At 59.8% G+C, this 114,708-nt stretch carries 102 protein-coding genes (2 of these 102 running past the window's edge); 57 read left to right on the top strand and 45 right to left on the bottom strand.

Annotation, left to right across the window (positions count from 1 at the left end; all coding sequences use genetic code 11):
- Positions 1-102: the end of an NADPH:quinone reductase gene (locus ACWIKB_RS03360; protein WP_475265303.1), read on the top strand. Its footprint begins 876 nt before the window's first position; 102 of the gene's 978 nt are visible here — the last part of the coding sequence; its start codon lies off the left edge, out of view; it ends in the stop codon at positions 100-102.
- A 75-nt stretch (positions 103-177) separates the two neighbouring features.
- Here ACWIKB_RS03360 and tsaC read toward each other — a convergent pair whose 3' ends face one another.
- The 3 genes from tsaC to ACWIKB_RS03345 all read right to left on the bottom strand — a co-directional run bounded on the left by tsaC (position 178) and on the right by ACWIKB_RS03345 (position 2,995).
- Complete coding sequence (gene tsaC, locus ACWIKB_RS03355; protein WP_475265302.1) at positions 178-735, bottom strand: L-threonylcarbamoyladenylate synthase type 1 TsaC; 558 nt, start codon at positions 733-735, stop codon at positions 178-180.
- 54 nt (positions 736-789) lie between these two features.
- Positions 790-1,890 (bottom strand): DNA-processing protein DprA, encoded by a 1,101-nt coding sequence (dprA, locus tag ACWIKB_RS03350; protein ID WP_475265301.1) that lies wholly within the window; start codon positions 1,888-1,890, stop codon positions 790-792.
- A gap of 79 nt (positions 1,891-1,969) precedes the next feature.
- Positions 1,970-2,995 (bottom strand): LysM peptidoglycan-binding domain-containing protein, encoded by a 1,026-nt coding sequence (locus ACWIKB_RS03345; protein ID WP_475265300.1) that lies wholly within the window; start codon positions 2,993-2,995, stop codon positions 1,970-1,972.
- A gap of 167 nt (positions 2,996-3,162) precedes the next feature.
- Between ACWIKB_RS03345 and def the strand changes: the two genes are divergently transcribed.
- The 5 genes from def to ACWIKB_RS03320 all read left to right on the top strand — a co-directional run bounded on the left by def (position 3,163) and on the right by ACWIKB_RS03320 (position 7,895).
- Positions 3,163-3,669: a peptide deformylase gene (gene def, locus ACWIKB_RS03340; protein ID WP_046056612.1), complete on the top strand. Its 507-nt coding sequence runs from the start codon at positions 3,163-3,165 to the stop codon at positions 3,667-3,669.
- Positions 3,670-3,739: 70 nt separating this feature from the next.
- Entirely contained in the window at positions 3,740-4,699 is a 960-nt protein-coding gene (gene fmt, locus ACWIKB_RS03335; RefSeq protein ID WP_475265299.1) for a methionyl-tRNA formyltransferase, read from the top strand.
- Entirely contained in the window at positions 4,696-6,006 is a 1,311-nt protein-coding gene (gene rsmB, locus ACWIKB_RS03330) for a 16S rRNA (cytosine(967)-C(5))-methyltransferase RsmB (protein WP_475265298.1), read from the top strand. Before fmt ends, rsmB begins: the two co-directional genes overlap by 4 nt.
- A 23-nt stretch (positions 6,007-6,029) precedes the next feature.
- A complete protein-coding gene (trkA, locus tag ACWIKB_RS03325; protein WP_475265297.1) occupies positions 6,030-7,403 on the top strand; it encodes a Trk system potassium transporter TrkA in 1,374 nt (457 codons plus the stop codon).
- A gap of 174 nt (positions 7,404-7,577) precedes the next feature.
- Entirely contained in the window at positions 7,578-7,895 is a 318-nt protein-coding gene (locus ACWIKB_RS03320; protein ID WP_475265396.1) for a tetratricopeptide repeat protein, read from the top strand.
- On the opposite strand, the gene ACWIKB_RS03315 is transcribed toward ACWIKB_RS03320, so the two are convergent.
- From ACWIKB_RS03315 to tag, 3 genes are all read right to left on the bottom strand, one after another.
- Entirely contained in the window at positions 7,896-8,138 is a 243-nt protein-coding gene (locus ACWIKB_RS03315; RefSeq protein ID WP_475265296.1) for a PilZ domain-containing protein, read from the bottom strand. It lies immediately after the preceding gene.
- Positions 8,139-8,304: 166 nt separating this feature from the next.
- Positions 8,305-9,192 carry a lysophospholipid acyltransferase gene (locus ACWIKB_RS03310; protein WP_475265295.1) on the bottom strand — a complete coding sequence of 296 codons (888 nt, stop codon included), beginning with the start codon at positions 9,190-9,192 and terminating at the stop codon, positions 8,305-8,307.
- A gap of 40 nt (positions 9,193-9,232) precedes the next feature.
- The gene (gene tag / locus ACWIKB_RS03305; RefSeq protein ID WP_475265294.1) at positions 9,233-9,790 is read right to left on the bottom strand and encodes a DNA-3-methyladenine glycosylase I; all 558 of its coding nucleotides are present in this window, start codon (positions 9,788-9,790) and stop codon (positions 9,233-9,235) included.
- Positions 9,791-9,871: 81 nt separating this feature from the next.
- Here tag and glyQ point away from each other — a divergent pair, with 81 nt between their 5' ends.
- The 4 genes from glyQ to ACWIKB_RS03285 all read left to right on the top strand — a co-directional run bounded on the left by glyQ (position 9,872) and on the right by ACWIKB_RS03285 (position 14,277).
- Positions 9,872-10,825 (top strand): glycine--tRNA ligase subunit alpha, encoded by a 954-nt coding sequence (gene glyQ / locus ACWIKB_RS03300; protein WP_008155694.1) that lies wholly within the window; start codon positions 9,872-9,874, stop codon positions 10,823-10,825.
- Entirely contained in the window at positions 10,822-12,876 is a 2,055-nt protein-coding gene (gene glyS / locus ACWIKB_RS03295; RefSeq protein ID WP_475265293.1) for a glycine--tRNA ligase subunit beta, read from the top strand. Before glyQ ends, glyS begins: the two co-directional genes overlap by 4 nt.
- Positions 12,877-12,882: 6 nt before the next feature.
- Positions 12,883-13,416, top strand: coding sequence for a D-glycero-beta-D-manno-heptose 1,7-bisphosphate 7-phosphatase (gene gmhB / locus ACWIKB_RS03290; protein WP_475265292.1), 534 nt, complete (start codon positions 12,883-12,885; stop codon positions 13,414-13,416).
- 81 nt (positions 13,417-13,497) lie between these two features.
- Complete coding sequence (locus tag ACWIKB_RS03285) at positions 13,498-14,277, top strand: lysophospholipid acyltransferase family protein (RefSeq protein ID WP_475265291.1); 780 nt, start codon at positions 13,498-13,500, stop codon at positions 14,275-14,277.
- A gap of 171 nt (positions 14,278-14,448) precedes the next feature.
- Here ACWIKB_RS03285 and ACWIKB_RS03280 read toward each other — a convergent pair whose 3' ends face one another.
- Entirely contained in the window at positions 14,449-15,978 is a 1,530-nt protein-coding gene (locus ACWIKB_RS03280; protein ID WP_475265290.1) for a sensor histidine kinase, read from the bottom strand.
- Positions 15,979-16,154: 176 nt separating this feature from the next.
- Between ACWIKB_RS03280 and ACWIKB_RS03275 the strand changes: the two genes are divergently transcribed.
- Complete coding sequence (locus ACWIKB_RS03275) at positions 16,155-16,874, top strand: response regulator transcription factor (RefSeq protein ID WP_475265289.1); 720 nt, start codon at positions 16,155-16,157, stop codon at positions 16,872-16,874.
- A 143-nt stretch (positions 16,875-17,017) separates the two neighbouring features.
- On the opposite strand, the gene gyrB is transcribed toward ACWIKB_RS03275, so the two are convergent.
- The 4 genes from gyrB to dnaA are packed head-to-tail and all read right to left on the bottom strand — an operon-like array spanning position 17,018 to position 23,234.
- Positions 17,018-19,441 (bottom strand): DNA topoisomerase (ATP-hydrolyzing) subunit B, encoded by a 2,424-nt coding sequence (gyrB, locus tag ACWIKB_RS03270; RefSeq protein ID WP_213937699.1) that lies wholly within the window; start codon positions 19,439-19,441, stop codon positions 17,018-17,020.
- Between the two features lie 5 nt (positions 19,442-19,446).
- Positions 19,447-20,550, bottom strand: coding sequence for a DNA replication/repair protein RecF (gene recF, locus ACWIKB_RS03265; RefSeq protein WP_123515478.1), 1,104 nt, complete (start codon positions 20,548-20,550; stop codon positions 19,447-19,449).
- Between the two features lie 20 nt (positions 20,551-20,570).
- The gene (gene dnaN / locus ACWIKB_RS03260) at positions 20,571-21,674 is read right to left on the bottom strand and encodes a DNA polymerase III subunit beta (RefSeq protein ID WP_149418954.1); all 1,104 of its coding nucleotides are present in this window, start codon (positions 21,672-21,674) and stop codon (positions 20,571-20,573) included.
- A gap of 39 nt (positions 21,675-21,713) precedes the next feature.
- A complete protein-coding gene (gene dnaA / locus ACWIKB_RS03255) occupies positions 21,714-23,234 on the bottom strand; it encodes a chromosomal replication initiator protein DnaA (protein ID WP_475265288.1) in 1,521 nt (506 codons plus the stop codon).
- A 567-nt stretch (positions 23,235-23,801) separates the two neighbouring features.
- Between dnaA and rpmH the strand changes: the two genes are divergently transcribed.
- The 21 genes from rpmH (at position 23,802) to glmS (ending at position 44,087) form a co-directional block, all read left to right on the top strand.
- Complete coding sequence (gene rpmH / locus ACWIKB_RS03250; RefSeq protein ID WP_003213577.1) at positions 23,802-23,936, top strand: 50S ribosomal protein L34; 135 nt, start codon at positions 23,802-23,804, stop codon at positions 23,934-23,936.
- 16 nt (positions 23,937-23,952) lie between these two features.
- Entirely contained in the window at positions 23,953-24,354 is a 402-nt protein-coding gene (rnpA, locus tag ACWIKB_RS03245) for a ribonuclease P protein component (RefSeq protein ID WP_054048735.1), read from the top strand.
- The gene (gene yidD / locus ACWIKB_RS03240; protein ID WP_080761984.1) at positions 24,347-24,592 is read left to right on the top strand and encodes a membrane protein insertion efficiency factor YidD; all 246 of its coding nucleotides are present in this window, start codon (positions 24,347-24,349) and stop codon (positions 24,590-24,592) included. Before rnpA ends, yidD begins: the two co-directional genes overlap by 8 nt.
- A 2-nt stretch (positions 24,593-24,594) precedes the next feature.
- Positions 24,595-26,283 carry a membrane protein insertase YidC gene (yidC, locus tag ACWIKB_RS03235; RefSeq protein ID WP_475265287.1) on the top strand — a complete coding sequence of 563 codons (1,689 nt, stop codon included), beginning with the start codon at positions 24,595-24,597 and terminating at the stop codon, positions 26,281-26,283.
- 79 nt (positions 26,284-26,362) lie between these two features.
- On the top strand, positions 26,363-27,733 hold the full coding sequence (gene mnmE / locus ACWIKB_RS03230) for a tRNA uridine-5-carboxymethylaminomethyl(34) synthesis GTPase MnmE (RefSeq protein ID WP_475265286.1): 1,371 nt from the start codon (positions 26,363-26,365) through the stop codon (positions 27,731-27,733).
- Positions 27,734-28,283: 550 nt separating this feature from the next.
- On the top strand, positions 28,284-30,182 hold the full coding sequence (mnmG, locus tag ACWIKB_RS03225) for a tRNA uridine-5-carboxymethylaminomethyl(34) synthesis enzyme MnmG (protein ID WP_475265285.1): 1,899 nt from the start codon (positions 28,284-28,286) through the stop codon (positions 30,180-30,182).
- Positions 30,179-30,823, top strand: coding sequence for a 16S rRNA (guanine(527)-N(7))-methyltransferase RsmG (gene rsmG / locus ACWIKB_RS03220; protein WP_475265284.1), 645 nt, complete (start codon positions 30,179-30,181; stop codon positions 30,821-30,823). Before mnmG ends, rsmG begins: the two co-directional genes overlap by 4 nt.
- An 18-nt stretch (positions 30,824-30,841) precedes the next feature.
- A complete protein-coding gene (locus ACWIKB_RS03215; RefSeq protein WP_133835237.1) occupies positions 30,842-31,639 on the top strand; it encodes a ParA family protein in 798 nt (265 codons plus the stop codon).
- 9 nt (positions 31,640-31,648) lie between these two features.
- Positions 31,649-32,521 (top strand): ParB/RepB/Spo0J family partition protein, encoded by an 873-nt coding sequence (locus tag ACWIKB_RS03210; RefSeq protein ID WP_054048153.1) that lies wholly within the window; start codon positions 31,649-31,651, stop codon positions 32,519-32,521.
- Positions 32,522-32,669: 148 nt separating this feature from the next.
- A complete protein-coding gene (locus ACWIKB_RS03205) occupies positions 32,670-33,077 on the top strand; it encodes a F0F1 ATP synthase subunit I (RefSeq protein WP_475265283.1) in 408 nt (135 codons plus the stop codon).
- A gap of 16 nt (positions 33,078-33,093) precedes the next feature.
- The gene (gene atpB, locus ACWIKB_RS03200; protein WP_054048157.1) at positions 33,094-33,963 is read left to right on the top strand and encodes a F0F1 ATP synthase subunit A; all 870 of its coding nucleotides are present in this window, start codon (positions 33,094-33,096) and stop codon (positions 33,961-33,963) included.
- 134 nt (positions 33,964-34,097) lie between these two features.
- Positions 34,098-34,355, top strand: a complete 258-nt coding sequence (atpE, locus tag ACWIKB_RS03195) for a F0F1 ATP synthase subunit C (protein WP_002555987.1) — start codon at positions 34,098-34,100, stop codon at positions 34,353-34,355.
- Between the two features lie 56 nt (positions 34,356-34,411).
- Positions 34,412-34,882 carry a F0F1 ATP synthase subunit B gene (locus ACWIKB_RS03190; RefSeq protein ID WP_007948090.1) on the top strand — a complete coding sequence of 157 codons (471 nt, stop codon included), beginning with the start codon at positions 34,412-34,414 and terminating at the stop codon, positions 34,880-34,882.
- Positions 34,883-34,894: 12 nt separating this feature from the next.
- Complete coding sequence (locus ACWIKB_RS03185) at positions 34,895-35,431, top strand: F0F1 ATP synthase subunit delta (protein WP_475265282.1); 537 nt, start codon at positions 34,895-34,897, stop codon at positions 35,429-35,431.
- A 21-nt stretch (positions 35,432-35,452) separates the two neighbouring features.
- Positions 35,453-36,997, top strand: a complete 1,545-nt coding sequence (gene atpA, locus ACWIKB_RS03180) for a F0F1 ATP synthase subunit alpha (protein WP_054048162.1) — start codon at positions 35,453-35,455, stop codon at positions 36,995-36,997.
- Positions 36,998-37,047: 50 nt separating this feature from the next.
- A complete protein-coding gene (gene atpG / locus ACWIKB_RS03175) occupies positions 37,048-37,908 on the top strand; it encodes a F0F1 ATP synthase subunit gamma (RefSeq protein ID WP_149659343.1) in 861 nt (286 codons plus the stop codon).
- A 27-nt stretch (positions 37,909-37,935) separates the two neighbouring features.
- Entirely contained in the window at positions 37,936-39,315 is a 1,380-nt protein-coding gene (gene atpD / locus ACWIKB_RS03170) for a F0F1 ATP synthase subunit beta (protein WP_008155715.1), read from the top strand.
- 45 nt (positions 39,316-39,360) lie between these two features.
- Positions 39,361-39,786, top strand: coding sequence for a F0F1 ATP synthase subunit epsilon (locus ACWIKB_RS03165; protein WP_201115593.1), 426 nt, complete (start codon positions 39,361-39,363; stop codon positions 39,784-39,786).
- Between the two features lie 117 nt (positions 39,787-39,903).
- Positions 39,904-41,271 carry a bifunctional UDP-N-acetylglucosamine diphosphorylase/glucosamine-1-phosphate N-acetyltransferase GlmU gene (glmU, locus tag ACWIKB_RS03160; RefSeq protein ID WP_475265281.1) on the top strand — a complete coding sequence of 456 codons (1,368 nt, stop codon included), beginning with the start codon at positions 39,904-39,906 and terminating at the stop codon, positions 41,269-41,271.
- 202 nt (positions 41,272-41,473) lie between these two features.
- On the top strand, positions 41,474-42,250 hold the full coding sequence (locus ACWIKB_RS03155) for a DeoR/GlpR family DNA-binding transcription regulator (RefSeq protein ID WP_475265280.1): 777 nt from the start codon (positions 41,474-41,476) through the stop codon (positions 42,248-42,250).
- Between the two features lies 1 nt (position 42,251).
- Positions 42,252-44,087, top strand: a complete 1,836-nt coding sequence (gene glmS, locus ACWIKB_RS03150; RefSeq protein WP_475265279.1) for a glutamine--fructose-6-phosphate transaminase (isomerizing) — start codon at positions 42,252-42,254, stop codon at positions 44,085-44,087.
- A gap of 71 nt (positions 44,088-44,158) precedes the next feature.
- Here the strand turns inward: glmS and pbpC are convergent, their stop codons facing one another.
- From pbpC to ACWIKB_RS03110, 8 genes are all read right to left on the bottom strand, one after another.
- On the bottom strand, positions 44,159-46,465 hold the full coding sequence (pbpC, locus tag ACWIKB_RS03145) for a penicillin-binding protein 1C (RefSeq protein WP_475265278.1): 2,307 nt from the start codon (positions 46,463-46,465) through the stop codon (positions 44,159-44,161).
- 8 nt (positions 46,466-46,473) lie between these two features.
- On the bottom strand, positions 46,474-52,299 hold the full coding sequence (locus ACWIKB_RS03140) for an alpha-2-macroglobulin family protein (protein WP_475265277.1): 5,826 nt from the start codon (positions 52,297-52,299) through the stop codon (positions 46,474-46,476).
- 78 nt (positions 52,300-52,377) lie between these two features.
- Complete coding sequence (locus ACWIKB_RS03135) at positions 52,378-53,310, bottom strand: phosphatidate cytidylyltransferase (RefSeq protein WP_054048174.1); 933 nt, start codon at positions 53,308-53,310, stop codon at positions 52,378-52,380.
- Position 53,311: 1 nt separating this feature from the next.
- Entirely contained in the window at positions 53,312-53,932 is a 621-nt protein-coding gene (locus ACWIKB_RS03130) for a lysophospholipid acyltransferase family protein (protein ID WP_475265276.1), read from the bottom strand.
- An 11-nt stretch (positions 53,933-53,943) separates the two neighbouring features.
- Positions 53,944-54,399, bottom strand: coding sequence for a hypothetical protein (locus ACWIKB_RS03125; protein WP_475265275.1), 456 nt, complete (start codon positions 54,397-54,399; stop codon positions 53,944-53,946).
- On the bottom strand, positions 54,389-55,699 hold the full coding sequence (locus ACWIKB_RS03120) for a phosphatase PAP2/dual specificity phosphatase family protein (protein WP_475265274.1): 1,311 nt from the start codon (positions 55,697-55,699) through the stop codon (positions 54,389-54,391). Before ACWIKB_RS03120 ends, ACWIKB_RS03125 begins: the two co-directional genes overlap by 11 nt.
- Positions 55,696-57,453, bottom strand: a complete 1,758-nt coding sequence (locus tag ACWIKB_RS03115; protein ID WP_475265273.1) for a bifunctional alpha/beta hydrolase/class I SAM-dependent methyltransferase — start codon at positions 57,451-57,453, stop codon at positions 55,696-55,698. Before ACWIKB_RS03115 ends, ACWIKB_RS03120 begins: the two co-directional genes overlap by 4 nt.
- Before the next feature lie 40 nt (positions 57,454-57,493).
- Complete coding sequence (locus ACWIKB_RS03110; RefSeq protein ID WP_475265272.1) at positions 57,494-58,117, bottom strand: CDP-alcohol phosphatidyltransferase family protein; 624 nt, start codon at positions 58,115-58,117, stop codon at positions 57,494-57,496.
- Between the two features lie 147 nt (positions 58,118-58,264).
- Between ACWIKB_RS03110 and ACWIKB_RS03105 the strand changes: the two genes are divergently transcribed.
- From ACWIKB_RS03105 to ACWIKB_RS03090, 4 genes are all read left to right on the top strand, one after another.
- Complete coding sequence (locus tag ACWIKB_RS03105) at positions 58,265-59,164, top strand: LysR family transcriptional regulator (RefSeq protein ID WP_475265271.1); 900 nt, start codon at positions 58,265-58,267, stop codon at positions 59,162-59,164.
- Between the two features lie 255 nt (positions 59,165-59,419).
- Positions 59,420-60,046: a glutathione S-transferase family protein gene (locus tag ACWIKB_RS03100; protein WP_475265270.1), complete on the top strand. Its 627-nt coding sequence runs from the start codon at positions 59,420-59,422 to the stop codon at positions 60,044-60,046.
- A 140-nt stretch (positions 60,047-60,186) separates the two neighbouring features.
- On the top strand, positions 60,187-62,217 hold the full coding sequence (locus ACWIKB_RS03095) for a pyridoxamine 5'-phosphate oxidase family protein (RefSeq protein ID WP_475265269.1): 2,031 nt from the start codon (positions 60,187-60,189) through the stop codon (positions 62,215-62,217).
- Positions 62,218-62,597: 380 nt separating this feature from the next.
- Complete coding sequence (locus ACWIKB_RS03090; RefSeq protein ID WP_475265268.1) at positions 62,598-62,963, top strand: DUF6124 family protein; 366 nt, start codon at positions 62,598-62,600, stop codon at positions 62,961-62,963.
- Between the two features lie 104 nt (positions 62,964-63,067).
- Here the strand turns inward: ACWIKB_RS03090 and ACWIKB_RS03085 are convergent, their stop codons facing one another.
- Genes ACWIKB_RS03085 through ACWIKB_RS03050 form a run of 8 tightly spaced genes read right to left on the bottom strand, consistent with a single transcriptional unit; the run spans position 63,068 to position 72,056 of the window.
- Positions 63,068-64,198: a glycosyltransferase family 4 protein gene (locus ACWIKB_RS03085; RefSeq protein WP_475265267.1), complete on the bottom strand. Its 1,131-nt coding sequence runs from the start codon at positions 64,196-64,198 to the stop codon at positions 63,068-63,070.
- On the bottom strand, positions 64,199-65,329 hold the full coding sequence (locus ACWIKB_RS03080; protein ID WP_475265266.1) for a glycosyltransferase family 4 protein: 1,131 nt from the start codon (positions 65,327-65,329) through the stop codon (positions 64,199-64,201).
- Entirely contained in the window at positions 65,313-66,680 is a 1,368-nt protein-coding gene (locus ACWIKB_RS03075; protein WP_475265265.1) for a glycosyltransferase family 4 protein, read from the bottom strand. Before ACWIKB_RS03075 ends, ACWIKB_RS03080 begins: the two co-directional genes overlap by 17 nt.
- Entirely contained in the window at positions 66,677-67,930 is a 1,254-nt protein-coding gene (locus tag ACWIKB_RS03070) for an ABC transporter ATP-binding protein (RefSeq protein ID WP_475265264.1), read from the bottom strand. The genes ACWIKB_RS03075 and ACWIKB_RS03070 overlap by 4 nt, the downstream gene beginning before the upstream one ends.
- On the bottom strand, positions 67,930-68,727 hold the full coding sequence (locus ACWIKB_RS03065) for an ABC transporter permease (protein WP_475265263.1): 798 nt from the start codon (positions 68,725-68,727) through the stop codon (positions 67,930-67,932). Before ACWIKB_RS03065 ends, ACWIKB_RS03070 begins: the two co-directional genes overlap by 1 nt.
- The gene (locus tag ACWIKB_RS03060) at positions 68,728-70,170 is read right to left on the bottom strand and encodes a mannose-1-phosphate guanylyltransferase/mannose-6-phosphate isomerase (RefSeq protein ID WP_475265262.1); all 1,443 of its coding nucleotides are present in this window, start codon (positions 70,168-70,170) and stop codon (positions 68,728-68,730) included.
- Positions 70,171-70,173: 3 nt separating this feature from the next.
- Positions 70,174-71,145, bottom strand: a complete 972-nt coding sequence (gene gmd, locus ACWIKB_RS03055) for a GDP-mannose 4,6-dehydratase (protein ID WP_475265261.1) — start codon at positions 71,143-71,145, stop codon at positions 70,174-70,176.
- Complete coding sequence (locus ACWIKB_RS03050; RefSeq protein ID WP_475265260.1) at positions 71,142-72,056, bottom strand: GDP-mannose 4,6-dehydratase; 915 nt, start codon at positions 72,054-72,056, stop codon at positions 71,142-71,144. The genes gmd and ACWIKB_RS03050 overlap by 4 nt, the downstream gene beginning before the upstream one ends.
- Before the next feature lie 439 nt (positions 72,057-72,495).
- Here ACWIKB_RS03050 and ACWIKB_RS03045 point away from each other — a divergent pair, with 439 nt between their 5' ends.
- From ACWIKB_RS03045 to ACWIKB_RS03015, 7 genes are all read left to right on the top strand, one after another.
- On the top strand, positions 72,496-74,061 hold the full coding sequence (locus tag ACWIKB_RS03045; RefSeq protein WP_475265259.1) for a glycosyltransferase: 1,566 nt from the start codon (positions 72,496-72,498) through the stop codon (positions 74,059-74,061).
- On the top strand, positions 74,055-75,359 hold the full coding sequence (locus ACWIKB_RS03040; RefSeq protein ID WP_475265258.1) for a glycosyltransferase: 1,305 nt from the start codon (positions 74,055-74,057) through the stop codon (positions 75,357-75,359). Before ACWIKB_RS03045 ends, ACWIKB_RS03040 begins: the two co-directional genes overlap by 7 nt.
- On the top strand, positions 75,356-76,252 hold the full coding sequence (locus tag ACWIKB_RS03035) for a class I SAM-dependent methyltransferase (RefSeq protein WP_475265257.1): 897 nt from the start codon (positions 75,356-75,358) through the stop codon (positions 76,250-76,252). Before ACWIKB_RS03040 ends, ACWIKB_RS03035 begins: the two co-directional genes overlap by 4 nt.
- Positions 76,249-77,403 (top strand): acyltransferase family protein, encoded by a 1,155-nt coding sequence (locus ACWIKB_RS03030; RefSeq protein WP_475265256.1) that lies wholly within the window; start codon positions 76,249-76,251, stop codon positions 77,401-77,403. Before ACWIKB_RS03035 ends, ACWIKB_RS03030 begins: the two co-directional genes overlap by 4 nt.
- Positions 77,397-78,209 (top strand): class I SAM-dependent methyltransferase, encoded by an 813-nt coding sequence (locus ACWIKB_RS03025; protein WP_475265255.1) that lies wholly within the window; start codon positions 77,397-77,399, stop codon positions 78,207-78,209. Before ACWIKB_RS03030 ends, ACWIKB_RS03025 begins: the two co-directional genes overlap by 7 nt.
- Positions 78,210-78,435: 226 nt before the next feature.
- On the top strand, positions 78,436-79,632 hold the full coding sequence (locus tag ACWIKB_RS03020; RefSeq protein ID WP_475265254.1) for a DUF3142 domain-containing protein: 1,197 nt from the start codon (positions 78,436-78,438) through the stop codon (positions 79,630-79,632).
- A complete protein-coding gene (locus tag ACWIKB_RS03015; protein ID WP_475265253.1) occupies positions 79,619-81,760 on the top strand; it encodes a hypothetical protein in 2,142 nt (713 codons plus the stop codon). The genes ACWIKB_RS03020 and ACWIKB_RS03015 overlap by 14 nt, the downstream gene beginning before the upstream one ends.
- Before the next feature lie 3 nt (positions 81,761-81,763).
- Here the strand turns inward: ACWIKB_RS03015 and ACWIKB_RS03010 are convergent, their stop codons facing one another.
- Positions 81,764-82,393, bottom strand: coding sequence for a LysE family translocator (locus ACWIKB_RS03010; RefSeq protein ID WP_475265252.1), 630 nt, complete (start codon positions 82,391-82,393; stop codon positions 81,764-81,766).
- Between the two features lie 144 nt (positions 82,394-82,537).
- Here ACWIKB_RS03010 and ACWIKB_RS03005 point away from each other — a divergent pair, with 144 nt between their 5' ends.
- Positions 82,538-83,011 (top strand): Lrp/AsnC family transcriptional regulator, encoded by a 474-nt coding sequence (locus ACWIKB_RS03005; protein ID WP_038980472.1) that lies wholly within the window; start codon positions 82,538-82,540, stop codon positions 83,009-83,011.
- Between the two features lie 109 nt (positions 83,012-83,120).
- Here the strand turns inward: ACWIKB_RS03005 and lpdA are convergent, their stop codons facing one another.
- Positions 83,121-84,521 (bottom strand): dihydrolipoyl dehydrogenase, encoded by a 1,401-nt coding sequence (gene lpdA, locus ACWIKB_RS03000; protein WP_475265251.1) that lies wholly within the window; start codon positions 84,519-84,521, stop codon positions 83,121-83,123.
- A 225-nt stretch (positions 84,522-84,746) separates the two neighbouring features.
- Here lpdA and hflK (ACWIKB_RS02995) point away from each other — a divergent pair, with 225 nt between their 5' ends.
- The 5 genes from hflK (ACWIKB_RS02995) (at position 84,747) to cfaB (ending at position 92,110) form a co-directional block, all read left to right on the top strand.
- Positions 84,747-86,711, top strand: coding sequence for a protease modulator HflK (gene hflK, locus ACWIKB_RS02995; RefSeq protein ID WP_475265395.1), 1,965 nt, complete (start codon positions 84,747-84,749; stop codon positions 86,709-86,711).
- A complete protein-coding gene (gene hflC / locus ACWIKB_RS02990) occupies positions 86,708-87,748 on the top strand; it encodes a protease modulator HflC (RefSeq protein WP_475265250.1) in 1,041 nt (346 codons plus the stop codon). Before hflK (ACWIKB_RS02995) ends, hflC begins: the two co-directional genes overlap by 4 nt.
- On the top strand, positions 87,745-88,803 hold the full coding sequence (hflK, locus tag ACWIKB_RS02985) for a protease modulator HflK (RefSeq protein ID WP_475265249.1): 1,059 nt from the start codon (positions 87,745-87,747) through the stop codon (positions 88,801-88,803). The genes hflC and hflK (ACWIKB_RS02985) overlap by 4 nt, the downstream gene beginning before the upstream one ends.
- Positions 88,800-90,710: a heavy metal translocating P-type ATPase gene (locus ACWIKB_RS02980; RefSeq protein WP_475265248.1), complete on the top strand. Its 1,911-nt coding sequence runs from the start codon at positions 88,800-88,802 to the stop codon at positions 90,708-90,710. Before hflK (ACWIKB_RS02985) ends, ACWIKB_RS02980 begins: the two co-directional genes overlap by 4 nt.
- Positions 90,711-90,925: 215 nt before the next feature.
- Entirely contained in the window at positions 90,926-92,110 is a 1,185-nt protein-coding gene (cfaB, locus tag ACWIKB_RS02975; protein WP_475265247.1) for a C17 cyclopropane fatty acid synthase CfaB, read from the top strand.
- Here cfaB and cls read toward each other — a convergent pair.
- Positions 92,107-93,546, bottom strand: coding sequence for a cardiolipin synthase (cls, locus tag ACWIKB_RS02970; protein ID WP_475265246.1), 1,440 nt, complete (start codon positions 93,544-93,546; stop codon positions 92,107-92,109). The two genes, cfaB and cls, sit on opposite strands and share 4 nt — an antisense overlap.
- Before the next feature lie 131 nt (positions 93,547-93,677).
- Between cls and ACWIKB_RS02965 the strand changes: the two genes are divergently transcribed.
- Positions 93,678-94,199, top strand: coding sequence for a DUF3617 domain-containing protein (locus ACWIKB_RS02965; RefSeq protein WP_403025488.1), 522 nt, complete (start codon positions 93,678-93,680; stop codon positions 94,197-94,199).
- 88 nt (positions 94,200-94,287) lie between these two features.
- Here ACWIKB_RS02965 and ACWIKB_RS02960 read toward each other — a convergent pair whose 3' ends face one another.
- The 7 genes from ACWIKB_RS02960 to folE2 are packed head-to-tail and all read right to left on the bottom strand — an operon-like array spanning position 94,288 to position 100,419.
- A complete protein-coding gene (locus ACWIKB_RS02960; protein ID WP_475265245.1) occupies positions 94,288-95,181 on the bottom strand; it encodes a His/Gly/Thr/Pro-type tRNA ligase C-terminal domain-containing protein in 894 nt (297 codons plus the stop codon).
- Between the two features lie 26 nt (positions 95,182-95,207).
- A complete protein-coding gene (locus ACWIKB_RS02955; protein WP_475265244.1) occupies positions 95,208-96,545 on the bottom strand; it encodes a dihydroorotase in 1,338 nt (445 codons plus the stop codon).
- A gap of 2 nt (positions 96,546-96,547) precedes the next feature.
- Complete coding sequence (locus ACWIKB_RS02950) at positions 96,548-97,108, bottom strand: gamma carbonic anhydrase family protein (RefSeq protein WP_475265243.1); 561 nt, start codon at positions 97,106-97,108, stop codon at positions 96,548-96,550.
- Positions 97,105-97,980: a metal ABC transporter substrate-binding protein gene (locus ACWIKB_RS02945; RefSeq protein WP_475265242.1), complete on the bottom strand. Its 876-nt coding sequence runs from the start codon at positions 97,978-97,980 to the stop codon at positions 97,105-97,107. Before ACWIKB_RS02945 ends, ACWIKB_RS02950 begins: the two co-directional genes overlap by 4 nt.
- 11 nt (positions 97,981-97,991) lie before the next feature.
- The gene (locus ACWIKB_RS02940; RefSeq protein ID WP_265041973.1) at positions 97,992-98,858 is read right to left on the bottom strand and encodes a metal ABC transporter permease; all 867 of its coding nucleotides are present in this window, start codon (positions 98,856-98,858) and stop codon (positions 97,992-97,994) included.
- Positions 98,858-99,526 (bottom strand): metal ABC transporter ATP-binding protein, encoded by a 669-nt coding sequence (locus ACWIKB_RS02935; protein ID WP_475265241.1) that lies wholly within the window; start codon positions 99,524-99,526, stop codon positions 98,858-98,860. The genes ACWIKB_RS02940 and ACWIKB_RS02935 overlap by 1 nt, the downstream gene beginning before the upstream one ends.
- Positions 99,523-100,419, bottom strand: coding sequence for a GTP cyclohydrolase FolE2 (folE2, locus tag ACWIKB_RS02930; RefSeq protein WP_475265240.1), 897 nt, complete (start codon positions 100,417-100,419; stop codon positions 99,523-99,525). Before folE2 ends, ACWIKB_RS02935 begins: the two co-directional genes overlap by 4 nt.
- Before the next feature lie 86 nt (positions 100,420-100,505).
- Here folE2 and ACWIKB_RS02925 point away from each other — a divergent pair, with 86 nt between their 5' ends.
- Entirely contained in the window at positions 100,506-101,708 is a 1,203-nt protein-coding gene (locus tag ACWIKB_RS02925) for an N-acetylmuramoyl-L-alanine amidase (RefSeq protein ID WP_475265239.1), read from the top strand.
- Here the strand turns inward: ACWIKB_RS02925 and ACWIKB_RS02920 are convergent.
- Positions 101,705-102,082, bottom strand: a complete 378-nt coding sequence (locus ACWIKB_RS02920) for a glutamine synthetase (RefSeq protein ID WP_475265238.1) — start codon at positions 102,080-102,082, stop codon at positions 101,705-101,707. The two genes, ACWIKB_RS02925 and ACWIKB_RS02920, sit on opposite strands and share 4 nt — an antisense overlap.
- 191 nt (positions 102,083-102,273) lie before the next feature.
- Between ACWIKB_RS02920 and zigA the strand changes: the two genes are divergently transcribed.
- Positions 102,274-103,479 carry a zinc metallochaperone GTPase ZigA gene (gene zigA / locus ACWIKB_RS02915; RefSeq protein ID WP_475265237.1) on the top strand — a complete coding sequence of 402 codons (1,206 nt, stop codon included), beginning with the start codon at positions 102,274-102,276 and terminating at the stop codon, positions 103,477-103,479.
- Complete coding sequence (locus tag ACWIKB_RS02910) at positions 103,479-104,147, top strand: DUF1826 domain-containing protein (RefSeq protein ID WP_475265394.1); 669 nt, start codon at positions 103,479-103,481, stop codon at positions 104,145-104,147. The genes zigA and ACWIKB_RS02910 overlap by 1 nt, the downstream gene beginning before the upstream one ends.
- A 4-nt stretch (positions 104,148-104,151) precedes the next feature.
- On the opposite strand, the gene ACWIKB_RS02905 is transcribed toward ACWIKB_RS02910, so the two are convergent.
- Entirely contained in the window at positions 104,152-104,508 is a 357-nt protein-coding gene (locus tag ACWIKB_RS02905; RefSeq protein ID WP_475265236.1) for an NADH:ubiquinone oxidoreductase, read from the bottom strand.
- Between the two features lie 27 nt (positions 104,509-104,535).
- Between ACWIKB_RS02905 and ACWIKB_RS02900 the strand changes: the two genes are divergently transcribed.
- Positions 104,536-105,501, top strand: coding sequence for a CobW family GTP-binding protein (locus tag ACWIKB_RS02900; RefSeq protein WP_475265235.1), 966 nt, complete (start codon positions 104,536-104,538; stop codon positions 105,499-105,501).
- A gap of 90 nt (positions 105,502-105,591) precedes the next feature.
- Here ACWIKB_RS02900 and ACWIKB_RS02895 read toward each other — a convergent pair whose 3' ends face one another.
- Positions 105,592-106,005 carry a DUF3301 domain-containing protein gene (locus ACWIKB_RS02895; RefSeq protein ID WP_054048264.1) on the bottom strand — a complete coding sequence of 138 codons (414 nt, stop codon included), beginning with the start codon at positions 106,003-106,005 and terminating at the stop codon, positions 105,592-105,594.
- A 120-nt stretch (positions 106,006-106,125) separates the two neighbouring features.
- Between ACWIKB_RS02895 and pdxY the strand changes: the two genes are divergently transcribed.
- The gene (gene pdxY, locus ACWIKB_RS02890) at positions 106,126-106,998 is read left to right on the top strand and encodes a pyridoxal kinase PdxY (RefSeq protein WP_054617088.1); all 873 of its coding nucleotides are present in this window, start codon (positions 106,126-106,128) and stop codon (positions 106,996-106,998) included.
- Positions 106,999-107,115: 117 nt separating this feature from the next.
- Here pdxY and ACWIKB_RS02885 read toward each other — a convergent pair whose 3' ends face one another.
- Positions 107,116-107,598, bottom strand: a complete 483-nt coding sequence (locus ACWIKB_RS02885) for an acyl-CoA thioesterase (RefSeq protein WP_034149366.1) — start codon at positions 107,596-107,598, stop codon at positions 107,116-107,118.
- Positions 107,599-107,799: 201 nt separating this feature from the next.
- On the opposite strand from ACWIKB_RS02885, the gene ACWIKB_RS02880 reads away from it, so the two are divergent.
- Positions 107,800-109,563 carry a cation:proton antiporter gene (locus tag ACWIKB_RS02880; protein ID WP_475265234.1) on the top strand — a complete coding sequence of 588 codons (1,764 nt, stop codon included), beginning with the start codon at positions 107,800-107,802 and terminating at the stop codon, positions 109,561-109,563.
- Positions 109,564-109,584: 21 nt separating this feature from the next.
- On the opposite strand, the gene ACWIKB_RS02875 is transcribed toward ACWIKB_RS02880, so the two are convergent.
- From ACWIKB_RS02875 to uvrD, 4 genes are all read right to left on the bottom strand, one after another.
- The gene (locus ACWIKB_RS02875) at positions 109,585-109,992 is read right to left on the bottom strand and encodes an SMI1/KNR4 family protein (RefSeq protein ID WP_007943369.1); all 408 of its coding nucleotides are present in this window, start codon (positions 109,990-109,992) and stop codon (positions 109,585-109,587) included.
- Between the two features lie 135 nt (positions 109,993-110,127).
- Positions 110,128-110,994: a Tim44 domain-containing protein gene (locus ACWIKB_RS02870; RefSeq protein WP_475265233.1), complete on the bottom strand. Its 867-nt coding sequence runs from the start codon at positions 110,992-110,994 to the stop codon at positions 110,128-110,130.
- 179 nt (positions 110,995-111,173) lie between these two features.
- On the bottom strand, positions 111,174-111,614 hold the full coding sequence (locus ACWIKB_RS02865; RefSeq protein ID WP_475265393.1) for an EamA family transporter: 441 nt from the start codon (positions 111,612-111,614) through the stop codon (positions 111,174-111,176).
- A 159-nt stretch (positions 111,615-111,773) separates the two neighbouring features.
- Positions 111,774-113,957 carry a DNA helicase II gene (gene uvrD / locus ACWIKB_RS02860; protein WP_475265232.1) on the bottom strand — a complete coding sequence of 728 codons (2,184 nt, stop codon included), beginning with the start codon at positions 113,955-113,957 and terminating at the stop codon, positions 111,774-111,776.
- Between the two features lie 258 nt (positions 113,958-114,215).
- Between uvrD and ACWIKB_RS02855 the strand changes: the two genes are divergently transcribed.
- On the top strand, positions 114,216-114,708 hold the beginning of the coding sequence (locus ACWIKB_RS02855) for an EAL domain-containing protein (protein ID WP_475265231.1). 2,381 nt of this gene lie beyond the right edge of the window; 493 of the gene's 2,874 nt are visible here — the first part of the coding sequence; its start codon is at positions 114,216-114,218; the stop codon falls past the right edge of the window.

Here is a 114,708-nt window from a genome sequence, read left to right as displayed (position 1 = left end):
ACGGTGGATATCAGCCACACGTATCCGTTGGCTGAGGCGGCCAAGGCGCAGACCGAGTTGTCGGCGCGGCGTACGACGGGTTCGACTGTTTTGTTGCCTTGACGGACCCTTCGCGAGCAGGCTCGCTCCTACAACCTGTAGGAGCGAGGCTTGCCCGCGAACAACGATGACGCTGTATCAGCCTTGGCGCACCACATGCCCGGTCGCCAGATCCCGAATCACGCTCGGGTTCTTGCGCCCGCCCAGATTGCCGCCCAGCACCAGATCAAGCTGCCCGCGGAAATACTGCTCGATGCGAATCCGTGTGCGCGCCGCCGGCCGGCCCTGTGGGTTGGCGGAGGTGGACACCAACGGCCCGACCAATGCACACAAATCCCGCACCAGCGGGTGATCGCTGACCCGCAGCGCCACGGTTTCATGCACGCCGGTAATCCATTGCGGCAACTGGTTCTGGTGTGGCACCAACCACGTATTCGGCCCTGGCCAGGTGCTGGCCATACGGTCCATCCACAGTTCCGGGAAATCCTCGAAGAGGAAGTCGAACTGGCGAATGTTGTCGGCCACCAGAATCAGTCCCTTATCCACTGACCGGCCCTTGAGCATCAGCAGACGATCCACTGCCTCTTCGTCCCACGGGTCGCAACCCAGGCCCCAGACGGCTTCGGTTGGGTAGGCAATCACCGCTCCTGCGCGAATTGCTTGTGCGGCTTGTTGCACCCGCCAGCTGTTGACCATGAAAAACTCTCCGGAATAAGGCTCTGCGCAGTTTACCGATCTTCCTTATAAAACCTAGCTCACCCGCGCAAACCAGCGTCCGCTTTCGCACACCGCCCGGCCGTCCATTTCCAGTTCCGTCAACGCCGCCAGCACTTTGGGCAAGGCCCAGCCGCTGCTGTGTGCCAATGCTTCGCTGGTGTGGGGCGCCGCGTGCAGCAACATCAGCAACGGATGGGTCGCCTGCGGTGCGGCTATTGATAACGGCAACTGCTGCCAGCCGCGCAAGGCTTCGAGGATGTGCTCGATGGTTTCCACCAGCATCGCGCCGTCGCGGATCAGTTGATGACAGCCCTTGGCGCCGGGATGATGAATCGATCCGGGAATCGCATAAACCTCGCGACCTTGCTCCGCCGCGAGCCTGGCGGTAATCAGCGAGCCGCTGGCAACACTGGCCTCGACCACCAATACGCCGAGGGACAGACCGCTGATGATCCGGTTGCGCCGGGGGAAGTTGCTTGCGGTCGGGCCGGCGTCCAGCGGGAACTCCGAAAGCACTGCGCTGCCCGAGTCAATCATGGCGTCCGCCAGCCGTCGGTTGCGCTGTGGATAAAACTTTTCAAGTCCCGTGCCAAGTACCCCGACCGTTTGGCCGCCCACGTCTAAAGCCGCCTGATGCGCGGCGGCATCGATGCCCAGGGCCAGACCGCTGGTAATGACGAATCCGGCACCGGCCAGGCTGCGGGAAAACGCAGCGGCGGTGTCCATGCCCGGCCTCGAAGCACGGCGACTGCCGACCATCGCCAGTTGCGGTTTTTCCAGGATGCCCGGATCCCCTGCGACAAATAACAGCGGCGGAGCATCGCTGATTTCCGCCAGCAATGCCGGGTACTCAGGCTGGTCCCACATCAGCAAATGCTGGCCCGGACGCTCTAGCCAGGCCAGTGCGTGGCTCGCGCCGTCGCGGATTTCACTGGAGCGTCGAGCCTCGGCACTGGCTGCCGGCAAACCCAACGAACGCCAGGCACTGGCGGGCGCGCTGATGGCTTTTGACGCTGAGCCAAAGGCTTCAAGCAGTTTTTTAAATCGCGCAGGTCCAAGTTCGGGCAAGCGATGCAGACGTAAACGAGCCTCCAGTTCCGCGGGGGAAACCGGCGTATTAGCAGCGAGCGACATGGATCATCCTTGATCGTTATGAGCCCCGTTCAAACGGGAATAAGCTGTGGATAACTCTGTTGGTAACTTGTGGAGCAGGCTAAGGATTTCGCACCTTATCCAGTACCGCCAAGGAGCGCGATGCGTTGAGGACTAACCCGTAACTAAGTTTGTCGTAGGTGCGGAAAACCATCAGCAAACCGGCGCGCTCATCGGGGATTTTCAACGGTTGGCCGGTGACTCGGTCGCGCACGGTTTCGCCGGTTTTCATCACCACCAGCACGTTGCCTTCGGCCAAACCGTCCCGTTGTCCCTTGTTCAGCGTGACCACGTCCATCGCGCCAATCTGCGTGACCCCGCGCGGCACATCGATGATCAAGCCGTTGATCTCGGTTTTTGGCGCGCTAGGCATGAACGTCGAGTTGATTGCCCGCTCTTCGCCGCTGAACAAGCGGTCGCCGAGGCGCACTTCCTGGGTGGTGCGCTGCAGCGCCAGGGTCGCGACATCGCCTTCGGTCGCGATAATTTCGCCGCCACCAATGTCGTCGGCGTTGATCCCCAGAAACTCCTTGCTCTGCGGATCGGTGTAAACCTTGCCTTGGCGGAAGATGCCGTAAACCGGCTGGTTCGGGTCGAAATGCCCACGGGCGAAGATGCGGTCACCGGTGCCACTGAGCACTCGTTCGGCATCGCCGGCGACGATGTAGGGCGCTTTGTCGAAGTCCTCGACCTTGTCGACGATGCGGTTGCTCAGCAGAAAACTGTTGATCGATTGCAGCGGAATGCTCGGGATCGCATCGGCCACCGGGCTGCTGCGGATTCGTGGCGAAAGCTTGATGGTGCCGCGTGATTCGCCGCGATTGAGGGTCAGGCGCGGCTGGCCGTTGACGTAACTCAGGGTCAGCAAATCACCCGGATAGATGAGATTGGGGTTATGGATCTGCGGGTTGACCTGCCACAGCTCGGGCCATTTCCACGGTTCACGCAGGAATTTGCCGGAGATGTCCCAAAGTGTGTCCCCCCTTACCACCGTGTATTGCTGCGGAAAACCTTCCTTGAGTTGCACTTGCCCGTGCGCCAAACCGGCCGAGGCCAGAAGGAGCAAGGCGAGTAGTGATTTCCTCATGCGGTGAATCCCTTTATTATGTGCGTTCGCGTAAAACGCCAGAGCCCCCGTGGCTCGCTCCTCGCTCTTCTCGAAGAAAGGAGCTACGTTTTACAACGGTAGCCTGCATCTTCGGACCCGCCAGGCCATCGACCCGACTTTACCTCACATGTGCAGCAATTAAGCTTATGGCCATTTTAGACATCCTCGAATTCCCCGACTCGCGCCTGCGCACTATCGCCAAACCTGTGGCCGTAGTGGACGACGAAGTGCGTCAGTTGGTCGATGATATGTTTGAAACAATGTATGAAGCGCCAGGCATCGGCCTCGCCGCGACCCAGGTCAACGTGCACAAACGTATCGTCGTGATGGACCTCTCCGAAGACCGCAGCGAACCGCGGGTGTTCATCAACCCCGAGTTCGAAACCCTGACTGACGAGATGGAGCAGTATCAGGAAGGCTGCCTCTCGGTGCCGGGCTTCTACGAAAACGTCGACCGCCCGCAGAAGGTCAAGATCAAGGCCCTGGACCGCGACGGCCAACCTTACGAACTGATCGCCGAAGGCCTGCTCGCCGTGTGCATCCAGCACGAATGCGACCACCTCAACGGCAAGTTGTTCGTCGATTACCTGTCCAATCTCAAACGTGACCGAATCAAGAAGAAACTGGAAAAGCTCCATCGCCAGAACGCTTGATGCCCTCCTTTCAAAGGCTTGCCGCGGCAAGCCTTTTTCTTTTCAGACTGCTTTGTAATTGAGAGCTTCCATGACTGAGCCACTGCGCATCGTCTTTGCCGGCACCCCGGAATTCGCCGCCGAACACCTCAAGGCCCTGCTCGACAGCCCTTACGAGATCGTCGCGGTCTACACCCAGCCGGACCGTCCGGCGGGTCGCGGGCAAAAACTGATGCCGAGCCCGGTCAAGCAGTTGGCTCTGGAAAACGACATCCCGGTACTGCAACCGCCGACCCTGCGCAACGAAGATGCCCAGGCTGAACTGGCCGCACTGAAGCCAGATTTGCTGGTGGTGGTCGCCTACGGCCTGATCCTGCCGCAAGTGGTGCTGGACATTCCGCGCCTGGGTTGCATTAACAGCCACGCCTCGTTGCTGCCACGTTGGCGCGGAGCGGCACCGATCCAGCGCGCCGTCGAAGCGGGCGACAGCGAAAGCGGCGTGACCGTGATGCGCATGGAACTGGGCCTCGACACCGGGCCGATGCTGTTGAAAGTCATCACGCCGATCACCGGCGATGACACTGGCGGCAGCCTCCACGACCGTCTGGCGGAAATGGGCCCGCCGGCCGTGATTCAAGCGATTGCCGGCCTCGCCGCAGGCACGCTGGAAGGCGAAGTGCAGGACGACAGCCTCGCCACTTACGCGCACAAATTGAACAAAGACGAAGCACGCATCGACTGGAGCCGTCCGGCGGTTGAGCTGGAACGCCTGGTCCGGGCCTTCAACCCATGGCCAATCACCCACAGCACCTTGAGCGGCGAAGCGCTGAAGGTATTGGCCGCAAGCCTCGCCGAAGGGCAGGGTGCACCGGGGGAAATCCTCAGCGCCAGCAAAGACGGCTTGATCGTCGCTTGCGGTGAGCAAGCACTGTGCCTGACCCGTCTGCAATTGCCCGGCGGCAAGGCGCTGAACTTCAGTGACCTGTTCAACAGCCGTCGTGAGAAATTCGCCGTCGGCACTGTGCTCGGTCAAGTGGCGGACGCTCAATGAACCCGCGTCTGGCCGCCGCCAAGGCACTTGCCGCAGTCCTGAACGGAAAAGCCTCGCTCAATAGTTCATTGCCGACACAAATGGACAAGGTTGAAGACCGTGATCGCGGCTTCACCCAAGACCTGGCGTTCGGCACCGCGCGTTGGCAGCCGCGTTTGTCGGCACTGGCAGCGAAGTTGTTGCAGAAGCCGTTCAAAGCCGCTGATGCCGATGTCGAGGCGTTGTTGCTGGTCGGTCTCTATCAACTGCTCTACACCCGCGTCCCGGCCCACGCCGCCATCGGCGAAACCGTCGGTTGCGCCGACAAGCTGAAAAAGCCCTGGGCCAAAGCCTTGCTCAACGCCGTGCTGCGCCGCGCCCAACGGGAAAGCGAAGCGCTGCTGGCGGAGCTGGAGCACGACCCGGTGGTGCGCACTGCCCACCCGCGCTGGCTGCAAAAATCCCTGAAGGCGTTCTGGCCTGAGCAGTGGGAAGCCATTTGCGCGGCGAACAACGCGCATCCGCCGATGATTCTGCGGGTCAACCGTCGCCATCAAACCCGCGACGCGTATCTCGGCTTGCTGAGCGACGCGGGCATCGCCGCCAACCCATGCGTTTACAGCCGCGACGGCATCATCCTCGACGCTGCCGCCGACGTACGCAGCCTGCCGGGTTTTGCCGAAGGCTGGATCAGCGTGCAGGACGAAGCTGCGCAACTGGCCGCCGACTTGCTGGACCTGGCGCCGGGCCAACGCGTGCTGGACGCCTGCTGTGCACCGGGCGGCAAGACCTGCCACATCCTTGAAGCCGAGCCTGGGTTGGCCGGTGTGGTGGCGGTGGACCTGGAAGCCAAGCGTCTGGTGCGGGTGCGGGAAAACCTCGCGCGCCTGGGCCTGAGCGCTGAACTGATCGCCGCCGACGGCCGCGACACCGCGACCTGGTGGGACGGCAAACCGTTCCAGCGCATCCTGCTGGACGCGCCATGCTCGGCCACCGGCGTGATCCGTCGTCACCCGGACATCAAGTTGACGCGCCAACCGGACGACATCGCCGCGCTCGCAGTACTGCAAGGCGAACTGCTCGACGCCATGTGGATAACTCTGGAGGTCGGCGGGATTCTGCTTTACGCCACCTGCTCGACATTGCCGACCGAGAACACCGAAGTCATCGAAGCCTTCCTCGCCCGCACGCCGGGCGCCCGTGAGCTGGACCTCGCCACCACGGCCGGGATCAAGCAGCCCCATGGTCGCCAATTGCTGGCCCAGCAAGGCGGTCATGACGGGTTCTACTACGCCAAGCTGATAAAGATCGCCGCTGCGCGCGGTTAAACGGATTTCAAGGGAGTGACTGGATGAAAATCATCATCCTCGGCGCAGGGCAGGTCGGCGGTTCGCTGGCGGAACACTTGGCCAGTGAAGCCAACGACATCACCGTGGTCGACACCGATGGCGAACGCCTGCGCGACCTCGGTGATCGGCTGGATATCCGCACTGTGCAGGGCCGCGCGTCGTTCCCGACCGTGCTGCGCCAGGCCGGCGCCGACGATGCCGATATGCTGGTCGCCGTGACCAACAGCGACGAAACCAACATGGTCGCCTGCCAGGTCGCCCACACCCTGTTCCACACCCCGACCAAGATCGCTCGGGTTCGCGAAGCCGCGTACCTGACGCGCGGCGGGCTGTTCAACAATGACGCGATCCCGGTGGACGTGCTGATCAGCCCGGAACAAGTGGTCACCAACTACATCAAGCGCCTGATCGAACACCCCGGCGCCTTGCAGGTGATCGATTTCGCCGAAGGCAAAGCCCAACTGGTGGCGGTGAAGGCTTATTACGGCGGGCCGCTGGTGGGTCAGCAACTGCGGCAGTTGCGCGAACACATGCCGAATGTCGAAACCCGCGTAGCGGCGATTTTTCGCCGTGACCGACCGATCCTGCCCCAGGGCGATACGGTTATCGAGGCCGACGACGAGGTGTTTTTCATCGCCGCCAAAGCGAATATTCGCGCGGTGATGAGCGAAATGCGCCGTCTCGATGAAACCTACAAACGCATCGTCATTGCCGGCGGCGGGCAGATCGGTGAACGTCTGGCCGAGGCCATCGAAAGCCGTTACCAAGTGAAGATCATCGAGATGAACCCGGCGCGCTGCCGCTACCTCTCGGACACCCTCGACAGCACCGTGGTGTTGCAGGGCAGCGCGTCGGACCGCGATTTGCTGCTGGAAGAGAACATTGCCGACGCGGATATCTTCCTGGCCCTGACCAACGATGACGAAGCGAACATCATGTCGTCGTTGCTGGCCAAGCGCCTGGGCGCGAAGAAGGTGATGACGATCATCAACAACCCGGCTTACGTGGACCTGATCCAGGGCGGCGACATCGACATCGCCATCAGCCCGCAACTGGCGACCATCGGCACACTGCTGGCCCACGTGCGTCGCGGCGATATCGTCAGCGTGCACTCACTGCGCCGGGGCGCGGCGGAAGCCATCGAGGCGATTGCCCATGGCGATGCGAAGTCGAGCAAGGTGATTGGCAAGGCGATCGAGAACATCGGTTTGCCGCCGGGCACCACGATTGGCGCGATCATTCGTGATGAAGAAGTGATCATCGCCCACGACGATACGGTGATCGCGGCGGGGGATCATGTGATTCTGTTCCTTGTGGATAAAAAGCATATTCGGGATGTGGAGAAGTTGTTTCATGTCGGGTTGAGCTTCTTTTGATCCAGCATTTGCGTTGACTGGACTGACCTCTTCGCGAGCAAGCCCGCTCCCACAGGGGATCTCGGTCGTACACAAAACTGTGGCCACTGAATATCCACTGTGGGAGCGGGCTTGCTCGCGAAAGCAATCTCACAGAATCAGATGAACCCCTGACACACCTCAACAAGGAATCCACTGATGATCGAATCCCTGGAAAAAATGCTCGCCAAGGGTGTGGATAACTCATTGCTGCGCTTCGGCTTGGGCAAGGGTTATCTGGATCTTGGGGAAAACGCCAAGGCCGCCGAGCATTTCCAGCGCTGCGTCGAATTCGATCCGAAGTATTCGGCGGCCTGGAAACTGCTGGGCAAGGCGCATCTGGCGCTGGCGGATTTTGCCGCCGCGCGGCAGGCCTGGGAGCGAGGTCTGGAAGCCGCCCGCGCCCATGGCGACAAGCAGGCGGAGAAGGAAATGACGGTGTTTCTGAAGAAGCTTGAACGTCAGGCTCATTGATTAGAGATAACGCAGGCCAATCCCTTCGGCATCCACCAGCACCACTTCCATGCGCACTCGCGGCGCGCCGCCTGTGGGTAAGTCTTGCACCTGACCGTAGACCACCGCGCCCTTGGGCAAAGCCGACAGGCTCGGGTGTTTCACGTAGACGCCCGTCGTCGACAGGTTACGGGTTTGCCCCAGACACTCACCGAAGCTTTCGTGGCTGATCTTGATGCGAAATGATTTGCGGTGTTCGGACATCTTCTGCGCCCTTGCTGAACGTGTTGTGGATAACCTGAACCTGTAGGAGCGAGGCTTGCCCGCGAAGGCGATATTACATCCGGCATCAATGTTGAATGTAATGGCCTCTTCGCGGGCAAGCCTCGCACCTACAAGGGCAGGTTATCCACAGATCGTGCCATTTATGTCAGTACCAGCGTTCTTCACCCGGTGGACGCTTCTTGAAGCGCTTCATGCTCCACATGTACTGGCTCGGATACGCGCCGACGTAGCGTTCCACAACTTTGCTCATCGCCGCGCAAGACGTCTCGGTATCCGTGCTGTACATGGCTTCCGGCGCGGCTTCGAGGATGACTTTGTACCCTGAACCATCCGGCAACCGCAGGGCATGCAGGAACACACCGACTGCTTTGCCGCCCGCCAACATGTTCGGCACGAATTTGCTGGTCAGCGCCTGAGTGGCAAAAAACGGCACGAAGATCCCGGCGGATTCGGCCGGTTCCGGGTCAGCGGGGATGCCCACCGCACCACCTTTGCGCACTTCCTTGATCACACTGAGGATGCCTTCCTTGGTTGAGGCCGCCACGCGGTTGCCCAATTGCACCCGTTGCTTGCGCAGCAAATCATCCACAGCCTTCAATTTCGGCGGACGATAGAAAATGATCGGTTTGCACTGGTTGCAATAGAAGTGGTTCAACACTTCCCAGTTGCCCAGGTGACTGGTGATGCCGACCACGCCTTTGCCGGACGCCAGCGCATCCTTCAACACGTCGAGGCCTTCGACTTCGCGCACCAGGTCGATGGAACGCTGGGCCGGCCAGATCCAGGCGCAGGCGCTTTCGGTCAGGGACTTGCCGATGTCTTTCAGGCTCTGGCCCACCAGACGCTCGCGTTCGGCGGCATCCATGTCCGGGAAACACTTGGCCAGGTTGATCCGCACCACGTCGCGGGAACGGTTGGGGGTTTTCCACATGACCCAGCCAATCGCCGAGCCCACCGCTTGCACTGCTCGCCACGGAAGCAAGGCAAACAGCCGCAGAGCGCCTACCAGCAAGGCGCCTTTAAACTTATCCACAGGTCACTCCTGATCTTGTGCTGTGTGCGAGGCGGCCATTCTAACCGCCGTTCGCCAGCGTCGCGTAGCGATCGCAATCCTGGGTGTGGTCCATGACCATGCCCGAGGCCTGCATCAGCGCATAACAGATGGTCGGGCCGACGAAGGTGAAACCGGCCTTCTTCAGGCCTTTGCTCATCTCTACGGCAACCGGCGTGACCGCCGGCACTTCGCTGCGATCCTTGAAATGATTGATCACCGGTTTGTCGCCGACGAAGGACCAGAGAAACTTCACCGGGTCCTCCAGCGCCAGCCAGGCCTGGGCATTGCGCCGGGCCGCGTTGAGTTTGAGGCGATTGCGGATGATCCCGGGGTCGAGCATCAATTCATCGATTTCGGCGTCGCTCATCTGCGCCACGCGCTGTACGTCGAAGCCGAACAACACCTCGCGATAACGCTCACGTTTACGCAGCACAGTGATCCATGAGAGGCCGGCCTGGAACCCTTCGAGCAAAAGCAACTCGAACAATCCCTGCGCATCGCGTAGCGGCGTGCCCCACTCCTGATCGTGATAAGCCATGTACAGCGGATCTTCGGAACACCAAAAGCAGCGTGGCATAAGGCTCCAGGGGGCGTGCGCAGCAACGAATCGGGTATACTCCCGCTCTTTAAATCGCAGCCCAAGAAACAGGTGAATTTCGTGAGCCAGCCTACGCCAGCCGTGCGTACCTTCCAAGACTTGATCCTCGCGCTCCAGCAATACTGGGCCGAGCAAGGTTGCGTGGTACTTCAGCCCTACGATATGGAAGTAGGCGCCGGCACTTTCCACACAGCCACGTTTCTGCGCGCCATCGGCCCGGAAACCTGGAACGCCGCTTATGTGCAGCCCAGTCGTCGCCCGACTGACGGCCGCTACGGCGAAAACCCGAACCGTCTGCAGCACTACTATCAGTTCCAGGTAGTCCTGAAGCCGAACCCGGACAACTTCCAGGAACTGTACCTGGGCTCTCTCAAGCACGTCGGCCTGGACCCATTGGTCCACGACATTCGCTTCGTCGAAGACAACTGGGAATCGCCGACACTGGGCGCCTGGGGTCTGGGCTGGGAAGTCTGGCTCAACGGCATGGAAGTGACGCAGTTCACTTACTTCCAGCAAGCGGGCGGCATCGAGTGCTACCCGGTGACCGGCGAGATCACTTACGGTCTGGAACGTCTGGCCATGTACTTGCAAGGCGTGGACTCGGTCTACGACCTGGTCTGGGCTGACGGTCCGATGGGCAAAGTGACTTACGGCGACGTGTTCCACCAGAACGAAGTCGAGCAATCGACCTACAACTTCGAACACGCCAACGTCGAGAAGCTGTTCGAGCTGTTCGATTTCTACGAAAGCGAAGCCAAGCGCCTGATCGAACTCGACCAGCCGCTGCCATTGCCAAGCTACGAAATGGTGTTGAAGGCCTCCCATACCTTCAACCTACTGGATGCGCGCCGGGCAATCTCCGTGACTGCGCGTCAGCAATACATTCTGCGTGTTCGCACCCTGGCGCGTTCCGTTGCGCAAGCCTACCTGCTGGCTCGCGCCAAGCTGGGCTTCCCGATGGCGACCCCGGACCTGCGTGATGAAGTGTTGGCTAAGCTGGAGGCTGCACAATGAGTGCTCTGGATTTCCTGGTTGAATTGGGCACCGAAGAACTGCCACCCAAAGCCCTGAACACCCTGGCCGACGCGTTCCTGGCCGGTATCGACAAGGGCCTGCAAGCTGCCGGCCTGAACTACGAAGCCAAAACCGTCTACGCCGCACCGCGTCGCCTGGCCGTGCTGATCACCGCGCTGGCCACCCAGCAACCGGATCGCAGCATCAACCTCGACGGCCCGCCACGTCAGGCCGCGTTCGATGCCGACGGCAACCCGACTCAAGCAGCCCTGGGCTTCGCCAAGAAGTGCGGCGTCGACCTGAGCGAAATCGATCAGAGCGGTCCGAAACTGCGTTACAGCCAGAGCATCGCCGGCAAGCCGACTGCGAGCCTGCTGCCGACCATCGTTGAAGATTCCTTGAACGACTTGCCGATCCCGAAGCGCATGCGCTGGGGTGCTCGCAAAGAAGAATTCGTTCGTCCGACCCAGTGGCTGGTCATGCTGCTCGGTGACCAGGTCATCGATTGCACGATCCTCGCCCAGAAGGCTGGCCGTGACTCCCGTGGTCACCGCTTCCATCACCCGGAAAGCGTACGCATCACCGCACCGGCCAACTACCTGGCCGACCTGCGTGGCGCTTACGTCCTGGCCGATGCCAACGAGCGTCGCGCGCTGATCAGCAAGCGCACCGAAGAGCTGGCGACGATGCAGGAAGGCACTGCCATCGTTCCTCCGGCCTTGCTCGACGAAGTGACCGCGCTGGTTGAATGGCCGGTGCCGCTGGTGTGCTCGTTCGAGGAACGTTTCCTCGATGTGCCGCAAGAAGCCCTGATCACCACCATGCAGGACAACCAGAAGTACTTCTGCCTGCTGGATGCCGACGGCAAGTTGCTGCCACGTTTCATTACCGTGGCCAACATCGAAAGCAAAGACCCGCAGCAGATCATCGCCGGTAACGAGAAAGTGGTTCGCCCACGCCTGACCGACGCCGAGTTCTTCTTCAAGCAAGACAAGAAGCAGAAACTCGAAGACTTCAACCTGCGCCTGCAAAACGTGGTGTTCCAGGAAAAACTCGGCAGCGTCTACGACAAGGCCGAACGCGTTTCCAAACTGGCCGCATACATCGCGCAACGCATTGGCGGCAACGCAGCCTGGGCCTCCCGTGCCGGCCTGCTGTCCAAGTGCGACCTGGCGACCGAGATGGTTGGTGAGTTCCCGGAGATGCAAGGTGTCGCCGGTTACTACTACGCCCTCAACGACGGCGAGCCGGAAGAAGTCGCCCTGGCGCTGAACGAGCAGTACATGCCGCGCGGTGCCGGTGCTGAACTGCCGACCACCCTGACCGGTGCGGCCGTGGCGATCGCTGACAAGCTCGACACTCTGGTCGGCATCTTCGGTATCGGCATGCTGCCAACCGGCAGCAAAGACCCGTACGCCCTGCGCCGTGCTGCACTCGGTGTGTTGCGCATCCTGATCGACAAGAAACTCGACCTTGACCTGAACGACGCCGTGGCCTTCGCCGTGAACGCGTTCGGCGCCAAGATCAAGGCTGCCGGCCTCAACGAGTCGGTGCTGGAATTCATCTTCGACCGTCTGCGTGCCCGTTACGAAGACGAAGGTGTAGACGTCGCGACTTACTTGTCGGTACGTGCCCTGAAGCCGGGATCGGCGCTGGACTTCGATCAGCGTGTTCAAGCCGTTCAAGCGTTCCGCAAGTTACCGGAAGCTGCCGCACTGGCCGCCGTGAACAAGCGCGTTTCGAACTTGCTGAGCAAGGCCGAAGGCTCGATCCCGTCGGTGGTGGAAGCCAAGTACTTCGACAACGCCAACGAGTTCTCCCTGTACTCGGCGATCCAGCAGGCTGACCAGGCTGTCCAGCCGATGGCCGCTGCCCGTCAGTACAGCGAATCCCTGGCGCGTCTGGCTGCCTTGCGCGAGCCCGTGGACGCATTCTTCGAAGCCGTGATGGTCAACGCGGATGACGCCAAAGTGCGCGCCAACCGTTATGCACTGCTGTCGCGTCTGCGTGGGCTGTTCCTCGGCGTCGCCGATATTTCGCTGCTGGGGTAAGACTGTTTGAAACTGCTGATTCTCGATCGGGACGGGGTGATCAACTATGACTCCGACGCTTACATCAAGTCGGTGGAGGAGTGGATTCCGCTCCCCGGTTCGATCGAAGCCATCGCGCAGTTGAGCAAGGCCGGCTGGACGGTGGCAGTCGCTACCAACCAGTCGGGCATCGCTCGCGGCTATTACGACATCGCCACCCTGGACGCCATGCACGAGCGCCTGCGCTCGCTGGTGGCGGAGCAGGGCGGTGAAGTCGGGCTGATCGTCTATTGCCCCCATGGGCCGGACGAAGGTTGCGATTGCCGCAAGCCAAAACCCGGGATGTTGGAAACCATCGCCGCGCATTACAACGTATCGCTGACTAATCTATGGTTTGTCGGCGACAGTCTCGGTGACCTGGAAGCCGCCAAAGCCGTCGATTCTCAGCCAGTTTTGGTAAAGACCGGGAAAGGCGAAAAGACTCTGGGTAAAACCCTACCGGTAGGCACCTTGATTTTTGACGATCTGGCGGCGATTGCCGCAGAACTTATCCACAATTAGAGCGTTTCGAGATTCCTGACCAAGGATTGATCGGGATTGCGCTTTATATAGACGGGCAGAGCCCGCACGGTAAACGTCACCATGTCGATACTGCAGGCCATCAGAACGTTCCTCTTCTATCTGTTGCTGGGCACCAGCTCTTTGCTTTGGTGCAGCCTGAGCTTTTTCATCGCGCCTTTTCTGCCATTCAAGGCCCGATATCGCTTCATTAATGTGTACTGGTGCCGCTGCGCCTTATGGCTGAGCAAAGTGTTTCTGGGCATCACTTACGAAATCAAAGGCGCCGAAAACGTGCCTGACCAGCCCTGCGTGATTCAATCGAACCACCAGAGCACCTGGGAGACATTCTTTCTCTCCGCTTACTTCGAACCGTTGAGCCAGGTCCTCAAGCGTTCATTGTTGTTCGTGCCGTTCTTCGGTTGGGCGATGGCCATGCTGCGACCAATCGCCATCGACCGCGACAACCCGAAAGCCGCGCTCAAGCATGTGGCGAAAAAGGGCGATGAGTTGCTGAAGGATGGCGTCTGGGTGCTGATCTTCCCGGAAGGCACTCGCGTTCCCTACGGCACCGTCGGCAAGTTCTCGCGCGGCGGAAGCGCTTTGGCGGTCAACGCCGAACTTCCGGTGCTGCCAATTGCACACAATGCGGGCAAGTTCTGGCCGAAAACCGGTTGGGCAAAGAAGCAGGGCGTGATCACTGTGATCATCGGTGAGCCGATGTACGCCGAGGGCAGTGGACCGCGAGCCGTTGCCGCATTGAACGATCGGGTTCAGGCCTGGAATGAGCAGATGCAACGGGATATGGGTTCGTTACCACCGGCGCCTCAAGCACCCGCCGAGACTGATCAGGTGGCTGTCTGAGATTCTGTGGATAACCTGTGTACCGTTTTGTTGAAAAGCGTCGAATTTAGTTTGTAAGCTTATGATTTATATACATATTTATTAAGCTCATAAAATTCCGAAAAAGGTGCATAAGTTTTTTTCGGACGTAAAAAAACCGGCTGATATAGCCGGTTTTTTTATGCCCGCGTTTTATTCATCCAGCAGAGGGAAATGAAGGCTGAAACAGGTGCCTTTACCGACCTCACTTTGACATTCGATCCGGCCGTCGTGGTGATCCACCACAGCCTTGACCATCGACAATCCCAGCCCAATACCATCGATGCCTTGAGCCGAAGTAAACCGGCGATATTGGCTAAACAGCTCAGGTAATTCGTCGGCAGCGATGCCTTTGCCCTGATCGGTCAACTCACACGTAAGCCAACCCTTGCTGCAACTGACTTGCAAGCTGATACGGGTACCGGAGTCGCTGTACTTGATGGCGTTCTCCAGCAGATTGAACAACGCGCGAGTCAGCAGTCCCTGATCCGCCATGATCAAGCTTTCCTGGGCATCGTCCTCCAGATGATGGACCAACTCGATCTGCTTCAACTGCGCAATGCTCAGGGCCTGGTCGAAGACATCCAGCACCAGCATCGCGAACAGGCTTGGCTGAAATTCATAGGCCTCAGACTCGGCCCTGGCCAACAGCACGAAGCCATCCGTTAGGTCCAAAGCCCTGCGCACCTGACGCTCAATCTGATCGAACAACTGCGTGTCGCCACCTACTTGGTGCCGATGCACGTCGAGCAACGCAAGGATCGCCGAATGCGGCGCCCGCAGGTCGTGGGACAAAAAGCGCAACAGCACGCCACGCTGTTCCTCGGCATCGCGTTCGACACTCAGGTCGGTGAGGCTCAGCAACCAGCCGATCGGCGTTTCTCCGTCCACCGGCAGCAATGCCGCACGTTCCAGACGCAGGCTGCGTCCCTTGATGTCTCTGAACTCCAGCAGCACCAAGGTTGATAACAGCGGGCGCGAGTTATTGAGCAGTTCCGGATAACCCAGTCGCGCCAGTTGCTCAAGAACGTCATCGCCCACAAGCTCAGCGCCGAACAAGTCCCGGGCGTTGCGGTTACCGAGCAAAATTTGGCCTTGGGGATCGCTGATCAACGTAGCGACGGGCAAATACTCCAGCCCATCGGCGATGAAGCGCCGGGTATCGCGGGTCCGGCTCATGGCTTGTTCAAGCGCCATGATTTGTCCCTGCAAATGATCGCCGGTGGGAAACTGCACACGGCGGCGTTCCGGAAATACTTTCGGTTCGTTATCCAGGCGCGCCAGCTCCCAGCCGAAATAGGCCAGTACGACACTCAGGCGCCGCCAGTTCCAGATCAGGTAACCGAACAACATACCCATCAGGCTCGCCGCCGGAGACCACCACCAACGCAGTTCTGCCAGACAGGCGCTGATCAACAGCGCGCAGCTCATGCCACCCAGCGTCAGCCACAACGCCAGACGCGGGCGCAGTAACAGCAAGCCAAGCACGCAGGCGACTAGACTGACTGACAACAACGCCCCCAGTGCTCCCGAACCATTGAGCTCACTGGACTGCGCACTGAACGAGAGCAGGGCCGTCAGAGGTAACAGGACCAGACTTATCCACACCCATTCCCTGACTAGTTGCCGAAACAAGCGCTGGACCTGAGTCGGCTCTCGGCTCTCACGGCGGCGATGGGTCATGGGGTCATCTGATAGAGGAGGGGATAGGGAATTCGGTTCATGAGTCACTGGTCTGATTGGAGTATTGAACGTGAAGAATCATAGCGGACGACGACCGACGGAGGTTTGCTTACTTTCACTCCGCCAGTCGAGCCGGTATCGTCTACCGCCCACCCGCCATCAAGGAATTGCCGCACATGCGTGTCGCGATACTGGACGATGAACCCGCCGAACTGCGCCGGGTCGAACAGACCCTGCACCAAATGGCCGAACCGGGCGAACAGCCCTGGTCATTGCACAGTTTCGAGCGCGCAGAAGACCTGTTGCGTCAGCTGCGCCGGGAAACCTTCGACCTGCTGATCCTCGACTGGCAACTGCCGGACCTCAGTGGTCTCTCACTGCTGCGCTGGACCCGCGAACACATGGACGCGCCACCCGCCGCCATTATGCTCACCAGCCGCGACGCCGAGAGCGACATCGTCCAAGCGCTGAATGCCGGGGCCGACGACTACGTCAGCAAACCGTTCCGTCCCAACGAATTGAAGGCCCGTGTCGCTGCTGTATTACGCAGGCATGGCCAGCAACGCGCGACGTCCGGCGAAGTATTGAATTTCAATGATCTGGTATTTGATGACGCCGAACTGACCGTCACCCGTGCCGGTATCCCCATCGGCATGACCGAGCGGGAGTACCGTCTGGCTCGCTGCTTGTTCACCAACTTGGGCCGGCCATTGTCCCGGGAATACCTTTATGGACGGTTCTGGAGTCATGAAGAAATGGTGTCCTCACGACCGCTGGACACTCACATTTATCGGCTGCGCAACAAGCTGGGACTGACGGCTGATCGGGGCTGGCAGTTGTTGACGATTTATGGGTATGGGTATCGGTTGGAGAGTGTGGGGTCGGTAAGCGAATAGAGATCAAACGATCGCAGCCTTCGGCAGCTCCTACTTTCGTTATACGTAGGAGTTGCCGAAGGCTGCGATCTTTTGATTTTCTGTAAACCAAAAAAAGGCCAACGCTAGTGCGTTGGCCTTTTCGTTGGCGCGCTACAACTGGATCAGAAGTCCAGGTTGGAAACCGCCAAGGCATTGCTTTCGATGAAGTCACGACGGGGTTCGACCGCATCACCCATCAGGGTGTTGAAGATCTGGTCCGCGCCAATGGCGTCTTCGATGGTCACTTTAAGCATCCGACGCTGTGCTGGGTCCATGGTGGTTTCCCACAGCTGATCCGGGTTCATCTCGCCCAGACCTTTGTATCGCTGGATGGTGTGACGCTTGGTGCTTTCAGCCATCAGCCATTCAAGGGCTTCCTTGAACTCGGTCACCGGCTTCTTGCGCTCGCCGCGCTGGATGTACGCGCCGTCGTCGAGCAAGGTGCTCAGTTGAGCGCCCAGGGAAACAACGGTTTTGTAATCATTGCTGCCGAAGAAGTCGCGGTTGAACGTGATGTAGTTCGACAGGCCGTGGGAGATCAGTTCGACCTCTGGCAGCCAGACGTTACGTTCACGGTCTTCACGCAGGCTGGCTTTGTAAACCAGGCCAGACTTCTCGACAGTACGCAGGCGAACTTCGAACTGAGCCATCCAATCCTGCATCGCTGCATGATCGGACAGTTGCTCCATGCTCACCGCTGGCAGGTAGATGAAGTGCTCGGTCAGTTCCTGTGGGTACAGGCGCGACAGACGCTTGAGGGTCTTCATTACCAGACGGAAGTCATTCACCAGGCGCTCAAGGGCAGGTCCGGAAATACCCGGAGCGTCCTCGTTCAGGTGCAGGCTCGCGTCTTCCAGAGCCGACTGCGTCATGTACTCTTCCATGGCGTCGTCGTCTTTGATGTATTGCTCTTGCTTGCCTTTCTTGACCTTGTACAGCGGCGGCTGAGCGATGTAGATGTAACCGCGCTCGATCAGCTCCGGCAACTGACGGAAGAAGAAGGTCAGCAGCAGGGTACGGATGTGAGAACCGTCGACGTCAGCATCGGTCATGATGATGATGTTGTGGTAACGCAGCTTGGCGATGTTGTACTCGTCACGGCCAATGCCGCAGCCCAGCGCGGTGATCAAGGTGCCCACTTCTTGCGAAGAGATCATCTTGTCGAAGCGCGCCTTCTCGACGTTCAGGATCTTGCCTTTCAGCGGCAGGATGGCCTGGGTGCGACGGTTGCGACCCTGCTTGGCGGAGCCGCCAGCAGAGTCACCTTCCACGAGGTACAGTTCGGAAAGGGCGGGGTCTTTTTCCTGGCAGTCAGCCAGTTTGCCCGGCAGGCCAGCGATATCCAGAGCGCCTTTACGGCGGGTCATCTCGCGGGCTTTACGCGCCGCTTCACGAGCGCGAGCCGCGTCGATCATCTTGCCGACGACCAGTTTGGCTTCGTTCGGGTTTTCCAGCAGGAAGTCCGAGAAGTACTTGCCCATTTCCTGTTCGACCGCGGTCTTCACTTCGGAAGAAACCAGCTTGTCTTTGGTCTGGGAGCTGAATTTCGGATCCGGTACTTTCACCGAAATAATCGCGGTCAAACCTTCACGGGCATCGTCACCGGTGGTGGCGACTTTGTGCTTCTTCGCCAGGCCTTCCGCTTCGATGTAGGTGTTCAGGTTACGCGTCAGTGCGGAACGGAAACCCACTAGGTGAGTACCGCCATCGCGCTGTGGAATGTTGTTGGTGAAGCACAACAGGTTCTCGTTGAAGCTGTCGTTCCACTGCAGGGCGATTTCCACGCCGATGCCGTCTTCACGCTGGATGTTGAAGTGGAACACCTGGTTGACCGGAGTCTTGTTGGTGTTCAGGTATTCAACGAATGCACGCAGTCCGCCTTCGTACTTGAACAGTTCTTCCTTGCCGCTGCGCTCATCCTTGAGGACGATGCCGACACCAGAGTTGAGGAAGGACAGTTCACGAATCCGCTTGGCCAGGATGTCCCAGCTGAAGTGGATGTTCTTGAAGGTCAGGTCGGACGGTTTGAAGTGAATCTGGGTACCGGTGGTTTCGCTTTCGCCAACGATTTTCATCGGCTCTTTCGGAACACCATGGATGTAAGTCTGTTCCCAGATCTTGCCGCTGCGGCGTACCGTGAGAACAAGCTCTTCGGACAGAGCGTTCACCACCGAGACACCTACACCGTGCAGGCCGCCGGATACTTTGTATGAGTTGTCGTCGAACTTACCGCCGGCGTGCAGCACGGTCATGATGACCTCGGCTGCCGAAACGCCTTCTTCTTTGTGCACATCTACCGGGATGCCACGACCGTTGTCACGCACGGTGATGGATTCGTCCGGGTGGATGATGATGCTGATGTCGTCGCAGTGGCCAGCGAGCGCTTCATCGATGGAGTTGTCGACTACCTCGAAGACCATGTGGTGCAGACCGCTGCCATCGTCTGTGTCACCAATGTACATACCGGGACGTTTACGGACGGCATCCAGGCCTTTCAGCACTTTAATGCTCGTTGAGTCGTAGGTATTCGTATTTTCTTCGCTCAATGCCTTCACTCCCGATGGTCGTGGGTCTGGGTGATACGGCCCTGTTCCACGTGGAACAGAGCGACTGGCGTTTCCGTCTGCCAGCCTTCCCTCAATAATTCGTGATCTACACAGGTGATAAACACCTGGCAGCGTAAGTCTTCCAGCAAACGGCAAAGCGCACGGCGGTGTTGCTCGTCCAGTTCGGACGGCAGGTCATCCACCAGATAAATACACTGGCCGCGTCGGGCCTGGCTAACCAAGTGCCCCTGGGCAATCCGCAATGCGCAGACCACCAACTTCTGCTGACCCCGGGACAGAATGTCCGCGGCGTTATGTGCGCCCAATCTAAGACGCAAGTCAGCGCGTTGTGGTCCGGCCTGGGTATGACCCATTTGCTGATCCCGCTGTAGGGACCCGGCGAGCACAGCACTCAACTCGCGGTCTTTGTCCCAACCTCGGTAATAGCTGAGCGTTAAGCCCTCAAGCTCAACCAGTTCGCTCAAGGTCTGTTCAAAGACTGGTTTCAAGGCTTTGATATAAGCGCGGCGGTATTCATCAATTTCTGCGCTGGCCTGGCACAGTTCCCTGTCCCAAACCGCTTGCGAAACGGCGTCAAGTGTACCATGCCGCAGCCAAGAGTTTCTCTGGCGCAGGGCCTTCTGCAAGCGCTGCCAAGTGGACATGAATCGCGGTTCCACGTGGAACACACCCCAGTCGAGAAACTGCCTCCGAATCTTCGGCGCACCCTCCAACAGCCGGAAGCTGTCCGGGTTGATCAACTGCAAAGGCAGGATTTCCGCCAGTTGCGCCGCGCTACGGGCGTTCTGTCCGTCGATGCGGATCTGGAACTCACCCTGGCGGTCCCGAGATATCCCCAAGGCACTATGCCCGCCCTCAGCCAATTCCACCTGACCAAATACCGTGCACGCCAATTGCTCGTACTGAATCACGGGTAAAAGCCGGCTGCTACGAAACGAACGGGCAAGCCCCAGCAGATGAATGGCTTCCAGAACACTGGTTTTGCCGCTGCCGTTGGCGCCGTAAAGAATGTTGATTCGGGGAGAGGGGGAGAAGGTCACCGGGTGCAGATTGCGCACCGCGGTGACCGAGACGCGACTTAAGGACATCTAGCTTCTGCTGAGCATGATTACAGACGCATCGGCATGACAACGTAGGCCGAGTCGTCGTTGTCGGACTCTTGCACCAGCGCACTGCTGTTGGAGTCAGACAGGATCAGGCGAACCTGCTCGGTAGTCATCACGCCCAGCACGTCGAGCAGGTAGCTCACGTTAAAGCCGATTTCCAGAGAGCCGCCGTTGTACTCAACGCCCACTTCTTCTTCCGCTTCTTCCTGCTCCGGGTTGTTAGCCTGGATCTTCAGCTGACCGTTGGCCAGTTGCAGACGAATGCCGCGGTACTTCTCGTTGGACAGAATCGCGGTACGGCTGAACGCTTCACGCAGGGCCTGGCGATCGCCAAGTACCAGCTTGTCGCCGCCCTTCGGCAGAACACGCTCGTAGTCCGGGAATTTACCGTCAACCAGTTTCGAGGTGAAGGTGAACTCGCCGGTGGTCGCACGGATGTGGTGCTGACCCAACACGATGCTGACAAGGCCGTCCGGCTCGGTCAGCAGGCGTGCCAGCTCAAGGATACCCTTGCGCGGCACGATCACCTGGTGACGATCCGGCTGACCGATATCGGCCTTCATCGAGCACATGGCCAGACGGTGACCGTCGGTAGCCACGGCGCGGATGATGCCTTCAGAAACTTCCAGCAGCATGCCGTTGAGGTAGTAACGCACGTCCTGCTGGGCCATGGCGAAGCTGGTGCGTTCGATCAAACGACGCAGTTTGCTTTGCTCAAGGCTGCAGGTCAGCGAACCCGGGCCTTCTTCGACCGTCGGAAAATCGTTGGCCGGCAAGGTCGACAGGGTGAAGCGGCTACGGCCAGCCTTCACCACGAGCTTCTGCTCATCGACCTTGATGTCGATCAGCGCGTCGTTTGGCAGGCTCTTGCAGATGTCCATCAGCTTGCGCGCAGGCACGGTGATGGAACCTGGATCAGCCGGCTCTTCGAGTTGCACACGACCGACCAGCTCGACTTCCAGGTCGGTACCGGTCAGCGACAGTTGCTGGCCTTCGACAACCAGCAGCACGTTGGAGAGCACCGGCAAGGTCTGTCGGCGCTCGACGACGCCTGCGACCAGTTGCAGGGGTTTCAACAGGGCTTCGCGTTGAATGGTGAAATGCATGGTCTAGTCCCTTGCCTTAATAAGCTGCGCTGGTGTTCATCAAGTGGTCAGTGTACGCAGCAGGTTCTTGTAGTCCTCGCGGATGTCCGCGTCGGATTCCTTAAGTTCGTTGATCTTGCGGCAGGCGTGCAAAACGGTCGTGTGGTCGCGGCCACCAAACACATCGCCGATTTCCGGCAGGCTGTGGTTAGTCAACTCTTTGGAGAGGGCCATTGCAACCTGACGCGGACGTGCGACCGAGCGCGAACGACGCTTGGACAGCAGGTCGGAGATCTTGATCTTGTAGTACTCGGCGACAGTGCGCTGAATGTTATCCACAGAGACCAGTTTGTCTTGCAGCGCCAGCAAGTCTTTCAGGGATTCGCGAATCAGCTCGATGGTGATGTCGCGGCCCATGAAGTGCGAGTGGGCGATCACGCGTTTAAGCGCGCCTTCCAGCTCACGGACGTTGGAGCGAATACGCTGGGCAATGAAGAACGCCGCATCGTGTGGCAGATCGACTTTGGCCTGGTCGGCCTTTTTCATCAGGATCGCGACGCGAGTTTCCAGCTCCGGCGGCTCGACGGCAACCGTCAGGCCCCAGCCGAAGCGGGACTTGAGGCGCTCTTCGAGGCCTTCGATTTCTTTCGGATAGCGGTCACTGGTGAGAATGACCTGCTGGCCACCTTCAAGCAGGGCGTTGAAGGTGTGGAAAAACTCTTCCTGGGAACGTTCCTTACGAGCGAAGAACTGAATGTCATCGATCAGCAACGCATCCACCGAACGGTAGAAGCGCTTGAATTCGTTGATCGCGTTCAGTTGCAGCGCCTTGACCATGTCGGCCACGAAACGCTCGGAATGCAGGTACACGACCTTGGCATTCGGGTTCTTCTTTAATAGGTGGTTACCCACAGCGTGCATCAAGTGGGTCTTACCCAAGCCAACGCCACCATAAAGGAAGAGCGGGTTGTAACCGTGCTTGGGATTGTCCGCCACTTGCCAGGCCGCAGCCCGGGCCAGCTGGTTGGACTTACCTTCGACGAAGTTCTCGAAGGTAAAGGTGCGGTTCAGGTAGCTGGTGTGCTTGAGCGCGCCTTCAACCTGCACGGTACGCTGTTCGGCGCGGACCGGGGCCTGTTGCGAACTGGCGCCGGCCATCGGATCGAAGCTGTCGCGGGACGGCTCTTCACTGACTTCGGCAACTTTTTGGGTTGCACGCTTGGTCTGTGTAGCGACCGGGGCCGGCGCAGGTGCGCTGGCCGGTGCTTGAGCGGCCTGAGCCTGGGAGGCAGCGGCGGCCAGCGGGGCATTGGGTGCCGCGCGCGGTGCCGAACTGCGTTTGCTGCCTATTAATAAGGAAAGCGCCGGCGCCATGCCGTTGCCGTGCTCATCCAGCAGTTCGAGGACGCGGCCCAGGTACTTTTCGTTGACCCAGTCGAGAACAAAACGATTCGGTGCGTAGACACGCAACTCGTCGCCTTCGGCTTCGACCTGTAGTGGACGGATCCAAGTGTTGAATTGTTGGGCAGGCAGCTCATCGCGCAAAAGCTCCACGCACTGCTGCCAAAGTTCCACTGACACGGATATCCCCTAAGTTGAAAGCCGGTGAGGCAAAAACAAGCGGCCATTGTAGCGGCCAGCCGCCCACTTATCCACATGCAGGTTGCGCACAGACCATGAATTATCAATGCGTTAACCACCAAAAAGGTGACCAGCGGTATGTGCATAAGCTCTGTGGATAACCGCCCATGAGGGCACTGGACAAGTGGGGGGCAAACTCGGTGGATAACTGGCCTGTGGATAACTGACCATTCCACACACAGCTTATCCGATAGCGCAGCACAGGCTGACCACTGTTTTCCCCTGTAGTTGTCATTCTCTGTACAGCACGGTGTAGAAGGGCTTAAGGCAGTTATCCACAGAGGATGGCGTCCCTAGCTTTTATAAGCTTTACAGAAAAGCTTTAAATAATTCCCTTCTTTATTTCTATATCTAGCGAAGGGCGGTCGAACGAGAAAACCTCTGGAGATCTATTTATAAGGAAACGCTGGTTGGAAATTGACCTAGAGGCTTGCTTTCTCTAGAATCCCCGGTCTCTTAAAACGGGGGCCATTCCGGCCCGTTGTGGACGAACCAGGTAACACGACAATGAAACGTACTTTCCAACCAAGCACTATCAAACGCGCTCGTACCCACGGTTTCCGTGCTCGCATGGCTACCAAAAACGGTCGTGCCGTCCTGTCGCGTCGTCGCGCCAAAGGTCGTGCGCGTCTGGCAGTTTGATAATCCGGCACTGGAGGTGAGTCAGGACTTCAGTCGGGACAAGCGTTTGCTTACGCCCCGGCATTTCAAAGCAGTCTTTGACTCCCCTACCGGCAAGGTTCCGGGGAAAAACCTCCTGCTCCTTGCGCGCAACAACGATCTTGATCACCCCCGTCTCGGGCTGGTTATCGGGAAAAAGAGCGTAAAGCTCTCCGTCGAGCGCAATCGCCTCAAACGTCTGATGCGCGAATCGTTTCGCCTGAACCAGGATTCACTGGTCGGATGGGACATTGTTATCGTCGCGCGCAAAGGTTTGGGGGACGTAGAAAACCCCGAATTGATTCAGCATTTCGGCAAACTCTGGAAGCGTCTGGCACGCAGCACGCCGGTACCAGCAGTCAAAACCGAAACTGTAGGGGTAGACAGTACCGATGCGTAAACTGGCACTCGTTCCGATCCAGTTTTATCGCTATGCCATTAGTCCCCTGATGGCCAGTCACTGTCGTTTCTACCCCAGTTGTTCCTGCTACGCGTATGAAGCCATAGAAAATCATGGCCTTCTGCGCGGTGGCTGGCTGGCCTTTCGTCGTTTAGGTCGCTGTCATCCGTGGAATCCCGGTGGTTATGACCCGGTTCCGCCTATCCCTACCTCCCGTTCTTCTTCGATGGCCGAGTAATCATGGATATCAAACGCACGATCCTGATCGTCGCCCTGGCAATCGTGTCCTACGTTATGGTTCTTAAATGGAACCAGGACTATGGTCAGGCTGCCCTGCCGACTCAGAATGTTGCTTCCAGTACTACCGCACCGGGCCTACCGGACACGGCGACTGGCAATAATGCTTCTGTCAGTGACGACATTCCACGCGCCGCAAGCGATACCAGTGCCACTGCACCTGCTGAAACACCAGTAGCTGTAAGCAAAGACCTCATCCAGATCAAAACGGATGTGCTCAATCTGGCTATCGATCCACAAGGTGGTGATGTTGCCCAACTGACGTTGCCGCTGTATCCACGTCGCCAGGACCATCCGGAAATTCCATTCCAGCTGTTTGATAACGGCAACGAGCGGACTTATCTGGCCCAGAGCGGTTTGATCGGCACCGACGGTCCGGACGCAAGTCCAGCCGGTCGTCCGGTTTACTCCTCGGAGAAGAAGATCTACCAACTGGCTGACGGTCAGGACCAACTGGTTGTAGACCTGAAGTTCAGCAAGGACGGCGTCAACTACATCAAGCGTTTCACTGTGAAACGCGGCCTGTATGACGTAACCGTTTCGTACTTGATCGACAACGAAAGCGCCAAGCCTTGGTCGGGTGCGATGTTCGCCCAACTCAAGCGTGACGCCAGCTCCGATCCTTCTTCCAGCACTGCCACCGGCACCGCGACTTACCTGGGCGCCGCCCTGTGGACAAGTAACGAGCCGTACAAGAAAGTGTCGATGAAGGACATGGACAAGGCTCAGCTGAAAGAAACCGTTAACGGTGGTTGGGTTGCCTGGTTGCAACACTACTTCGTGACCGCGTGGATTCCGGCGAAGGGCGAAAACAACGTCGTTCAGACCCGTAAAGACAGCAAAGGCAACTACATCATCGGTTACACCGCTCCGGCAGTGACCGTTGCACCTGGTGCAAAAGGTGAAGTCAGCGCCGTTCTGTACGCCGGGCCGAAAAGCCAGGCTGTGCTGAAAGAGTTGTCCCCAGGTCTGGAATTGACCGTCGACTACGGCATTCTGTGGTTCATTGCCCAGCCAATCTTCTGGCTGCTGCAACACATCCACGCGATTGTTGGTAACTGGGGCTGGTCGATCATCTTCCTGACCATGCTGATCAAAGGGCTTTTCTTCCCTCTGTCGGCTGCCAGCTACAAATCCATGGCGCGCATGCGTGCAGTGGCACCGAAACTGGCTGCGCTGAAAGAGCAACATGGCGACGACCGGCAGAAAATGTCGCAAGCCATGATGGAGCTGTACAAGAAAGAGAAGATCAATCCACTGGGCGGCTGCTTGCCAATCCTGGTGCAGATGCCGGTTTTCCTTTCGCTGTACTGGGTTCTGCTGGAAAGCGTGGAAATGCGCCAAGCGCCGTTCATGCTGTGGATTACTGACCTGTCGATCAAGGATCCGTTCTTCATTCTGCCGATCATCATGGGTGCAACCATGTTCATCCAGCAGCGGTTGAACCCAACACCTCCGGATCCGATGCAGGCCAAGGTGATGAAGCTGATGCCAATCATCTTCACCTTCTTCTTCCTGTGGTTCCCGGCGGGTCTGGTGCTGTACTGGGTGGTCAACAACTGCCTGTCCATCAGCCAACAGTGGTACATCACACGTAAGATCGAAGCTGCTACCAAAAAAGCCGCTGCGTAACTTACTCTGTGGATAACCACTCAAAACGCCCCCTAGTGGGGCGTTTTGCTATCTGTCACTTTTGTCTGGATACCGGTTTATGAGCGTTCCTCGTGAAACCATCGCTGCCGTCGCCACCGCTCAAGGTCGCGGCGGTGTGGGCATCGTCCGTATTTCCGGGCCGCTGGCGAGTGTGGCCGCCAAAGCCATCAGCGGTCGCGACCTGAAACCGCGGTATGCCCATTACGGCCCGTTCCTCAGTGAAAACGAAGAGGTGCTGGACGAAGGCATCGCCTTGTATTTCCCGGGACCGAACTCGTTCACCGGCGAAGATGTTCTGGAACTCCAGGGACACGGCGGCCCGATCGTGCTGGATATGTTGCTCAAGCGTTGCCTGGAACTGGGTTGCCGACTGGCGCGGCCGGGTGAATTCAGCGAACGCGCGTTTCTCAACGACAAACTCGACCTGGCCCAGGCCGAGGCCATTGCCGATTTGATCGAGGCGAGTTCTGCACAAGCTGCACGAAATGCCCTGCGTTCCTTGCAAGGTGCGTTTTCCCAGCGTGTGCATAACCTCACCGAACAATTGATCGGCCTGCGCATTTACGTTGAAGCCGCCATCGACTTCCCAGAAGAAGAAATCGACTTCCTCGCCGATGGCCACGTGCTGAGCATGCTCGACAAAGTACGCGATGAATTATCCACAGTCCTTCGCGAAGCCGGGCAGGGTGCCTTGCTGCGGGACGGGATGAATGTGGTGATTGCCGGACGCCCGAATGCCGGTAAATCCAGTTTGTTGAATGCCTTGGCCGGTCGTGAAGCGGCGATCGTTACCGAGATCGCCGGCACTACTCGGGACATTCTTCGCGAACATATCCACATCGACGGCATGCCGTTGCACGTAGTCGACACTGCAGGCCTGCGCGATACCGATGACCAGGTAGAAAAAATCGGCGTCGAGCGCGCGTTGAAAGCCATCGGCGAAGCGGATCGAGTGTTGTTGGTGGTGGATGCCACCGCCCCGGAAGCCCTTGATCCGTTTGCCTTGTGGCCAGAATTCCTGGAAACCCGCCCAGATCCTGCGAAAGTGACGCTGATCCGTAACAAGGCAGACCTGACGGGCGAAGCGATTGCCCTGGAAGTCAGCGAAGATGGCCATGTCACCATCAGCTTAAGTGCCAAGTCAGCGGGCGAGGGCCTGGAGTTGCTGCGCGAACACCTGAAGACCTGCATGGGCTACGAGCAGACCTCGGAGAGTAGCTTCAGCGCACGCCGGCGCCATCTGGAGGCTTTGCGACATGCCAGCGCATCCCTCGAGCACGGCCGTGCACAGCTGACGCTCGCAGGTGCCGGTGAGTTGTTGGCTGAAGATCTGCGCCAGGCACAGCAGTCTCTGGGTGAAATCACCGGTGCTTTCAGCTCCGATGACCTGCTGGGTCGAATCTTTTCCAGCTTCTGTATCGGTAAATAGTCCTTCCGTTGTTCACAGACAGGCCGTTCGTGCCTGTCTGTTCCCTCCTTTTCTAAAACTTTCCCCAAGTGCCGAGCAGATTCTTTCTGCTTGAGCGGTTTATCCGTGCCCGAAATTCGTTCATTCCAGGCTTTTCTGTGGATTAAGCCCTGTGAATAAGTGCCGCTAAGGGCAGTTGATAACAGGGCCTGAAAACTGAAGATAAACCCCTCTGTGGATAACCACCCCTTTCATCCACAGGCTTACACCGGTTATCCAAGGGCCTCCTTGGCACATGACCACAGGGTTTTGAATCTCTGTACATATTGAATATAAAGGCCTGTAGAGATCTATCCACAGAAATGGTGCTCAGTAGAAATAAACATAAAAACAAAGATTTAATAAATTTCTCTCTTTTTAATTTCTATAACCCCGACTTCTCCACAGCTGGTTAAATTTTGTGCAAAGGGTTCTTTAGGAAGGGCGAAGTCCCTATACTTGCCGACCAGGTCCAAAAACCTGAGATCAACCTATTCCGGATTACCTAACTGAAGCAGGCACGAGGTGCGTGGTGGATTTCCCTTCCCGTTTTGAAGTGATCGTCATCGGCGGCGGTCATGCCGGTACCGAGGCAGCACTGGCGTCAGCACGTATGGGGGCAAAAACCCTGTTGCTGACGCATAACGTGGAAACCCTCGGTGCCATGAGTTGCAACCCTGCCATTGGCGGGATCGGCAAAAGCCACTTGGTCAAGGAAATCGACGCCCTCGGCGGTGCGATGGCCATGGCTACCGACAAGGGTGGTATCCAGTTTCGCGTGCTGAACAGCCGCAAAGGCCCGGCCGTGCGAGCGACTCGTGCTCAAGCCGACCGGGTTCTGTACAAGGCCGCTGTCCGTGAAGCCCTGGAAAACCAGCCGAACCTGTGGATATTTCAACAAGCCGCTGATGACCTGATCGTCGAACAGGAAACAGTGCGTGGTGTTGTCACCCAAATGGGTCTGCGTTTCTTCGCCGATTCCGTGGTGTTGACCACTGGCACCTTCCTCGGTGGACTTATCCACATCGGAATGCAGAATTATTCCGGCGGTCGCGCCGGTGATCCGCCATCGATCGCCCTGGCTCACCGTTTGCGTGAATTGCCATTGCGCGTCGGTCGCCTGAAAACCGGTACACCACCGCGTATCGACGGTCGTTCTGTGGATTTCTCGGTGATGACCGAGCAAGCAGGCGATACGCCGATCCCGGTGATGTCGTTCATGGGCTCCAAAGAGCAGCACCCGAAACAGGTGAGTTGCTGGATTACCCACACCAACGCCCGCACCCACGAAATCATTGCCGCGAACCTCGACCGTTCGCCGATGTATTCCGATGCGGGGCTGATCGAAGGCATCGGTCCGCGTTATTGCCCGTCGATCGAAGACAAGATCCACCGCTTTGCCGACAAGGAAAGCCATCAGGTCTTCATCGAGCCGGAAGGTTTGACCACCCACGAGCTGTACCCGAATGGGATATCCACATCCCTGCCGTTCGACGTGCAATTGCAGATCGTCCAATCGATCCGCGGCATGGAAAACGCGCACATCGTTCGTCCGGGCTATGCCATCGAATACGATTACTTCGATCCGCGTGACCTGAAGTACAGCCTGGAAACCAAAGTCATTGCCGGTCTGTTCTTTGCCGGGCAAATCAACGGCACCACCGGTTACGAAGAAGCCGGTGCCCAGGGTTTGCTGGCCGGGGCCAACGCCGCACTGCGTGCACAGGGCAAAGACGCCTGGTGTCCGCGCCGCGATGAGGCGTACATCGGCGTGTTGGTCGACGACCTGATTACGTTGGGTACCCAGGAACCGTACCGGATGTTCACGTCCCGGGCCGAATACCGCCTGATCCTGCGCGAAGACAACGCTGACTTGCGTCTGACCGAAAAAGGTCGCGAACTCGGTTTGGTGGATGACGCCCGTTGGGTAGCGTTCTGCAAGAAACGCGAAAGCATCGATCTGGAAGAGCAGCGTCTGAAAAGTACCTGGGTCCGTCCGGGTACCGAGCAGGGCGATGCGATCTCCGAGAAGTTCGGCACGCCACTGACCCACGAATACAATTTGCTCAACCTCTTGAGCCGTCCGGAAATCGACTACGCTGGTCTGATCGCCGTGACTGGCGGTGGTGCAGAGGATCCACAGGTCGCCGAGCAGGTCGAAATCAAGACCAAATACGCCGGTTACATCGATCGGCAGCAGGATGAAATCGTTCGTCTGCGGGCCAGCGAAGATACAAAACTGCCTGTGGATATCGATTACACGAACATCTCCGGCCTTTCGAAAGAGATCCAGAGCAAGCTCGGTGCGACCCGTCCGGAAACCCTGGGCCAGGCGTCGCGCATCCCGGGCGTGACCCCGGCGGCGATTTCGCTGTTGATGATTCATTTGAAAAAACGCGGCGCGGGCCGTCAGTTGGAGCAAAGCGCTTGAGTTCGTTGGTCACCTCGCAACATGCCGAAGAGTTATCCACAGGTGCTCGCCAGCTCGGTATCACCCTGACAGAAGCCCAGCACGCGCTGCTGCTGGGTTATCTGGCCCTGTTGATCAAATGGAACAAGGCCTACAACCTGACCGCCGTGCGCGATCCGGACGAAATGGTGTCCCGCCACTTGCTCGACAGCTTGAGCGTGATGTCGTTTGTGGAAAACGGCCGCTGGCTGGACGTGGGCAGTGGCGGCGGCATGCCGGGTATTCCTCTGGCGATCCTGTTTCCGGACTCCCAAGTGACCTGCCTGGACAGCAACGGCAAGAAAACCCGCTTTCTGACCCAGGTCAAACTCGAACTCAAATTGGATAACCTCCAAGTTATCCACAGTCGCGTCGAAGCTTTCCAGCCAGAACTGCCGTTCAACGGGATCATCTCCCGGGCCTTCAGCAGCATGGAAAACTTCAGCAACTGGACTCGCCACCTAGGCGACCGCGATACACGTTGGCTGGCAATGAAGGGCGTTCATCCCGCCGATGAGCTGGTAGCATTGCCGGCAGACTTCCACCTCGATAGCGAACACGCCCTGGCCGTACCCGGTTGCCAAGGCCAACGCCATCTGCTGATACTGCGCCGCACGGCATGATTGGGAACACAAGCAAGAATGGCTAAGGTATTCGCGATAGCGAACCAAAAGGGTGGTGTGGGCAAGACCACCACCTGTATCAACCTCGCAGCTTCCCTGGTCGCTACCAAGCGTCGGGTGCTGTTGATCGATCTCGATCCACAGGGCAACGCCACCATGGGTAGCGGTGTGGATAAACACGGCCTGGAAAACTCGGTCTACGACCTGTTGATCGGCGAATGCGATCTGGCCCAGGCCATGCACTTCTCCGAGCACGGTGGTTACCAGTTGTTGCCGGCCAACCGCGATTTGACGGCGGCCGAAGTGGTTTTGCTGGAAATGCAGATGAAGGAAAGTCGTCTGCGCAGCGCGTTGGCGCCGATCCGCGAAAACTACGATTACATTTTGATCGACTGCCCGCCGTCATTGTCGATGTTGACCCTGAATGCGTTGGTGGCCGCCGATGGGGTAATTATCCCCATGCAGTGTGAGTACTTCGCACTGGAAGGTTTGAGCGACCTTGTGGATAACATCAAGCGCATCGCCGAACTGCTGAACCCGAACCTGAAAGTCGAAGGCCTGTTGCGGACCATGTATGACCCGCGCCTGAGCCTGATGAACGATGTCTCGGCCCAGCTCAAGGAACACTTTGGCGAGCAGCTCTACGACACCGTGATTCCGCGCAACATCCGCCTGGCCGAAGCGCCAAGCTATGGCATGCCGGCACTGGCGTATGACAAATCTTCGCGGGGCGCCATCGCCTACTTGGCATTGGCGGGCGAACTGGTTCGCCGTCAACGCAAAAACTCACGCACCGCCGCCGCTCAGGCAACTTAAGGAATCCCCATGGCCGTCAAGAAACGAGGTCTCGGACGTGGACTGGATGCACTGCTGAGTGGTCCGACTGTCAGCTCGCTCGAAGAGCAAGCGGTACAAGCCGATCAGCGTGAGTTGCAACACCTGCCCCTGGACCTGATCCAGCGCGGCAAGTATCAGCCGCGTCGGGACATGGACCCTCAGGCGCTCGAAGAACTGGCGATGTCGATCAAGGCCCAGGGCGTGATGCAGCCAATCGTGGTTCGCCCGATTGGCAGCGGTCGTTTCGAAATCATCGCTGGCGAACGCCGCTGGCGTGCCAGCCAGCAGGCCGGCCAGGAAACCATCCCGGCGATGGTTCGCGATGTGCCGGATGAAACTGCCATCGCCATGGCGCTGATCGAGAACATTCAGCGCGAAGACCTCAATCCGATCGAAGAAGCGGTAGCCCTGCAGCGTTTGCAGCAGGAATTCCAGCTGACCCAGCAACAAGTGGCCGAGGCTGTGGGCAAGTCCCGGGTAACCGTGGCTAACCTGCTACGCTTGATCGCGTTGCCGGAAGTTATCAAAACCATGCTGTCCCACGGTGACCTGGAAATGGGTCATGCGCGTGCTTTGCTCGGTTTACCGGAAAATCAACAGGTTGAAGGGGCGCGACATGTTGTCGCACGTGGGCTGACCGTGCGCCAGACTGAAGCACTGGTTCGCCAGTGGTTGAGTGGTAAACCGGAGCCTGTGGAACCTGCAAAACCGGACCCGGATATTGCCCGTCTCGAGCAGCGCCTGGCTGAGCGCCTAGGCTCTGCGGTGCAGATTCGCCACGGAAAGAAAGGCAAAGGGCAGTTAGTGATTGGCTACAACTCTCTCGACGAGCTTCAAGGCGTGCTTGCACATATCCGCTGAAACATTTCCTCATGTAGCGCGCAGTCGGAAATCACTACCTGACAGTTGAATAGGGGCTGAACCGCCCCTATACTCTGCGCGCATTTTGTCGGCACAAATTATGCCAAGTTATTGAATTCTGGCAGCCGACCATTGGGGAGTAAAAGTGATGGAAAGCCGCACGCCAAACCGCTTGCCGTTCCATCGCCTGGCAGTTTTTCCGGTGTTAATGGCTCAATTTATCGTTTTGCTCATTGCCGCTTTGGCGCTGTGGCAATGGTACGGAGTCGTTGCCGGGTACTCAGGACTCTGCGGAGGCCTGATAGCCTTGTTACCCAATGTTTATTTCGCTCACAGGGCATTTCGGTTTTCCGGCGCCCGAGCAGCTCAAGCCATCGTCCGGTCTTTTTATGCTGGCGAGGCGGGCAAATTAATTCTGACGGCAGTGCTCTTTGCATTGACGTTTGCAGGTGTGAAGCCATTGGCGCCGCTAGCTGTATTCGGCGTCTTCGTGTTGACCCAACTGGTCAGCTGGTTCGCGCCCCTGCTGATGAGAACAAGACTTTCGAGACCTTAGGGCGTTTGAGGCAACCATGGCAGAGACAACCGCTTCGGGCTATATCCAGCACCACTTGCAGAACCTGACTTTCGGTCAGCATCCTACCGGCGGCTGGGGCTTTGCCCACACCGCAGCAGAAGCCAAAGAAATGGGCTTCTGGGCTTTCCACGTCGATACCCTCGGCTGGTCGGTCGCATTGGGTCTGATCTTCGTTCTGATTTTCCGCATGGCGGCAAAGAAGGCGACTTCCGGTCAACCAGGTGCTTTGCAGAACTTCGTTGAAGTATTGGTCGAATTCGTCGATGGCAGCGTGAAAGACAGCTTCCATGGTCGTAGCCCGGTGATTGCGCCGTTGGCACTGACTATCTTCGTCTGGGTCTTCCTGATGAACGCCGTCGACCTGATCCCGGTCGACTGGATTCCTCACCTGGCCATCCTGATCACTGGCGATTCGCACATTCCGTTCCGTGCCGTATCGACCACTGACCCGAACGCTACCCTGGGCATGGCCCTGTCGGTGTTCGCGTTGATCATTTTCTACAGCATCAAGGTCAAGGGCATCGGCGGCTTCATCGGCGAACTGACCCTGCACCCGTTCGGCAGCAAGAATATCTTCGTTCAAGCCCTGCTGATCCCGGTGAACTTCCTGCTGGAGTTCGTGACACTGATCGCCAAGCCAATTTCCCTGGCACTGCGTCTGTTCGGCAACATGTACGCCGGCGAACTGGTCTTCATTCTGATTGCTGTGATGTTCGGCAGTGGTCTGCTCTGGCTTAGCGGCCTGGGCGTAGTTCTGCAGTGGGCGTGGGCTGTGTTCCACATCCTGATCATCACCCTGCAGGCGTTTATCTTCATGATGCTGACCATCGTTTACTTGTCGATGGCGCACGAAGAGAACCATTAAGACCAGTCTCGACTAGTCTGATGTCCCACTCGGTCAAACGGGTGGGTGCCCGAACAGGGCTTATGAAACGATTTGTTTTACCGCTTTAAAATCTAAAAAACCTAAACCATACGACGTAAAAGTCGGGAGGAAAGATGGAAACTGTAGTTGGTCTAACCGCTATCGCTGTTGCACTGTTGATCGGCCTGGGCGCACTGGGTACCGCAATTGGTTTCGGCCTGTTGGGCGGCAAGTTCCTGGAAGGCGCAGCGCGTCAACCAGAAATGGTTCCAATGCTGCAAGTCAAAATGTTCATCGTTGCCGGTCTGCTCGACGCCGTAACCATGATCGGTGTTGGTATCGCTCTGTTCTTCACCTTCGCGAACCCATTCGTTGGTCAACTCGCTGGCTAATTACTCGAACCTTCGAGTAATTGGTGTGATGTGCAACGAACGAGCGAGGTGTTGGCGTGAACATTAATGCAACCCTGATTGGCCAGTCCGTTGCGTTCTTCATTTTTGTACTGTTTTGCATGAAGTTCGTGTGGCCTCCGGTCATCGCGGCTTTGCACGAACGTCAGAAGAAGATCGCGGATGGACTGGACGCTGCCGCCCGAGCAGCTCGCGACCTGGAGCTGGCCCAAGATAAAGCGGGTCAGCAACTGCGCGAAGCTAAGGCTCAGGCAGCTGAAATCATTGAGCAAGCCAAGAAACGCGGTAACCAGATCGTTGAAGAGGCTGTTGAAAAAGCCCGTATCGACGCTGACCGTGTGAAGGTTCAGGCTCAGGCCGAGATCGAGCAGGAACTGAACAGTGTCAAAGACGCGCTGCGTGCCCAACTGGGTAGCCTGGCAGTCTCTGGCGCCGAGAAGATCCTGGGTTCCACAATCGATCAAAACGCGCACGCGGAGCTGGTAAACAAACTGGCTGCTGAAATTTAAGCGAGGGCGATCATGGCAGAATTGACCACGTTGGCCCGACCTTACGCTAAGGCAGCCTTCGGGCACGCCCAGGCCCACCAGCAACTGGCCTCTTGGTCAGCCATGCTCGGCCTGGCTGCAGCAGTGTCGCAAGACGACACTATGCAGCGCGTGCTCAAGGCCCCGCGACTGACGAGCGCAGACAAGGCCGCCACGTTTATTGACGTGTGCGGCGACAAGTTTGATGCCAAGGCACAGAACTTCATCAACGTCGTTTCCGAAAACGACCGTCTCCCGCTTTTGCCGGAGATATCCGCTCTGTTTGACCTGTACAAGGCCGAACAAGAGAAGTCGGTAGACGTTGAAGTGACCAGTGCTTTTGCATTGAACCAAGAACAGCAAGACAAACTCGCCAAGGTTCTCAGTGCACGACTCAACCGGGAAGTGCGCCTGCAAGTCGAGGAAGACAAATCCCTGATCGGGGGCATTGTCATCCGCGCCGGCGACCTGGTTATCGATGGCTCGGTTCGCGGCAAACTCGCGAGCCTTGCCGAAGCATTGAAATCTTGAGTTTGAAGGGGCAGCAGAGCAATGCAGCAACTCAATCCTTCCGAAATAAGTGAAATTATCAAGGGCCGCATCGACAAGCTCGATGTGACCTCCCAAGCCCGTAACGAAGGCACAGTCGTCAGCGTATCTGACGGTATCGTGCGGATTCACGGTCTGGCCGACGTAATGTACGGCGAGATGATCGAGTTTCCGGGCGGCGTCTTCGGTATGGCCCTCAACCTTGAGCAAGACTCTGTAGGCGCCGTTGTATTGGGCTCCTACCAGTCTCTGGCTGAAGGCATGAGCGCCAAGTGCACCGGCCGCATCCTCGAAGTTCCGGTTGGTAAGGAACTGCTGGGTCGCGTAGTCGACGCACTGGGTAACCCAGTTGACGGCAAAGGTCCGCTGAACAACACCGAGACCGATGCGGTCGAGAAAGTTGCTCCAGGCGTGATCTGGCGTAAGTCGGTAGACCAGCCTGTACAGACTGGCTACAAGGCTGTCGATGCCATGATTCCTGTCGGCCGTGGCCAGCGTGAGCTGATCATCGGTGACCGTCAGATCGGTAAAACCGCTCTGGCGATCGACGCGATCATCAACCAGAAAGACAGCGGCATTTTCTGCGTCTACGTAGCGATCGGTCAGAAACAATCGACCATCGCCAACGTTGTTCGCAAGCTGGAAGAAAACGGCGCACTGGCTAACACCATCGTCGTTGCAGCGAGCGCTTCGGAATCTGCAGCACTGCAATTCCTGGCACCGTACTCCGGTTGCACCATGGGTGAATTCTTCCGCGACCGCGGTGAAGACGCGCTGATCGTTTATGACGATCTGTCCAAGCAAGCAGTGGCTTACCGCCAGATTTCCCTGCTGCTGCGCCGTCCACCAGGCCGTGAAGCTTACCCAGGCGACGTGTTCTATCTCCACTCCCGTCTGCTGGAGCGCGCATCCCGCGTTTCGGAAGAATACGTAGAGAAGTTCACCAACGGCGCAGTGACCGGCAAAACCGGTTCCCTGACCGCACTGCCGATCATCGAAACCCAGGCTGGCGACGTTTCCGCGTTCGTTCCGACCAACGTGATTTCCATCACCGACGGTCAGATCTTCCTGGAATCGGCCATGTTCAACTCCGGGATCCGTCCTGCTGTGAACGCCGGTGTTTCGGTATCCCGTGTGGGTGGTGCCGCTCAGACCAAGATCATCAAGAAGCTCTCCGGTGGTATCCGTACCGCTCTGGCTCAGTACCGTGAACTGGCGGCATTCGCCCAGTTTGCTTCTGACCTGGACGAAGCGACCCGTAAGCAACTTGAGCATGGTCAGCGCGTTACCGAGCTGATGAAGCAGAAGCAATACGCACCAATGTCGATCGCTGACATGGCGCTGTCGCTGTATGCCGCTGAGCGTGGGTTCCTGACTGACATTGAAATCGCCAAGATCGGCAGCTTCGAACAAGCGCTGATTGCTTTCTTCAACCGCGATCACGCCGATTTGATGGCGAAGATCAACGTTAAGGGTGACTTCAATGACGAAATCGACGCTGGCATGAAAGCCGGTATCGAGAAGTTCAAGGCCACCCAAACCTGGTAAGCCGCAGCGGGAGCCGCAAGGCTCCCGCTTGCTAACCTGATAGGTGTTACATGGCAGGCGCAAAAGAGATTCGCAGTAAGATTGCGAGCATCAAAAGCACGCAAAAGATTACCAGCGCCATGGAAAAAGTGGCGGTCAGTAAAATGCGCAAGGCACAAATGCGCATGGCTGCTAGCCGTCCTTACGCGGAGCGCATCCGCCAGGTTATTGGTCATTTGGCCAACGCTAACCCGGAATATCGCCACCCATTCATGATCGACCGTGAAATCAAGCGTGTTGGTTATGTCGTGGTGAGCAGTGACCGTGGTCTGTGTGGTGGCTTGAACACCAACCTGTTCAAGGCCCTGGTCAAGGACATGGCGAAAAACCGTGAAAACGGCGTCGAGATCGATCTGTGTGTTGTTGGTAGCAAGGGTGCGGCTTTCTTCCGCAACTTCGGCGGTAACGTCGTAGCAGCTATCAGCCACCTGGGTGAAGAGCCATCGATCAATGATCTGATTGGCAGCGTCAAGGTGATGCTGGATGCCTACCTGGACGGCCGTATCGACCGTCTGAGCGTTGTGTCCAACAAGTTCATCAACACCATGACGCAACAGCCTACCGTGGAGCAGTTGATTCCATTGGTGGCAACCCCGGATCAAGGACTCAAGCACCACTGGGACTATCTCTATGAACCGGACGCCAAAGAGCTGCTTGACGGCTTGATGGTTCGCTACGTGGAGTCGCAGGTCTACCAGGCGGTGGTCGAGAACAACGCGGCTGAACAAGCTGCGCGGATGATCGCGATGAAGAACGCTACCGACAACGCCGGTGATTTGATCAGCGATTTGCAGCTGATCTACAACAAGGCGCGTCAGGCTGCGATCACCCAAGAGATCTCGGAAATCGTCGGCGGCGCTGCCGCGGTTTAACGGTTCAAATATTCAGAGGATCCAGCTATGAGTAGCGGACGTATCGTTCAAATCATCGGCGCCGTTATCGACGTGGAATTTCCACGCGACAGCGTACCGAGCATCTACAACGCGCTGAAAGTTGTAAGCGCGGCTGAAACCACGCTCGAAGTTCAGCAGCAGCTGGGCGACGGCGTGGTTCGTACCATTGCGATGGGTTCCACCGAGGGCTTGAAGCGCGGTCTGGAAGTCACTGACTCTGGCGCAGCCATCTCCGTACCGGTCGGTAAAGCGACCCTGGGCCGGATCATGGACGTCCTCGGTAACCCGATCGACGAAGCTGGCCCGATCGACACCGAAGAGCGCTGGGGCATTCACCGTCCTGCGCCAACCTTCGCTGAACAAGCGGGCGGCAACGACCTGCTGGAAACCGGCATCAAGGTTATCGACCTGGTTTGCCCGTTCGCCAAGGGTGGTAAAGTCGGTCTGTTCGGTGGTGCCGGTGTAGGCAAAACCGTAAACATGATGGAACTGATCCGTAACATCGCCATCGAGCACAGCGGTTATTCCGTGTTCGCCGGTGTGGGTGAGCGTACTCGTGAGGGTAACGACTTCTACCACGAGATGAAGGATTCCAACGTTCTGGACAAAGTGGCACTGGTTTACGGTCAGATGAACGAGCCGCCGGGTAACCGTCTGCGCGTAGCACTGACCGGCCTGACCATGGCCGAGAAGTTCCGTGACGAAGGTAACGACGTTCTGCTGTTCGTCGACAACATCTATCGTTACACCCTGGCCGGTACTGAAGTATCCGCACTGCTGGGCCGTATGCCTTCCGCAGTAGGTTACCAGCCGACCCTGGCCGAAGAGATGGGTACTCTGCAAGAGCGTATCACTTCGACCAAAAACGGTTCGATCACCTCGATCCAAGCGGTATACGTACCTGCGGATGACTTGACTGACCCATCGCCAGCGACCACTTTCGCCCACTTGGACGCCACCGTCGTTCTGTCCCGTGACATCGCCTCCCTGGGTATCTACCCAGCGGTCGATCCACTCGACTCGACTTCGCGCCAGCTGGACCCGAACGTGATCGGCCAGGACCACTACGACACCGCTCGCGGCGTTCAGTATGTTCTGCAGCGTTACAAAGAACTGAAGGACATCATTGCGATCCTGGGTATGGACGAGCTGTCGGAAGCCGACAAGCAGTTGGTAAACCGTGCTCGTAAGATCCAGCGCTTCTTGTCGCAACCGTTCTTCGTGGCTGAAGTCTTCACCGGTGCTTCGGGTAAATACGTTTCCCTGAAAGACACCATTGCTGGCTTCAAAGGCATCCTCAACGGTGACTACGACCACCTGCCAGAACAAGCGTTCTACATGGTCGGCGGCATCGAAGAAGCGATCGAGAAAGCCAAGAAACTGTAATCCCGGCGCCCGGCAACGGGCGCTAATTTAGGTTGAGGCAATCAGATGGCTATGACAGTCCATTGCGATATCGTCAGCGCGGAAGGGGAAATCTTTTCCGGCCTGGTCGAGATGGTGATTGCGCACGGTGCACTGGGTGATCTTGGTATCGCCCTGGGTCACGCGCCGCTGATCACTAATCTCAAGCCAGGTCCAATCCGCCTGATCAAGCAGGGCGGGGAAACCGAGGTGTTTTACATCTCCGGTGGTTTCCTCGAGGTTCAGCCGAACATGGTCAAGGTTCTTGCCGACACCGTGCAACGTGCTGCCGACCTGGATGAAGCCTCCGCTCAGGAAGCCGTTAAGGCTGCCGAGAAGGCCTTGCATGAACGTGGTGCAGAATTCGATTACGGTTCTGCTGCCGCACGTCTGGCCGAGGCGACAGCTCAGCTGCGCACCGTCCAGCAGATCCGCAAGAAGTTCGGCGGTTAATTCGCCATCGACTTGTTGTGCGATTGATTAAAAAGGGTAGCCTCGGCTACCCTTTTTTCTTTTCCGATTTTCATAACCTGGTCGCAGTTGCTGACCACCCAGGATTGGTAGCCAGTCATGTCTCTTGAAATCGTTATCCTCGCTGCCGGCCAAGGCACTCGCATGCGGTCGGCGCTGCCAAAGGTTCTGCACCCGATTGCCGGCAACTCGATGCTGGGCCATGTTATCCACAGCGCCCGGCAACTTGATCCACAGCGCATCCATGTGGTGATCGGCCACGGCGCCGATGCGGTGCGTGAACGTCTGGCGGCGGATGACCTGAATTTCGTGCTGCAGGACAAGCAACTGGGGACCGGTCATGCCGTGGCCCAGGCAGTACCTTTCATAAAGTCCGATACGGTGTTGATCCTTTACGGCGACGTGCCGCTGATTGAAGTCGACACCCTGCAACGCCTGCTCAAACAGGTTGCGCCGCAGCAACTGGGCCTGCTCACCGTCGAACTGGATGACCCGACCGGTTATGGCCGTATCGTGCGTGATGCCGATGGCAAGGTTACCGCCATCGTCGAGCAGAAAGACGCCAACGAAGCCCAGCGCGCGATCACTGAAGGCAACACCGGCATTCTGGCCGTACCGTTTGAGCGCCTGGGTGACTGGATGAGCCGGCTCTCCAACAACAATGCCCAGGGCGAGTACTACCTGACCGACGTGATTGCCATGGCGGTCAGTGATGGTCTGGTGGTGGCTACCGAACAACCCCACGATGCCATGGAAGTGCAGGGCGCCAACGACCGCAAGCAACTCGCGGAGCTTGAGCGTCACTATCAATTGCGCGCCGGTCGCCGTTTGATGGCCCAGGGTGTGACCCTGCGTGATCCGGCTCGCTTCGATGTGCGCGGTGAGGTGACAGTCGGCCGCGATGTGCTGATCGACATTAACGTGATCCTCGAAGGCAATGTGGTGATCGAAGACGACGTGGTCATCGGCCCAAACTGCGTGATCAAGGACAGCACCCTGCGCAAAGGCGTAGTGATCAAGGCCAACAGTCATATCGAGGGCGCGATTCTGGGCGAAGGCAGCGATGCTGGCCCGTTCGCTCGTTTGCGTCCAGGCACCGTGCTTGAGGCGCGCGCCCATGTGGGTAACTTTGTCGAACTGAAAAACGCGCACATGGGTGAGGGCGCCAAGGCGGGTCATCTGACTTACCTGGGCGATGCCGAAATCGGCGCGCGGACCAACATTGGTGCCGGCACCATCACCTGCAACTACGATGGCGCGAACAAGTGGAAAACCGTCTTGGGTGAAGATGTATTCATTGGCTCCAACAACTCGTTGGTGGCGCCTGTGGATATCTCGGCGGGTGCGACGACTGCGGCGGGTTCAACCATTACCCAGAATGTGGATAACGCGCAGTTGGCCGTAGGCCGGGCGCGGCAGAAGAACATCGACGGCTGGAAGCGGCCGGTGAAGATCAAGAAGAGCTGAGTTATCCACAGCCTATGAAATTGCCTTCGCGGGCAAGCCTCGCTCCTACCGGGTTCGTGTCGTTCGCCAACATGCGAACGCTATAAAACCTGTAGGAGCGAGGCTTGCCCGCGAAGCTTTTTTTATCCCCATACGCTTGACGAAGTTTCGCCAATAGGTTTTGATTGGTTTCGTTATCTTTCGAATCGAAACTTACCAGCCCATGTCGAAGCGCAATACACCACAACGCCGCCACAACATCCTCGCCTTGCTCAACGAGCAGGGCGAAGTCAGTGTGGACGAACTGGCCAAGCGCTTCGAAACCTCGGAAGTTACGATTCGCAAGGATCTGGCGGCACTTGAGAGCAATGGCCTGCTGCTGCGCCGTTACGGTGGTGCGATCACCATACCGCAGGAATTGGTGGCGGACCTTGGCCAACCGGTTTCCAAGTACAAGCAAGCCATCGCTCGCGCCGCGGTCCTGCGGATTCGCGAACATGCGCGGATCATCATCGACAGCGGCAGCACCACTGCTGCCATGATCCCCGAACTCGGGCAGCAGCCCGGTCTGGTGGTGATGACCAATTCCCTGAATGTGGCCAGTGCCCTGAGCGAACTGGAGCACGAACCGGTGCTGTTGATGACCGGCGGCACCTGGGATCCGCATTCCGAGTCCTTTCAGGGGCAGGTGGCCGAGCAGGTACTACGCTCTTACGACTTTGACCAGTTGTTCATCGGTGCCGATGGCATCGACCTGGTCCGTGGCACCACCACCTTCAATGAATTGCTGGGATTGAGCCGGGTGATGGCTGAAGTCGCCCGGGAAGTGGTCGTCATGGTCGAGGCCGACAAGATCGGCCGCAAGATTCCTAACCTGGAGCTGCCGTGGAGCAGCGTCCATACCCTTATTACCGATGATCGCCTGCCGCTGGAGGCACGGGATCAGATTCAGGCCCGCGGTATCAACGTGATCCTCGCGGCAGTCAGTCAGGAGAAATAGCATGTGTGGAATTGTCGGCGCAGTCGCAGAACGTAACATCACCGCCATCCTGCTCGAAGGTCTGAAACGCCTGGAATACCGAGGCTATGACAGCGCCGGTGTGGCGGTCTTCACCAACGACGGGATCCTTGATCGCGTCCGTCGTCCGGGCAAGGTCAGCGAGCTGGACCAAGCCCTGACCGAGGCACCGCTAGTTGGCCGTCTGGGCATCGCCCATACCCGCTGGGCGACCCATGGCGCGCCTTGCGAACGCAACGCCCACCCGCATTTCTCCGGGCAGAACCTGGCCGTTGTGCACAACGGCATCATCGAGAACCACGAAGCCCTGCGCGAACAGTTGAAGGCCCAGGGTTACGTGTTCACCTCGGACACCGACACCGAAGTCATCGCCCACCTGCTGGCGCATAAACTCAAGGATCTGCACGACCTGACCGTCGCCCTCAAGGCCACTGTCAAAGAGCTGCACGGTGCTTACGGTCTGGCGGTTATCAGCGCTGATCAACCGGATCGTCTGGTCGCCGCCCGCAGTGGCAGCCCGTTGGTGATCGGTCTGGGCCTGGGGGAAAACTTCCTCGCTTCCGATCAACTGGCCCTGCGTCAGGTCACAGACCGCTTTATGTACCTGGAAGAAGGCGACATCGCCGAGATTCGTCGCGACAGCGTGCAAATCTGGGACATTGACGGCAAAGCCGTTGAGCGCGAAGCCGTGCAGTACGGCGATAACGCGGAATCTGCAGAAAAGGGCGAATACCGCCACTTCATGCTCAAGGAAATCCATGAGCAGCCTTCGGTGGTGCAACGCACGCTGGAAGGCCGCCTGAGCCAGCAACAAGTCTTGGTGCAAGCCTTCGGTCCAGAGGCGCCCGAGCTGTTCGCCAAAGTTCGCAACGTGCAGATCGTCGCCTGCGGCACCAGCTACCACGCCGGTATGGTTGCCCGTTACTGGCTTGAAGAGCTGGCCGGTATCCCGTGCCAGGTCGAAGTCGCCAGCGAATTCCGCTACCGCAAAGTCGTGGTGCAGCCCGACACCCTGTTCGTGACCATCTCCCAGTCCGGCGAAACCGCCGATACCCTGGCTGCCCTGCGTAATGCCAAGGAACTGGGTTTCCTCGCCAGCCTGGCGATCTGCAACGTCGGCATCAGCTCCCTGGTGCGTGAATCCGACCTGACCCTGCTGACTCAGGCGGGTCGCGAAATCGGCGTGGCCTCGACCAAAGCCTTCACCACTCAGTTGGTGGGTTTGTTGCTGCTGACCCTGTCCCTCGGTCAGGTGCGCGGCACGTTGGCCAAAGGCGTCGAGGCCACTCTGGTGGAAGAGCTGCGTCGCTTGCCAACCCGTCTGGGCGAAGCGCTGGCGATGGACAGCACCGTGGAAAAAATCGCCGAGCTGTTCGCCGATAAGAACCACACCTTGTTCCTGGGCCGTGGTGCGCAATACCCGGTGGCGATGGAAGGGGCCTTGAAGCTTAAGGAAATCTCCTACATCCACGCCGAAGCCTACCCGGCCGGCGAGCTGAAACACGGCCCGTTGGCGCTTGTGGATAACGACATGCCGGTGGTCACCGTGGCGCCGAACAACGAGCTACTGGAGAAGTTGAAATCCAACCTCCAGGAAGTCCGCGCCCGTGGCGGCCAGTTGATCGTCTTCGCTGACGAAAAGGCCGGCATGGTCAATGGTGAAGGCACCTATGTTGTGCAGATGCCGCACATCCACGACATCCTGTCGCCGATCCTCTACACCATCCCGCTGCAGTTGTTGTCGTACTACGTGGCGGTGTTGAAAGGCACGGACGTCGACCAGCCGCGCAACCTGGCGAAGTCGGTGACGGTGGAATAAGTTATCCACAGGTGTTGTAACTTATAGAGGTCGCTGCGGAGTGCCTGATGACGGCTGTTAAACACAGCCGCTCAGGGCACAAACTCCACCCGCAGTCCTCTGCTCGCACTGCGACCCTGATCATCAGTGACGCGCAACTGATACACCCCGGACTTGCCCGGCCGCCAGTTCAACGCGGTCTGCGGCGAGCCTTGGCCGATCAATGTCTGGTCGGCAAACCAATAGAGGTTCAACGCATCACTGGCCGCATTGGCGCTCAGGGAGATGCTGTCCTGTGGCTGGGAAAGCCGCAGCTGATAGCTGACCTGGGTGAGTGGCGACCTGATTTGTGGCGCTTCGCTCTGATCGCTAGTGGGGTTGGGCTGGCAGTTTTTAACTACATTGGGCGGTGCGCGCCGGGGCAGGCCGGCGGCGCGGTACAGGCGTTGCACGTCGCTGGGCCAGAACTCGAAGACTTCTTCGCGGGTGTACTGCGGATCGAACGGTGCGCAGGCGGCTTTGCCGGTGCGGGTATCGATCAATACCGGGCGGTGCAGGTTGGACACGCGGATCGGAGAGACGCCGGGGATGTACCAGGTTTTGCGCGTCGACGGGCACCAGCGGTTCGGCAATTCACCGGACGCGGCGCAGATGTCGATTCGTGTCAGTCCGGCAGGCGGTTTGTCGACTCGATCCGCCACCGTCGGCAATGCCAAGGGCAGGGCGTCGGCGATGCGAAAGAACAGCGGTGCTGCGGTTTTTGCACCGATGAATTCCGGGTTGGGGCGGCCGTCGAAGTTACCGACCCATACCACCAACACGTACGGCCCGACGATGCCCGCACTCCAGGCATCGTGAAAGCCCCACGACGTGCCGGTTTTCCACGCGGTACGCCAGTGACGGCCTCGGCTGTCGGCGGGTAAGCCATCGGGGCGCGGGTTGCGCCTGAGCATGTCACGGACCATGAAGGCGGATTGTGGTGTCAGTAACGCATCGCCGCTGCTCTGCGGTTGTTCGCTCAGATAGCGCAGTGGTCGCAAATGGCCGTCGCCGGCCAGCATCAGGTACAGCCGCGCCAACTCCTCGGGCGTCATCTCGCCGCCACCCAAAGCCAACGCCAAACCGTAATGGCTCTCGCCGCGCAGACCCTTGATTCCGGCCTGCTGCAAAAAGCCGTACAACGATGGGGATTTGACCTGGCTGGCCAGCCACACCGCCGGAATATTGCGGCTGCGAATCAACGCATCGCGGGCAGTCAACGGACCGACATAACTGCCATCGAAATTTTCCGGCTGGAAATAACCGAAGCTACTCGGCATGTCCTTGAGAATGCTCATCGGGTGGATCAGCCCCTGGTCCAACGCCAGCCCATAGAGAAACGGCTTGAGGGTCGAGCCGGGGGAGCGCCGCGCCAGAATGCCGTTGACCTGCCCATGCAAGGCTGTGGATAAGTAGTCCGCCGAGCCGATAAGTGCCTTGACGCTCTGGTCGCGGCTGTCCACCAGAATCGCCGTCGCGTTTTCAATACCGGCACTTTTGCGCTCGGCAATAAAACCGCTGATCAGACGTTCCAGCAACTGCTGCAAGGGCAAGTTGAGCGTGCTATTGAGCTCATTGCCGGTTTGGGCGGCCAGCAATTGTTCGCTCAGATGCGGCGCCAGAAACGGAATTTGCTGCCGGTTGCGCGCTTCCAGCGGCAGCTCCAGCAAACTGCTGTTACGTGGATCGTCGGGATAGGTCTCACGCCATTGCGTCATCAAACGCAGTCGAGCGTTCTGTAAGGAGGGTCCGAAATTGGCGCGGCGCCCCGGTTGCTGCGGAATCACTGCCAGCGCCAAGGCTTCGGACAACGACAACTGCGCCGCCGATTTGCCGAAGTAAATCCGGCTGGCCGCTTCGGCGCCTTCGATGTTGCCGCCCATCGGCGCCAGATTGAGGTAGGCCTCAAGAATCTCGTGTTTGCTGTAACGCGCTTCCAGCCACAAGGCCAGGGCCATTTGTTGCAGCTTGCCAGGGATTTTCCGGGTGTTGAGGTCCCACAGACGTCGCGCCAGTTGCATGCTCAACGTTGAGCCGCCCTGACGCTGGCCACCGCTGTAAGTGGCGGTGGCCGCCCGCAGCAGCGCCGGAGGATTGATCCCCGGATGCCAAAAGAAATTGCGGTCTTCCTTAAGCAGCAGCGCTTCGACCAACGACGGCGAGATGCGCTCCAGTGGTAGCCATAAACGATACTGGCCGTCGGCGGCCAGGGTCATGCGCAGCAGCGATCCGTCGTCCGCCAGCACTTGGCGTGATGAAGACGTCGCTTCGGCCAGCGGTGCATGGGGCCACACTCTTAGCCCCAGCAAAACCGCCCCCACCGCTAATCCAATCGCCAGCAGGGGTTTGAATCGTCGCACCGGGTTTCTCAAGGTTTGACGATTTCAAGCTGACCGACTTTGCCACGGCCTTGCAGGGTGGTCTCGTACATACCTTCGGCGTAGGCCGGTGGCGTGTTGAAGGTCCCGGCATTGGTGGCGCGCACACGGTAAACGAAGGTGCCGACATCGCGCCGCGCCGTACCGTAGAACACTACGCGGTCATCGCGCACATCGATGTAGTTCGGTTGCCAGTCGCTCAACGCGCTTTCACCAACAGGAGGTTGCCAGGCTTCGGTTTCTTCGCTGTCTTCGGCGTATTGCGACTCCTCGTCTTCCTCGCTGGCGGCTTTCGGTTCCGGTGGCAGGCGATACACCGGCTCGACCCCGCCCGGCAGCAAATCGACGATCGCCACTTGCTGCACCTGATCACGATTGGTGGCGCGCAGTCGCAGGCGCACCAGGAATTCATCGCCGACACTCACTTTGCTGACTGCTTTGCCGTCCAGGTTGAGGTATTCGTGGATGATCTCCAGGCCATTGTTGATTGGCTTGAGGGTGCCGCGTTCAAACCCCGCCTCGCTGAGCATGTAGAACGCGGCCGGGCCGTCGGTTTTTTCCATGAGCAGTTTTTTCGTGCCGGTCGGTACGGCCGCGCGAGGCGGCTGGCCTGCCATCTCCAACAGTTGTTGCTGCTTCTCGCCCAACCAGGCCGAGGCCTTGAGGGTCATGTCGCTTTGCGCGCGCTGGCCGTAGTTGTCCAGGCCACGCAACAACAGCGCGGCAGACAGCGAATTGTAACGCTGCTCGTTGAGGCGCTTGCCGAGGTTATCCAGCAGGCTCACTGGCACATCGTCGAGCAACTCGGGGAAATGGCGGCTGAGCAAATGCAGGTGCTCGGCGTCGTGCACCAACGGGTCGTAATACAAACCGTCGCTTTCCCAGCCGTCGGCGATGGTGCGCCACGGGATCTTGCGAAACAGCGCATCGGCCTGACTGTCCTGCTTGAGCAATTTGTAACTGGCGGCGAGGTAAGCGGCGCCCAAATCATTTTTCCAGTTGTCTTTGAAGTAGGTTTCGTAACGCTCGCGGATATCGCTCAAGGCGCCACTGACCAGAATCCCCTGGCGGCTCAACAAGTAACTGGCGTAGGCGCGGTTGCGCAACTCCGGCCGGCCTTCGCTCGGGCCGTTGGCCAGGTCGGTGAGGTAAGCGTTGGCGCGCACCAGCAGGTCTTCCGGTACCGGCAAGCCGCGCTCCTTGGCTTCGATCAGGAAGTCGGTGGCATACAGGCTGGCGTAAGGTGCGACGTCCGGGCTGGCCGCCCACAGGCCAAAACCGCCGGCCTGATTCTGCCGCTGACGGAGCATCCGTACCGCGCCGGTGAAGGCTTGTTCCGCCTCGGGTGCTGTGCCGCCCCAGATCAACGCCGGCATCGCCTTGGAGACCAATTGTTCGGTGCAGGCGTAACCATAGTCATCCAGGTAATGCTTGAGACCATTGGCCCAGACCAGTGGCGAAGCGGCGACTCCCACTTGCACATTGCGCAGTTGCGGGTACAGGTCGCGGGTGAGTTTCAGCTCTTTGCTGGCGCTGTCGAAACGGCCGAGGCTGAGGGCCACCCGGTGCTCGCTCAACGGCCGGATCGAGGTAGTTTCCGCGACCTGGATGCGTTTGCCGTCCGGCAGCACCGCGACAAAGCGCAAGTCCGCCGAGCCGAGGTTTTCCAGGACCTTGATGCGGAACTCTGCCACGCCTTCCTTGCGCGGTTGCAGCTCCAGAGTGTTGTTCTGAGCGCCTTCGACTTTCAGCCCGCTGCTGGTTTGCAGCTCGAATTTCACCTTGGCGGCCGTGTCGAGGTTGCTGAACACGCCAGCGCTGACGCTGAACACGTCGCCCGGTGCGACAAACGCCGGCACGTTCGGCGTGATCACCAGTGGCCCGCGCACATCGGTAGTGGCTTCACTGACGCCGACGCTGTCGGCATCCACTGCAACGGTAAACAGATGCAGCTTGCCGTTGAAGCTGTCCGGAACCTGGTAATGCAGAACGGTTTCCCCGGCCGGCAAGTCGACCAGCCCCGACCACCAGGCCACGGGTGGCTGGTGTTTGCGTTTGAACGGGTTGAGGTGCGAAGCCAAAGCGTTTTCGGTATCGCCGCCCGGCGCTGCGCCACTGAGCAAGCGGCTGAATTCCGGCAGGATCAGGTCAAGAATCTGACTGGTGCCGACTTCCAGCGCGCGTTTCTGGAAGAAGTGACTCAGCGGGTCCGGCGCCTTATAGCGCGCGACTTGCAGGATGCCTTCGTCCACTGCGTAGACCACGGCACGGGAAGGTCGGTCAGCCGTGACCTTGATATCCAGCATTTGCCCCGGCTCGATTTTCGCCGGGCCTTCGACCTTCAGCGCCATGCGCCGTGCATCGAGGTTGATACTGAACGGCACCACGCCATAGGACAGTGGGCTCATATAAACCTCGGACGAACCGATGTCCCGCACGAACTGCACGTTGATGTAGGCGTTGCCTTCAATCCCGGCGGGCACACGAATGTGCTGCACGCTGTTGGTGCTGTCGGCCTTGAACCATTGCTGGGTGTAAACCTTGTCACGCTCGATGGTGATCAAACCGGCACCGGTATAAGGCGCACGAATGCTGATGGCGATCTCATCGCCAGTGGCGTAGCTGCGCTTGTCCAGACGCAGTTGCAGTTCGGCGTTGCGCTCCAGGGACCGTGAGGTGTTGGCGCGCCCGGCGACGCTGTAATTGATGGCGTTGAGCAGGTTGCCGCTGGCGTCCTTCAATTGCAGGGTGTAATCGCCAGGTGTGCTGGTGTTCAGCGTCTGTTTAGCGCCGGTCTTGCCCAACATGAGAGGCGTGGCCGGTTGGCTGATGTTCTTGACCCGCGACTCGTATTTGTAGGTGCCGTTGGCTTGCTTGATCAACACCGAAACGTAGCGATGCTCCACCAACTCGGTGCTCAGGCCATCCACCCCTCGCGGGCTGAGGTCCGGCGCGACGGCCAGCCATTGCACTTGGCGCAGGGTGTCCTTGGCCACATAACCAAGGGCATCCTGGCTGTTCACGCCCACCAGATACGGCGCCGAGGACACCAGCAGACTGCTTTGCGCCGCGACGTTGCGGCCACCTTCGGCCTCATAGACCTGGGTCATGACTTGCAGACGATAGGTGCTGTTGGCGAAGCGTTGCAGGTTGAGGTCGAGCACAGCCTGGCCGTTATCGTCGGCCTCGACTTCCGCCAGGTCCTCGGAGTTGGGTGCTTCCAGAGCGTCGTTAAGATGGAATCGATAATCGGGGTAGCGTTCAAACGCCGCGTCCGTCGGGCTCAGGGACATTTTGGCGGTCACTCGACGGCCGGCGGCCGGGGCGCCAAACAGGTGCAGGGCGGTAACCTTGGCCACCACTTGGTCTGGCGGAATCCAGCCGACCACCGGGGTGTCATGCAGGGTCAGGCTGACCTTCATGCGGTCCGGCTCAAAGTCGCGAACCTTGAAGCTGACGCTGCCCAGGTCGGTGCGGGTCTTTTTATCGCCCACCAGTTGCAGGGTCGCGGTGTAATCCCCCGCTGGCGCGACTTCGCTGCTGGCGAAATCAAAGCTCTCAAAGCCTGAAGCCGACAGTTTTAGCGGCTGGCGAATGACTTCCATGCCACGAGGGTCGAGGATTTTCAGTTCCACCGGCAGGCCTTGCAAACTCCCTTTCCAGTTACCGCTGCGCACGATCATGCCCAGGTGCGCCGTCTCGCCGGGGCGATAGAGGCCACGGTCGGTAAACAGGTAGGCGCTCAACCGCTCGGTGGCGCCGTCTTCTTGCAGGCCGCCGACGTCGAAGCGCGACAGGTCCAACTGCTGGGACTGGCGGGCAATCGGCAGGAAAGACTGGTCGTTGCCGCGGGTCACCACGTACATCAGTGGTGTTTTTTCACGGCGCAACTCATCGAGTTTGGCGAAGTGCACATGGCCGTCGGCGTCGGTTCTGCCGCTGCTCACCGGCAAGCCGTTACGGCCGATGATGTCGACCTGGGCCTCGGCCACGGGCGAGCCGTTGCCGATCGATTGCACGTAGACATCATGGCTGCCGTCGCTGGAGCGCTTGGCGATGATCCCCAGGTCGGTCACCACAATGAAACGCAGGTCGTCGGTGGTGTTGCGTGAATAGCGGTCGAAGGTTCGTTCGGACGGCTCGTCCTGCGAACTCAACTTGAGCACGAAAATACCCCGTCGTCCGCCATTGGCGTTGAGGTAACGGCTGAGGTCGACGTTGTCGTAAACGGTCTTCGACGGGTCTGCGGCGTTCAGCGGGATGTCCAGGGACATGCGCTCGACCATCCGGTCGAAATAGTCATTACTGAAATTGGGCCGGGCGAAGCTGCCGCTGCTCTGGTCCACCAGGTGTTGCAACTGGTTGGGCAGCAAACGGGCGATTTCCACATGGGCGCCGGGCACGCCGCGAGCCATGAAGCCCAGGCGCTTCTCGCCGTTGAGGCTCAGCAGTGCGCCGTCGGACATGAACTGCAACGTGCGCGGGTAGGCCGGCATGCTCACCAGGGACGCCGTCGGATTCTTCGCCAGATAACCGCCGATGGCTTCGAGGTTGGCCGGGACGCGCACGTACAATGCACGACCTGCCGGTGCCTTGAACTTGAAGGCGTGCTGGGTGTTGAGCGGTTCGATGCTCGGCACGTGGGTCAGCGTGACCTTGGTGCTGCGGGCCAGCAGCTTTTCGTCGATGTCTTTGGTGTACCAGGACGTATGATCGTCGGCGAGTTTCTCCGGCAGCAGCCAGGCTTGCACCTTGCCGGCCAGCATCTCGTCGGTCACGGCGCTGGAACTGCTGAACATGATCACGGGTTCAGGTTCGCCGCGCTCGTTGTCGACAAACTGAACCTCGGCGTTGCCGAAGGTCAGGCGATAGCGACCCGGCACGACGACTTCAGTGATTAGCGGTGCAGGGCTGACGTTGCCGCCGTCCCGAGCCTTGATGCCTTCATCGAGCTTGATCATCACCGCAACGCTTTCCAGCGGTGTCGCGAGGGCGGCGGAGCGCACGTAGGCATTGAGCTTGTGTTCGTCCAAGCTGATTTCAGGCTTGTTCGGCGCCTGGGCGTCGCGATAGGCCAAGCCTGTACCGAGGGTCACTGTCACCCGTTTACGCAAGCTTTCCTCGTCCACCGGGTGGGTGAAGCGAAAGGTCGCGACGTGCTGTTTCAGTGTCGGGTTGACCGGGTCTTGATACAGCTCGCTCTGGATCAGGCGGCCGCCAAAGGATGAGGTGGTCACCTTGCTACTGTATTGGTTCAACAGCACGCCATCGGCCAACAGGTTTTTCTTCGCGAGGTCGAGGCTGTACTCGGCGTTGATCGGCCAGTCCTGATCCGGTACGAACACCAGGTTGCGATCATCGGCCCAGCGCCAGTTACCTTTGACGGCGGGTTTGAGGGTGATGCCCTTGGTGACCGGTTTGCCGATGTCCTGCAACGGCGCCACGGATTCATTGAAGTGGATTTGCAGGTGATCGATGGTGGGCGGCGTTTCGGTGTAGACCGTCAGGTTCGGCGAGTGCACCGAGTAGGTCACGGTGTGCGGTTGCGGCAGGTTGGAATACCAATGCCAGCCATACAAACCGGCGGCCACCAGCAGCGCCAGGCCCAGCACTGCACCGGTAATCTGCTTTGGATAGGGCCGGGCCTTGTGCCCCAGCGCTATCAGGCGTTTGCCCAGGGCTGGCACCCAGGAGGGCGGCTGCCATTGGCCGAAAATCGATTTAAGCAGCCAGCCCAAGAGGCTGAAAAGCGCACCCATGACTGTTAAAAAAGCACCGAAAAAACGGCGGCTGGTTTTTTTGAACGAGTCGAACATGGTGCGCATCCTTGGCAAAGTGCGGCATATCCTACACGCGAACCTCCAAAGTGTTGCGGGGCTTTTAGCTCAAGGCTTTCAAGTCCACCAGTAGCGCACCAGATGAAAGAAAATCGGCGCCGCAAAACACACCGAATCCAGCCGATCCAGCATCCCGCCATGACCTTCGATCATGTGTCCCCAATCCTTCACGCCGCGATCACGCTTGATCGCCGACATCACGATGCCGCCGGCAAACCCCAGCAAGTTGATCAGCAGCGCAATCAAGAACGACTGCCACGGGTTGAAGGGCGTGGTCCACCACAACGCTGCGCCGATCAGCGACGACAGCAGCACGCCGCCGACAAAACCCTCGACTGTTTTCGAGGGCGACAGATTGGGCGCGATTTTGTGTTTGCCAAACAACTTGCCGCACACGTACTGCAGCACGTCCGATAGCTGGACCACGATCACCAGGTAAGCGATCAGCAGCAGGTTGCGACCTTCATAACCGACGATGTCCAGGGTCAGCAGGGCGGGGACGAACGACACGCAGAACACCGCGATCATCAAGCCCCATTGCACTTTCGACGCCCGTTCCAGGAAGTGCGTGCTGTCGCCACCCAGCGAGGCGAGGATCGGCAGCAGCAAGAACACGTACACCGGGATAAAGATCGAAAACAGGCCGTACCAATCGAAATAGATCAGCAGGTATTGCAGTGGTAACGCCAGGTAAAACGCCGCCACCAGCGCCGGATAGTCACTGCGTCGCGTGGGTGTGAGGGTGAGGAATTCGCGCAGGGCATAGAACGACACTGCGTAGAACAGCAGGATCACCGCGCCGGTCCCCAGCCAGAAGGCGATGCCAATCACCAGCACCATCACCCACCAGGCATTGATGCGGGCATTGAGGTTGTCGACCACCGCGTTGGGCGTGCCGCGTGTGCGCAGTTTGAGAATCAGGCCAATCAGCGAGGCCAGCACCAGGATCATGCCGATCCCGCCAAACAGCATCAGGGTTTGTCTATCCATGTCAGGAATGCTCCGGGGCGAGGGCCAGCAGCGCGTCGCGGCTGCGTGTCAGGAAGTGCTCTTTGCTCTCGTCTTCTTCCAATTGCAGCGGCGTTCCGAAACTGGTGGTACACAGCAGCGGCAATGGCAGCACCCGGCCTTTGGGCATGACCCGATTGAGGTTGGCGATCCATACCGGAATCACTTGGGCCTGTGGGTAACTTTTTGCCAAGTGATACAGGCCGCTTTTGAAGGGCAGCAGGCCGTCCTCCGGATTGCGCGTGCCTTCGGGAAAGAGGATCAGTGAATCGCCTTTCTCCAGCGCATCGAGCATCGGCTGCAACGGGTTATCCACAGGGTCCTTGCGCTCGCGGTCGATCAGCACGCCGTTGAACACCCGGCTGATGATGTAACGGCGCACTGCGCTTTTATTCCAGTAATCGCTGCCGGCCACCGGGCGCGTGAGTTTGCGCAGGGCGGGGGGCAGCGAAGCCCACAACAGCACGAAATCGCCGTGGCTGCTGTGGTTGGCGAAGTAAATCCGTTGCACCGGTTCCGGCGCGCAGCCCATCCACAGGCTGCGAGCACCGGTGACGGTGCGGGCCATGGAGGTGATGAGGGTGGCGACCACAGGTTCGAACATGAATGATTTCCTTATCCGGCGAAGGACAGCCAAGGGCTGGCCAGGATGACCGCCAATGCGGGCAGCACCTGCGCGAGCAGTAGGACCGCCTGGTTACGCAGCAGTTTCAAAGCGCCACGTTGACGTTCGGCCCAAGGCCGGCCGGCGCGGCTGGCCGGTTGCAGGCCGAGGCTTTGCAAGGCCTGGTCGAGGGCTTGAGTGCGGTCCGGCAGTGCGTCAGCGTCCCGGGCGACCAGGGCAAACAAGTCAGCGTCGAAGGCCACCCGAAACGCCCAGTATTTTTGCATCAGCCCCACGATGATCAGCCAGGCACTGAGAAGCAGGCCCAGCGCAACCGGAGTAATCAGCAGCAGTTGCAATAGGCCGAACAGCACACCGAGCAAAGTCAGCCCTGTGGATAACTGATCGAGTGTGCGGCCCCGACGCAACAGACTGGCGACCACCTGCAGTTCCATATCAACCGGCATAGGCATTCTCCAATGCTTGGCGATGGGCCGTGTGCAGCACTACGTGCGGGCGTGCGGCACGGATCATCGCCACAGCGGCATCGACGCTCGTCGCTCGACCGCTGTGCAACAACCACGCGGCGACCGCCGTGGCACTGCGCGAATAACCCAACGCGCAGCAAACCAGCAGCGGGCCCTGCTGGCGCAGTTGTTCAATGGCTTGGGCGGCGGCGAGGCATTGCTCGGCATTGGGCGCCGTCAGGTCGAGGACAGGAATGCTTTGATAGGCACGGCCTCGCGGATCAAGCGGCAGCTCAGCACAGAGATCGACCACGGCTTTGAACGGCGCCAATTGGTCAGCGTCGGGAAGCCTGCCGAGCCAAACGTTATCCACAACCTCATTGGGTTGTGGATGTTTGCGGGTCCACAGCCGTGAATTGAGCCACGCCGCCGCGACATAAGGCGCGAACAACCAGCGTGCAGCCGGGCTCAGTCGACCGTCAGCGCGTTTCTGAAACCCGGCGGCGTCCAGCAGCGCGTAGTTGAGCGCCACCAACAGCAGTGCCACGGCGGGCCAGATCAGCCACAGCCATCCGCCGCCCAGGCCAAAGGCTGGAGTGGCGAATATTGCGGCGCCCACGCCGTAGCACAAGGCCAGGCGCCAGCGTTTCGAATCCTTGGCCAGTCGCAGGCTGGTCAAGGGACTCGGCCGATCCAGTGGCCACAACCACACGCACAACCAACCGGCGAGGGCGCCTGTGGGTAAGTCGATAAAGTGATGTTGATAAGTGGTCAGCACCGAAATCCCGATCAGCGCAAACCAACCATGCACCAGCCAGCGCCACACACCTTGCGAGTGCCGTTGGTACATGACCCATAGAATCACCAACAGCGCGATGTGCAGCGATGGCGCCTGATTGAACGGCTTGTCGAACCCCGCCAGCACTGCAAACAGCCAGCCGAATATGCCGTCCAGTTCCGGTCGTTCGAAGGTGAAGCGCAGCGGCCACAAGAGGAAGCAACTGACCGAGATCACTTGCGCGCTCAGCAAGCGCAAGGCGTGGCGTTTGAGTTCATGGCGACTGTTGGGCAGCAGCAGTGAAAACCCGTACAGCAGATCAATCGTCCAGTAGGGCACGATGGTCCACGCCCAGAAAGGCATGGCCGTTTCCCAATCGAAAACGAAAGTGCCGACGTCGCTGCGCTGGTTCGTCACCCAGGTGGCAAAGCCGTAGCTGGCGAAAAACAGCGGCGCCAGCAACAGCAGCCAAAGCACGGCTGGTTTGAGCAAACCCGGTTCTCGGGGGGCCGCCACCATCATTGCACCCGTTGCGCGAGGGACACGGTGAAGATCCCCCATTCATCCACTCGCTGGGTGATTTTGCGGAAACCCGCTGCTTCCACCAGTTGATCCATTTCCGCCTGGCTGCGCCGACGCATCACCCAGGCCTGGCCTTGACGGTGACTGGTGAGGGCGCGGGCGATCAATTCCAGCTGCGGGTGCCACGGCTGACCGGTGTAAACCAGATAACCACCGGGCTCCACGGCTTCGGCCAAACCGGCCAGGGAGCCGCCGACCATCGTGTTGTCGGCAAACAGTTCATACAACCCCGAAACCACCGCCAGTGTTGGCTTGGGCTCAAGCGCCGCCAGATCGGCACGATCAAACGCATCGCCTTTGACGAATTGCGCGATGTCCCCCAGGCCTTTATCGCGGATCAGCGCGCCGCCGTCCCGCACGTTGATGTCGCTGTAATCGCGCAGCAGGATCGATTCCGGCAACGGACTGACACCCTGCAAGGCTTCAAGAATGTAGCGGCCATGGCCGGCGGCGATGTCGACGATGCGCACCGGGCGACCTTCGTCGCGCAGTTTGCCCATGGTCAGACGCAGCAATTCTTCGACGTTGAGCTTGCGCTGGCGAATGCCGCGCCAGCCGATGGAGTTCAGGTAGTTCTGGTCAATCATCCGCCCGAGCCCGCCCTTGCCGGTGGGCTGGTTGCGGTACACGTAATCGAGGGTGCTGCCGGAGTCGAAACCGGTGTCGAAGCCCAATTTGACGCCATCGGACAATTTGCTGCCCAGACGCATGCTGGCACGGGTCATGCGCCAGTACAGGTCACGCAACGAGTTGTGCGGCAGTGGGGCGGCAAGGGATTCGGATTCGGCGCAGGTCAGGCCGATTTTGTCGGCGTCGAGCAGCGAAGCGCGGTCCAGCGGGTAGTCGAAGTTTTGCAGGATAAAACGCTTGGCGCTGGCCACGGCCACGGCGCGATCACGCTCACCGAGGGTGTCGTGGAAGAAGCCTGGAAGGATGTGTTTTTCCTTTTTCAGGCTGCCCAGGCGTTCGAAAAATTGTTCCTGGGGTTTGCGGTGGACCACAAAATCCGAGCCGGAAATCAGCAGTTGGGTCGGCACCTGAATCGCCTGGGCGTCAGCTACCACGCGGTCGGCGGCTTCGTACAAGCCGAGCAACACATTCACCGAAATCGCTTTGGTGATCAGCGGATCGCTGTCGTAGGACGCCACGCGCTCAGGGTCATGGCTAAGGAACTTGGCCTTGACGTAGCTGTTGACGAAAAAGTTGCCGCGAAACTTGCGCATCAGCGCCAGGCCCGGGCGGGCGAACGGCACGTAGAGCTTGACCTTGAACGCCGGCGAGGCGAGCACCAAGGCGCGAATGCGCGGTGCGTAGTCGTGAACCCAGGTCGAGACGATCACGGCGCCGACGCTCTGGGCGATCACGGCCATGTTCTCTTCGTCGATCTGGTGGGCCGCGCTCAGGTGATCGCAAAAGGTCTGCACGTCTCGCACGCTGGTGGCGAAACTCGGGCTGTCACCGCGCGCACCGGGAGACTGGCCGTGGCCGCGAGCGTCCCAGGCAAAGAAATCGAACTCGGGCAGGTTCAGCTCATCCACCAGGTGGGCGATGCGCCCGGAGTGTTCATGCCCGCGATGAAACAGCAGCACCGCTTTGCGCGGTTCGCCCGGATTGCCAGCGGTTGCCGGCCAGTGGCGGTAGAACAGCTCAACGCCGTCGTGGGTGGTGAAGGTCTGTTGCTGAGTTTCACGCATTGCATGTTCCTTATGCTGGGGGCGGCCTTACGCTGGGGCCTTATACCGAGGGAGCGTTTTCCTGCACTTCTTTGAGGCCCTGACGGACCCGGTTGACCAAGGTGTAAGCCAGCAGGACGGCGATCACCCCAAACACAATGTTAATCCACAACGTGTTGATCCAGCCGAGGGCGATGCCGGTGGCCAATACACCCAATACAAATGCCCGATCACTTTTGCCCATCGGCCCGTCGTAGCGCCGTGAGGCGCCGACCATCGGCCCCAGGACGCCACTGTACTCGCTGAACAATGCCAGCAGCGTGACCGACAGCACAATCAATACGCTCACGTCGGCAATCAGCGCAAACGGCAGGATCAGCGCGCAGTCAGCGACGATATCGCACAGTTCATTAAGGTAGGCGCCCAGGCGTGACTGCTGACCGAACTCCCGAGCCAGCATGCCGTCGATGGCGTTCAGTGCCATGCGCAGGATCATCCACAGCGGAATCAACGCAAACACCCACGGGTGCTGGGCGAAACAGGCAATCGCGACGCCGACCACCACCGAAATCACCCCGGCGAGCACGGTGATTTGATTGGCGGTGGTGCCGTTATCGAACAAGCGTTGCACCAACGGTCGCAACAGGTTCTGGAACGCAGGTTTGAGCTGGTAAATGGAAGGCATCTGGAGACGGTCTCAGCAATTGAAAGCGTGAACGTTCAGGGTTATACGTCACAATAATCAGAATGCCAGTAAAACCCGTCTTTCAGCGAATCCAGGCCCAATCGGGAACGTTCGGCCTCGCGTGGTTTAGTGCTCAGGAGTTAACCGATGGACCGCTTCCAGGAAATGCAGGTCTTCGCCGCCGTCGCCCAGGCGCAAGGCTTTTCGGCGGCGGCGCGGCGTTTGGGGATGTCCGCTGCCAGCGTCACCCGTGCGGTGGCGGCGCTGGAGAAGCGCATCGGCACCCTGCTGCTGACGCGCACCACCCGTAGCGTGCATTTAAGCGAAGCAGGTCAGCGTTATCTGGAGGATTGTCGGAGAATTCTCGCCGAAGTGCAGGAAGCCGAGGATTCGGCGGCGGGCAGTCACGCCCAGCCTCGTGGGCAACTGACGGTCACTGCGCCGGTGTTGTTCGGCGAGTTGTTTGTCACGCCGGTGATGGTGAGCTACCTCGATCAGTTTCCTGAGGTGACGATCAACGGCTTGCTGGTTGATCGGGTAGTGAGCATGGTCGAGGAGGGCATTGATGTCGCCGTGCGCATTGGTGAGCTGCCCGACAGTAATCAACACGCGATTCGGGTTGGCCAAGTTCGGCGGGTGATCTGTGCGTCGCCGGCTTACCTGAACGCCCATGGCCGGCCGCAGCATCCTGAGGCATTGGCCGGTGCACCGGTGGTTGCCACCTCGTCAATCGGCCAGCTCAGGAGTTGGCCCTTCGTTGATAAAGGCCAGCCGATCAGTGTTCGACCGGAACCGCGGTTGGTGGTCACCGCCAATCAGGCTGCCATTACGGCGGCGAGCCTCGGTCTGGGGTTTACCCGTGTCCTGTCCTACCAAGTGTCGAGCAAAGTCGCGGCCGGTGAGCTGGAAATCGTGTTGGCGGACTTTGAACTGCCGCCGTTGCCGATCCACGTGGTGTACCAGGGCGGGCGCAAGGCCCCAGCGCGGATTCGCAGCTTTGTGGATTTTATGGTGAAGGCGCTGCGTGAACACCCGGCGTTGGGGTGAGGCGCAGAACCCCGTGGGAGCGGGCTTGCTCGCGAAGACGGACTATCAGTCAACATCGTTGTTGAATATGAAATGGCCTTCGCGAGCAAGCCCGCTCCCACAGGGATTGGCGGTGCTGGGCTAATGGGTTATTGCACCCGCTGAAATAATGGATTGCATTTACTGGTTATTCTGTTGTTTTGGCGCTGGGTAGATGATGGCTGCCATCGGTGCTGATCATTATCTGAACGGCGCCACCACCCAGCGGAGCCGATCATGCACGCCATCAAACTCTACAATTTCCCACGTTCCGGCCACGCTCACCGTGCCGAATTGATGCTGTCGCTGCTGCAACTGCCGACCGATTTGATCTTTGTCGATCTGGCCAAAGGCGAGCACAAACAGCCGGAATTCCTGGCGCTCAACTCGTTTGGTCAGGTGCCGGTGCTGGATGATCAAGGCGTGATTCTGGCGGACTCCAACGCGATCCTGGTGTACCTGGCACAGAAATATGGCAACGGCCGCTGGCTGCCGACCGACCCGGTGGGCGCGGCCAAGGTTCAACGCTGGTTGTCGGTGGCGGCCGGGCAAATTGCCTTCGGCCCTGCAAGAGCCCGGTTGATCACCGTGTTTGGTGCGCCTTACAACGCCGAAGAGGCGATCACTCGTGCACATGACCTGCTCAAGGTGATCGATCAGGAACTGGCCAACAGCAAATTCCTGGTAGGTAACGAGCCAACCATCGCCGATGTCGCTGCCTACAGCTACATCGCTCATGCGCCGGAAGGCAATGTGTCCCTGGAGGATTACGCTAACGTCCGCGCCTGGCTGGCGCGAATCGAAGCCTTGCCCGGGTTTGTCGGCATGCCGCGCACCGTCGCCGGCCTGCGGACCACTGCCTGATACCCGTCAAACCCTGTGGGAGCGAGCCTGCTCGCGAAAGCGGTGGATCAGTCGACATCAACGTTGAATGCCCAACCGCTTCGCGAGCAAGCCCGCTCCCACAGGTTCGCGTCCTGACCTTCCACCGAAGGAGTCCTGTTATGGAACATTCACCGTGGCACGCTGGTGAACGGCAGATGCAGGAACATGTGGGTGTTGCCGAGCGCATGGACACCCTCGGCCGTCGGGTGATTCGCAGCGAGATGCCAGACCAGCATCGCCAGTTCTATCAGCAACTGCCGTTCATGCTGTTCGGCGCGGTGGATGCCAACGGCGATCCGTGGGCGAGCATCCTCGAAGGACCACCCGGCTTCGCGCATTCTCCTGCGCCTACCGGTTTGCAGTTCGACAGCCTGCCGGCCGCCGATGACCCGGCGCAGTTGCACGCCGGGGACGCCATTGGTTTGCTCGGAATCGAATTGCACACCAGGCGCCGCAACCGTCTCAATGGCCGGGTCGAGGCGTTGACCTCGAATGGCTTCGGTGTTTCGGTGCAGCAGTCCTTCGGCAACTGCCCGCAATACATTCAATTACGGCAGTTTCATTCAGTGCCGTTGGCGGATCCTTCGACCCGCATGGCGCAGCACCTTTTTGAGCTGGACGACGCGGCCAAAGCGATGATCGCTGGGGCGGATACGTTCTTTGTCGCCAGTTATGTGGACGTCGACGGCCAACGCTCGGTGGATGTTTCGCATCGCGGTGGCCAGCCCGGTTTCGTCCGTATCGAAGGCAATCGCCTGACGATCCCGGATTTTGCCGGCAACCTGTTTTTCAACACGTTGGGCAACCTGCTGATCAATCCACGGGCCGGTTTGCTGTTCATCGATTTCAAAACCGGCGATCTGCTGCAACTCAGCGGTCGCACGGACGTCATCCTTGACGGCCCGCAAGTCGAAGCCTTTCAGGGCGCCGAGCGGTTGTGGACGTTTGACGTTGAACGCCTGGTGCGGCGGCCGGCGGCACTGGCCCTGCGCTGGCGTTTCGACGGCATGTCGCCCAACAGTTTGATGACCGGCACCTGGGAGCAAGCCGCCGCACGTCTGCAAGCTCAAGCCCTGGGTGATGCCTGGCGGCCGTTGCGGGTGGTGCGTATCGACGCCGAAAGCCAAAACATTCGCTCGGTGTATCTGGAGCCTGCCGATGGCATCGGGTTGCCGGTGTTCCAGGCCGGGCAGCATTTACCGCTGCGTTTTCACATTGGCGGCGAAACGCATATCCGCACTTACAGCCTGTCGAGTGCACCGTCCGACGACTTTTTCCGCATCAGTGTGAAGCGTGACGGCTTGGTGTCTTCCCATGTGCATGAGCAGATCCGCGTTGGGGATGTGCTGGAAGCCCGCGCACCTCAGGGGCATTTCACCGTGGCGCCCCACGAGCGTCGGCCGTTGGTGCTGTTAGCGGCCGGGGTGGGCATCACGCCGTTGCTGTCGATGGTGCGCGAAGTGGTTTATCAGGGCTGGCGCACGCGGCACATTCGGCCGACCTGGTTCTTCCAGAGCTCGCGGACCTTGGCCGATCAACCGTTTCGCCAAGAGCTGGACCGATTGCTTGAAGGGGCTGGCGACACCGTTCGCGTGACGCGCCTGCTCAGCCAACCGGAACCCGAAGCGCGGGAAGGCGAAGACTTTGACCTGACTGGGCGTATCGACATGGCGTTGTTGCAGTCGATCCTTGAGGTGGAGGACTACGATCAATTGGACTTTGTCCTGTGTGGTCCGGGAAGTTTTACCCAAGGCATGTACGACGGGCTGCGAGAGCTGGATATCCGCGATTCAAGGATTCACGCCGAAACCTTTGGCCCATCGACATTGCGTCGGCGCTTGGACCCGGATGCCGTCATCATCGAGCAACCGCCGGCCGCGACGACTTCGGTGCCCGTGGTGTTCCAGCGTTCAGCCAAAGAGGCGCGCTGGCAACCGGACGGCAGCAGCTTGCTGGAGTTGGCGGAAAGCCGCGGTTTGCGCCCGGAATTCAGTTGTCGCGGCGGGTCGTGCGGCACTTGCAAAACCCGGCTGATCAGCGGCCAGGTGAATTATCCACAACCCCCGGCCGAGGTGCCGGAGGAGGGGCAGGTGCTGATTTGCTGTGCGATTCCGGCCAAGAGTTCGCAGCCATTGGTGTTGGACCTATAGAAAAGATCGCAGCCTTCGGCAGCTCCTACAGGGTGTACACACATCCCATGTAGGAGCTGCCGAAGGCTGCGATCTTTTGATCTTCAAGCAGTCCTACAGACCGAGTGATTTTCGGGGAATGTTTCCGACAGGTTTTGACGGTTGTCCGTCGGAAACGGGGTGGATAGGCTTTGGGTGTCGCTGAAGAATCAGCGACCGGGCTTGGTCGCCCGGGTTTAGAATGGCGCACTTTTTAAGCATGCTTAATGGCGAGCTGTGCGTGGGAGGGCTTTGGCCCTGCCGGGTTTCCATTCCCTGGTCGACCAACCTGCGTACGGTTCGCCACCCTACTGCTTGGTCGCAGTACTGGCGAACTCCACATTTTTGAATGGAGTTTCACCATGTTCAAAGCAACCCCGAATCCCCCTGAAACCGAAATCCCTGCCCTCGACGCCAAAAAGCTCAAAGAAGCCGCCGACCGCGCGCTCGACTTCTACCTGAACCCCGCCGCCCTGAAAGCCCCCGTCGCCCGCAAACCCAGCACGATGTTCGCCGTCGCACCGGATATCAAGGACGAGGACCTGTTGGCCCACACCTGCGAATCCCTGGCCCAGGCCAGCATCATGGCCAGCGACTTTGCCGGCCACTTGGAAGGCCCCAACCGGCACACCGCCATGGCGATCCAGCAAATCGTCATGCTGGCCGAACTGGCGGTGAACCGGATGCTGGATAACGTGGAACTGCCCAAACCTGCGCCACATCGCTAAACCCCTGTGGGAGCGGGCTTGCTCGCGAATGCGGTGTGTCATTCAACATTGATACTGGCGGATCCACCGCTTTCGCGAGCAAGCCCGCTCCCACATAAACGCAGTCAGGCGTAGGACAGGGATTTCTCTTCCAGCAACTCCTGATACAGCTCCGTCCACTTGCGGCCCATTTCATCGGCGGTGAATAGCTGCCGATACCGCGCTTCGGCCTTCACGCCCATCGCTGCCGCCCGCACCGGGTCTTCCCACAAGGTGCGCATGGCCTCGCGGAATGCCTGTGGATTACTCGGTGGCACCACCAGCCCGGTTTCGTTGTGGATGTTGATGTAGCTGGTGCCGGTGCCGATTTCGCTGGAGATCATCGGTTTGCCGTACATCGCGCCTTCCAGCAGCGAAATGCCGAACGCTTCGGAGCGCAGGTGCGACGGGAACACGATGGCGTAGCTCAGTTGCAGCAACGCGACCTTGTCTTCATCCCCCAAACGCCCGAGGAAGTGAATGTTGCGCAGCCCCAGCGCCGCCGCCTGGGCGTGCAGTTCGGTTTCCAATGGCCCGGCGCCGACGATCACCACCGGGTAGTCCACGTCTTTCAAGGCGTCGAGCAGGATGTGCAAACCTTTGTAGTAGCGCATCACACCCACGAACAGGAAAAACTTATCCCCAAGCTTCTGCCGCCAGTGGGCCATGCGCTCGGTGTCAGGCTGTGGATAACCGGCCTTGTTCAAACCGTAGGGAATGACGCGGGTCTTGTCCTGAAACTGCTGCAACACATCGCTGGTGTGCAGGTAGTTGGGCGAAGCCGCGACGATGCGGTCGGCGCTTGCGAGGAAGCGGTTCATCAGTGGTCGATAGAGTTTGAGCAGGTGTTTCTGGCGAATGATGTCCGAGTGGTAGGTGACCACGCAGGGTTTGTTTATGCCGCTGGCGAAATGCACCAAGTCCATGAACGGCCACGGGAAGTGGTAATTGACCACGTCCGCTTCGGCCGCCAGCTCGCGAAACTGTTTGAACACGCTCCAGGAAAACCCCGTGGAGGCGAACTGAATGTCGAGTTTGGCCCGATGCACTTCGTGCTGGCCGAGTTTCACCACGGGCGGTGTCGGGTCGGCACTCAGCGTCAGCACCTGGCCCTCGATGCCATGCTGGGCGCCGCTTTCGCAGAGCTGGAAGATGACTTGTTCGATGCCACCTACGGAGTCGGGCAGGTACGTCTTGAAAAAATGTAGAACTCGCATTCAACCTCCCAAAGCCTGACGGTAGGCGCGAGCTGTGATCTTCGCGCAACGCTCCCAGGAAAAAAGCTTCGCTTGTTGTAGTCCCGCTTCTCGGCATGCCTGCCAATGCGTTTTATCGTCGATCAGTCGGCTCATTGCATCGCGCAAGCCGACAGGGTCGTCAGGTTCAATGTAGTTGCCCGCCGCGCCCGCCACCTCCGGCATCGCCGAATGTCGAACCAAAATGACTGGCGTGCCGCTGGCCATGGCCTCAAGCACGGGCAGGCCGAAGCCTTCATAGATCGATGGAAAAATCAGTGCCCGAGCCCCGGCCAACAGTTGCGCCACTTGCTCGTCAGGCAGATAGCCCAGCAAACACACGTGCCCGGCAGCCAGTGCCTGACGCAGTTCTTCGCTGAATTGCTCGCGCTGCCAGCCGGCCATGCCGACGATCAACAGTGGAAATTGCTGGCGCTGCGCTTCCGGCAGCAAGGCATGGGCGCGCAACGCCAGGGTCAGGTTTTTGCGTGGTTCCAGGGTGCCGACGCACAGGAAATATTCCCGCGCCTCGACCCCGTGGGCCTTGAGGACCGCGTCGATATCCGCTGCTTCACGGGGATGGAAACGCGCTGCAACACCCAGCGGCGCGACGATGAAACGCTCGGCCGGTAGTGCGAAATATGCTTGTGCCTCGTCCGCAATAAACTGCGAATCGGTCAGGATCAATTGAGCCTGTTGCACGCCATCGGCCAGGCGCCGCTCGATTTCACGCAAGCGCGCGGGCGGTTGCGTCTCGGGGTAATGCAGGTGCGTCAGGTCATGCAGGGTGATGACCGTCGGGCCGTCGAACGACAGCGGCCACAGACTCGGTTCGTGATAGAGGTCGATGGACTGTGAGCGACCCTGATCGAAGCGTTTCTGCGCCAGCCAGCGCCGGGCCTGATAAGCCCCGGGAATTTGCCGCAGCAACGGCGTCAGGCGCGAGTAGCCGGGCATGGCCGCTTCGGGCAGCGAAGTGCTCCAGCCCCAACCGTGGAACAGCGACAGCTCGACGTCCGGTTCGCAGGCGAGCGCGCCCACCAGTTCGGCGACGTAGTGACCGATACCGGTACGTGGGGCCTGGAGGATGCGGGCGTTAAGGGCAATTCGCATGTTGCCTCTCTGCCACTGCCGGCATCGGTTGAAGATTGCGCAGGGTGCGTTCGGCCAGTTGCGCGCTGGCTTCACGCCAGCCGATCCACTGCCAGTCCGCGACGCCGCGCGCCGCTGGGAATTGGCCGCTGCTCTCGAAGCGTGCGACCAGGTCGGCCAGGGTTTGCGGTTGGGCCAGATCGAAGTAGGCCATGAACTCGCCGCCGATTTCGCGAAAGATCGGAATGTCGCTGCCCATTGCCGGCAAGCCGCGCTGCATGGCTTCCACCAGCGGCAGGCCGAAGCCTTCGACCCAGGATGGAAACACCAGTGAGCGGGCGTGGGAGTAGGCGTATTCGAGGCTGGTGTCGCTCAGGTCGTTGAACATGAACAGTCGCTTGTTCAACTGCGCATGGTTGCGCACCCGGGCGAGCAGGGCGTCGCACTTCCAGCCGATGCGCCCGGCGATGCACAGCCGGGCCGTCGAACCGGCCGCCCAGGCGAGTTCAAAGGCATCCAGCAGGTAGTCGTGGTTTTTGCGCGGCTCGATGGTGCTGACCATCAGGAACACCGGCTCCGGGGTGTCGAACATCTGCCTCAGGCGCGGTTCGACGGTGGCGCTGGCTTCGCTCAGGTCCAGTTCGGAGCCGAGGTGGAAGTAGTCGAACCATAAGGCCTCGGCTTTGGCCGGACCGACCCGGCGCTGCAATTCTTCGCGTACCTGATCGCGCACCGTGGCGGAAATCGCCACATAACCGTCGGCAGTTTGCGTGATCCAGTCGAACCATTCGTTGAAAACCTGCACCAGCCGCGTGTCGTAGAACTGCGGGTGGGTCAGGGGAATCAAGTCGTAGATCACCGAGACGATGCCCACGCCATCGCGCTTGAGTCGTTCGGCAAACGGGAAGAAATCGGTGTGCCAGGACGAGTCCAGCAGTACCAGTTGATCTCCCGGCTGATGCTGTAACGGCGAACAACGCTTGGGTAACTGATACTGGTTGACCTGATCGATCAGCCGCAACGGCACGCTGAAACAGGCCAGCGCTGTCAGGCGGTAAGCCACGTACAGCGCGCGCTTTGTAAATGTCGACGTGCAGCGCTTGTCGAGCCGCTGGTGCAGTTGCCAGAAGCGATGGGCCAAGCGTTCGAGCCGCCCGGCGAAGGCCATCAGGCCATCGAACAATGGGTTGTTCAGCGAACCCAGTTTCAGCACGCGGTAGAGTTTGCCTTTGAGCATCACCACCGCAATGCACTCAACGCCGTCCACACTGGGCGGCAATTGATTGATGACATTGCGCACCACCCGCTGAATGCCCGAGTTGACCTTGGGGTGCTGAAACACGTGGGTACATTCCACCAGCAGGCGAGTCATGACGTACGCTCCTGGGAAATGGATCGGGCCGTGCGGGTGATGGTGGTCTCGGCCCCCAGCCACGAGCAGCCGACGAAGTCTTCGTGGCGGTTATTGATGACGTGGAACACCAGACCGTAGTCGCGCCATTCGTAGTTGCGGTCCAGGTGCGAGTCCAGTCGCGACAGGCTCAGCGCCACCGAATAATTGCCCTTGCCCAGGCCCATGACGAAGGCAAAGCGGTAGGTCACTCGGTCGCCCGCGTGCAGGTTGCTCAGGGCTTTGTCCTGGCGATGGGTGTTGATGCCGTACATGGCCTGGCCCAGGCGATCCTTGATCATGAAGCCCAGCACCAGGCGTTCGATGTCCTGGCGAATCTCTACCTGGACTTCCAGCACCACCGGTTGACCGACTTCGGCGGCATCGATGGAGCGTTCGTTTTCGTCCAGCAGGCGCACGCTGAGGATGCCGGCTTCACCGGTACCAGACACGGTTTGCACCTGGCCGCCGGCGAGCATTTCCTGGCGTACGGTCTGGCCCTCGCGTTCGGCGAGCAAGGCGTTGTAGTAATCCATGACCGCTTCGGGTTTGTCGTGCATGGCCATGCGACCGCGATCCAGGAGGATTGCCGAATCGCAGATCGACTGGATCGCACCACGGTCGTGGGACACGATCAGCAACGTAGTGCCGGCTTTGCGGAAGCTGCGGATGCGGTCGAAACTTTTGTGCTGGAAGTAGGCGTCGCCCACCGACAGCGCTTCGTCGACGATCAGGATGTCCGGGCGCCGGGCGGTGGCCACGCTGAAAGCCAGGCGCATTTGCATGCCGCTGGAATAGGTGCGCACCGGCTGATCGATGGCCTCGCCGATCTCGGCAAAACGTTCGATCTCGGGCATCAGCGCTTCGATCTCTTCAACGTGCATGCCCAGCAGTTGCCCGGCCATGACGGCGTTTTGCCGGCCGGTGAAATCCGGGTGAAAGCCCATGCCCAGTTCCAGCAGGGCGGCGACCTGGCCTTCGAGCTGGATGTTGCCGCAGGTCGGTTGGGTGGTGCCGGTGATCATCTTCAGCAAGGTGCTTTTGCCAGCGCCGTTGACCCCGACGATGCCCACCGCTTCACCGGGGGCGATCTCGAAGGCCACGTCTTGCAGCACCCAGTGCTGGCGGTGGCGCATCGGCGAAAACGGGATCAGCCACTCGGCCAGTCGGCTCCAGCGCGTGGGGTATTGTTTGTAGGCCTTGCCCAGGCCGGTAACGCGTATGTGCCCCATCAGAGTTCATCCACCATTTCGCCGACCCGCTGGCGAAACAGCCGCAGCCCGATCACGCAGAACAGCACGCCGGTCACGAAGATCGGCAACAGGGAACTCCACACCGGCCATTGGCCGTAGAGAAACAGGTTCTGATAACTGGTCATCAGGTTGGTCAGCGGGTTGAGTTGCAACAGGCGCTGGACCCATTCCGGCAGGATGCTCATCGGGTACACGATCGGCGTCAGCCAGAACCAGAATTGCAGGCAAATACCGTAGAACTGGCCGATGTCGCGAAAGAACACGTTCAACACGCCGAGGATCATTCCCAGCCCGGCGCAGAACATCACCTGCAACGCCAACAGCGGCAGCAGCGCCAGCAAGGCCATGCCGGGCCAACGTCCGGTGATCAACAGAAAGCCCAGAAACAGCCCGATGATGATCGCGAAATTGATGCCGGCGTTGAACAGCACGATCACCGGCAGGCAGATCCGCGGGAAGCTGATTTTCTTCAACAGGTTGGCGTTTTCCAGAAACATGTTCTGGCAACGCAGGGTGATTTCCGAGAACAGGCCCCAGGTCAGCAACCCGGCACAGAGGTAGACGCTGTAGGCCATGCCGTCATCCACACCCGGCAAGCGGGCGCGCATGACGTGGGCAAAAACTACCGTGTACACGACGATCATCGACAGCGGATTGAGCACGGTCCACAGGGCACCGAACAACGAATTGCGATACCGCGCTTGGAACTCTCGCTTGACGCTACCGAGGATGAAACCTCGATAACCCCACAGTGAGCGGTACAGGGAAAGCAGCATTCAAACCGTCCTGCCGTAATGGTCTTCGAAGCGAACGATATCGTCCTCTCCCAGGTATTCGCCGCTTTGTACTTCAATGATCACCAGGTCGATGACCCCTGGGTTTTCCAGCCGATGCTTGTGCCCGGCGGCAATGAAGGTGGATTCGTTCTTGGCCACCAGGTGGGTGCCGGTGCCGTTGTTGGTGACCTTGGCCATGCCTTCAACCACGACCCAGTGCTCGTTGCGGTGATGGTGCATCTGCAACGACAACTTGCCGCCGGGCTTGACCACGATGCGCTTGATCTTGAAGCGCGTGCCTTCCTCGAGCACGGTGTAGGTGCCCCATGGCCGGCTGACGGTGCGGTGCAGGCGATAGGCTTCGTGCTTTTTGTCCTTGAGCTGCTTGGCTACCCGGCGCACATCCTGGGCGCGATCGGCATGGGCCACCAGCACGGCGTCGGCGGTGTCGACGATGATCAAGTTATCCACACCCACGGCGGCGACCAGCCGGCCTTCGCTTTGAACGAAATTGTTGTGGCTGTCGACGAAGATCGCATCGCCACTGGCGCGGTTGTTTTGCGCATCCGGCGGTATCAGCGCTGCCAGCGCCCCCCAGGAACCGATGTCGCTCCAGTCGAAACCGGCGGGCACCACGACCACTTTGTCCGAGCGTTCCATCAGGGCGTAGTCGATGGAGATGTCGGTGATCTCGGCAAACAGCACCGGCGATAATTCCTGTTGCAGGCAGCCACCGGTTTCCACCGGTGCACTGACGGCCATGCAGGCGCGGGTCTGTTCCAGCAATTCGGGGGCGTGAACCTGCAACTCGGCCAGCAACGTGGCCACCGAGAAGCAGAACATCCCCGAGTTCCACAGGAAGTTGCCGCTTTCCAGGTAATGGGTCGCGGTTTGCAGGTCGGGTTTTTCGACGAAACGCTGGACCTTGGCGGCGCCTTTGTCGTCCAGCGGTGCGCCGGTTTCGATGTAGCCGAAGCCGGTTTCCGGCGCTGTCGGCACCACACCGAATGTCACCAGGTGACCGCTCTTGGCCAACGACACGGCGTGCTCGACCGCGCTCTGCAAGGCATCGACATTGACGATCAGATGATCGGCCGGCATCACCACCATGATTGCTTCGTCGCCATGCAATGCTTGCAGCGACAGTGCGGCGGCGGCGATGGCCGGGGCGGTGTTGCGCCCCATTGGCTCCAGCAGGAAGTGCCCGCGATGACGAGCCAGTTGCGCGTCCTGGTAGTGATCCTTGCTCTGGAAGTAATACTCGCGATTGGTCACGGTGACGATGTCGCCCCAACCATCGAGCAAGCCCGCCGCGCGCCGATAGGTCTTGCCCAGCAGCGACTGGCCGTCAGGCAGCAGCATGAACGGCTTCGGGTGCCCTTCACGGGACACCGGCCACAAACGAGTCCCGGCACCGCCGGAGAGGATCACAGGAATCAGCATGGCCTACTCCTTGGCGACGCGTTTCATGTCCGCATCCATCATCATGCGGATCAAGGTGTCCAGGTCGGTTTTTGGCTTCCAGCCCAGTACACGCTGGGCCTTGGCCGGGTTACCGAGCAGTACATCGACCTCGGCCGGGCGGAAGAATGCCGGGTCGATCTTCACGTAGTCGCGGTAGTTCAGGCCAATGTGATCGAAGGCAATGCGGCACATTTCGCGCACGGTGGTGGTCACGCCGGTGGCGACCACGTAGTCGTCGGCCTTGTCCTGTTGCAGCATCAGCCACATGGCTTCGACGTAGTCGCCGGCAAAGCCCCAGTCGCGCTTGGTGTCGATGTTGCCCAGGCGCAGCTCGGTTTGTTTGCCTTGCTTGATCCGGGCGGCGGCGTCGGTGACCTTGCGGGTGACGAACTCGATACCGCGCAGCGGGGATTCGTGGTTGAACAGGATTCCGCTGTTGGCGTGCAGGTTGAAGCTTTCGCGGTAATTCACGGTGATCCAGTGACCGTAGAGCTTGGCCACGCCGTAAGGGCTGCGCGGATAGAACGGCGTGTTTTCGTCCTGCTGTTCGGCCTGGATCAGGCCGAACATTTCGCTGGTGGATGCTTGATAAAAACGCGTGTGCGGGCTGAATTGGCGGATCGCTTCCAGCAGATGAGTTACGCCCAGGCCGTCGACGATGCCGGTGGTCACCGGTTGATCCCAGGAGGCGGCAACGAAACTTTGCGCTGCCAGGTTGTAGACCTCGTCCGGCGCAGACTTGATCACCGCGCGCTGCACGGAGCAGGCATCGGCCATGTCGCCGTCCAGGTAAACGATGTCGCCCTCGACGCCCATTTCGCGCAGGCGCCAGCGTGAATCGCTGCTGCGCCGTGCTACCAGGCCGTGGACCTTATAGCCCTTGTCGAGCAGCAGTTTGGCCAGATAAGCGCCGTCCTGGCCGGTGATCCCTGTGATCAGTGCACTTTTTGTCATTCTTCATGTACTCGCTTCTCCCAGTCGGACAGGATCGCCCGCAGGGATTGTTGTGTTGTGATTTCAGGGGTCCAACCTGTGGCCAGGGCAAGCTTGGCATGGCTGCCACAGACGCGACGCTGATCAGCGCGGCGAAGACGCGCAGGGTCCTGAATCAATTGCATGTCGACCTGGGCGAGGTCCCCCAGCTGTTCGATCAAACTGCGGATGCTCTGCTCGCGCCCCGAGCAAATGTTGTAGACCTGCCCCGGCGTGCCTTTTTCCAGCAGCGCCAGGTAGGCCGAGATCACATCGCCGACGTCGAGGAAGTCACGGGTGACATCGATGTCGCCGACTTCCAGTTGCGGCGCTTGCAGGCCATGTTTGATTCGGATGATTTGCCGCGCGGCGCTGGCGATGACGAAGCTGTCTTTCTGCCCGGTACCGATGTGATTGAACGGACGAGCCACCAGCACGGGCCAGCCTTCGCTCACGCCCCACTGCAGACTCAGGAATTCGGCCGACAGCTTGCTCACGGCATACGGGTTGCGCGGGCAGGGTGGCTGGAGTTCGGTGATGGGTAGCTGGGCTTCGCTGACCTGGCCGTAGACGTCGCCGGAGCTGACATACAGGAAGGTGCCACTGAACCCGCGCGCCTTGAGTGCTTGCAGCAGATTCAGGGTGCCGAGCAGGTTGATGTTCAGTGTGCGCGCCGGATCACGGAAGGCTTCGGGAACAAAGGTCTGGCCGGCCAGGTGAATGACCGCGTCGGGCAGCTCGGGCCAAAGGCCTTCGAGGCTGCCTGGCTCGCCGAGATCGTACCGGGAAGGTGCAGGCAGCAGCTCCCATTCCGAGGCTTCAGCTTTCAGGCGGGATTGGATGTGTTGTCCTACGAATCCACTCAGACCCGTAACGAACAGACGCTTTTTCAAACAGCAGCCCCTTGGTCATACATTTCGTCCATTCCCCACAGGCTTTAAGGAGATGTCTGACGGACCGGGTAAATTCCTTGGTCGAAAGACAGGCAAAATGTTTTGTTGTAGTTGTTTGGTAGCCAATCTGTGCCAATTGCGCAGCAATTTCAACAGGTCCAACCGTGACTGGTCAGTTCTCGTTAGCGTAGCCTCATTTTTCTGGTCGGGCGGTTCACGAATCCTCAACGGATGTGTTTAGAATGCCCCTCGTCACGATTATCCAGCGATCGTTCGGGGTGTTGCGAAAGTTGTTCCCAGGCCCCGCGAAGCTGACCATTAAAACAAGAACGTAGACGGGCAAGAAGACGATGGACGACGACCGGCATACGCCGAACGATCTGTCGCTTTGCCGTCATAGAGTGGGGCTGCCGGGACGGCGGTTTCATCGTGGGATGCCATGAATTTCATTCTTTACTCGGACGTCAACGACAGCTCTATCAGCCAGAGCCTCGGTCGGCCCGAATACAGTTACTACTTCGTGCTCAAGGCTTATCGCCCGGTGCTCGAAAGCCTTGGGCGAGTGCACGTGGTGTCCAGCGTCGCCGAGGTCGATCCCCTTTACAGGCAACTGCTCGCTGCTGGCGAAGACAGCTTGTTCCTGTCGTTCACCCCACCGCAGAAAACCCCGACCGACCTTGAGTGCCCGACGATTTGCGTGGTGGCCTGGGAGTTCGACTCGATTCCCGATGAACAGTGGGACAACGACCCGCGCCAGGACTGGACGCACATGCTCGCGCGCCAGGGGCGAGTGATCACGCTCTCCAGCCACACCGCCCGGGCCATTCGCAAGGCCATGGGTGAAGACTTCCCGGTGTTGGTGCTGCCAACGCCGTTGTGGGAAAACTTCGCGGCGATTCGTAGTCATCACACCAGCGCGCCGGTCAATCCGGGCTCGACCCTGGACATCAAGGGTTGCGTCTTCGATAGCCGCACCCTCGGGCTATCTGCCGATGCGCTGGTTCCGTTGCCGCCGACCGCTGAAGAGCTTGCGGCGCTGGAGGCATTGAAGCCGCCGCCGCTGACACTCAAACGCCGCTTCGTCATTGCACGCCATTACCTGCGTCTGTGGGCGCTGGACCTGGGCAAGTCGCAACCGGTACCGGTGCATCGCACGTACTTCCTCAAGCAGTGGTATTGGGAAGGGGTTCGCGATCTGTTATCGAATGCCGCTCATAAACGATTGGCCAACGCCTTGCCGAACATCGCCGGCCCGCAGCCGATCGTGCTGCCCGAGCCGGCGCCGCTGGATCTGCCCGACACCACCCGCCAGGTCGAAACCCAGGTCGATGGCGTGGTCTACGTCACCGTGTTCAACCCCAAGGACGGCCGCAAAAACTGGCATCACCTGATAACTGCATTCTGCTGGGCCTTCCGCGAAACGGCTGACGCCACGCTGGTGTTGAAGATTACCCAAAGCGACCTGTCGTCCTACTACACCGAGCTGATGACCTTGCTCGCGCAGATGTCGCCATTCGCCTGTCGGGTGGTGGTGATGCACGGTTATCTGGACGATCCGCAATACGCCCGGCTCTACGAAGCCGCCAGTTTCTACGTCAATGCTTCACGCTGCGAAGGCCTGTGCCTGCCGCTGATGGAGTTCATGGCCAGCGGCAAACCGGTGATCGCCCCGGACCACACGGCGATGGAGGATTACATCGATGAGCGCGTGGCGTTTGTTGTCAAGTCCAGCGAAGAGCTGACGATCTGGCCCCAGGACACCCGCATCATCTACCGCACCCTGCGTTATCGTCCGGACTGGGGCTCGCTGAAAACCGCTTACGAAGACAGCTATCGGATGGCGAAGGAACAACCGCAGGATTACCAGCGAATGTCCCGCGCCGCCATCGAACGCATGCACGATTACTGCGCGTTCGCCCCGGTGCAGCAACGTCTGTCGGACTTCTTCGGGCTGGTGCCGCAGGCCTCTGCGCCGGCGACCGTGACGGATAACGCCTCATGCTGATCATCATTCATTCGGAAACCAACCAGCGCACCATTGCCCAGAACCTCGGCCGCTCGGAGTACAGCTATTACTTCGTGCTCAAAGAGTACCGGCCGGTGCTGGAGCGACTGGGGCGGGTAGTGGAAGTCAGCGACCCGCAGACTGAAGTCGATGCGCTGTACCTCGATTGCCTGTCGCGGGGCGAAGACTGTGTGTTCCTGTCGTTCTCGCCGCCCCATCGCACACCGGTCAACTTTGCCTGCCCGACCCTGGCGGTGTTTGCCTGGGAATTCAGCACCATTCCCAACGAGCCGTTCGCCGGGGAGCCGCGCAATGACTGGCGCAGCGTGTTGCGCGCGTGCGGTGCGGCCATTACCCATTCCTGCTATACGGTCAACGCCGTGCGCGAGGCGATGGGCGCGGACTATCCGATTGTTGCTGTGCCGGCTCCGGTGTGGGACCGCTTCGCCGACCGTGGCGCGCAGTTGCAGCGCCAGCCGCTGGCCCGTCAGGTGAAATTGACGATCAAAGGGGTTGTGGCGGACAGCCGTCAGCTCGACCTTCAAGCGTTTGGGCCAGAGCATTTGCGCACCGGTAAGGGCATCGATTTCGAGGCGCCCGCCAGCGAGCACGAGTTGGTGCTCGACGGGGTGATCTACACCTCGGTGTTCAACCCCAGTGACGGACGCAAGAACTGGGAAGACATGCTCAGTGCTTTTTGCGTGACCTTTCGCGAGGTGGAAGACGCCACGCTGGTGTTCAAACTGACCCACCACGATGCCGAAGAAGCCCTGACCGACATTCTTCATCATTTGTACAAAAACCAGTCTTACCGGTGCCGCATCGTGCTGATTTACGGCTACCTGGCGGACGCGGATTACGAGCGATTGGTCCAGGCCACAAGCTACGTGGTCAACACCGCTTACGGTGAAGGGCAGTGCCTGCCGCTGATGGAGTTCATGTCTTGCGGCAAACCGGCGGTGGCGCCGCGCACCACGGCGATGATCGATTACCTGGATGCCGACAACGCGTTCATTATCGACACCACCGACGAACTGACCGCCTGGCCACACGACCCGCGCCGGGCGTTCCGCACGTTGCGCTACACCACCAATTGGGCGTCGGTGTGCACGGCGTATCGCGCCAGTTATGAAGTGGCCAAGGGGCATCCCGAGCGCTATGCGCAGATGTCCGCCCATGCGGTGGCCAGCTTGCAAACCTTCTGCAGCCAGGCCACTGCCGAGCAACGCTTGCAAGGGTTTTTCGCCGACTTGTTCAAGAACCGTGTAGCGCCTGCCATGGAAACCCCCGAGGCATGATCCGCGCACTGTTGCGACGTCTGTTCCCTGCGGCGAAACCCGAACCCGAACCGATGCCGGTGGTGGTGCACAGCGCCGTGTCGCCACGGGATGTGGGGTTGCGCGACGCCATGCTCGATGGCTGGTTTCTCGGTGACAGCGGCGAACTGCTCAAAGGCTTTGCCATCAACGCGCACGACACCTTGCTGGATGTCGGTTGCGGTGAAGGCGTGGCGACGCTGTTTGCGGTGCGTCAGGGCGCGTCGGTGATCTTCACCGACAGCGAACTCGATAAGGTCCGCGATCTGGCCCGGCAGGTAGACGCACAGTCGACCCGGCAAAATCTTGGGTTGGTCAGCAATAGCCTGCCGCTGCCCCTGGCCGACGGTTGCGCGAGCAAAGTCGTGTGCATGGAAGTGCTCGAACACATCGATCAGCCCGAGCCGTTCATGGCCGAACTGGTGCGCATGGGGCGGCCGGGAGCGCTGTACTTGCTGAGCGTACCGGCGCCGGTGGGCGAGCATTTGCAGCAAGGCATCGCCCCCGCGAGCTATTTCCAATCGCCCAATCACGTACAGATTTTTACCCCTGAGCGGTTTGCCGCCATGGTGGAAGACGCCGGGCTGGTGATCGAACATCGTCAGGCCAGCGGATTTTTCTGGGTCATGGGCATGATCTTTTTCTGGGCCAGTGAACGGGCGGCCGGGCGCGACCTGGGTGGCGCGGTGCGCGACCGGATTCAGGCGCCGTACCCGCCGCTGATGGAGAGCTGGGCGCGCACCTGGCAAGACTTGCTGGCGCAACCCAATGGGCTGGCGATCAAGCAGATGCTCGATCAATTCATGCCCAAGAGTCAGGTGATCATAGCCCGCAAACCGCTGGATACCGAGGCAACGTCCGGGAGGATGGCATGAGCAGTAAACGGATAATGGACATCGAGTTGCTGCGCGGCATTGCGGTACTCGGCGTGTTGTTTCATCACCTGCAAGGCAGCCTGTTCACCGATACGGTGCCCTTGCTGGAAAACATTCATGCCTGGTTGCAACCGTGGTGGGGCGTCGATCTGTTTTTCGCGATCTCGGGCTTCGTCATTGCACGCAGCCTGATACCGGCGTTGCAAGGTTGCACCACGCGCCAGGAGTACTGGCAGCAGACGCGTAACTTCTGGTTGCGCCGAGCCTTTCGATTGCTGCCGTCGGCGTGGCTGTGGCTGGCGTTGATGCTGCTGGCTTGTCTGTTTATCAATCAATCCGGGGCGTTCGGCACGTTGCACGCAAACTTGCAGGCGACATTGGCCGGGGTCGCGCAGTACGCCAACTTCCGCTTTGCCGACAGCTTCTTTCACTACGAGTACGGCACCAGCTTCGTCTACTGGAGCCTGTCGCTGGAGGAGCAGTTCTACCTGTTGTTCCCGCTGCTGATCCTGGTGTGTCGCAAGCATCTGGTCTGGGCTTTGTTGGCATTGGTCGCGGTGCAATTGTTCACGTTGCGCACGCCGATCCTGATGGTTGTGCGCACCGATGCACTGGCCCTCGGCGTGCTGCTGGCGATGTGGAGTGCGCGGCCCGGGTATGTCCGCTGGGAGCCGACATTCTTGCGTCGGCCGTGGGCGGGCGTCTCGGTGCTGCTGATCCTGGCGCTGGCGCTGAGTTTCATGGCCACGGATCGCTTCACCTTCGCCAACTTCCGGATCGGCGCGATTGCCGTGCTCAGTGCGGTGTTGGTCTGGATCGCCTCCTACAACCGTGATTACTTGATGCCAGCGGGTTTGCTGAAGAACCTGATGGTGTGGATCGGCAGTCGCTCCTACGGGATTTACCTGATCCACATTCCGGCTTATGCATTGGTGCGCGAAGTGATCTTGCGCTTGCAGGCCGCCGGTCTGCCGAGCCCGGCCGGGCATCCGGTGCTGACCCTCCTGATCGCAGGCGGGCTGATTGTCCTGCTGAGCGAGCTCAATTACCGCTTTATCGAAATGCCCATGCGCAATCGCGGCGCCTCGCTGGTGCAACGTCTGAGCACGTCCCGAACCGCCGTCCCATCCTCTGGAGCGACCTCATGCTGAGGCTTTTGAAGAAACTCACGGCGGGTACGCCCGCTCCCGTGGCACCCGTCGCCGACAAGGTCGACCCGTACATGCTCGGCCTGCATGATGCGATGCTCAGCGGCTGGTTCAACCAGCAAACCGGCGAGCTGTTCAGCGGTTTCCCGGTTACCGCCGAGGACACTTTGCTGGACGTTGGCTGCGGGGATGGCGGCAACGTGCATTTCTGCGGGATGCGTGGGGCGAAGATCATCATTGCCGACATCGACGCGGCGAAGGTCGAAGCGACCCGCTTGCGCCTGGGCGATACGCCGGCCCGGGACGTCGAATGCCACGTCACGGACTGCAATCCGCTGCCGATTGCCGATGCCACCGCCACCCGCGTGGTGTCCACCGAAGTCATCGAGCACGTCGACGACCCGGCGCAATTTCTCGCCGAGCTGGTGCGGGTCGGCAAGCCGGGGGCGCTGTATCTGCTCAGCGTCCCGCACCCAAGCTCCGAAGACCTGCAAAAGGACATCGCCGCGCCGGAGTACTTTCAGAAGCCCAACCACATTCGTATCATCAGCGAAGAGCAGTTCAAGGCAATGGTCAGCGACGCCGGCCTGGAAGTGCTGAGTCACAGCCAGTACGGGTTCTATTGGTCGATGTGGATGCTGTTGTTCTGGGAAGCCAAGGTTGATTTCAGTAACGCTGATCACCCGCTGCTCAATCACTGGGCCGATACCTGGAAAGCCGTCCTGGAGTCGCCACGAGGCGCGCAGATCAAACAGGCGCTGGATGCGGTGGTGGCGAAAAGTCAGGTGATCATCGCCCGCAAGCCTTGAGCCGATTCACTGTGGGAGAGAGTTTTTGTGGCGAGGGGGCTTGCCCCCGTTGGGTCGCGAAGCGGCCCCGGCTTTTATCCAGGTAAACCGAGTTGTATGGATTTACGACTGCTGCGCAGCCGAACGGGGGCGAGCCCCCTCGCCACAAAGCACCTCATCACAGGTTATCTGTCTGGCCTGAGACTGCATTACTCTGTAGACCTGTGTTTTAGGGATCAGGGATTTCATGTCGTTTTTCGTTCGTCTCTCGGTCCTGCTTGCTGCGGCGCTGTGGCTCAACGGCTGCAAACAACCCGACGCTCCACCACTCGATCAACAACTCTACGTATGGCAACGCCAATGGACCCCGGCCCATGAAGCCGCGCTGCGGGACAGCCGTGCGGATTTTTCGACCTTGCGGGTGCTGGCCTTGCAGGCGTTTCCGCAGGAGGGTTGGCGGCGGGCGCGGATTGATCCGCTGTTGCTCAAGCGTGATGGCCGGCCGCTGATTGCGGTGATTCGCCTGGATGGCCAGCTCAGGGCGCTGGATCAGGACGAGGTCATTGCGCAGATCCAGCAACTGCTCGGCGATTGGAAAACCCAAGGCCTGACCTTGGCCGGCGTGGAAATCGATCACGATGCCGGCAACGCTCGACTACCGGCCTATCGGACGTTCCTCACACAGTTGCGCGCCACGCTGCCGGCGTCTTTGCCGCTGAGCATCACCGCGTTGCCGGCCTGGCTCGATAGCCCTGAATTGCCCGAGCTGTTGGCGACGGTCGACAGCAGCGTGTTGCAGGTGCACGCGGTCAGTGATCCGCGCCATGGCTTGTTCGACCCGGCCAAGGCTGAACAGTGGGCCAAGGCCTGGAATCGCATTACGACTAAACCCTTTTATCTGGCACTCCCGGCCTATGGCGTGGCGTTGTTGCCGGACGCCCGTGGTGCGCCGGTCGTGGAAAGCGAAGTGCCTATCGAACGCGGCGGTAAACGTCGGGAATTGCTGGCCGATCCAGTGCAACTGCGCCAACTGGCCCTCGACCTGCGCGCCGACGCGCCAGCGCACTTGGCCGGGCTGATCTGGTTTCGCCTGCCTCTGGCCGGCGACCGTCGCGCCTGGAGCCTGACAACCCTGAGCGCTGTCGCTCGCGGTGAGGCGTTGAGCAGCCGCCTGAGCCTGCAACTATCCGAACAAAACGGCCTCTATGACATCGCCATCACCAACCAGGGCAATCTCGACAGCGCCTGGCCCGAACGCCTGACACTGGCGGCGCAAGGTTGTGACGGTGCCGATGCTTTGGCCGGTTATGCGTTGCAACAGAGCCCGGATCTGCTTACCTTCACCCGCCTGCGCGACGGTCGAATGCCGGCCGGCGGACAGCGCGCCATCGGTTGGGCACGTTGCACACATATTGATCAAGGAGGTTCGAATGTTCACCCGTAACTGGCCCCGCCATCTGCTCTGCCTGAGCCTCAGTTTGCCGCTGGGTTCGGCGCTGGCCTGCGGGCCGGACTTTCCGATGCGCCTGCTGGATGACCGGGAGCAGTCACTGGCGGAGCTGCCGGAAGGTAACTTCCGCTTCGAGGTCAATCGCCTCGGGCACGCCATCGCCGGGTTGAACAATGCCACGGCGGCGACCAATAGCCCGGGCAACGGCTACGGCGATGAGCCGTCCTACACCGATCAACGGGACAAGGCTGAACAGGCTGGTTTGACCGCTGAGCAGCAAGCGCTGGTCAAGCAGCTGCGCACATTGACCGATGCTCATCAGGTGGAGATCCAGGGCGCGAGCCTGCCGGTTGATTTGCGGCTGTACCTGGCGGGCGCCGTGGCGTTCAGCGCCGGGGATCATCAGCTCGCCGCTGAATACTTCCAGAAAGTCCTGGCGTTGCCGGCCAGTCAACGACCGTTACGCAGTACATGGGCGGCGTATTCATTGGGCCGGTCGCTGTATGAAATGAGCGCCGAGGCGGGTGCCGGGCCGGATCTGTTGGCCCAGTCGCAGAAGGCCTTCGAGCAGACCCGTCAACTGAGCGTCGACGGCTTCAGCGACCCGCTGGAGCTGGGCGTCGCCAGTCTCGGTGAAGAGGCGCGCGTCGTTCTCTCGGCGGGCGACTGGAACCGCGCGATCGAACTCTACGCCACGCAAACTATCCACGGTTCGCCGGTGGGTTACTCCTCGCTCAAGCAGTTGATGGCCGAACTCACGGCGCTGCCCGATGATCAATTGGCCGTGCTGCTTCAAGGCAAAACGGTGCAGCAATTGGTCACGGCTTCGCTGATCAGCCGCGTTGGCTGGTCATTCGGAGAACAACCGCCGAGCGAGAAAAAACTGATTCAGATGCTGCAAGCCAGCACTCGCGGCAGCCTGGATAACGCCGATCGGCTGGCGGCGATGAATTATCAACAGGGCGACTACGCCAGCGCCAAAGCTTTTGTCGACCACGCGGGCGACGGCGGCCTGGCCTGGTGGATACGCGCCAAACTGGCGCTGCGTGAAGGCGACAAAACCGCTGCCGCCGCAGCCTATGCGAAAGCGGCCCAGGCGTTCCCGCAAAGTGAAGCCTGGGGTGAGGCACGCATCCCGGAATGGGACTACAACGATGTAGTCGTTAAGCCCAATTGCCGGGTCGAGGGTGAAAGCGCAATCCTCGCCCTGCAACGGGGTGACTACCTGCAAGCCTTTGATCAGCTCTATCGCAGCCAAGGCGTGTACTGGCTCGACGCGGCCACGGTCGCCGAGCGGGTGTTGACCGTCGATGAGCTCAAGCATTACGTCGACACCCAAGTGCCGGCAGTACCGCCGCTGACTCAGCAGGAGCGCGACAATTATGTGCAGCTGCCGGTAGCTGCGAAGCTGCGGGATTTGCTCGGGCGGCGGTTGTTGCGTGAAGAGTGGTACGACGAGGCGCCAGGGTACTTCGACAACGTCGATCTGCAGAACAAGGCCAAGGCCTACGCACAGTTACGTCACGAGGCCGACGCTGCCTGGTGGCCAACTACTCGCGCCGCCGCTTTGTTCAACGCCGGCGCCTTGGCTCGTCAGTGGGGGATGGAGATACTGGGCTATGAGATGTCTCCGGATTACGCCTCGTTGTTCGACGGCAACTTCAGCCTGGAGACCACGGAACTGAAAGTCGGACCGTTGGTGGCCGAGGGTGAGGTCCAGCGCCAACAGGCCAGCGCTGCTCAGCCAAATGTGCGCTTCCACTATCGATTCGTCGCCACGGCACTGGCCAGTCGCGCCGCCGACAATTTACCTCACACCAGTCAGGCCTTTGCGGCTGTGTTGTGTGCGGCTTCGGGGTGGAATTCCAGCCTTGAGGAGCAGAGCGCGTTCTATCAACGCTACGTCAAGGAAGGCCCTTACGTGACCTGGGCCGGAGACTTTGGCCATCAGTGCCCTTATCCGGACTTTCAGAACGCCAGCAAACGCTACGTGACCCAGGCCACGGATTCCGTGCGCTCAACCCTGCGGCCCTACAAGAAACCAGTGCAGATTGGTGGTGTGGTGGTGGTCGTGGCGGCGGCGTTGCTGTTGATCAATCGCCGTCGCCGCAAAGCGCAGTAAGGCTCAAGCCTGTTGAACGAAGGTCAGCCGCAGGGCGAAACCGATCAACAGGCTGCCGAACAACCATTGCTGCACGCGTTGGGCTGACGGGCTGCGTTGCAGCCAACGGCCCAGCGCCGCGCCAGTCAGCGCGTAGGCGCTGTCGAACAGTAAACCGGCGACCACTAGCAACACGCCAAGGGTGGCGAACTGCGCGAGCACCGGCCCCGCCTGAGGATTAATGAACTGCGGCAGTAATACCGAGCAGAACAACAGGGCCTTGGGGTTGAGCAGGTTGGTCAGCAAACCGCGCTGGATCGACTCGCGCCAACGCGGTTTTTCGCCGCCAGCGTTTGCCCCATTCAAGCTCGGCAGCATCGTGGTGCGCAGGCACTGAATGCCGATCCACAGCAAGTACGCCGCGCCGACCAGGCGCACCACATCGAAGGTCCAGGGCGCGGCTTTGAACAACGCCGCCAGCCCCAGCGCCGCCAACGCCACATGACAACCCCGAGCGATGCCCAGGCCAATCGCCGTGGCCAGCGCCGCGCCTTTGCCCTGACGGGCACCGGTTTGCAGCAGCAGGATCATGTCCGGGCCGGGCAGCAGATACACCACCGCCAGCGCCATGAAAAATAGCCAGAGTCCTGCCATGTGCACCCCATTCGTTGTCGATTTGGTAGGGGCAGTCTAGAGCCGGAGGGCAGGGCAGGTGCTTGCGTAGTTCACTTCTAAAACCTTATGGATTGGCATAACCTGCCACGTTATGACGCGCATACCATCAGGATCTGCCAAACCATGAAACTTGACGCCTACGACCGCAAGATTCTCGCCGCCCTGCAACGGGATGGTCGGCTGAGCAATGTGCAATTGGCTGACGAGATCGGTTTGTCTGCATCGCCATGTTTGCGCCGGGTGCGGATGCTCGAAGAGGCGGGGGTGATTCGCGGCTACCAGGCCAACCTTGATCGGGACGAAGTGGGGCTGGGGTTGACGGTGTTTGTCGGGGTCAAGGTTGAACGCCACAACGATGAACAGGCCGAGGCTTTTCGTTTGGCGGTGACGGCGTTGCCCGAGGTGATTTCGGCGTTCCTGGTGTCCGGGGAATCGGATTTCCTGTTGCAAGTGGTGGTGCCGGATTTGCGTGCCTATGACCGGTTTTTAACCGGGCGATTGCTGAAATTGCCGGGGGTGAGTGATATCCGCAGCAACTTTGCGATTCACACGGTGAAGACGCCGGGGGCGTTGCCTCTGGAGCATTTGCCGCTTTAGACCGCGTCGCCTGCTTCGCGAGCAAGCCCGCTCCCACATGGGTTTTGTGAGCGCCGTAGATCCAATGTGGGAGCGAGCCTGCTCGCGAAAGCGATAGACCGGTCAATCACTACATCTGCGTCGCCATCCCCTCCACATTCATTGCCGCCTGGCGCAACGCCTCGGAGCGGGTCGGGTGCGGATGGCAGGTCAGGGCGATGTCCTCAGCGGAGGCGCTGAATTCCATGGCCACGCAATACTCGCCGATCATTTCACTGACGCTCGGGCCGACCAGATGCACCCCGAGGATTTCGTCGGTGCGCTCATCGGCCAGCACTTTGGCGAAACCTTCGGTCTCGTGGTTGATCTTCGCCCGGCTGTTGGCGGTGAACGGGAACTTGCCGACCTTGTAGGCACGCCCCTCGGCCTTGAGCTGCTCTTCGGTCTTGCCGACGCTGGCCAGCTCCGGTTTGGTGTAGATCACGTTGGGGATCAGGTCGTAATTGACCTCGCCGGCCTTGCCGACGATCTGCTCGACGCAGGCCATGGCTTCGTCTTCGGCCTTGTGCGCGAGCATCGGCCCGGAGGTGACGTCGCCAATCACCCAGACGCCAGCCGCCTCGGTACGGTGCCCTTTATTGGCGAGCATGCCGCGCTTGTCGGTAGCGAGGCCGACGTTTTCCAGCCCCAGGTCCTGGGTGTAAGGCCGGCGCCCGATGGCCACCAGCACGTAATCGGCTTCGAGCAATTCGGCGGTGCCACCGGCGGCGGGTTCGACGCTGAGTTGCACACCGTTGGCCGAGGTGGTGGCGCTGGTGACTTTCGAACTCAACTTGAAGCTGATGCCTTGCTTGGTCAGTGAGCGCTGCAGGGTCTTGCCGGCTTCGCCGTCGACACCAGGGCAGATCCGGTCGAGAAATTCGACCACCGTCACCTGAGCGCCCAAGCGCCGCCAGACCGAACCCAGCTCCAGACCGATTACGCCGGCGCCGATCACCACCAAATGCTTCGGCACTTCCGCCAGGGACAGCGCGCCCGTGGAGTCGAGGATGCGTTGGTTATCGATGTCCACGCCCGGCAGGGGAGTGGGCTCGGAACCGGTGGCGATGATGATGTCCTTGGCGCTCAGCTCGGTCTTGCCGCCCGCGCTGTCGGTCACGGTGACCTTGCCCGGCCCGTCGATATGGCCCCAGCCCTTGATCCAGTCGACCTTGTTCTTGCGAAACAGAAACTCGATGCCCTTGGTCAGCCCGGTAACGCTTTCATCCTTCTGCTTCATCATTTGCGCGAGGTTTAGGGTCGGTTTGACCTCGATCCCCAGGTTGGCAAATTCCGCGCCCATGGCCGCGTCGTAGAGTTCGGAGGCATGCAGCAGTGCCTTGGACGGCATGCAGCCGACGTTGAGGCAGGTGCCGCCGAGGGTGGCGCGGCCTTCGACGCAAGCGGCTTTGAGGCCCAGTTGGCCGGCGCGGATCGCTGCGTTGTAACCGCCCGGACCTCCGCCCAGAATCACGACGTCATAAGTGCTCATGGATGTACTCCTGGATTGAAAGGGACCGGATCGATAAACGTAGTCGTTGGTAAAAATTACGAACGTAATATGTGCGTTCCGAGGCATTTCGGTCAAGGCTTCAGCTTAGCGACAGGTTGCGCGCCTTTAGATACAGCTATTTAGAACGGAAATTTCACCACTTTCGTTATAAGGTAACGAGATGTGACGGGATTCGACGTCAGCAACGATAAACATTGGGGTGGTATGCAAGTCGATCTTGATGTCGATGGAACGCAAGTAGCCGGATTGCCGCGCTTTCAGCAGGCGCTTTTTCATGGGCGGCGATTGCGTCAGTACGCAATCGGCCTGTGTGCTTTGGCGGCGGTGGGGTTGGTACTGGCGTTTTTTGTCGCGCTGTTTGCGCCGCAGTCGCTGTGGGGCGCGCTGTTGGTTAACCAGAGCGCCGGCTTGCTGGTGCTGGTCGCCGGTCTGCAATCGGCGTGGTGGGTGACGCAATGGCGCGCGCAGGCGATGAATCCGGTTGTGTCGGTGCCCGTGGTCGTAGAGGAAGAACCCGTCGCACCGGTGGGCTGGTACGAGCACATGCTGGACCGGCTCAGTCAGCGCTGGGTGCACATGCTGGCGCAGATCGGTGCGTCGACGTTCTGGCTGGCCGGTTGGGCAGTGTTGACGTTGTTCAGTATTGAGCAAGTCTGGAACCTGGCCCTGACGCCCGCCGCGCTGGGTTTGTCCGCCAGCGTCGGCGCTGCGCTGTCATTGCTGCTGGCTTTCGGGTTGCTGGTGCTGGAGCGACAACTGGCACAGGAAAATGCTGCCGAATGGCCCGAAGCAGGATCGTTGGCACAGTTGACCCGTGTCGCGATTATTTGTCTGGTGCTGAGTGCGTTGTGCCTGTTGTTCGGCAATGACAGTTCGGTCTGGCCAGTGCGTCTGGCGGTGCTGATCGGCCTGCTGCCGGGTCTGGTGGCCGTTGAGCTGCTGTTGCGCGCGGCGCTGTCGCTGTTCAGTCCGCAGCGTGAAAACATTGAACCCTCGCTGCTGGCGCGAAGCTTCGTCGCCGACATGCTGCGCTGGCCGCCACAACCGTTGCTGGCGTTGCAGCACGAATTGCACAACCGCTTCGGCATCGACCTGCGGCAAATCTGGGCTTTCACCTACATGCGCCGGGCGTTTTTTCCGGTGCTGGCGGTGGTGGCTATCGTCGGTTGGTCGCTGACCGGCATTCACGAAATCCCGCTGCAAGGGCGTGGCATCTACGAGCGTTTTGGCAAACCGGTTGAGGTCTTCGGCCCTGGTTTACACGCAGGTTTGCCTTGGCCGTTGGGTCGGGTGTTGAGCGTCGAGAACGGAGTAGTTCACGAGTTAGCCACCAGCGTCGGCGAAGCGTCGGCACCCGTGGTCGCCGAACCCGCTGAAGGTCCCGCCCCGGCGATTGCCAATCGCTTGTGGGACGCCAGCCATGTGAACGATAAATCCCAAGTCATCGCCAGCAGCCGCGCCGACAAGCAGAGCTTCCAGATCGTCAACATGGACGTGCGCTTTGTCTATCGCATTGGCCTGAATGACAAGGACGCGTTGGCCGCGACCTACAACAGTGCCGATGTCCCGACGCTGATTCGCAGCACCGCCAGCCGGATTCTGGTGCACGATTTTGCCTCGCGGACCCTCGACGGTTTGCTTGGAGAGGACAGGGTAGGGCTGGGCGAAGAGATCGGTCGGGCGGTGCAGGCCGACCTGCAAAAACTCGACAGTGGCGTAGAAATTCTCGCCACCGTGGTCGAGGCGATCCATCCGCCGGCTGGTGCCGCCAACGCTTATCACGGTGTGCAAGCAGCGCAGATTGGCGCCCAGGCATTGATCTCCCGTGAGCGCGGTGCGGCAGCAGAAGCCACCAACCAGGCGCAATTGCAGGCCAGCATCGCCCGTGATCAAGCCACCGCCAGTGCCCGTGAAATCAACGCGACGGCGCAGGCATCGGACCTGCGCTTCAGCGCCGAGCGCAAAGCCTACGCCAGTGCCGGCCAGGCCTTCGTGCTGGAACAATATTTCAGTCAACTGACCCAGGGCCTGGCCAACGCCAAGCTTTTGGTTCTCGATCATCGACTGGGCGGTAGCAGCAACGCGCCGACCATCGACCTCCGTACGTTTACGCTGCCGGCTGACCCTGCGTCGCCGCGTAACGCCGCTCAGCCAGGAGCCACCCATTGAGCCAGTCGCATACTCACGATCACGATGACCACACTGGCCACGATCACGGCCATGGCGGGCATCACCACGGTCATCACCATCACCACCACGGCGATCCCCAAGAGGCCGGTCCATTCCCGTGGCGACGCATGGGCTGGGCAGCGTTGTTGGTGGCGTTCGCCATCGCCGCCGCGAGCCTGGTGCAAGTGCGCTCGGGGGAGGCCACGGTGATTACCCGGTTTGGCAATCCCTCTCGGGTGTTGCTCGAACCGGGTCTGGGTTGGCGATGGCCGGCGCCGTTCGAAGCGGCGATTCCGGTAGACCTTCGCTTGCGAACGACCTCCAGCGGTTTGCAGGATGTCGGCACGCGGGACGGTTTGCGCATCATCGTTCAGGCTTACGTGGCGTGGCAGGTGCAGGGCGATCCGGACAACGTGCAACGCTTTATGCGCGCCGTGCAGAACCAGCCAGATGAAGCGGCGCGGCAGATTCGCACCTTTGTCGGCTCGGCACTGGAAACCACCGCCAGCAGTTTTGACCTGGCCAACTTGGTGAACACCGATGCCAACCAAGTGCACATTGCCGATTTCGAAGCGCAGTTGCGTCAGCAGATCGATCAGCAATTGCTCACGACTTACGGCGTGCGCGTGCTGCAAGTTGGCATTGAGCGTTTGACCTTGCCGTCGGTAACACTCACCGCCACCGTCGATCGCATGCGCGCCGAGCGTGAAACAATCGCTACCGAACGCACGGCCATCGGCAAGCGCGAAGCCGCGCAAATCCGTTCTGCCGCCGAGCGTGACGCGCGCATCGTACAGGCCGATGCCACGGTGAAAGCCGCTGACATTGAAGCGCAATCCCGAGTCGAAGCCGCGCAGATTTACGGTCGCGCCTACGCCGGATCGCCGCAGCTTTATAACTTGCTGCGCTCCCTTGATACCTTGGGCACGATTGTTTCACCGGGCACTAAACTGATTCTGCGTACCGACGCTGCGCCATTCCGCGTGTTGGTTGACGGCCCGCCAAGCCTCGACAACAAGTCCGGGTCGCAGCCATGAAATTAGTTCCACGTGGAACAAATGAGTTAAGCAGTCCCTGGATTCAGGCAGGACGCTTGGCTTTTCTGGCTCTTTACGCTGTCACGGTGCTGGCGGCTTTGGCCTGGGCGTTCTCCAACGTGCGGCAGATTGATCCGCAAAATCGTGCCGTGGTTTTGCACTTCGGCGCGCTGGATCGCATCCAGAATGCCGGGCTTTTGTTGGCTTGGCCGCGTCCATTTGAGCAGGTGATTTTGTTGCCAGCGGCGGATCGCATCATCGAACGCAGGGTGGAAAATTTGCTGCGCAGCGATGTGGCGTTGCAGGCTGATCGGGTGGCAACGTTTGCCACACCGCTCAGCGATGCACTCGCGGGCTCCGGTTATTTGCTGACCGGTGACGCCGGTGTGGTGCAACTGGATGTGCGGGTGTTCTACAAAGTCACCGAGCCGTATGCGTTCGTCCTTCAAGGTGAACATGTGTTGCCGGCGCTGGATCGGCTGGTCACTCGCAGCGCCGTGGCGCTTACCGCCGCGCGGGATCTAGACACCATTCTGGTGGCGCGACCTGAACTGATCGGCGCCGACAACAAAGCCGCCGAACGTCGTGAACGTTTGCGCGGTGATCTGGTACAAGGCATCAACCAACGCCTGGCCGAGCTGACTGCGACGGGGCAGGGGATTGGCATTGAAGTCGCGCGAGTAGACGTGCAATCGAGTCTGCCGGGGCCTGCGGTGAATGCGTTCAACGCGGTTCTGACCGCCAGCCAACAGGCCGACAAAGCCGTGGCCAACGCCCGTACCGAAGCCGAGAAACTGACCCAGACTGCCAACGAACAAGCCGATCGAACCCTGCAAGTGGCACACGCCCAAGCCAGTGAACGCCTGGCCAAAGCCTCTGCTGATACGGCAACGGTATTGAGCCTGGCCAAAGCGCAACAGCAAGGCACTGACCCGCAAATGCTGCTGCGTATTTACCGCGAGCGGATGCCGAAGATTCTCGGTCAGGCCGGTTCGGTAACCACGGTCGATCCGAAAGATGATTCCCGCCTGATCATTCAGGGAGCTGCACAATGACTGCCCACACTGCCGCCGCACCGAGCATGTTGTCCTCGGCCGAGCAACGTAGCGCCGCGCGTCAACTGACCCTGGCCATGCTCGCCTTGGGCTTGCTCGGGCTCGGCTTGATTTGGCGCTGGGTGTCGCCGGAGCAGACCGGCGTCAGCCAATTGCTGTTGGGCTTTGCCTCGCTGCTGGTGGCCGTGCCGGTGATGCGCTCGGCCTGGTACAGCTTGCGCTACCCGAGCTTGCACGGGATCACCGATCAACTGATCGCCCTGGCGATGCTCGGTGCCTGGGCCACGGGTGATCTGCTGACGGCCGCGTTACTGCCGATCATCATGATCTTCGGCCACGTGTTGGAAGAGCGCAGCGTAATCGGTTCCCAGGAGGCGATTCACGCCCTTGGCAAACTGACACGCAGCCATGCACGCAAGGTTCAAGCGGACGGCACCGTCCTTGAAGTCGACAACGGCACGCTCAAGTCAGGCGACATCGTGGAAGTGCGCGCGGGTGATCGAGTACCGGCGGATGGTCGGGTGTTGTCCGGTCAGGCGAGCCTCGATACCGCATCGATTACCGGCGAGTCGGTGCCGCTGGAAGCGGTGGTCGGCATGACCGTGTTCGGCGGCGCGATCAACCTCGATGGCTTGCTGCGCATTGAAGTGACCCGCACCGGCAACGAATCGACCCTCGGTAAAGTCATCGCGTTGATGCAAAGTGCCGAGCGTTCCAAGCCACCCATTACTCGTTTGCTTGAGCGTTACGCCGGTAGCTACATGGTGCTGGTGTTGCTGCTGGCGGCGGTGACCTGGTTCATCACCAACGATGCCCAGGCGATGTTGGCGGTGTTGGTGGCGGCGTGTCCGTGTGCGTTGGTGTTGTCGGCACCGGCCACGGCGATTGCCGGAGTCGCAGTGGCGGCACGTCATGGGATTCTGATTCGCAGTTCGGCGTTTCTCGAAGAGCTGGCGGACCTGACGTCGCTGGTGGTGGATAAAACCGGGACGCTGACCTTCGGCACGTTGCGTCTGCAATCCATCGACAGTCCGTTGGAGGATCGTGGTCACGTCCTGAAACTCGCCGCCAGTCTTGGTTCGGCAAGCAGCCATCCGGTCAGTCGGGCGCTGGCGAGTCTGGTGACTCAGGAACATTTTCTGCTGCTCTCCGACATTCACGAACGCCAGGGGTTGGGCGTGGTGGCGATGACAGAGCAGGGCGAGGCGGCGCTCGGACGTCCGGAGTTGTTCGCGCAGTTGGGCATCGCCACGTCGGCTGTTCCCGAGCATGACGGGCCGATTGCCGGCCTGGCGCTTAACGGTGAGTTTCTCGCCTGGCTGTTGCTGGCGGACACCGTCAAACCTGAAGCACGGTTTGCCTTGAATGAATTGCGTGAGCTGGGCTTGGGTCGTCAGTTGCTGCTCACGGGTGATCGGCAAAGTGTCGCGCACACACTGGCTCGCGATGTCGGTATCAGTGACGTCGAAGCCCAGGCTTTGCCCGAAGACAAACTCAATCGCGTACTGACAGAAATCGGCAGCGGCTTCCGGCCGATGGTGGTCGGGGATGGCATCAACGATTCCCTGGCCCTGAAGGCCGGCGTAGTCGGCGTGGCGATGGGCGCCGGCGGGGCGGACATTGCCTTGGCGTCGGCGGACATCGTGCTGATCGGCAGTGACCTGCGCCGGCTCGGGACTTGCGTGCGATTGAGCCGCCAGTGCCGCCAGACTTTGCAGGTGAACGTGATCATCGGCCTGGGCTGGACCTTGGCGATTGTCGCCTTTGCGGCCTTCGGTTGGCTGGGTGCGGCGGGGGCGATGATTGCCGCGTTGCTGCATAACCTCAGCACATTGCTGGTGTTGGGAAATGCCGGGCGCTTGCTGCGATTCCAGGAGCCTTTGCTCAAACTGAAGGATGAGGCCTGAAAAGGCTCTAACCCGGGGAGATCACAGCAGTACCAACTTTTTAGAACTGTGTGCAGTTTTCGTAGTCATCTAGGGTGAAGGCCATCACTTTGTAGACTCACGACGGCTGGTTGAAGCGCCGCGAGTTATAGAAAAACGCTATTAAATCGATAGCCAGCTATTTTTCTATGATGGTCTACCCTCACATCAGACGTCTGAAACAAGGGGGATAAACCATGCTCGCGCAACTTCCACCGGCCTTACAGAATCTGCAGCTACCGCTTCGCCTGCGACTCTGGGACGGCCATGAATTCAATCTGGGGCCGACGCCCAGCGTCACCATTGTGGTCAAGGACCCACAAATGGTTACCCAGTTGACCCACCCAAGCCTGGACGCACTGGGGGCAGCGTTTGTCGAAGGCAAACTTGAGCTGGAAGGCTCAATCAGCGATGTGATCCGCGTCTGTGATGAGTGGAGCCAGGCATTGCTGGGTGACGCCGACAGTCAGCCGGTTCGCCTCGTCCACGACAAGGAAACCGACGCCAAAGCCATTTCCTACCACTACGACCTCTCCAACGCGTTTTATCAGCTGTGGCTCGACAGCGACATGGCGTATTCCTGCGCCTATTTCGAGACCGGCAGCGAATCGCTGGAACAAGCCCAGCAAGCCAAATTCCGTCATCTGTGCCGCAAGTTGCGTCTGCAACCGGGCGACTACCTGCTGGATGTCGGTTGTGGCTGGGGCGGACTGGCACGCTACGCGGCACGGGAGTTCGGCGCGAAGGTGTTCGGCATTACCCTGAGCAAAGAGCAACTGGCCCTGGCCCGCGAACGGGTTAAAGAAGAAGGGCTGGAAGATCTGATTGAGCTGCAACTGCTCGATTACCGCGATCTGCCCCAGGATGGGCGCTTCGACAAAGTGGTCAGCGTCGGCATGTTCGAGCATGTGGGCCATGCGAACCTGGCCGAGTACTGCAAAATCCTCTTCGGCGCGGTGAAGGAGGGCGGCCTGGTGATGAACCACGGGATCACCGCCAAGTACACCGATGGCCGTCCGGTAGGACGCGGTGCCGGTGATTTCATCGAGAAGTACGTGTTCCCCAACGGCGAGCTGCCACACCTGTCGATGATCTCAGCGGAGATCAGCGAGGCAGGTCTGGAGATTGTCGATGTCGAGAGCCTGCGCCTGCATTACGCGCGCACCCTCGACCACTGGAGCGAACGCTTGGAAGACAACCTGGAAGCCGCCGCTAAAGAAGTACCGCAGCAAGCATTGCGGATCTGGCGGCTGTACTTGGCCGGTTGCGCTTATGCCTTCGCCAAGGGTTGGATCAACTTGCACCAGATTCTCGCGGTGAAAGCTCATCCGGATGGCAGCCATGAACTGCCCTGGACTCGCGACGACATCTACAACCCTTAGAGAATCGGCGAAATAAGCCGGGCGACCCGCATGCCAATCTGTTGCAGGCGGTGGGTCTCCCGGCTTTCTTCTTTGGCGATCTCGTGGGCCTGGGCGAAGTCATCGTTGAGCATGTGTTCCACCTCGGCGGCGAACGCGCTGTCGACGGTCAGCAACATCACTTCAAAATTCAACCGGAATGAACGGTTGTCCAGATTGGCGCTGCCAATGGCGCTGATTTCGCTGTCGATCAACACCACTTTCTGATGCAGGAATCCGGGCTCGTAACGGAACACCCGCACGCCTGCGCGAACGGCTTCGAAAGCGTAAAGGCTGGACGCGGCGTAGACGATTCGATGATCCGGTCGCGACGGCAGCAGAAGCCGCACATCCACACCGCGCAGTACCGCCAGGCGTAGTGCGGCGAACACCGCTTCGTCCGGAATGAAGTAGGGGCTGGTGATCCACACCCGTTCCGTCGCGGCATGAATGGCTTCTACGAAGAAAAGAGAACAGGTCTCGTAGGAATCCGCCGGACCGCTGGCGAGCAATTGGCAGAGTACGCCGTCATCCGGGTACACGTCCGGCAAGATCAGCGGCGGTAGCGTACGGGCGGCCCAGAACCAGTCTTCGGCGAAGGATTCCTGCATGCAGGCCACCACCGGTCCGCGCACCTGAACGTGGGTATCGCGCCATGGCGCCAGCGGTGGTTTCTCGCCCATGTATTCGTCGCCAACGTTGTGCCCGCCGACGAAGCCCAGCACGCCGTCGACGACCACGATCTTGCGGTGGTTGCGGAAGTTGACCTGAAACCGGTTGAGCCAGCCGCTGCGGGTGGCAAAGGCTTTGACCTCGACACCGGCCTCGCGCAACGGCTGTACGTAACTGTGGGGCAATGAGTGGCTACCGATGCGGTCATAAAGTAGATAAACCGCCACGCCTTCGGCGGCTTTCTTCAGCAGCAGGGTTTGCAGGCGTTGGCCAAGTCGGTCGTCGTGGATGATGAAGAACTGGATCAGCACCGCTTCCTTGGCATGGCTGATGGCGTCGAAAATCGCCTCGAAGGTCGCCGTGCCGTTGATCAACAGGCGTACTTCGTTATTCGCCAGGCATGGCATGCGCCCCAGTTTTGGCATCGCTCTTAATGAGGCGTACGCGCTGGACGCGCGGGCGGTCAGGGCTTCTTCGACCCAGGGGCGCCAGTTCAGCTCGGAGATGGCTTTGCGCATTTCCTCGTTGGCCTGGCGCCGGGCCTTGATGTAACCATCGAAGGTGCTGCGTCCGAAGACCAGGTAGGGGATGAGCGTCAGGTAGGGAATGAACAACAGCGACAGGGCCCAGGCAATCGAGCCTTGGGCGGTTCGAACGGTCAACACGGCGTGGATGGCAGCAATCAGGCCCAGCGAGTGCAGTAGCGCGATCAGATAACCGAAAATGTGCGGTCCAAAATAATCCATGGGGCAACCTTGCTCCTGAAGATTCAATACGTAAAAGACCATGTTCCGTGCAGAATGTCGCTATTTAATTGGCCCATGAACCGAAGCACATGGCTGACGTCTAACGGCCACTAATGATCAGGAGTTACTCGATGAACGTTCGTCTGCTGGGTTTGGCCATGGCCCTTGGTTTGTCCCTCCCTGTGGCTGCTCAGGCGCAGATGCTGCAACCGGGTTTGTGGGAATTGACCACAAGCAACATGAAAGTCGATGACCAGAACCTGCCGGATCTGCAATTGATCCTAGGCCAGTTGCAAGGCCAGATGACCCCGGAGCAGCGCGCGCAGCTGGAGAAGCAGGGCATCACCATGGGCGGAAAAGGGATTCGTGCATGTCTGACTCAGGCTCAAGTAGCGTCCGACAACATTCCGCTGACGGACCCGCAATCGGGCTGCAAGCAGGAAATCACCGACCGTAACGGCAACCAGTGGAAATTCCGTTTCAGCTGCCCGAAAGCGCAAGGTGCGGGTGTGGCGACGTTCCTGAGTGATCGTGAGTTCACTACCAAGGTCAATGGCACCTTCAATGCGACCGGCATTCAGCAGAAGGGTAGCCTTGATACCCGTGCGGTGTGGTTGGGGCAGGATTGCGGCACTGTTAAGCCGAGAGCTTAAAAGCTTCGCGAGCAAGCCCGCTCCCACATTGGATCTGTGGCATTCACAAAACCAATGTGGGAGCGGGCTTGCCCGCGAAGGCGTCCGCTCAAACCCCACAATCCTTGGGATGTAAAAACCCACACACCTCATCAATCCGCATCCGTCCAAAATCCTCCCCGCTGCAACTGCGCACGCTGACAAACCCGCCGTGCTTTTCCTTCTCTCCGACCACCAACAGATACGGCACGCTCCGCTCGCTGTGCAGGCGAATTTTGTAGCCGATCTTTTCGTTGCGCAGATCCACGTGGGCGCGCACGCCGCTGCGTCGCAGCTCTTCGGTCACCGATTGGGTGTAGGCGATCTGACGTTCGTCGATGTTCACCACCATCACTTGCGGCGGTGCTCGCCAATGCTCCAACTCTTTTTGGCTCGGCCAGCATGTCCCATAGATCCGTTGCAGTGCTGTGCCGCCGACATGATCCAGGGCGAAGGCTTGCAGCACTTTGGTGGCAGGCACATGCGGACCCTTGGTCAGGTAGTCGCCGTCGCCCATGCGGTACACCGAATGCCGTTCGGTTGAGGACAGTGGCCGCTGCCGGATGGAATGGTTGCCTGCTGCAAGCAGGTGCATGCGCACTTCAATCGGGGTCAGGTCGGCCAGCGTTAACGCCCGTTGCAACGCAAACTCATAAAAGAAGCCATCACCCAGCGCCGAGCCCTTTAGCAACAGAACCCTAGGATGAAGTTGCTTCACCGCCATGGCCAACATCAGCGCGCAGGAGCGGCGAAGAATCTCCAGGCCATCGGGCTCCTGCGGCGTGACGATACTGACCCGGGCATCGCGCTGGATCATGAACCCACAATCCACCAACACACCGTCCACCCGGCCGGCCACCGCCGCTTGGGCCAGCGCCAACCCGATACTCGCCGCCAGCTCATACACGGAAAGTGGTTGATCGTATTCACGCAATGAGCCGTCGGGCAGGGTGATGTGGATCATGGTCACTGTTCTCGGGAAGGGGGGCGTTAGCGCATGAACCGCAGGGGCAGACCCTGACAGTTGTCATGTAGACGATTGGCGTGCCAGGCAATTTGCCCCGACACGAGTGTTGTGCTGACGCTGTGGCGAAAACGATGGTGTGCGAAGGGTGTCCAGCCGCACTGGGAAAGAATCGGTTGCTGGGAAACGGCGACGCCGTCGGGCTCGGATTTGATCAGCACCAGATCGGCCCAATAGCCTTCGCGCAGATAACCACGGTCGGGAATCGCGAACAGATCGGCCACCCGGTGACTGGTCTTGGCTACCAAGGTGGTAATGGGCAGCACTTCATCCGCGACCAACTCCAACAGCGCCGGGAGGGCGTGTTGCACCAGCGGCAGACCGGACGGTGCCTGAGTGTAAGGGCGCTGTTTTTCCGCCCAGGTGTGGGGCGCGTGATCGCTGCCTATCACATCCAGCCGGTTGCTCAGCAAGGCTTGGCGCAAGGCGTCGCGGTCGCTCTGAGACTTGATCGCCGGGTTGCATTTGATCAAGTTGCCCAGGCGCGGATAGTCGCGATCATCGAACAGCAAATGATGCAGGCAGACTTCGGCGGTGATGTGTTTCTGGGCCAGCGGTTTGTCTTCGAACAAGGCCAGCTCAAGTGCCGTGGTCAGGTGCAAAACGTGCAGTCGGGTGCCATGACGCTTGGCCAGTTCTACGGCCATCGAAGAAGAACGAAAGCAGGCCTCGGCGTTACGGATCAGCGGATGGGCGGCGGCAGGAATCTGTTCGCCGTACAGCGCTCGCAGGGTCGCGGCATTCGCGTCGATGCTGGGCGTGTGTTCGCAGTGGGCCAACAGGATCGTCGGCACGTCGGCGAACAGCCGCTCCAGAATCCGTGGATCGTCCACCAGCATGTTGCCGGTGGAGGCGCCCATGAACACTTTCACCCCGGCGACTTCGCAAGGGTTGAGCGCGGCAACGGTGTCGAGGTTGTCGTTGCTGACACCGAAGTGAAAGCCGTAGTTGGCCACCGAGTTGATCGCCGCCCGGCGCTTTTTGTCAGCCAATGCTTCGAGGGTGAGGGTGGCCGGATTAGTGTTGGGCATGTCCATGAAACTGGTGATGCCACCGGCCACCGCCGCCCGGGACTCGGTATAGAAACTGCCCTTGTCCGGCGCCCCGGGATCACGGAAATGCACCTGGTCATCGATCATGCCCGGCAACAGCCACTGACCCCGGGCATCGATTTCCACGTCCGCGGTTTCGCCTTCGATACTGCTGGCGATCTTGACGATACGACCATTGCTGACCAATAGATCGCTATCGAACTCGCGACCTTCGTTCACCAACCGGGCATTGCGAATCAGCACGCTGCTCATGGTCAGAACTCGTTCTGCAGGGCTTTGTAGCCGCGCACCAGATCGACGTTGGTGCGCGCCACGTCCTCGGAAAACTCCGAGGCGCTGATGCTTACCGGCGGGAACTGCGACAGGTCGGTGCCTGGGCCAATACGTGTAGTGGACGGCACGTAGAAGGCATCGGGCAAGTCCCGGCCGTCGACTACCGAATTGTGCCGAACCACGCAGCCATTACCGACCGAACAGTTGAACAGCACGCTGTTGAAGCCGATGAACACCCGGTCGCCGACCGTGCAAGGACCGTGAACGATGGAGCGGTGGGCGATGGAGCTGAACTCGCCGATGGTCACCGCCGCGCCGGACTTGGAGTGGATCACCACACCGTCCTGGATGTTCGAATTGGCGCCGATGGTGATCGGCTCCATGTCGCCCGAGGCATCCACTTCGTCGGCACGAATCACCGCGTAGGGACCGACGAAGACGTTTTCGCCGATCACGACTTTGCCGCAGATGATCGCGGTTTTATCCACGTACGCGGACTCCGCAATCACCGGCAGGTCACCTGAAGGATTCTTCCTGATCATGGTTTGCTCAACGCGTCATACAGGGTGTTGAGGTTGTATTCGAACAGTCCGGCAAAGGTGCTGGCGGGGCCGGTTGCAGCGAGCGCATCGGAGTAAAGCGTGCCGCCAATGTGCGCGCCGCTTTCATCGGCAATCTGCTTGAGCAGGCGGGCGTCCTTGATGTTTTCCATGAACACCGCTTTGACCTTGGCCTGACGAATCTGGGTGATCAACGCCGCCACTTCTGCCGCCGACGGTTCACGCTCGGTGGACAAACCTTGAGGCGCCATGAAGTCGATGCCGTAGGCTTGGCCCAGATAGCCGAACGCGTCATGGGACGTGACGATCTTGCGGTTGCCCGTTGGCAGCGAACCGAGCTTGGCCTTGGCTTCGGCGAGCAGGGCGTAGATCTGTTTCAGGTAAGCCTGACTGTTGCGCTGGTAGTCGGCCTTGTTCGCCGGGTCGGCGGCGATCAGCGCTTTGGTGATGTTGGCGATGTACAACTCGGTGTTCGCCAGGTTGTGCCAGGCGTGCGGGTCGGGAACGGTTTCGCCGTCTTCATCCAGCGAGCGCGGAATCACACCGTGGCTGGCGCTGATCACTGGCGCTTTAGTTTCGGTGCTGGTCACCAAGCGATCCAGCCAGGGTTCAAACCCGAGGCCGTTCTTGATGATGAGCTTGGCCTTGAGCAAGGCTTTGGCATCGTCCGGGGTCGGCTCGTAGGTGTGGGCATCGGCGTCCGGGCCGACCATGTTGGTGATCTGGATATGGTCGCCGCCGACCTGATGGGTCATGTCGGCGAGGATGCTGAAGCTGGTGACCACCTGCAGTTTTTCAGCGGCAGACAGCGACATCGACAGCATCAAACTGAACAGCACGAGTAAAGCGCGCATCGGGAAACACCTCATTGGGATGTGAGCAAAGGTGGGCGGCGCAGCAAGCCGTGCACCGGACCGAACACCACGGACAACAGGTACAGACCGCCAGCCACCAGCACGATCGCTGGGCCGCTTGGCAGCGAGTAGTAGAACGACAGCAACAAACCGAACCACACCGAGAGGCAGCCGAGTACGGCGGCGATGGCCATCAACACCGGCAGACGACGGCTCCAGAAGCGCGAAGCGGCCGCCGGCAACATCATCAAACCGACCACCATCAGCGCGCCGATGGCCTGGAAACCAATCACCAGGTTCAGCACCACGAGGGTCAGAAACACCCCATGGGCGAGCGGTCCGAGACGGCTGACGGTTTGCAGGAAAAGCGGATCGAGGGTGTCGAGCAACAGCGGTTTGTAGATCAGGGCCATGGCGATCAGGCTGAAGCCGGAGACCCAGAGCATGCCGGTGAGCGTCGGCCCATCGACCGCCAATGCCGAGCCGAATAGCAGGTGTAGAAGATCGAGGCGTTTGCCGGCGATGCCGAGGATCAGCACGCCGCTGGCCAGGGAGATCGGGTAGATCGCGGCGAGGCTGGCGTCTTCGCGCAGGCCAGTGCGGCGGGTGATCCAGGCTGCCAGGCCGGCCATGCTCAAGCCTGCGCCGAGGCCGCCGATGGTCAGTGCCGGAAGACTCAGGCCGGCGAACCAGAAGCCCAACGCGGCGCCGGGCAGGATGCCGTGAGCGACGGCGTCACCGATTAGACTCATGCGACGCAGGATCAGAAACACGCCAAGCGGCGCGGTGCTGCAAGCGAGAACCAGGCCACCGAGCAATGCCCGGCGCATGAAGACGAACTCGTGGAACGGTTGCCAAAGATGTGCGGCGGCGATCATCAGGCCACCTGCGTTTGCGGTTGTTGGCGGATCAGTTCGGTGCTGAGGCCGAGGGTGCAGCCGCTGCTTTTGATCAACAGGGTTTGTGGAATGTGTTGGCGCACAGCGGCGAGGTCATGGCACACGACAACCAGAGTTCGACCCTCAGCATGCCAGGCGTGAATGTGTTTCCACAGCAGTTCCTGACCGAGTTCATCGAGAGCAGCGTGGGGTTCGTCGAGCAGCAGCAAAGGAGCTTCGGCGAGGCTTAAGCGGGCGAGTAGGGCGCGTTGTAATTCACCGCCGGAGAGCGCCATCAGTGGGCGATGTTCCAGGCCAGTCAGGCACCAATCATCCAGTACGGTTTTAAGTTTTTGGCTGCGGGCTTCGGTCGATTGCTTGCTGCCCCAGAATCCGGCGGCCACCAACTCTTGCAGGCTGATGGGGAATTGTCGGTCCAGGTGTTGTTGCTGGGGCAGGAAAGAGAGGCCGCCCTTACGTGGAACATCCAGCACGATTTTGCCGGCCAATGGTTTTTGCAGGCCAGCGATGACTTTCAGCAGACTGCTTTTGCCCGAGCCATTCGCGCCGATGACGGCGGTCAGGCTGCCCTCCGGCAGTTCGAAATCAACGGCTGGCGTGAGGGGTTGACCGGGTGCGCCCCAGCGTAGGGATTGGCAGCGGATCATACGGCCTCCCAGTTATGGCGACTTTCGGCGACTGCATCGTGAGCGTGAAGGCTCTCGGCGTGCACGACTCGTATGTGGAAAGCGTTGATGCCGGGGGAGCGTTTCAGGGCCAGGTTGAGGCGTCGCGCGGCGTCTTCACAGAACATCAGGTTCTGACCATTGGCCAGGGCGAAGGCTTGTTCGTCGGCACGTTTTACCGCCGTCTGCACAGCGGTGCCGAGGGCAGCTTCGGCGTCGTTGATGACGGCGATCAGCGGCAAGTCATCGAGATAGTCGTCCAAACGAAGCTGTAAATGCGCGGTGCTGCGTTGACTGTGAGGTGTGGCGACGATGCCTTTTGTCGAACCCAGCCAAGCCAAAACATCGGCGTGTTGCAGTGCCTTGTTGGCGAAATCATCGACGAATTGCTGCTGAATAAGTTGTCGCGACAACGCTGCGGAACACGGGCAAGTAGAGGAATAAGGCACATCGATTTTTAGTTCCACGTGGAACATATCGTTTTTCAATCGCGCTTCGATGCTCGCCGGATAGGTTTTCCAACCGGCCAATGGACTGACAAGTGCCGGTCGTTTGAGCAATAAATCGACGTGAATTTTCAGATATGCGCTGGAGGACAATCCTTTATGGCTGTCGAGAAAACGCTGCAAGACGCGGCGTAGTAATCCCGGTGTGAGGTTTTCCCTTTCAAACACCTCCAACGCCAGATACAGCCGCGACATATGAATGCCGCGCGCTTCACCATCGTCCAGGCTGACGCCGGCATCGGCTTTGGCGCTCAGCTGTTGGCCGTCGAATAACACAGGCAGAGCAATGCCGCACATGCCCACCCATTCGAGTGGCAGGGCTTGGCGTGAGGCCTGCGCGGCAATATCCGGCAGAGTCAGCGCATTCATGAGCAGGTCCATCGTGGGAGTTGATTTGGCATGTTATATTATTACATTCAAATCGACGATGCCTTTTTCACGAGCGGGCTTTCACCATGCACAGACGTCACTTGCTCAACCTGATTCTGGCCAGCGCGGCCTTCGCTTTACCCTTTAGTGTTTCGGCCACGCAGATTCGCAACGCCCGGCTCTGGCGTTCGGATGACAAGTTGCGGCTGGTGTTCGATTTGAGTGGGCCGGTGCAATTCAAGACGTTCACCCTGAGTTCGCCCGAACGGCTGATCATTGATTTGAGTGGCGCGAACCTCAGCGGCGATTTCAGTCAGTTGGCACTGAACAACACGGTGATTCGCTCGATTCGCTCCGGCCACTACGGTCAGGGCAATACCCGGATCGTTCTCGACCTTAGCGAGCCAGTGCAGTTCAACAGCTTTCAGTTGCCGCCGCAGGACGGGCAGGGCCATCGGCTGGTGCTTGATATGAAGACCGCCGTGCCGTTGCAGATTGCAGCTGCGCCAATCCGCGAGCCGATCATCGACAAGGCTCACCCCAAGCGCGACATCATCGTGGTGGTCGACCCTGGCCACGGCGGCAAAGACCCCGGCGCGATCGGCGCCAAAGGTGAGCGGGAAAAAGATGTGGTGTTGTCGATCGCACAGTTGCTGGCCAAACGACTGAAGCGCGAGAAAGGCTACGACGTGAAACTGGTGCGCAACGATGACTTCTTCGTCCCGCTGCGCAAACGCGTGGAGATCGCCCGCAAACACAACGCCGACATGTTCATCTCGGTGCACGCCGATGCCGCGCCACGGCTCACAGCGTCCGGCGCCTCGGTTTATTGCCTGTCCGAAGGTGGCGCGACCTCGGCCACGGCCCGGTTCATGGCGCAGCGGGAGAACGGCGCCGACCTGCTGGGCGCCACCAGCCTGCTCAATCTCAAGGACAAGGACCCGATGCTCGCCGGGGTGATTCTCGACATGTCGATGAACGCGACCATCGCCGCCAGCCTGCAACTGGGCAGCACTGTGCTTGGCAGCTTGGCCGGCATCACCACGCTGCATCAGAAGCGCGTGGAACAGGCCGGATTTGCCGTACTGAAGTCACCGGACGTGCCGTCAATCCTGGTGGAAACCGGGTTCATCTCTAACGCCCGGGACAGTCAGCGCCTGGTCACTGCGCGTCATCAACAGGCCGTGGCTGACGGTTTGTTCGAAGGGTTGCAGCGCTATTTCCAGAAGAATCCGCCACTCAACAGCTACGTCGCCTGGCAGCAGGAACAGAAAAAAGCGCAGGTTTAGCAGCCGGCAATCCGGCTGCAGGTGAATTTGCCGCTGCTACCGCCGGAGCTGGAAAACCGATTGATGGTGGTCCAGCCAACACGGCGGTTGTAGCCAACCCAGGCTTCGCCATCGGAAGCGAGCCCGGTGAAAAACGTCAGTTGCCCGTAGCGGCTGCTGGTCTGCGCCCAATAGCGTTTCCCGACCACTTCAAAGCCTCGCAGATAGATCGTGCTACCGACGGTGTTGACGCTGTAGGCGTTGCCGTCGGGATCGACACACGCGAGCAGATTGGCGCTGCGGGTGCATTTCGCCAGTGTCGGGATTTGGCCCCAGGCATCGACGGCGACCAGTAGCGAAAGGCTCAGTAACGAATACTTCAGGACGTTTCCCATGGCGTTTCTCAAGGGGCGAACAGGCTCAAGCATCGGGCCCTTTGTCGTGGCGAGCAAGAGGGGAGTGGTTTGTTTGTACCGTTATACTATAACATTAGAGCGCGCTTTCCCCTGTGCCCCAAGAACATGAAGAGCTGCGCGAACGCGCTCAACCGACGCTTCGACCGGCCATATCCTGTGAGGAATACCTGATGCCCAATCGTCTTCCCGTGACCGTCCTGTCGGGCTTTCTCGGCGCCGGCAAGAGTACGTTGCTCAATTACGTACTACGTAATCGCGACAATCTGCGCGTCGCCGTAATCGTCAACGACATGAGTGAGATCAACATCGATGGCAGCGAAGTCCAGCGCGATGTCAGCCTGAACCGCGCCGAAGAGAAACTCGTGGAAATGAGCAACGGCTGCATTTGCTGCACCCTGCGCGAAGACTTGCTGGAAGAAGTCAGCAAACTCGCCAAGGACGGTCGTTTCGATTACCTGTTGATCGAATCCACCGGCATTTCTGAGCCGCTGCCCGTGGCGGAAACCTTCACCTTCCGCGACGAAGAAGGCCAGAGCCTGGCCGACATCGCCCGGCTCGACACCATGGTTACTGTGGTTGATGGCATGAACTTCCTGCTCGACTATCAGGCCGCCGAAAGCCTGGCGTCCCGTGGCGAAACCCTGGGCGAGGAAGATGAGCGTTCGATCACGGACCTGCTGATCGAGCAGATCGAATTCGCCGACGTGATCCTGATCAGCAAGATTGACTTGATCAGCAGCAGCGAACGCCAGGAGCTGATCGCGATCCTCGAACGGCTCAACTCCCAAGCGGAAATCATCCCGATGGTCATGGGTGAAATTCCGCTGGAAAAGATCCTCAACACCGGCCGCTTCGACTTCGAGAAAGCCGCCCAGGCCCCAGGCTGGTTGCAGGAATTGCGCGGCGAGCATGTGCCGGAAACGGAGGAATATGGCATCGCCTCCACGGCCTATCGCGCGCGCCGACCGTTCCATCCCCAGCGCTTTTTCAGCTTCATCGACCGCCCATGGGTGAATGGCAAACTGCTGCGCTCCAAAGGTTTTTTCTGGCTGGCCAGCAAGCACATGGACGCTGGGAGCTGGTCCCAGGCCGGCGGTTTGATGCGTCACGGGTTCGCCGGGCGCTGGTGGCGATTCGTGCCGAAAACCCAATGGCCGCAGGACGAGGAAAGCACCGCCGGGATCATGGAAAACTGGACCGCCAGCACCGGCGATTGCCGCCAGGAGCTGGTGTTCATCGGCCAGAACATCAACTTCGCCCAACTCACCGTCGAACTCGACAATTGCCTGCTCACCGACGATGAAATGGCCCAAGGCATCGAAGGCTGGCGCCTGCTGCCAGACCCGTTCGGCCCCTGGCACGAAGAGGCTGCATGATGCTCACACTCAACCCTGTGGGAGCGAGCCTGCTCGCGAAGGCGTCCGTTCGGACACCACGCCAACATCACGGAGCCAACCCGAAAGTCCTGACAAAAATCCTCCACGACGACGCCAATCTCGCCGTCTGGCAGCGCCAACTCCCGGTGCACATCGCCGATTTCGCCAGTTTGCTGCTGTCTCTGAACGAACCCCTGGCCGAATCGCTGTCCCTGGAAATGGCCACTGACGACACCGAACCCAACCTGCGCGGACTGGCCTCAGGCTTCAGCGACCTCGAAGGCTACGAAGGATTTATCGCCGACGTCTCCTGGCTGATCAGCGCGTTCGCCTGTTTGTTGGGCGCCAAGCGCATCGGCCTGCGCCTTCGAGTGTTGGACAAAGCCATGTGCCCGCGCTTTCACGTCGATCATGTGCCGGTTCGACTGATCACCACCTATGCCGGCGTTGGTAGCCAGTGGCTGAAGGAGGGGGTAATGGATCGCCGGCAATTGGGCAAACCCGAGGCTGAACCCCAGTCACAGATCCAGCAAATCAGCAGCGGCGACGTGGCGCTGCTAAAAGGGGAAAAGTGGCACGGCAACGAAGGTTTCGGCTTGATCCACCGTTCACCGCAGCCAGCGACAGGCGAGCGTCGATTGATCCTGACCCTGGACTGGCTGAGCTGACTGCTCAGGGTTTGAGCCAGTTTCCCTGGCTCTGGGCCTCGCAAAACGGCTGTAAATACGCCGCATCGGTGGCCACGCCGTAATAGTGAATATCCTGGCGGTAGGGCATATTGGCGACTTGGGCGTTGCTGCATACGCCGAAAGCGCCGGTAGGGCATTGGTCGACGTACTGCACCTCGACTTTCTGCCCGGGAAGGTTTGGCTGGCAAAAACCGTCGGCGAACAGTTTTTCCGGGATGTTGCGGTTCTGCTGGCAGACCTTCACGTCGAGACGTTCCGCCTGGCTATGGACCACACAGGCCTGGGCAAGCGCCTCGTCCGACGCCAGCACGAGCAGCAACGACAATCCCATCAACCGCATCCTCTACCTCCTCAGAAAACTTCGACCATGTTGCAGAACATCCCCACTCACGTCATCGCCGGCCCATTGGGCGCTGGCAAGACCAGCCTGATCAAGCACCTGCTGGCGCAACGGCCGGCGCATGAGCGCTGGGCGGTGCTGATTAACGAGTTCGGCCAGATCGGCCTCGATGCCGCGCTGCTCACGCAGGACGCCGATGGTATCGCACTGGGCGAAGTGGCCGGGGGCTGTTTGTGTTGCGTCAATGGTGCGCCATTCCAGATCGGCCTCGGGCGGTTGCTGCGCAAGGCGCGGCCGGATCGGCTATTTATCGAACCTTCCGGGCTGGGGCATCCGGCGCAGTTGCTGCGACAGTTGAGCGAGGCGCCGTGGCTTGGGGTGCTGGCGGTTCAGCCGTGTGTGCTGGTGCTGGATGCCCAGGCGCTTGCGGCCGGGAAACCGCTGCCCGAGGCGCAGCAGGAGGCGTTGAGCAGTGCGGGTTTGCTGCTGTTGAACAAGTCAGAAGACTTGGAAGAGGGTGATCGTCAGCGAATTGCTGCGCAGTTGCCGGCGCGTCCGCTGTACTGGACGCAGCAAGCAGTTTTGCCGTTGAACGAATTGCCGGGGCTTGAGGCTCGAGGCGTTGCGGGTGTGGATAACTTCGTCGTCCCCAAGGGACTGGCGCAGATGCCGGCCATCTGGACTGATCCAGCGTTTCCCATTTGCTTGAGTCAGGAACAGGAGGGTGGTTGGAGCGTTGGCTGGCGGTGGCATCCGAGTCAGACGTTTGATTCGGCGCTCGTTACGCGGTGGCTTGAAAGCCTTGTCTGGCGGCGGGCGAAGTTGGTTATCCACAGTAGCAACGGTTGGGTTTCTGCGAATGCGGTGGATAACTCGGTGTTGGAGTGGCAGCCGAGTGAGTGGCGTCAGGATTCGCGTATTGAGCTGATCTTTGGTGAGCCGCAGGATGTCGATGCGTTGCAAAGAGGTCTAGCTGATTGCCGACTGAGTTGAAGATCAAAAGATCGCAGCCTTCGGCAGCTCCTACATTGGGAATGCGATCCCTGTAGGAGCTGCCGAAGGCTGCGATCTTTTGCTTTTAATTCAAGGACGCCACTTAGTGTGCTCTTGCCGCCACTGGCTCATCTCAATCACTTCACCACGCGGCTTCACCACTTCAACCACCGGCGGCGTATCGTCGAACGGCATCGGGTAAGGCGCCAGTTCAATCTGCGCGCTGTGCGCACCAAACTGAGTGATCGTTCCGGTATGACGGGTTTCGCCGGTCACGGTGAATTCGAAGTTATACACACGCGCCAGGCGTCGACGCCCGTTGGCATCTTTGATAAAACCGATTTTTTTCAGCGCCACGTTGCCGTCGAGCAACTCGATTTCGAGTTTGGCGCAATGCTGCTTCACCCGCTCCAGCGCACGTTCGCGCAAGCCGTGGTTATGCCACAGCCACGCGGCGCCGGTGGCCAGCAGCATTAGCACGAAGATATTTCCGAGGGTCAGCATCAACAAAGTGCTCCAACAAGATAGTGCCAGCTTAACTGCGTCGCCGGTCTGTCGTACAGGCTGCGTTTAGTCGCATACTGCGCGGCTCGAATTTCATTCGTTTTACGGAAAACTCACCGCATGAAACGTACGCCCCATCTGCTCGCCATCCAGTCCCACGTGGTGTTCGGCCACGCTGGCAACAGCGCCGCGGTTTTCCCGATGCAGCGGGTCGGGGTGAATGTCTGGCCGCTCAACACCGTGCAGTTCTCCAACCACACGCAATACGGGCAGTGGGCGGGTGAAATTCTGCCGCCGCACCAGATTCCCGAGCTGGTAGAAGGCATCGCCGCGATTGGTGAACTGGGCAACTGCGATGCGGTGCTGTCGGGCTACCTCGGCAGTGCGGCCCAGGGCCGGGCGATCCTCACGGGCGTGGCGCGGATCAAGTCGATCAACCCCAAGGCCCTGTATCTGTGTGACCCGGTGATGGGCCATCCGGAAAAAGGTTGCAGCGTGCCGACCGAGGTCAGCGATTTCCTGCTGGAAGAAGCGGCCGCCGTGGCGGACTTCATGTGCCCGAATCAGCTGGAGCTGGACAGCTTCTCGGGGCGCAAGCCGCAGTCGCTGTTCGATTGCCTGGCCATGGCGCGAGCGCTGCTGGCGCGTGGCCCGAAGGCTGTTCTGGTCAAGCACTTGGACTATCCCGGCAAACCCGAGGAAGTTTTTGAGATGTTGCTGGTGACGGCTGAGGGGAGTTGGCATTTGCGTCGGCCGTTGTTGGCGTTTCCACGTCAGCCGGTGGGCGTGGGTGACCTGACGTCCGGGTTGTTCCTGGCCCGCGTGCTGTTGGGTGACAGCCTGGTGGCGGCGTTCGAGTTCACCGCAGCGGCAGTGCATGAAGTGCTGCTGGAAACCCAGGCTTGCGCCAGCTACGAGCTGGAGCTGGTGCGGGCACAGGACCGGATCGCCCACCCGCGGGTGCGGTTCGAAGCGACTCCGATCAGCCTCTGAGTCGGCGTCGAGGCCATTCGCGAGCAAGCCCGCTCCCACATTTGAACGCAGTCTCCTGTGGGAGCGGGCTTGCTCGCGAAGGCTATCTAAAGAACACCCTCAAACTGACTGAACGGTTCAGGCGTCGCCCTTGATCTCCTGGTAACGCTTTTCCAATTCCTGACGAATCTGCCGACGCTGCTGGGCCTGCATGAATCGGCGTTTGTCTTCGCTGTTCTGCGGTTGCAGCGGCGGGACGACGGCCGGTTTGCGCTGGTCATCCACCGCCACCATGGTGAAGAAGCAGCTATTGGTGTGGCGCACTGAGCGCTCGCGAATATTTTCGGTCACCACCTTGATGCCCACCTCCATCGAAGTGTTGCCGGTGTAGTTGACCGAGGCCAGAAAGGTCACCAGCTCGCCGACATGAATCGGCTCGCGGAAAATCACCTGATCCACCGACAAGGTCACCACGTAGCGGCCGGCGTAACGGCTGGCGCAAGCGTAGGCCACTTCGTCGAGGTACTTAAGCAGGGTGCCACCGTGGACATTGCCAGAGAAGTTGGCCATGTCGGGGGTCATCAATACCGTCATCGACAGTTGGGCGTTTCCGGGTTCCATAGCGTTCTCACGGGTCAAGGCAGGGTTTCGGGAGCGCACCTCTGCGGATGCGTAGCTGGCTTTTCAAAACCAACGTTATCGGGACGCCGGGCAGGTGGCTGCCGTCACGCCCTGATCGATCTGTTTCCATATATTGCACCGCCTTTCTGTCGGAAGTCGCGGTGTTACGCTCCGGAAGTCGACCTAAAGGAGCCCCATACCATGCATGCCATCAGTTTCATACAAGACCTGGCTGTGATCATGTTGGTTGCGGGCGTGGTGACCGTGCTCTTTCATCGTTTCAAACAACCGGTGGTTCTTGGCTACATCGTCGCCGGCTTCATCATTGGCCCGCACACGCCGCCGTTCGGCCTGATCCACGATGAAGAAACCATCAAGACCCTCGCCGAGCTCGGGGTGATTTTCCTGATGTTCTGCCTGGGCCTGGAGTTCAGCCTGCGAAAGCTGTTCAAGGTCGGCGCCACGGCGTTTATCGCGGCGTTCCTGGAAATCGTGCTGATGATCTGGATCGGCTACGAAATCGGCCGCTGGTTCGACTGGAACACCATGGATTCGCTGTTCCTCGGGGCGATCCTGGCGATTTCCTCGACCACCATCATCGTCAAGGCGCTCAACGACCTGAAGATGAAGAATGAGCGCTTCGCGCAGCTGATTTTTGGCGTGCTGATCGTCGAAGACATTCTCGGTATCGGCATCATCGCCTTACTGTCGAGCATTGCGGTCAGCGGCACTGTCAGCTCCGGCGAAGTGTTCTCCACGGTCGGCAAACTCTCGCTATTCATGATCGTCGCGCTGGTCATCGGCATCCTGCTGGTGCCGAGGTTGCTGGCCTACGTGGCCAAATTCGAAAGCAACGAAATGCTGTTGATCACCGTGCTGGGCCTGTGTTTCGGTTTCTGCCTGCTGGTGGTTAAGCTCGAATACAGCATGGTCCTCGGCGCCTTCCTGATTGGCGCGATCATGGCCGAATCCCGGCAGTTACTGAAAATCGAGCGCCTGATCGAACCCGTTCGTGACCTGTTCAGTGCCATCTTCTTTGTTGCCATCGGGTTGATGCTTGATCCGATGATCCTGCTGCAATACGCGTGGCCAATCGCGGTGATCACCGTCGCGGTGGTGCTGGGCAAGATGTTGTCCTGCGGCCTCGGCGCCTTTATCGCCGGCAATGACGGACGCACCTCACTACGGGTGGGGATGGGGCTTTCACAGATTGGTGAATTTTCCTTCATCATCGCCGCGCTGGGCATGACCCTGCAGGTCACTAGCAACTTCCTTTATCCCGTAGCCGTGGCGGTCTCGGTGCTCACAACATTGCTGACGCCGTACCTGATTCGCGCAGCCGATCCGCTGTCGATCAAGCTTGCCGAGGTGATGCCACGTCGCCTGAGTCGCGTGCTGGGGATGTATGGAGAATGGCTGCGCAGTATTCAGCCCCAGGGAGAAGGCGCACTGCTGGCGTCGATGATCCGGCGGATTCTGTTGCAGGTTGGGGTCAATCTGGCGCTGGTGATCGCGATTTTCTTCTCGGGCGCATTTTTCGCCGAGCGCATGTCGGCTTACCTGCAAGACTGGATCAGTGACCCGAGCTGGCAAAAAGCGTTGATCTGGGGTGGGGCGTTGCTGGTGTCGCTGCCGTTCCTGATCGCTGCCTATCGCAAGCTCAAGGCGCTGTCGATGCTGTTGGCGGAGATGGGCGTGAAGCCGGAGATGGCTGGCCGTCACACACAGCGAGTGCGTCGGGTGATCGCCGAAGTGATCCCGATCCTCTCGCTGCTGGTGATATTCCTGCTACTGGCAGCCTTGTCGGCCAGTATTCTGCCGACCAACAAGTTGCTGGTACTGATCGCGGTAGTCGCCGCCGCCGTGGCGGCGCTGCTCTGGCGCTGGTTCATCCGCGTGCACACGCGGATGCAGGTGGCGCTGCTGGAAACCCTGGACAACCACAAGGAATCGTCCGGGCATTGACCACCCGGGGCGTCAGGCAAATCAGCTTTCCAGCCAGACGTCCCGCGCCCAGTGCCATACCGATTCCCAGGTTTCTTCGGCAATCAGTTCTTCTTCGGCTTGCCACAACACAACGGTGCCGTCTTCTTCGACCAGGTAGTAGTCGTCACCGTCCTGGCAGATCGGGATCATGCTGCGATCAACACCGGCATCCCAAGCATTGGCGGCGACGTCCGGCAGGTAGGTGTGGGATTGTGGGTCGGTGACGGTCACCGGCTCCAGGCTACCGTAGACCACGTCGCTGACGGTCAGCAAAAATTCTCTGAAGACGAACGGGATGTCGATGAACAGTTGTTCTTCGATTTCCACGATCTGATCTTCGTCGGGCAACTCCAAGGGGACCGGTACCGGTTCGTTGGCTTCACGCAGTTGTTCGATGATTTCTTCCACGTCCGGGATCCTCTTGCTTGATGGCGCGGTTTAGTTGGGGCGGTTTATACAGTAGCTCGCTATAGATGCAACCGCGAAATAGAAAACCCCGGCGAGGCCGGGGTTTTTGTTGGGACATGTTTAACGCGCGTCGGTTCAGCCGTTCTGGCGGATACCGGCGACCAGCCAAGGCTGGTTCTCGCCCTGCGGACGTTCCATGTTCCAGCTTTCGCTGAACACTTCGCCCTGGTCGAAACGCGAGGTCTTCGACACGCCGCTGAAGGTCAGGGTAGCGATGGTCTTGTCGGCGCGATCATCTACGCCGTCCAGTTGTACATGGAGGTTATCAATGTACGTGGACTGGAAACCGTCGCCCAGATCAGCACGTTCGCGCTTGAGGAACTCCAGCATTTGCGGGGTCACGAACTCGGCGATCTTGTCCATTTCGTTGGCGTCCCAGTGCTGCTGCAGGGACTGGAAATGGTTGCGGGCCGCTTCGATGAAGTTCTGTTCATTGAACCAGGCCGGAGCGTTGATCACCGGACGAGCGGCAGGCGCTGCCGAACCGCCGAAGATCGAACCGCCGGCAGGCTGGTTCTGGAACGTTTCACGCTGCATCGGCGCACCAGCCGGAGCCAGGTGGTCCTGCTGCTTGCGGCGACGGGCGGCGATGAAGCGGAAGATCAGGAACGCGATGACGGCCATGATCAGGATGTCGAAGATCTGCATGCCCTGGAAGCCACCGCCCATGAACATGGAGGCCAGCAGGCCACCGGCTGCGATACCGGCCAGAGGGCCGAGCCAGCGCGAAGCACCGCCGGCCTTGGCTGCAGCGCCAGCGGCACCGGCAGCACCAGCGGTCGCAGCAGCGCCGCCAGCGGCGGAAGAAGGCGCCATTTGGCTGGTTTGGTGGGTCGGCGCGGCGCCGACGCTTTTGCCGCCACCAAAGCGCTTGGCGTTGGCGTCCAGGCTCATCGTCAGGCCGATACACAGCGCCATGGCGATGCTAAGAAAACGTTTCATAAGGGGAATTCCCATTTGTGGATTGCACGCCGGCCATGTTGCACAGCTGAAGTGTCACTGGCTAGCGGCAGAGTGTTTCGGGCTTTTGCCTGACAGGTGACGTTCAGCTTCAGTCAGCGCAATAAGGCTTGTTACCTTTGGTCCGTAGGACAAGTGGATAGGCTTTGTAGGATGGATTCCTAGCGTCGCAGCGCCAGCAAGACCACGCCGGCCGTGATCAGACCTATTCCGCCCCACTGGCGCAGGTCGAGCTTCTCGCCCAGCAGGATTACGCCGAGCACCGCCACCAACACCACGCTGAGCTTGTCCACGGGAGCGACCAGAGAGGCCGGGCCGAGTTTCAGCGCGCGGAAGTAGCAGATCCATGAGGCGCCTGTCGCCAATCCCGACAGCAGCAAGAACAGGTAGCTCTTGGCAGAGATCGATCCTAATGACTGATATTGGCCCGTTGCGTACAAAATCAAGGCCAGGCTGACCAATACCACGATGGTGCGCAGGAGGGTGGCGAAGTCGGAATTGACGTTTTCGATGCCGATCTTGGCGAAGATCGCGGTCATTGCGGCGAATGCCGCCGACAGCAGGGCCCAGAATGTCCAGGAGGAAAAGAAGCCTGAGCCCATGGTTTGCCCCTCTATAAGGTCAACCGTCATCATGAAGGCAACCTACAATCCTGTGGGAGCGGGCTTGCTCGCGAAAGCGATTTACCCTTCAACAGATATGTTGATTGATCCACCGCTTTCGCGAGCAAGCCCGCTCCCACATAAGTCCGGTGCCGGGCTTTAGATCGCTTCCAGCTTGGCATACCCCAGCATCAGCCACTTGCTGCCTTCGCCGAAGTTCACCTGCACCCGAGCCTGGGCTCCGGCGCCTTCGAAGTTCAGGATAACGCCGTCGCCAAACACCGAATGACGCACGGCTTGGCCCAGGCTGAAGCCAGTGTCCGGGATCTCGCTGCCACCGAACAGGCTGCTGGAGCTCTGCTGCTGGCCACCGCCGAATGGACGGCTGACGCTATTGGACAAGCGCACTTCCTGAATCAGGCCTTTGGGCACTTCACGTACGAAACGTGACACCTTGTTGTAGGTCTCGCTGCCATACAGGCGACGGGTTTCAGCATAGGTCATCACCAGATTCTGCATGGCCCGGGTGATGCCGACGTAGGCCAGGCGACGTTCTTCTTCAAGACGACCCGGTTCTTCCAGGCTCATCTTGTGCGGGAACAGGCCTTCTTCCATGCCCACCAGGAACACGTAAGGGAATTCCAGGCCCTTGGCGCTGTGCAGGGTCATCAACTGAATGCTGTCTTCGTGCTCGTCGGCCTGAGTGTCGCCGGCTTCCAGCGAGGCATGGCCGAGGAACGCCGACAGTGGGGTCAGGTCTTCGTCTTCTTCCGCGTTTTCGAAGTTGCGCGCGGCGCTCACCAGTTCCTCAAGGTTTTCTACCCGGGCCTGGCCTTTCTCGCCTTTTTCCGCTTCGTGGTAAGCAATCAACCCCGACTGCTCGATGACGGTCTGGGTCATCAGGTGCAGCGGCATGTCCATGCACTTGGCGGCGAGGTTCTCGATCAGCTCGATAAACGCCCCAAGCGCGCCGGCCGCACGACCGGTCAGGCCCTTGTTGGCCACCAGCAGGCGCATGGCTTCCCACATCGACACATCGCTGTGACGGGCGTGGTCGCGAATCGCTTCAACGGTTTTCTCGCCAATGCCACGGGCCGGAACGTTGATCACACGCTCCAGTGCCGCATCGTTGCCACGACCTTCCAGCAACCGCAGGTAAGCCATGGCGTTCTTGATTTCCGCCCGCTCGAAGAAGCGTTGACCGCCATAGATGCGGTACGGAATGCGCTCGCGCAGCAAGGCTTCTTCCAAAACGCGGGATTGGGCGTTGGAGCGGTACAAAATCGCGATATCGCTGCGAGCCAAGCCGGTTTTCAGCGCGCTTTCGATGGTTTCCACCACATAACGCGCTTCGTCGTGTTCGTTGAACGCGGCGTACAGGTTGATCGCTTCGCCTTCACCACCGTCGGTCCATAGTTCTTTGCCCATGCGCCCGGTGTTGTTGGCGATCAGGGCGTTGGCGGCCTTGAGGATGCCGACCGTGGAGCGGTAGTTCTGCTCCAGGCGAATGGTCTCGGCATCCGGGAAGTCGTCGGAATACTGATAGATGTTCTCGATTTTCGCCCCGCGCCAGCCGTAGATCGACTGGTCGTCGTCGCCGACCACCATCAGGCTGTCGCCGCCCTTGGCCAGCAGGCGCAACCAGGCGTACTGCACGGCGTTGGTGTCTTGGAACTCGTCTACCAGGATGTGCCGGAAGCGCTTCTGATAGTGCGCCAGCAAACCCGGGTGATCGCGCCACAGGTCGAGGGCGCGCAGCAGCAGCTCGGAGAAGTCGATGACGCCCGCGCGCAAACACGCGGCCTCGTAGGCTTCATAAATGCTGCGCATGGTGGCCAGGAACAGATCGCCGCTGGCTTGAATGTGTTGCGGGCGCAGACCTTCGTCTTTCTGCCCGTTGATGAACCACTGAGCCTGACGAGCCGGCCAGCGTTGCTCGTCCAGGCCCAGCTCGCGGATCACCCGCTTGACCAGCCGTTGCTGGTCGTCGCTGTCGAGAATCTGGAAGGTCTGGCTCAGCCCGGCTTCCTGCCAGTGCGCCCGCAGCAAGCGGTGCGCAAGGCCGTGGAAGGTGCCGACCCACATGCCGGCCGGGTTCAGCCCCATCAACTGCTCGATGCGATGACGCATCTCCGCAGCAGCCTTATTGGTAAAGGTCACCGACAGGATTGAGTGAGGCGAGGCGTTCTCGACCTGGATCAACCAGGCGATACGGTGCACCAGCACTCGGGTTTTACCGGAACCAGCACCGGCCAGGACCAACTGACGACCCACGGAGGCAGCTACGGCCTGGCGTTGGGCATCGTTGAGGGAGTTCAGCAGAAGGGAGAGATCATCGCGCATCGGGGCATTCTAGGGGGCGGCGCCACACCGGGCAAACCCCGCTTTGATTTAGCCGATGAAAGATGAACGGAGGACGACCGGTCGGTCACTGGCCGCAAGCGGCGGCGGGGCTCGCTTGAGGGCTTTTATATCGATGCCGGCGGTCGATACTTTGGTCTACTTTGTGATCTGGGGCAGTTTGGTCCCAGCCCTTGCTTGTGTATGCTCCGTGCACAATTCGGGCTCACCACGCTCATTATAAGAACAAGAATATTGACTATGACCCTCAGCTCCGACCTGTCGGGCCCCTCTGTGGAGCCCCGGGTTATCCGCAAACAGTACGCCATGGAAATGGCGGTCGAACGCACGCGCCTGCTGTACCAGGGTTCGCTGTTGCCGACGTTGTTCATGCTGATCAATGGCCTGGTCTGCGCCGGGTTGCTCTGGAGCCCGCAACGCTACTTCCTGGTCAGCGTCTGGCTGGTCTGGTTGCTGTCACTGGTGGCGCTACGAGTGATTCAAGTGGCGGCCTTCGATTCGGCGATTCCCAACCGCCAGGCCCATCCGATCTGGATTCGCATGTTTCTGCTGGGCTCGGCCATGACCGGCCTGACCCTCGCCGGCGCCGGCATTGCCCTGGTCCCCGCCGACACCTTTATCCAGCAAGCCTGGGTTTTCGGCCTGATCGGTGCCGCAGCCCTTTCGGCCAGCGTGGCCTACGCGGTCAGCCTGCCGGCGTTTCTCTCCTTTACCTTGCCCTGTCTGTTGCCGG

The sequence above is a fragment of the Pseudomonas sp. 5Vm1k genome, assembly GCF_056161485.1.
The sequence above is the reverse complement of the archived record's forward strand: the minus strand, read 5'-3'. Positions and strand labels throughout refer to the sequence as shown.

What these genes read in the sequence shown, in the direction of transcription:
- tsaC (WP_475265302.1), bottom strand. Translation starts at nt 735, where the DNA reads ATGGTCAACAGCTGGCGGGTGCAACAAGCCGCACAAGCAATTCGCGCA.
- dprA (WP_475265301.1), bottom strand. Translation starts at nt 1,890, where the DNA reads ATGTCGCTCGCTGCTAATACGCCGGTTTCCCCCGCGGAACTGGAGGCT.
- ACWIKB_RS03345 (WP_475265300.1), bottom strand. Translation starts at nt 2,995, where the DNA reads ATGAGGAAATCACTACTCGCCTTGCTCCTTCTGGCCTCGGCCGGTTTG.
- def (WP_046056612.1), top strand. Translation starts at nt 3,163, where the DNA reads ATGGCCATTTTAGACATCCTCGAATTCCCCGACTCGCGCCTGCGCACT.
- fmt (WP_475265299.1), top strand. Translation starts at nt 3,740, where the DNA reads ATGACTGAGCCACTGCGCATCGTCTTTGCCGGCACCCCGGAATTCGCC.
- rsmB (WP_475265298.1), top strand. Translation starts at nt 4,696, where the DNA reads ATGAACCCGCGTCTGGCCGCCGCCAAGGCACTTGCCGCAGTCCTGAAC.
- trkA (WP_475265297.1), top strand. Translation starts at nt 6,030, where the DNA reads ATGAAAATCATCATCCTCGGCGCAGGGCAGGTCGGCGGTTCGCTGGCG.
- ACWIKB_RS03315 (WP_475265296.1), bottom strand. Translation starts at nt 8,138, where the DNA reads ATGTCCGAACACCGCAAATCATTTCGCATCAAGATCAGCCACGAAAGC.
- tag (WP_475265294.1), bottom strand. Translation starts at nt 9,790, where the DNA reads ATGCCACGCTGCTTTTGGTGTTCCGAAGATCCGCTGTACATGGCTTAT.
- glyS (WP_475265293.1), top strand. Translation starts at nt 10,822, where the DNA reads ATGAGTGCTCTGGATTTCCTGGTTGAATTGGGCACCGAAGAACTGCCA.
- ACWIKB_RS03285 (WP_475265291.1), top strand. Translation starts at nt 13,498, where the DNA reads ATGTCGATACTGCAGGCCATCAGAACGTTCCTCTTCTATCTGTTGCTG.
- ACWIKB_RS03280 (WP_475265290.1), bottom strand. Translation starts at nt 15,978, where the DNA reads ATGACCCATCGCCGCCGTGAGAGCCGAGAGCCGACTCAGGTCCAGCGC.
- ACWIKB_RS03275 (WP_475265289.1), top strand. Translation starts at nt 16,155, where the DNA reads ATGCGTGTCGCGATACTGGACGATGAACCCGCCGAACTGCGCCGGGTC.
- recF (WP_123515478.1), bottom strand. Translation starts at nt 20,550, where the DNA reads ATGTCCTTAAGTCGCGTCTCGGTCACCGCGGTGCGCAATCTGCACCCG.
- dnaN (WP_149418954.1), bottom strand. Translation starts at nt 21,674, where the DNA reads ATGCATTTCACCATTCAACGCGAAGCCCTGTTGAAACCCCTGCAACTG.
- rpmH (WP_003213577.1), top strand. Translation starts at nt 23,802, where the DNA reads ATGAAACGTACTTTCCAACCAAGCACTATCAAACGCGCTCGTACCCAC.
- yidD (WP_080761984.1), top strand. Translation starts at nt 24,347, where the DNA reads ATGCGTAAACTGGCACTCGTTCCGATCCAGTTTTATCGCTATGCCATT.
- yidC (WP_475265287.1), top strand. Translation starts at nt 24,595, where the DNA reads ATGGATATCAAACGCACGATCCTGATCGTCGCCCTGGCAATCGTGTCC.
- mnmE (WP_475265286.1), top strand. Translation starts at nt 26,363, where the DNA reads ATGAGCGTTCCTCGTGAAACCATCGCTGCCGTCGCCACCGCTCAAGGT.
- ACWIKB_RS03215 (WP_133835237.1), top strand. Translation starts at nt 30,842, where the DNA reads ATGGCTAAGGTATTCGCGATAGCGAACCAAAAGGGTGGTGTGGGCAAG.
- ACWIKB_RS03210 (WP_054048153.1), top strand. Translation starts at nt 31,649, where the DNA reads ATGGCCGTCAAGAAACGAGGTCTCGGACGTGGACTGGATGCACTGCTG.
- ACWIKB_RS03205 (WP_475265283.1), top strand. Translation starts at nt 32,670, where the DNA reads ATGGAAAGCCGCACGCCAAACCGCTTGCCGTTCCATCGCCTGGCAGTT.
- atpB (WP_054048157.1), top strand. Translation starts at nt 33,094, where the DNA reads ATGGCAGAGACAACCGCTTCGGGCTATATCCAGCACCACTTGCAGAAC.
- atpE (WP_002555987.1), top strand. Translation starts at nt 34,098, where the DNA reads ATGGAAACTGTAGTTGGTCTAACCGCTATCGCTGTTGCACTGTTGATC.
- ACWIKB_RS03185 (WP_475265282.1), top strand. Translation starts at nt 34,895, where the DNA reads ATGGCAGAATTGACCACGTTGGCCCGACCTTACGCTAAGGCAGCCTTC.
- atpA (WP_054048162.1), top strand. Translation starts at nt 35,453, where the DNA reads ATGCAGCAACTCAATCCTTCCGAAATAAGTGAAATTATCAAGGGCCGC.
- atpG (WP_149659343.1), top strand. Translation starts at nt 37,048, where the DNA reads ATGGCAGGCGCAAAAGAGATTCGCAGTAAGATTGCGAGCATCAAAAGC.
- atpD (WP_008155715.1), top strand. Translation starts at nt 37,936, where the DNA reads ATGAGTAGCGGACGTATCGTTCAAATCATCGGCGCCGTTATCGACGTG.
- ACWIKB_RS03165 (WP_201115593.1), top strand. Translation starts at nt 39,361, where the DNA reads ATGGCTATGACAGTCCATTGCGATATCGTCAGCGCGGAAGGGGAAATC.
- glmU (WP_475265281.1), top strand. Translation starts at nt 39,904, where the DNA reads ATGTCTCTTGAAATCGTTATCCTCGCTGCCGGCCAAGGCACTCGCATG.
- ACWIKB_RS03155 (WP_475265280.1), top strand. Translation starts at nt 41,474, where the DNA reads ATGTCGAAGCGCAATACACCACAACGCCGCCACAACATCCTCGCCTTG.
- glmS (WP_475265279.1), top strand. Translation starts at nt 42,252, where the DNA reads ATGTGTGGAATTGTCGGCGCAGTCGCAGAACGTAACATCACCGCCATC.
- ACWIKB_RS03140 (WP_475265277.1), bottom strand. Translation starts at nt 52,299, where the DNA reads ATGTTCGACTCGTTCAAAAAAACCAGCCGCCGTTTTTTCGGTGCTTTT.
- ACWIKB_RS03135 (WP_054048174.1), bottom strand. Translation starts at nt 53,310, where the DNA reads ATGGATAGACAAACCCTGATGCTGTTTGGCGGGATCGGCATGATCCTG.
- ACWIKB_RS03130 (WP_475265276.1), bottom strand. Translation starts at nt 53,932, where the DNA reads ATGTTCGAACCTGTGGTCGCCACCCTCATCACCTCCATGGCCCGCACC.
- ACWIKB_RS03125 (WP_475265275.1), bottom strand. Translation starts at nt 54,399, where the DNA reads ATGCCGGTTGATATGGAACTGCAGGTGGTCGCCAGTCTGTTGCGTCGG.
- ACWIKB_RS03120 (WP_475265274.1), bottom strand. Translation starts at nt 55,699, where the DNA reads ATGATGGTGGCGGCCCCCCGAGAACCGGGTTTGCTCAAACCAGCCGTG.
- ACWIKB_RS03115 (WP_475265273.1), bottom strand. Translation starts at nt 57,453, where the DNA reads ATGCGTGAAACTCAGCAACAGACCTTCACCACCCACGACGGCGTTGAG.
- ACWIKB_RS03110 (WP_475265272.1), bottom strand. Translation starts at nt 58,117, where the DNA reads ATGCCTTCCATTTACCAGCTCAAACCTGCGTTCCAGAACCTGTTGCGA.
- ACWIKB_RS03105 (WP_475265271.1), top strand. Translation starts at nt 58,265, where the DNA reads ATGGACCGCTTCCAGGAAATGCAGGTCTTCGCCGCCGTCGCCCAGGCG.
- ACWIKB_RS03100 (WP_475265270.1), top strand. Translation starts at nt 59,420, where the DNA reads ATGCACGCCATCAAACTCTACAATTTCCCACGTTCCGGCCACGCTCAC.
- ACWIKB_RS03095 (WP_475265269.1), top strand. Translation starts at nt 60,187, where the DNA reads ATGGAACATTCACCGTGGCACGCTGGTGAACGGCAGATGCAGGAACAT.
- ACWIKB_RS03090 (WP_475265268.1), top strand. Translation starts at nt 62,598, where the DNA reads ATGTTCAAAGCAACCCCGAATCCCCCTGAAACCGAAATCCCTGCCCTC.
- ACWIKB_RS03085 (WP_475265267.1), bottom strand. Translation starts at nt 64,198, where the DNA reads ATGCGAGTTCTACATTTTTTCAAGACGTACCTGCCCGACTCCGTAGGT.
- ACWIKB_RS03080 (WP_475265266.1), bottom strand. Translation starts at nt 65,329, where the DNA reads ATGCGAATTGCCCTTAACGCCCGCATCCTCCAGGCCCCACGTACCGGT.
- ACWIKB_RS03075 (WP_475265265.1), bottom strand. Translation starts at nt 66,680, where the DNA reads ATGACTCGCCTGCTGGTGGAATGTACCCACGTGTTTCAGCACCCCAAG.
- ACWIKB_RS03070 (WP_475265264.1), bottom strand. Translation starts at nt 67,930, where the DNA reads ATGGGGCACATACGCGTTACCGGCCTGGGCAAGGCCTACAAACAATAC.
- ACWIKB_RS03065 (WP_475265263.1), bottom strand. Translation starts at nt 68,727, where the DNA reads ATGCTGCTTTCCCTGTACCGCTCACTGTGGGGTTATCGAGGTTTCATC.
- ACWIKB_RS03060 (WP_475265262.1), bottom strand. Translation starts at nt 70,170, where the DNA reads ATGCTGATTCCTGTGATCCTCTCCGGCGGTGCCGGGACTCGTTTGTGG.
- gmd (WP_475265261.1), bottom strand. Translation starts at nt 71,145, where the DNA reads ATGACAAAAAGTGCACTGATCACAGGGATCACCGGCCAGGACGGCGCT.
- ACWIKB_RS03045 (WP_475265259.1), top strand. Translation starts at nt 72,496, where the DNA reads ATGAATTTCATTCTTTACTCGGACGTCAACGACAGCTCTATCAGCCAG.
- ACWIKB_RS03040 (WP_475265258.1), top strand. Translation starts at nt 74,055, where the DNA reads ATGCTGATCATCATTCATTCGGAAACCAACCAGCGCACCATTGCCCAG.
- ACWIKB_RS03035 (WP_475265257.1), top strand. Translation starts at nt 75,356, where the DNA reads ATGATCCGCGCACTGTTGCGACGTCTGTTCCCTGCGGCGAAACCCGAA.
- ACWIKB_RS03030 (WP_475265256.1), top strand. Translation starts at nt 76,249, where the DNA reads ATGAGCAGTAAACGGATAATGGACATCGAGTTGCTGCGCGGCATTGCG.
- ACWIKB_RS03025 (WP_475265255.1), top strand. Translation starts at nt 77,397, where the DNA reads ATGCTGAGGCTTTTGAAGAAACTCACGGCGGGTACGCCCGCTCCCGTG.
- ACWIKB_RS03020 (WP_475265254.1), top strand. Translation starts at nt 78,436, where the DNA reads ATGTCGTTTTTCGTTCGTCTCTCGGTCCTGCTTGCTGCGGCGCTGTGG.
- ACWIKB_RS03015 (WP_475265253.1), top strand. Translation starts at nt 79,619, where the DNA reads ATGTTCACCCGTAACTGGCCCCGCCATCTGCTCTGCCTGAGCCTCAGT.
- ACWIKB_RS03010 (WP_475265252.1), bottom strand. Translation starts at nt 82,393, where the DNA reads ATGGCAGGACTCTGGCTATTTTTCATGGCGCTGGCGGTGGTGTATCTG.
- ACWIKB_RS03005 (WP_038980472.1), top strand. Translation starts at nt 82,538, where the DNA reads ATGAAACTTGACGCCTACGACCGCAAGATTCTCGCCGCCCTGCAACGG.
- lpdA (WP_475265251.1), bottom strand. Translation starts at nt 84,521, where the DNA reads ATGAGCACTTATGACGTCGTGATTCTGGGCGGAGGTCCGGGCGGTTAC.
- hflK (WP_475265395.1), top strand. Translation starts at nt 84,747, where the DNA reads ATGCAAGTCGATCTTGATGTCGATGGAACGCAAGTAGCCGGATTGCCG.
- hflK (WP_475265249.1), top strand. Translation starts at nt 87,745, where the DNA reads ATGAAATTAGTTCCACGTGGAACAAATGAGTTAAGCAGTCCCTGGATT.
- ACWIKB_RS02980 (WP_475265248.1), top strand. Translation starts at nt 88,800, where the DNA reads ATGACTGCCCACACTGCCGCCGCACCGAGCATGTTGTCCTCGGCCGAG.
- cfaB (WP_475265247.1), top strand. Translation starts at nt 90,926, where the DNA reads ATGCTCGCGCAACTTCCACCGGCCTTACAGAATCTGCAGCTACCGCTT.
- cls (WP_475265246.1), bottom strand. Translation starts at nt 93,546, where the DNA reads ATGGATTATTTTGGACCGCACATTTTCGGTTATCTGATCGCGCTACTG.
- ACWIKB_RS02965 (WP_403025488.1), top strand. Translation starts at nt 93,678, where the DNA reads ATGAACGTTCGTCTGCTGGGTTTGGCCATGGCCCTTGGTTTGTCCCTC.
- ACWIKB_RS02960 (WP_475265245.1), bottom strand. Translation starts at nt 95,181, where the DNA reads ATGATCCACATCACCCTGCCCGACGGCTCATTGCGTGAATACGATCAA.
- ACWIKB_RS02955 (WP_475265244.1), bottom strand. Translation starts at nt 96,545, where the DNA reads ATGAGCAGCGTGCTGATTCGCAATGCCCGGTTGGTGAACGAAGGTCGC.
- ACWIKB_RS02950 (WP_475265243.1), bottom strand. Translation starts at nt 97,108, where the DNA reads ATGATCAGGAAGAATCCTTCAGGTGACCTGCCGGTGATTGCGGAGTCC.
- ACWIKB_RS02945 (WP_475265242.1), bottom strand. Translation starts at nt 97,980, where the DNA reads ATGCGCGCTTTACTCGTGCTGTTCAGTTTGATGCTGTCGATGTCGCTG.
- ACWIKB_RS02940 (WP_265041973.1), bottom strand. Translation starts at nt 98,858, where the DNA reads ATGATCGCCGCCGCACATCTTTGGCAACCGTTCCACGAGTTCGTCTTC.
- ACWIKB_RS02935 (WP_475265241.1), bottom strand. Translation starts at nt 99,526, where the DNA reads ATGATCCGCTGCCAATCCCTACGCTGGGGCGCACCCGGTCAACCCCTC.
- folE2 (WP_475265240.1), bottom strand. Translation starts at nt 100,419, where the DNA reads ATGAATGCGCTGACTCTGCCGGATATTGCCGCGCAGGCCTCACGCCAA.
- ACWIKB_RS02925 (WP_475265239.1), top strand. Translation starts at nt 100,506, where the DNA reads ATGCACAGACGTCACTTGCTCAACCTGATTCTGGCCAGCGCGGCCTTC.
- ACWIKB_RS02920 (WP_475265238.1), bottom strand. Translation starts at nt 102,082, where the DNA reads ATGGGAAACGTCCTGAAGTATTCGTTACTGAGCCTTTCGCTACTGGTC.
- zigA (WP_475265237.1), top strand. Translation starts at nt 102,274, where the DNA reads ATGCCCAATCGTCTTCCCGTGACCGTCCTGTCGGGCTTTCTCGGCGCC.
- ACWIKB_RS02910 (WP_475265394.1), top strand. Translation starts at nt 103,479, where the DNA reads ATGCTCACACTCAACCCTGTGGGAGCGAGCCTGCTCGCGAAGGCGTCC.
- ACWIKB_RS02905 (WP_475265236.1), bottom strand. Translation starts at nt 104,508, where the DNA reads ATGCGGTTGATGGGATTGTCGTTGCTGCTCGTGCTGGCGTCGGACGAG.
- ACWIKB_RS02900 (WP_475265235.1), top strand. Translation starts at nt 104,536, where the DNA reads ATGTTGCAGAACATCCCCACTCACGTCATCGCCGGCCCATTGGGCGCT.
- ACWIKB_RS02895 (WP_054048264.1), bottom strand. Translation starts at nt 106,005, where the DNA reads ATGCTGACCCTCGGAAATATCTTCGTGCTAATGCTGCTGGCCACCGGC.
- pdxY (WP_054617088.1), top strand. Translation starts at nt 106,126, where the DNA reads ATGAAACGTACGCCCCATCTGCTCGCCATCCAGTCCCACGTGGTGTTC.
- ACWIKB_RS02885 (WP_034149366.1), bottom strand. Translation starts at nt 107,598, where the DNA reads ATGGAACCCGGAAACGCCCAACTGTCGATGACGGTATTGATGACCCCC.
- ACWIKB_RS02880 (WP_475265234.1), top strand. Translation starts at nt 107,800, where the DNA reads ATGCATGCCATCAGTTTCATACAAGACCTGGCTGTGATCATGTTGGTT.
- ACWIKB_RS02870 (WP_475265233.1), bottom strand. Translation starts at nt 110,994, where the DNA reads ATGAAACGTTTTCTTAGCATCGCCATGGCGCTGTGTATCGGCCTGACG.
- ACWIKB_RS02865 (WP_475265393.1), bottom strand. Translation starts at nt 111,614, where the DNA reads ATGGGCTCAGGCTTCTTTTCCTCCTGGACATTCTGGGCCCTGCTGTCG.
- uvrD (WP_475265232.1), bottom strand. Translation starts at nt 113,957, where the DNA reads ATGCGCGATGATCTCTCCCTTCTGCTGAACTCCCTCAACGATGCCCAA.